Origin of the sequence: Ruegeria sp., assembly GCF_965243365.1 — a bacterium.
Classification (GTDB): domain Bacteria; phylum Pseudomonadota; class Alphaproteobacteria; order Rhodobacterales; family Rhodobacteraceae; genus Ruegeria.
This window is the reverse complement of sequence record NZ_CBDEUW010000002.1, coordinates 617,260-730,090: the sequence shown is the minus strand read 5'-3', so window position 1 is coordinate 730,090 and position 112,831 is coordinate 617,260. Positions and strand designations below refer to the sequence as shown.

109 protein-coding genes, 2 pseudogenes and 1 CRISPR repeat array (2 of these 112 running past the window's edge) are annotated in these 112,831 nt (G+C 57.4%); of the genes and pseudogenes, 65 read left to right on the top strand and 46 right to left on the bottom strand.

Translation table 11 applies throughout. The features are described 5' to 3' along the window. The 3 genes from ACP0GE_RS07350 to rpsD form a co-directional block, all read left to right on the top strand. Positions 1 to 1,864, top strand: the 3' portion of a protein-coding gene (locus tag ACP0GE_RS07350) for an adenosylcobalamin-dependent ribonucleoside-diphosphate reductase (protein ID WP_424831332.1). It extends 419 nt beyond the left edge of the window; 1,864 of the gene's 2,283 nt are visible here — the last part of the coding sequence; the start codon falls outside the window, past its left edge; its stop codon occupies positions 1,862 to 1,864. A gap of 172 nt (positions 1,865 to 2,036) precedes the next feature. Then, positions 2,037 to 2,537, top strand: coding sequence for a hypothetical protein (locus ACP0GE_RS07345; RefSeq protein ID WP_424831331.1), 501 nt, complete (start codon positions 2,037 to 2,039; stop codon positions 2,535 to 2,537). A gap of 211 nt (positions 2,538 to 2,748) precedes the next feature. Continuing rightward, positions 2,749 to 3,369: a 30S ribosomal protein S4 gene (gene rpsD, locus ACP0GE_RS07340; RefSeq protein WP_170473046.1), complete on the top strand. Its 621-nt coding sequence runs from the start codon at positions 2,749 to 2,751 to the stop codon at positions 3,367 to 3,369. A 127-nt stretch (positions 3,370 to 3,496) separates the two neighbouring features. Here rpsD and ACP0GE_RS07335 read toward each other — a convergent pair whose 3' ends face one another. Beyond that, complete coding sequence (locus ACP0GE_RS07335) at positions 3,497 to 3,958, bottom strand: Lrp/AsnC family transcriptional regulator (RefSeq protein WP_424831330.1); 462 nt, start codon at positions 3,956 to 3,958, stop codon at positions 3,497 to 3,499. Positions 3,959 to 4,060: 102 nt separating this feature from the next. On the opposite strand from ACP0GE_RS07335, the gene ACP0GE_RS07330 reads away from it, so the two are divergent. The 4 genes from ACP0GE_RS07330 (at position 4,061) to ACP0GE_RS07315 (ending at position 8,388) form a co-directional block, all read left to right on the top strand. After that, positions 4,061 to 5,476, top strand: a complete 1,416-nt coding sequence (locus ACP0GE_RS07330) for an aminotransferase class V-fold PLP-dependent enzyme (protein ID WP_424831329.1) — start codon at positions 4,061 to 4,063, stop codon at positions 5,474 to 5,476. Between the two features lie 64 nt (positions 5,477 to 5,540). Beyond that, on the top strand, positions 5,541 to 6,626 hold the full coding sequence (hisC, locus tag ACP0GE_RS07325) for a histidinol-phosphate transaminase (RefSeq protein ID WP_424831328.1): 1,086 nt from the start codon (positions 5,541 to 5,543) through the stop codon (positions 6,624 to 6,626). Continuing rightward, positions 6,623 to 7,540: a prephenate/arogenate dehydrogenase family protein gene (locus tag ACP0GE_RS07320; RefSeq protein ID WP_424831327.1), complete on the top strand. Its 918-nt coding sequence runs from the start codon at positions 6,623 to 6,625 to the stop codon at positions 7,538 to 7,540. The genes hisC and ACP0GE_RS07320 overlap by 4 nt, the downstream gene beginning before the upstream one ends. Then, the gene (locus ACP0GE_RS07315; protein ID WP_424831326.1) at positions 7,540 to 8,388 is read left to right on the top strand and encodes an extensin family protein; all 849 of its coding nucleotides are present in this window, start codon (positions 7,540 to 7,542) and stop codon (positions 8,386 to 8,388) included. The genes ACP0GE_RS07320 and ACP0GE_RS07315 overlap by 1 nt, the downstream gene beginning before the upstream one ends. On the opposite strand, the gene ACP0GE_RS07310 is transcribed toward ACP0GE_RS07315, so the two are convergent. After that, positions 8,385 to 9,386: a DUF2125 domain-containing protein gene (locus tag ACP0GE_RS07310; RefSeq protein WP_424831325.1), complete on the bottom strand. Its 1,002-nt coding sequence runs from the start codon at positions 9,384 to 9,386 to the stop codon at positions 8,385 to 8,387. The genes ACP0GE_RS07315 and ACP0GE_RS07310 overlap by 4 nt on opposite strands. Positions 9,387 to 9,453: 67 nt before the next feature. On the opposite strand from ACP0GE_RS07310, the gene ACP0GE_RS07305 reads away from it, so the two are divergent. From ACP0GE_RS07305 to ACP0GE_RS07295, 3 genes are all read left to right on the top strand, one after another. Further along, positions 9,454 to 9,984 carry a gamma-glutamylcyclotransferase gene (locus tag ACP0GE_RS07305; protein ID WP_424831324.1) on the top strand — a complete coding sequence of 177 codons (531 nt, stop codon included), beginning with the start codon at positions 9,454 to 9,456 and terminating at the stop codon, positions 9,982 to 9,984. Positions 9,985 to 10,052: 68 nt separating this feature from the next. After that, a complete protein-coding gene (locus tag ACP0GE_RS07300; protein ID WP_424831323.1) occupies positions 10,053 to 11,231 on the top strand; it encodes a biopolymer transporter ExbB in 1,179 nt (392 codons plus the stop codon). A 3-nt stretch (positions 11,232 to 11,234) separates the two neighbouring features. Then, positions 11,235 to 12,914 (top strand): peptidoglycan -binding protein, encoded by a 1,680-nt coding sequence (locus ACP0GE_RS07295; protein ID WP_424831322.1) that lies wholly within the window; start codon positions 11,235 to 11,237, stop codon positions 12,912 to 12,914. A gap of 18 nt (positions 12,915 to 12,932) precedes the next feature. Here the strand turns inward: ACP0GE_RS07295 and ACP0GE_RS07290 are convergent, their stop codons facing one another. From ACP0GE_RS07290 to gloB, 3 genes are all read right to left on the bottom strand, one after another. Beyond that, entirely contained in the window at positions 12,933 to 13,823 is an 891-nt protein-coding gene (locus ACP0GE_RS07290) for a YHYH protein (RefSeq protein WP_424831321.1), read from the bottom strand. Between the two features lie 156 nt (positions 13,824 to 13,979). After that, the gene (gene clpA / locus ACP0GE_RS07285) at positions 13,980 to 16,304 is read right to left on the bottom strand and encodes an ATP-dependent Clp protease ATP-binding subunit ClpA (protein WP_424831320.1); all 2,325 of its coding nucleotides are present in this window, start codon (positions 16,302 to 16,304) and stop codon (positions 13,980 to 13,982) included. A gap of 174 nt (positions 16,305 to 16,478) precedes the next feature. Then, positions 16,479 to 17,246, bottom strand: coding sequence for a hydroxyacylglutathione hydrolase (gloB, locus tag ACP0GE_RS07280; protein WP_424831319.1), 768 nt, complete (start codon positions 17,244 to 17,246; stop codon positions 16,479 to 16,481). A gap of 61 nt (positions 17,247 to 17,307) precedes the next feature. On the opposite strand from gloB, the gene ACP0GE_RS07275 reads away from it, so the two are divergent. The 6 genes from ACP0GE_RS07275 to ACP0GE_RS07250 all read left to right on the top strand — a co-directional run bounded on the left by ACP0GE_RS07275 (position 17,308) and on the right by ACP0GE_RS07250 (position 23,211). Continuing rightward, positions 17,308 to 18,042, top strand: coding sequence for a class I SAM-dependent methyltransferase (locus ACP0GE_RS07275; RefSeq protein ID WP_424831318.1), 735 nt, complete (start codon positions 17,308 to 17,310; stop codon positions 18,040 to 18,042). A gap of 313 nt (positions 18,043 to 18,355) precedes the next feature. Beyond that, positions 18,356 to 18,916 (top strand): F0F1 ATP synthase subunit delta, encoded by a 561-nt coding sequence (locus ACP0GE_RS07270; protein WP_424831317.1) that lies wholly within the window; start codon positions 18,356 to 18,358, stop codon positions 18,914 to 18,916. Continuing rightward, a complete protein-coding gene (gene atpA, locus ACP0GE_RS07265) occupies positions 18,917 to 20,455 on the top strand; it encodes a F0F1 ATP synthase subunit alpha (RefSeq protein ID WP_424831316.1) in 1,539 nt (512 codons plus the stop codon). It abuts the gene before it with no gap. A gap of 12 nt (positions 20,456 to 20,467) precedes the next feature. Further along, positions 20,468 to 21,343 (top strand): F0F1 ATP synthase subunit gamma, encoded by an 876-nt coding sequence (locus ACP0GE_RS07260; protein WP_424831315.1) that lies wholly within the window; start codon positions 20,468 to 20,470, stop codon positions 21,341 to 21,343. A 20-nt stretch (positions 21,344 to 21,363) separates the two neighbouring features. Beyond that, a complete protein-coding gene (gene atpD, locus ACP0GE_RS07255) occupies positions 21,364 to 22,788 on the top strand; it encodes a F0F1 ATP synthase subunit beta (protein WP_424831314.1) in 1,425 nt (474 codons plus the stop codon). Positions 22,789 to 22,800: 12 nt separating this feature from the next. Further along, entirely contained in the window at positions 22,801 to 23,211 is a 411-nt protein-coding gene (locus ACP0GE_RS07250) for a F0F1 ATP synthase subunit epsilon (RefSeq protein WP_424831313.1), read from the top strand. 403 nt (positions 23,212 to 23,614) lie between these two features. Here the strand turns inward: ACP0GE_RS07250 and rpiB are convergent, their stop codons facing one another. Together rpiB and ACP0GE_RS07240 are read right to left on the bottom strand one after the other, a co-directional pair. Then, entirely contained in the window at positions 23,615 to 24,055 is a 441-nt protein-coding gene (gene rpiB / locus ACP0GE_RS07245; protein ID WP_424831312.1) for a ribose 5-phosphate isomerase B, read from the bottom strand. An 18-nt stretch (positions 24,056 to 24,073) separates the two neighbouring features. Beyond that, positions 24,074 to 25,093, bottom strand: a complete 1,020-nt coding sequence (locus tag ACP0GE_RS07240) for a ribose-phosphate pyrophosphokinase (protein ID WP_424831311.1) — start codon at positions 25,091 to 25,093, stop codon at positions 24,074 to 24,076. 108 nt (positions 25,094 to 25,201) lie between these two features. Here ACP0GE_RS07240 and ACP0GE_RS07235 point away from each other — a divergent pair, with 108 nt between their 5' ends. Beyond that, a complete protein-coding gene (locus ACP0GE_RS07235; RefSeq protein ID WP_424831310.1) occupies positions 25,202 to 25,804 on the top strand; it encodes a 2-hydroxychromene-2-carboxylate isomerase in 603 nt (200 codons plus the stop codon). A gap of 82 nt (positions 25,805 to 25,886) precedes the next feature. Here ACP0GE_RS07235 and ACP0GE_RS07230 read toward each other — a convergent pair whose 3' ends face one another. The 8 genes from ACP0GE_RS07230 to ACP0GE_RS07195 form a co-directional block, all read right to left on the bottom strand. Then, positions 25,887 to 26,921: a threonine aldolase family protein gene (locus ACP0GE_RS07230; RefSeq protein ID WP_424831309.1), complete on the bottom strand. Its 1,035-nt coding sequence runs from the start codon at positions 26,919 to 26,921 to the stop codon at positions 25,887 to 25,889. Next, the gene (locus ACP0GE_RS07225; RefSeq protein WP_424831308.1) at positions 26,921 to 27,394 is read right to left on the bottom strand and encodes a YcgN family cysteine cluster protein; all 474 of its coding nucleotides are present in this window, start codon (positions 27,392 to 27,394) and stop codon (positions 26,921 to 26,923) included. Before ACP0GE_RS07225 ends, ACP0GE_RS07230 begins: the two co-directional genes overlap by 1 nt. Further along, a complete protein-coding gene (locus ACP0GE_RS07220) occupies positions 27,391 to 28,323 on the bottom strand; it encodes a bifunctional riboflavin kinase/FAD synthetase (protein ID WP_424831307.1) in 933 nt (310 codons plus the stop codon). The genes ACP0GE_RS07225 and ACP0GE_RS07220 overlap by 4 nt, the downstream gene beginning before the upstream one ends. A gap of 44 nt (positions 28,324 to 28,367) precedes the next feature. Next, a complete protein-coding gene (locus ACP0GE_RS07215) occupies positions 28,368 to 29,123 on the bottom strand; it encodes a Stf0 family sulfotransferase (protein WP_424831306.1) in 756 nt (251 codons plus the stop codon). A gap of 81 nt (positions 29,124 to 29,204) precedes the next feature. After that, complete coding sequence (locus ACP0GE_RS07210; RefSeq protein ID WP_424831305.1) at positions 29,205 to 29,648, bottom strand: MaoC family dehydratase; 444 nt, start codon at positions 29,646 to 29,648, stop codon at positions 29,205 to 29,207. 102 nt (positions 29,649 to 29,750) lie between these two features. Beyond that, on the bottom strand, positions 29,751 to 30,626 hold the full coding sequence (locus tag ACP0GE_RS07205) for an HAD family hydrolase (protein WP_424831304.1): 876 nt from the start codon (positions 30,624 to 30,626) through the stop codon (positions 29,751 to 29,753). A 222-nt stretch (positions 30,627 to 30,848) separates the two neighbouring features. After that, positions 30,849 to 31,769, bottom strand: coding sequence for a manganese-dependent inorganic pyrophosphatase (locus ACP0GE_RS07200; protein ID WP_424831303.1), 921 nt, complete (start codon positions 31,767 to 31,769; stop codon positions 30,849 to 30,851). A 110-nt stretch (positions 31,770 to 31,879) separates the two neighbouring features. Further along, entirely contained in the window at positions 31,880 to 32,860 is a 981-nt protein-coding gene (locus tag ACP0GE_RS07195; RefSeq protein WP_424831302.1) for a TraB/GumN family protein, read from the bottom strand. Between the two features lie 107 nt (positions 32,861 to 32,967). On the opposite strand from ACP0GE_RS07195, the gene ACP0GE_RS07190 reads away from it, so the two are divergent. The 6 genes from ACP0GE_RS07190 to ACP0GE_RS07165 all read left to right on the top strand — a co-directional run bounded on the left by ACP0GE_RS07190 (position 32,968) and on the right by ACP0GE_RS07165 (position 38,764). Further along, positions 32,968 to 33,642, top strand: a complete 675-nt coding sequence (locus tag ACP0GE_RS07190) for a DUF2161 domain-containing phosphodiesterase (protein WP_424831301.1) — start codon at positions 32,968 to 32,970, stop codon at positions 33,640 to 33,642. Positions 33,643 to 33,794: 152 nt separating this feature from the next. Next, positions 33,795 to 34,082, top strand: coding sequence for a co-chaperone GroES (locus ACP0GE_RS07185; protein WP_424831300.1), 288 nt, complete (start codon positions 33,795 to 33,797; stop codon positions 34,080 to 34,082). 55 nt (positions 34,083 to 34,137) lie between these two features. After that, positions 34,138 to 35,781: a chaperonin GroEL gene (gene groL / locus ACP0GE_RS07180; RefSeq protein ID WP_424831299.1), complete on the top strand. Its 1,644-nt coding sequence runs from the start codon at positions 34,138 to 34,140 to the stop codon at positions 35,779 to 35,781. 180 nt (positions 35,782 to 35,961) lie between these two features. After that, positions 35,962 to 36,804 (top strand): DMT family transporter, encoded by an 843-nt coding sequence (locus ACP0GE_RS07175; protein ID WP_424831298.1) that lies wholly within the window; start codon positions 35,962 to 35,964, stop codon positions 36,802 to 36,804. 38 nt (positions 36,805 to 36,842) lie between these two features. Then, positions 36,843 to 37,616 (top strand): esterase/lipase family protein, encoded by a 774-nt coding sequence (locus ACP0GE_RS07170; RefSeq protein WP_424831297.1) that lies wholly within the window; start codon positions 36,843 to 36,845, stop codon positions 37,614 to 37,616. Then, positions 37,613 to 38,764 carry an alpha-D-ribose 1-methylphosphonate 5-triphosphate diphosphatase gene (locus ACP0GE_RS07165; protein ID WP_424831296.1) on the top strand — a complete coding sequence of 384 codons (1,152 nt, stop codon included), beginning with the start codon at positions 37,613 to 37,615 and terminating at the stop codon, positions 38,762 to 38,764. The genes ACP0GE_RS07170 and ACP0GE_RS07165 overlap by 4 nt, the downstream gene beginning before the upstream one ends. A 66-nt stretch (positions 38,765 to 38,830) precedes the next feature. On the opposite strand, the gene ACP0GE_RS07160 is transcribed toward ACP0GE_RS07165, so the two are convergent. The 4 genes from ACP0GE_RS07160 to ACP0GE_RS07145 form a co-directional block, all read right to left on the bottom strand. Continuing rightward, complete coding sequence (locus tag ACP0GE_RS07160; RefSeq protein WP_424831295.1) at positions 38,831 to 39,898, bottom strand: 5-(carboxyamino)imidazole ribonucleotide synthase; 1,068 nt, start codon at positions 39,896 to 39,898, stop codon at positions 38,831 to 38,833. A gap of 2 nt (positions 39,899 to 39,900) precedes the next feature. Continuing rightward, positions 39,901 to 40,656: an NAD(P)-binding domain-containing protein gene (locus tag ACP0GE_RS07155; protein WP_424831294.1), complete on the bottom strand. Its 756-nt coding sequence runs from the start codon at positions 40,654 to 40,656 to the stop codon at positions 39,901 to 39,903. Next, a complete protein-coding gene (purE, locus tag ACP0GE_RS07150; RefSeq protein ID WP_424831293.1) occupies positions 40,653 to 41,138 on the bottom strand; it encodes a 5-(carboxyamino)imidazole ribonucleotide mutase in 486 nt (161 codons plus the stop codon). Before purE ends, ACP0GE_RS07155 begins: the two co-directional genes overlap by 4 nt. Positions 41,139 to 41,204: 66 nt before the next feature. Further along, the gene (locus ACP0GE_RS07145) at positions 41,205 to 41,429 is read right to left on the bottom strand and encodes a YdcH family protein (RefSeq protein ID WP_010441787.1); all 225 of its coding nucleotides are present in this window, start codon (positions 41,427 to 41,429) and stop codon (positions 41,205 to 41,207) included. 163 nt (positions 41,430 to 41,592) lie between these two features. Between ACP0GE_RS07145 and ACP0GE_RS07140 the strand changes: the two genes are divergently transcribed. The 3 genes from ACP0GE_RS07140 to ACP0GE_RS07130 all read left to right on the top strand — a co-directional run bounded on the left by ACP0GE_RS07140 (position 41,593) and on the right by ACP0GE_RS07130 (position 43,207). Next, the gene (locus tag ACP0GE_RS07140) at positions 41,593 to 42,006 is read left to right on the top strand and encodes an Hsp20 family protein (RefSeq protein ID WP_085821398.1); all 414 of its coding nucleotides are present in this window, start codon (positions 41,593 to 41,595) and stop codon (positions 42,004 to 42,006) included. 5 nt (positions 42,007 to 42,011) lie between these two features. Further along, positions 42,012 to 42,236, top strand: a complete 225-nt coding sequence (locus tag ACP0GE_RS07135) for a DUF1150 family protein (RefSeq protein ID WP_170570980.1) — start codon at positions 42,012 to 42,014, stop codon at positions 42,234 to 42,236. A gap of 92 nt (positions 42,237 to 42,328) precedes the next feature. Next, positions 42,329 to 43,207: a PhzF family phenazine biosynthesis protein gene (locus ACP0GE_RS07130; protein ID WP_424831292.1), complete on the top strand. Its 879-nt coding sequence runs from the start codon at positions 42,329 to 42,331 to the stop codon at positions 43,205 to 43,207. A gap of 20 nt (positions 43,208 to 43,227) precedes the next feature. Here the strand turns inward: ACP0GE_RS07130 and ACP0GE_RS07125 are convergent, their stop codons facing one another. The 5 genes from ACP0GE_RS07125 to trxB all read right to left on the bottom strand — a co-directional run bounded on the left by ACP0GE_RS07125 (position 43,228) and on the right by trxB (position 49,307). Next, positions 43,228 to 44,085, bottom strand: coding sequence for a hypothetical protein (locus tag ACP0GE_RS07125; protein ID WP_424831291.1), 858 nt, complete (start codon positions 44,083 to 44,085; stop codon positions 43,228 to 43,230). A gap of 140 nt (positions 44,086 to 44,225) precedes the next feature. Beyond that, on the bottom strand, positions 44,226 to 45,944 hold the full coding sequence (locus ACP0GE_RS07120) for a bifunctional sulfate adenylyltransferase/adenylylsulfate kinase (RefSeq protein WP_424831290.1): 1,719 nt from the start codon (positions 45,942 to 45,944) through the stop codon (positions 44,226 to 44,228). Between the two features lie 196 nt (positions 45,945 to 46,140). Beyond that, on the bottom strand, positions 46,141 to 47,832 hold the full coding sequence (locus ACP0GE_RS07115; protein WP_424831289.1) for an adenylate/guanylate cyclase domain-containing protein: 1,692 nt from the start codon (positions 47,830 to 47,832) through the stop codon (positions 46,141 to 46,143). Between the two features lie 80 nt (positions 47,833 to 47,912). Beyond that, on the bottom strand, positions 47,913 to 48,362 hold the full coding sequence (locus tag ACP0GE_RS07110) for an RES family NAD+ phosphorylase (protein WP_424831288.1): 450 nt from the start codon (positions 48,360 to 48,362) through the stop codon (positions 47,913 to 47,915). A 3-nt stretch (positions 48,363 to 48,365) separates the two neighbouring features. Beyond that, entirely contained in the window at positions 48,366 to 49,307 is a 942-nt protein-coding gene (gene trxB, locus ACP0GE_RS07105; RefSeq protein WP_424831287.1) for a thioredoxin-disulfide reductase, read from the bottom strand. Between the two features lie 226 nt (positions 49,308 to 49,533). Here trxB and ACP0GE_RS07100 point away from each other — a divergent pair, with 226 nt between their 5' ends. Next, the gene (locus tag ACP0GE_RS07100; protein WP_424831286.1) at positions 49,534 to 50,034 is read left to right on the top strand and encodes an Lrp/AsnC family transcriptional regulator; all 501 of its coding nucleotides are present in this window, start codon (positions 49,534 to 49,536) and stop codon (positions 50,032 to 50,034) included. A 121-nt stretch (positions 50,035 to 50,155) separates the two neighbouring features. On the opposite strand, the gene ACP0GE_RS07095 is transcribed toward ACP0GE_RS07100, so the two are convergent. The 5 genes from ACP0GE_RS07095 to lgt all read right to left on the bottom strand — a co-directional run bounded on the left by ACP0GE_RS07095 (position 50,156) and on the right by lgt (position 54,372). Then, positions 50,156 to 50,938 carry a Hint domain-containing protein gene (locus ACP0GE_RS07095; RefSeq protein ID WP_424831285.1) on the bottom strand — a complete coding sequence of 261 codons (783 nt, stop codon included), beginning with the start codon at positions 50,936 to 50,938 and terminating at the stop codon, positions 50,156 to 50,158. Positions 50,939 to 51,268: 330 nt separating this feature from the next. Next, entirely contained in the window at positions 51,269 to 51,397 is a 129-nt protein-coding gene (locus ACP0GE_RS07090; RefSeq protein ID WP_424831284.1) for a hypothetical protein, read from the bottom strand. A 271-nt stretch (positions 51,398 to 51,668) separates the two neighbouring features. Next, entirely contained in the window at positions 51,669 to 52,427 is a 759-nt protein-coding gene (gene pgeF / locus ACP0GE_RS07085; protein ID WP_424831283.1) for a peptidoglycan editing factor PgeF, read from the bottom strand. Further along, a complete protein-coding gene (locus ACP0GE_RS07080) occupies positions 52,424 to 53,491 on the bottom strand; it encodes a class I SAM-dependent methyltransferase (RefSeq protein WP_424831282.1) in 1,068 nt (355 codons plus the stop codon). Before ACP0GE_RS07080 ends, pgeF begins: the two co-directional genes overlap by 4 nt. After that, the gene (gene lgt, locus ACP0GE_RS07075) at positions 53,488 to 54,372 is read right to left on the bottom strand and encodes a prolipoprotein diacylglyceryl transferase (protein ID WP_424831281.1); all 885 of its coding nucleotides are present in this window, start codon (positions 54,370 to 54,372) and stop codon (positions 53,488 to 53,490) included. Before lgt ends, ACP0GE_RS07080 begins: the two co-directional genes overlap by 4 nt. A gap of 97 nt (positions 54,373 to 54,469) precedes the next feature. Between lgt and ACP0GE_RS07070 the strand changes: the two genes are divergently transcribed. From ACP0GE_RS07070 to ACP0GE_RS07050, 5 genes are all read left to right on the top strand, one after another. Next, entirely contained in the window at positions 54,470 to 54,718 is a 249-nt protein-coding gene (locus ACP0GE_RS07070; RefSeq protein ID WP_424831280.1) for an accessory factor UbiK family protein, read from the top strand. 315 nt (positions 54,719 to 55,033) lie between these two features. Then, positions 55,034 to 55,534: a YbjN domain-containing protein gene (locus tag ACP0GE_RS07065; RefSeq protein ID WP_424831279.1), complete on the top strand. Its 501-nt coding sequence runs from the start codon at positions 55,034 to 55,036 to the stop codon at positions 55,532 to 55,534. A gap of 36 nt (positions 55,535 to 55,570) precedes the next feature. After that, positions 55,571 to 56,386 carry a pyrroline-5-carboxylate reductase gene (gene proC / locus ACP0GE_RS07060; RefSeq protein WP_424831278.1) on the top strand — a complete coding sequence of 272 codons (816 nt, stop codon included), beginning with the start codon at positions 55,571 to 55,573 and terminating at the stop codon, positions 56,384 to 56,386. Continuing rightward, the gene (locus ACP0GE_RS07055; protein WP_424831277.1) at positions 56,379 to 56,717 is read left to right on the top strand and encodes a tRNA-binding protein; all 339 of its coding nucleotides are present in this window, start codon (positions 56,379 to 56,381) and stop codon (positions 56,715 to 56,717) included. Before proC ends, ACP0GE_RS07055 begins: the two co-directional genes overlap by 8 nt. Next, complete coding sequence (locus ACP0GE_RS07050; protein WP_424831276.1) at positions 56,717 to 57,667, top strand: 2-hydroxyacid dehydrogenase; 951 nt, start codon at positions 56,717 to 56,719, stop codon at positions 57,665 to 57,667. Before ACP0GE_RS07055 ends, ACP0GE_RS07050 begins: the two co-directional genes overlap by 1 nt. Here ACP0GE_RS07050 and ACP0GE_RS07045 read toward each other — a convergent pair. Continuing rightward, positions 57,664 to 58,155 (bottom strand): annotated as a pseudogene (locus ACP0GE_RS07045) (thymidine kinase); the annotation flags it as partial. The gene ACP0GE_RS07050 and the pseudogene ACP0GE_RS07045 sit on opposite strands and share 4 nt — an antisense overlap. A gap of 329 nt (positions 58,156 to 58,484) precedes the next feature. Between ACP0GE_RS07045 and ACP0GE_RS07040 the strand changes: the two are divergent. From ACP0GE_RS07040 to ACP0GE_RS07030, 3 genes are read left to right on the top strand one after another with little or no spacing between them, the layout of a single operon-like run. Then, positions 58,485 to 58,853, top strand: coding sequence for a plasmid mobilization protein (locus ACP0GE_RS07040; RefSeq protein WP_424831275.1), 369 nt, complete (start codon positions 58,485 to 58,487; stop codon positions 58,851 to 58,853). Next, positions 58,850 to 59,176: a plasmid mobilization protein gene (locus tag ACP0GE_RS07035; protein ID WP_424831274.1), complete on the top strand. Its 327-nt coding sequence runs from the start codon at positions 58,850 to 58,852 to the stop codon at positions 59,174 to 59,176. Before ACP0GE_RS07040 ends, ACP0GE_RS07035 begins: the two co-directional genes overlap by 4 nt. After that, entirely contained in the window at positions 59,173 to 59,628 is a 456-nt protein-coding gene (locus ACP0GE_RS07030) for a hypothetical protein (protein WP_424831273.1), read from the top strand. The genes ACP0GE_RS07035 and ACP0GE_RS07030 overlap by 4 nt, the downstream gene beginning before the upstream one ends. Positions 59,629 to 59,776: 148 nt before the next feature. Here the strand turns inward: ACP0GE_RS07030 and mobF are convergent, their stop codons facing one another. Then, positions 59,777 to 64,297, bottom strand: coding sequence for a MobF family relaxase (mobF, locus tag ACP0GE_RS07025; protein WP_424831272.1), 4,521 nt, complete (start codon positions 64,295 to 64,297; stop codon positions 59,777 to 59,779). Between the two features lie 461 nt (positions 64,298 to 64,758). Between mobF and cas6 the strand changes: the two genes are divergently transcribed. The 13 genes from cas6 to ACP0GE_RS06960 all read left to right on the top strand — a co-directional run bounded on the left by cas6 (position 64,759) and on the right by ACP0GE_RS06960 (position 84,611). Further along, positions 64,759 to 65,643: a CRISPR system precrRNA processing endoribonuclease RAMP protein Cas6 gene (gene cas6 / locus ACP0GE_RS07020; RefSeq protein ID WP_424831271.1), complete on the top strand. Its 885-nt coding sequence runs from the start codon at positions 64,759 to 64,761 to the stop codon at positions 65,641 to 65,643. Then, positions 65,640 to 68,231, top strand: coding sequence for a type III-B CRISPR-associated protein Cas10/Cmr2 (gene cas10, locus ACP0GE_RS07015; protein WP_424831270.1), 2,592 nt, complete (start codon positions 65,640 to 65,642; stop codon positions 68,229 to 68,231). The genes cas6 and cas10 overlap by 4 nt, the downstream gene beginning before the upstream one ends. Then, a complete protein-coding gene (locus ACP0GE_RS07010; RefSeq protein ID WP_424831269.1) occupies positions 68,224 to 69,387 on the top strand; it encodes a type III-B CRISPR module-associated Cmr3 family protein in 1,164 nt (387 codons plus the stop codon). The genes cas10 and ACP0GE_RS07010 overlap by 8 nt, the downstream gene beginning before the upstream one ends. After that, positions 69,371 to 70,264, top strand: a complete 894-nt coding sequence (gene cmr4 / locus ACP0GE_RS07005) for a type III-B CRISPR module RAMP protein Cmr4 (protein ID WP_424831268.1) — start codon at positions 69,371 to 69,373, stop codon at positions 70,262 to 70,264. The genes ACP0GE_RS07010 and cmr4 overlap by 17 nt, the downstream gene beginning before the upstream one ends. Further along, entirely contained in the window at positions 70,261 to 70,677 is a 417-nt protein-coding gene (gene cmr5, locus ACP0GE_RS07000) for a type III-B CRISPR module-associated protein Cmr5 (RefSeq protein WP_424831267.1), read from the top strand. The genes cmr4 and cmr5 overlap by 4 nt, the downstream gene beginning before the upstream one ends. Further along, the gene (gene cmr6 / locus ACP0GE_RS06995; protein WP_424831266.1) at positions 70,674 to 72,845 is read left to right on the top strand and encodes a type III-B CRISPR module RAMP protein Cmr6; all 2,172 of its coding nucleotides are present in this window, start codon (positions 70,674 to 70,676) and stop codon (positions 72,843 to 72,845) included. Before cmr5 ends, cmr6 begins: the two co-directional genes overlap by 4 nt. Continuing rightward, complete coding sequence (locus ACP0GE_RS06990) at positions 72,842 to 74,149, top strand: TIGR02710 family CRISPR-associated CARF protein (protein ID WP_424831265.1); 1,308 nt, start codon at positions 72,842 to 72,844, stop codon at positions 74,147 to 74,149. The genes cmr6 and ACP0GE_RS06990 overlap by 4 nt, the downstream gene beginning before the upstream one ends. After that, a complete protein-coding gene (cas1, locus tag ACP0GE_RS06985; RefSeq protein ID WP_424831264.1) occupies positions 74,149 to 75,192 on the top strand; it encodes a CRISPR-associated endonuclease Cas1 in 1,044 nt (347 codons plus the stop codon). The genes ACP0GE_RS06990 and cas1 overlap by 1 nt, the downstream gene beginning before the upstream one ends. Further along, positions 75,189 to 75,476, top strand: a complete 288-nt coding sequence (gene cas2 / locus ACP0GE_RS06980; protein WP_424831263.1) for a CRISPR-associated endonuclease Cas2 — start codon at positions 75,189 to 75,191, stop codon at positions 75,474 to 75,476. Before cas1 ends, cas2 begins: the two co-directional genes overlap by 4 nt. Before the next feature lie 199 nt (positions 75,477 to 75,675). Continuing rightward, a CRISPR array of direct repeats spans positions 75,676 to 77,250; the repeat unit is 37 nt; unit sequence ATCGCGCGATCTGCCCCGCCTATGAGGGGATTGAAAC. A gap of 335 nt (positions 77,251 to 77,585) precedes the next feature. Further along, entirely contained in the window at positions 77,586 to 79,106 is a 1,521-nt protein-coding gene (locus ACP0GE_RS06975) for an N-6 DNA methylase (RefSeq protein ID WP_424831262.1), read from the top strand. After that, a complete protein-coding gene (locus tag ACP0GE_RS06970) occupies positions 79,103 to 80,389 on the top strand; it encodes a restriction endonuclease subunit S (RefSeq protein WP_424831261.1) in 1,287 nt (428 codons plus the stop codon). The genes ACP0GE_RS06975 and ACP0GE_RS06970 overlap by 4 nt, the downstream gene beginning before the upstream one ends. Then, positions 80,389 to 81,528, top strand: coding sequence for a DUF4268 domain-containing protein (locus ACP0GE_RS06965; RefSeq protein WP_424831260.1), 1,140 nt, complete (start codon positions 80,389 to 80,391; stop codon positions 81,526 to 81,528). The genes ACP0GE_RS06970 and ACP0GE_RS06965 overlap by 1 nt, the downstream gene beginning before the upstream one ends. Continuing rightward, complete coding sequence (locus tag ACP0GE_RS06960; RefSeq protein ID WP_424831259.1) at positions 81,528 to 84,611, top strand: type I restriction endonuclease subunit R; 3,084 nt, start codon at positions 81,528 to 81,530, stop codon at positions 84,609 to 84,611. Before ACP0GE_RS06965 ends, ACP0GE_RS06960 begins: the two co-directional genes overlap by 1 nt. A gap of 287 nt (positions 84,612 to 84,898) precedes the next feature. Here the strand turns inward: ACP0GE_RS06960 and ACP0GE_RS06955 are convergent, their stop codons facing one another. Beyond that, complete coding sequence (locus ACP0GE_RS06955; RefSeq protein WP_424831258.1) at positions 84,899 to 85,090, bottom strand: hypothetical protein; 192 nt, start codon at positions 85,088 to 85,090, stop codon at positions 84,899 to 84,901. Between the two features lie 304 nt (positions 85,091 to 85,394). On the opposite strand from ACP0GE_RS06955, the gene ACP0GE_RS06950 reads away from it, so the two are divergent. Further along, positions 85,395 to 85,778, top strand: a complete 384-nt coding sequence (locus ACP0GE_RS06950) for a hypothetical protein (RefSeq protein ID WP_424833822.1) — start codon at positions 85,395 to 85,397, stop codon at positions 85,776 to 85,778. Between the two features lie 104 nt (positions 85,779 to 85,882). Here the strand turns inward: ACP0GE_RS06950 and ACP0GE_RS06945 are convergent, their stop codons facing one another. Beyond that, entirely contained in the window at positions 85,883 to 86,017 is a 135-nt protein-coding gene (locus ACP0GE_RS06945) for a hypothetical protein (RefSeq protein ID WP_424833884.1), read from the bottom strand. Positions 86,018 to 86,116: 99 nt separating this feature from the next. Between ACP0GE_RS06945 and ACP0GE_RS06940 the strand changes: the two genes are divergently transcribed. Both ACP0GE_RS06940 and ACP0GE_RS06935 read left to right on the top strand, forming a co-directional pair. Then, positions 86,117 to 88,009 carry a DUF4209 domain-containing protein gene (locus ACP0GE_RS06940; RefSeq protein ID WP_424831257.1) on the top strand — a complete coding sequence of 631 codons (1,893 nt, stop codon included), beginning with the start codon at positions 86,117 to 86,119 and terminating at the stop codon, positions 88,007 to 88,009. A 159-nt stretch (positions 88,010 to 88,168) separates the two neighbouring features. Continuing rightward, entirely contained in the window at positions 88,169 to 89,005 is an 837-nt protein-coding gene (locus tag ACP0GE_RS06935) for a DUF2971 domain-containing protein (protein WP_424831256.1), read from the top strand. Between the two features lie 132 nt (positions 89,006 to 89,137). Here the strand turns inward: ACP0GE_RS06935 and ACP0GE_RS06930 are convergent, their stop codons facing one another. The 3 genes and pseudogenes from ACP0GE_RS06930 to ACP0GE_RS06920 all read right to left on the bottom strand — a co-directional run. Further along, positions 89,138 to 90,259: a tyrosine-type recombinase/integrase gene (locus ACP0GE_RS06930; RefSeq protein WP_424831255.1), complete on the bottom strand. Its 1,122-nt coding sequence runs from the start codon at positions 90,257 to 90,259 to the stop codon at positions 89,138 to 89,140. Continuing rightward, a complete protein-coding gene (locus ACP0GE_RS06925) occupies positions 90,256 to 91,362 on the bottom strand; it encodes a tyrosine-type recombinase/integrase (RefSeq protein WP_424831254.1) in 1,107 nt (368 codons plus the stop codon). The genes ACP0GE_RS06930 and ACP0GE_RS06925 overlap by 4 nt, the downstream gene beginning before the upstream one ends. A 112-nt stretch (positions 91,363 to 91,474) precedes the next feature. After that, positions 91,475 to 91,585 (bottom strand): annotated as a pseudogene (locus ACP0GE_RS06920) (thymidine kinase); the annotation flags it as partial. A gap of 357 nt (positions 91,586 to 91,942) precedes the next feature. Here ACP0GE_RS06920 and ACP0GE_RS06915 point away from each other — a divergent pair. Further along, a complete protein-coding gene (locus ACP0GE_RS06915; protein WP_424831253.1) occupies positions 91,943 to 92,404 on the top strand; it encodes a hypothetical protein in 462 nt (153 codons plus the stop codon). A gap of 138 nt (positions 92,405 to 92,542) precedes the next feature. Here ACP0GE_RS06915 and ACP0GE_RS06910 read toward each other — a convergent pair whose 3' ends face one another. The 3 genes from ACP0GE_RS06910 to carB all read right to left on the bottom strand — a co-directional run bounded on the left by ACP0GE_RS06910 (position 92,543) and on the right by carB (position 97,862). Beyond that, positions 92,543 to 93,094 carry a class I SAM-dependent methyltransferase gene (locus tag ACP0GE_RS06910; RefSeq protein WP_424831252.1) on the bottom strand — a complete coding sequence of 184 codons (552 nt, stop codon included), beginning with the start codon at positions 93,092 to 93,094 and terminating at the stop codon, positions 92,543 to 92,545. A gap of 111 nt (positions 93,095 to 93,205) precedes the next feature. After that, the gene (locus ACP0GE_RS06905; RefSeq protein ID WP_424831251.1) at positions 93,206 to 94,330 is read right to left on the bottom strand and encodes a beta-ketoacyl-ACP synthase III; all 1,125 of its coding nucleotides are present in this window, start codon (positions 94,328 to 94,330) and stop codon (positions 93,206 to 93,208) included. Between the two features lie 187 nt (positions 94,331 to 94,517). Beyond that, a complete protein-coding gene (gene carB, locus ACP0GE_RS06900) occupies positions 94,518 to 97,862 on the bottom strand; it encodes a carbamoyl-phosphate synthase large subunit (protein WP_424831250.1) in 3,345 nt (1,114 codons plus the stop codon). 177 nt (positions 97,863 to 98,039) lie between these two features. Between carB and ACP0GE_RS06895 the strand changes: the two genes are divergently transcribed. From ACP0GE_RS06895 to aspS, 4 genes are all read left to right on the top strand, one after another. Beyond that, the gene (locus ACP0GE_RS06895; protein WP_424831249.1) at positions 98,040 to 99,167 is read left to right on the top strand and encodes an aminodeoxychorismate synthase component I; all 1,128 of its coding nucleotides are present in this window, start codon (positions 98,040 to 98,042) and stop codon (positions 99,165 to 99,167) included. Then, complete coding sequence (locus tag ACP0GE_RS06890; protein ID WP_424831248.1) at positions 99,122 to 99,769, top strand: aminotransferase class IV family protein; 648 nt, start codon at positions 99,122 to 99,124, stop codon at positions 99,767 to 99,769. Before ACP0GE_RS06895 ends, ACP0GE_RS06890 begins: the two co-directional genes overlap by 46 nt. Next, complete coding sequence (locus ACP0GE_RS06885; RefSeq protein WP_424831247.1) at positions 99,766 to 100,437, top strand: CPBP family intramembrane glutamic endopeptidase; 672 nt, start codon at positions 99,766 to 99,768, stop codon at positions 100,435 to 100,437. The genes ACP0GE_RS06890 and ACP0GE_RS06885 overlap by 4 nt, the downstream gene beginning before the upstream one ends. Positions 100,438 to 100,514: 77 nt before the next feature. Then, a complete protein-coding gene (aspS, locus tag ACP0GE_RS06880; protein ID WP_424831246.1) occupies positions 100,515 to 102,290 on the top strand; it encodes an aspartate--tRNA ligase in 1,776 nt (591 codons plus the stop codon). 166 nt (positions 102,291 to 102,456) lie between these two features. Here aspS and ACP0GE_RS06875 read toward each other — a convergent pair whose 3' ends face one another. Beyond that, on the bottom strand, positions 102,457 to 103,170 hold the full coding sequence (locus ACP0GE_RS06875; protein ID WP_424831245.1) for a response regulator: 714 nt from the start codon (positions 103,168 to 103,170) through the stop codon (positions 102,457 to 102,459). Positions 103,171 to 103,306: 136 nt separating this feature from the next. Between ACP0GE_RS06875 and mce the strand changes: the two genes are divergently transcribed. Together mce and ACP0GE_RS06865 are read left to right on the top strand one after the other, a co-directional pair. After that, complete coding sequence (mce, locus tag ACP0GE_RS06870) at positions 103,307 to 103,711, top strand: methylmalonyl-CoA epimerase (RefSeq protein ID WP_424831244.1); 405 nt, start codon at positions 103,307 to 103,309, stop codon at positions 103,709 to 103,711. Positions 103,712 to 103,720: 9 nt separating this feature from the next. Beyond that, positions 103,721 to 103,996: a DUF1467 family protein gene (locus ACP0GE_RS06865; RefSeq protein ID WP_424831243.1), complete on the top strand. Its 276-nt coding sequence runs from the start codon at positions 103,721 to 103,723 to the stop codon at positions 103,994 to 103,996. 3 nt (positions 103,997 to 103,999) lie between these two features. Here the strand turns inward: ACP0GE_RS06865 and ACP0GE_RS06860 are convergent, their stop codons facing one another. The 3 genes from ACP0GE_RS06860 to ACP0GE_RS06850 all read right to left on the bottom strand — a co-directional run bounded on the left by ACP0GE_RS06860 (position 104,000) and on the right by ACP0GE_RS06850 (position 105,683). Beyond that, on the bottom strand, positions 104,000 to 104,698 hold the full coding sequence (locus ACP0GE_RS06860; protein WP_424831242.1) for an EI24 domain-containing protein: 699 nt from the start codon (positions 104,696 to 104,698) through the stop codon (positions 104,000 to 104,002). Continuing rightward, positions 104,695 to 105,273, bottom strand: a complete 579-nt coding sequence (locus ACP0GE_RS06855; protein ID WP_424831241.1) for a nitroreductase family protein — start codon at positions 105,271 to 105,273, stop codon at positions 104,695 to 104,697. Before ACP0GE_RS06855 ends, ACP0GE_RS06860 begins: the two co-directional genes overlap by 4 nt. A 164-nt stretch (positions 105,274 to 105,437) precedes the next feature. Continuing rightward, positions 105,438 to 105,683, bottom strand: coding sequence for a hypothetical protein (locus tag ACP0GE_RS06850; RefSeq protein ID WP_424831240.1), 246 nt, complete (start codon positions 105,681 to 105,683; stop codon positions 105,438 to 105,440). 121 nt (positions 105,684 to 105,804) lie between these two features. On the opposite strand from ACP0GE_RS06850, the gene ACP0GE_RS06845 reads away from it, so the two are divergent. From ACP0GE_RS06845 to ACP0GE_RS06830, 4 genes are all read left to right on the top strand, one after another. Further along, complete coding sequence (locus ACP0GE_RS06845; protein ID WP_424831239.1) at positions 105,805 to 106,509, top strand: M48 family metallopeptidase; 705 nt, start codon at positions 105,805 to 105,807, stop codon at positions 106,507 to 106,509. Beyond that, entirely contained in the window at positions 106,506 to 106,874 is a 369-nt protein-coding gene (locus ACP0GE_RS06840; RefSeq protein ID WP_424831238.1) for a YigZ family protein, read from the top strand. The genes ACP0GE_RS06845 and ACP0GE_RS06840 overlap by 4 nt, the downstream gene beginning before the upstream one ends. Before the next feature lie 69 nt (positions 106,875 to 106,943). Continuing rightward, positions 106,944 to 107,195 carry a DUF6455 family protein gene (locus tag ACP0GE_RS06835; RefSeq protein WP_424831237.1) on the top strand — a complete coding sequence of 84 codons (252 nt, stop codon included), beginning with the start codon at positions 106,944 to 106,946 and terminating at the stop codon, positions 107,193 to 107,195. Positions 107,196 to 107,360: 165 nt separating this feature from the next. Further along, entirely contained in the window at positions 107,361 to 107,618 is a 258-nt protein-coding gene (locus tag ACP0GE_RS06830) for a DUF6455 family protein (protein ID WP_424831236.1), read from the top strand. Between the two features lie 6 nt (positions 107,619 to 107,624). Here ACP0GE_RS06830 and ACP0GE_RS06825 read toward each other — a convergent pair whose 3' ends face one another. Then, complete coding sequence (locus ACP0GE_RS06825; protein WP_424831235.1) at positions 107,625 to 107,867, bottom strand: CDGSH iron-sulfur domain-containing protein; 243 nt, start codon at positions 107,865 to 107,867, stop codon at positions 107,625 to 107,627. A 216-nt stretch (positions 107,868 to 108,083) separates the two neighbouring features. On the opposite strand from ACP0GE_RS06825, the gene ACP0GE_RS06820 reads away from it, so the two are divergent. Further along, on the top strand, positions 108,084 to 108,272 hold the full coding sequence (locus ACP0GE_RS06820) for a hypothetical protein (RefSeq protein WP_424831234.1): 189 nt from the start codon (positions 108,084 to 108,086) through the stop codon (positions 108,270 to 108,272). A gap of 130 nt (positions 108,273 to 108,402) precedes the next feature. Further along, a complete protein-coding gene (locus tag ACP0GE_RS06815) occupies positions 108,403 to 108,759 on the top strand; it encodes a diacylglycerol kinase (protein WP_424831233.1) in 357 nt (118 codons plus the stop codon). 8 nt (positions 108,760 to 108,767) lie between these two features. On the opposite strand, the gene rimO is transcribed toward ACP0GE_RS06815, so the two are convergent. Then, positions 108,768 to 110,165, bottom strand: a complete 1,398-nt coding sequence (gene rimO / locus ACP0GE_RS06810; protein WP_424831232.1) for a 30S ribosomal protein S12 methylthiotransferase RimO — start codon at positions 110,163 to 110,165, stop codon at positions 108,768 to 108,770. Between the two features lie 99 nt (positions 110,166 to 110,264). Between rimO and ACP0GE_RS06805 the strand changes: the two genes are divergently transcribed. Then, a complete protein-coding gene (locus ACP0GE_RS06805) occupies positions 110,265 to 112,208 on the top strand; it encodes an AsmA family protein (protein WP_424831231.1) in 1,944 nt (647 codons plus the stop codon). 38 nt (positions 112,209 to 112,246) lie between these two features. On the opposite strand, the gene ACP0GE_RS06800 is transcribed toward ACP0GE_RS06805, so the two are convergent. Then, positions 112,247 to 112,831, bottom strand: the end of a protein-coding gene (locus ACP0GE_RS06800) for a phosphomannomutase/phosphoglucomutase (RefSeq protein WP_424831230.1). Its footprint extends 912 nt past the window's final position; only the last 585 of its 1,497 coding nucleotides appear in the window; its start codon lies off the right edge, out of view; its stop codon occupies positions 112,247 to 112,249.

Sequence of the window (112,831 nt, the reverse complement as noted above, 5' to 3'; positions counted from 1 at the left end):
GCTGAGTTTTATGGATGTCTGGGACGCAATGTGTCGGACCATCATGTCCGCAGGCTCTCGCCGTGGTGCAATGATGGCGACCATGCGCTGCGATCATCCGGATATCGAACAGTTCATCACTGCCAAGTCCGATCCGGCGCGTCTGCGCATGTTCAACATGTCGGTGCTGGTGACAGATCCGTTCATGGAGGCGGTCAAGGTGGACGGCCCGTGGGAGCTGGTGTTCGACGGCAAGGTCTATCACACCGTTCAGGCGCGTGATCTATGGAACAAGATCATGCAGGCGACCTATGATTATGCCGAGCCCGGTGTGATTTTTATCGACCGCATCAATCAGGCCAATAACCTGAATTATGTCGAGACCATTGCGGCGACGAACCCGTGCGGTGAGCAGCCTTTGCCGCCTTATGGTGCCTGCCTGTTGGGCTCGATCAATCTGGCGCGTTTGGTGGCCGAACCGTTCGAGGATGCGGCGCATCTGGACGAAGAGGCGTTGCAGGAGCTGGTCGCGACCGCAGTTCGCATGATGGACAATGTGGTTGATGCGTCGAAATTCCCACTGCCCGAACAGGCTGCCGAGGCACAGGCGAAACGCCGCATCGGGCTGGGTGTGACCGGTCTTGCGGATGCGCTGCTGATGCTGGGCCTGCGCTATGGCTCGGACGAGGCGGCGCGTCAGACCGAACGCTGGTTGCAGGCGATCGCCCGCGCCGCGTATCTGGCGTCGGTGCAATTGGCGAAGGAGAAGGGGGCGTTCCCCTTGTTTGATGCCGAGAAGTATCTGGCCAGCGGCACGATGCAGCAGATGGACGAGGACGTGCGCGACGCGATCCGCGAACATGGTATCCGCAACGCGCTTCTGACATCGATTGCGCCTACGGGGACGATCTCGCTCTACGCGGGCAACGTGTCTTCGGGGATCGAACCGGTCTTTGCTTATGCCTATACAAGGAAAGTGCTGCAGAAGGATGGCTCTCGCACCGAAGAAGAGGTCGTGGATTACGCCGTGCAGATGTGGCGCGACAAGTTTGGTGACACCGAGTTGCCGGAATACTTCGTGAACGCGCAGACTCTTTCTCCGTCCGACCACGTCAAGATGCAGGCGGCGGCGCAGAAGTGGATCGACAGTTCGATTTCGAAGACAATCAACTGCCCCGAGGATATCAGCTTTGATGCGTTCAAGGACGTCTACATGCAGGCCTGGGATCAGGGTTGCAAAGGTTGCACCACCTATCGCCCGAATGACGTCACCGGATCGGTGCTGACGGTTTCCGAAAGCGACGACAAGGTGCCGGGCGAAAGCGCCAGCGCCCCGCATGAGGTCGACGGTGGCGACGTTATCTATATGTCTGAGCCGTTGGATCGTCCGCAATCTTTGGAAGGTTCGACTTATAAGCTCAAGTGGCCAGATAGCGAGCACGCGATTTATCTGACCATCAACGATATTGTCATTGGCGGCCGTCGCCGACCGTTCGAGGTGTTCATCAACTCGAAGAACATGGAGCACTATGCCTGGACGCTGGCTCTGACCCGCATGATCTCGGCCGTATTCCGGCGTGGCGGCGATGTTTCCTTTGTCGTGGAGGAGTTGAAAGCGGTATTTGACCCGCGTGGCGGAGCATGGGTCAAAGGCAAGTACATTCCGTCCATTCTGGCCGCGATTGGCGGCGTGATTGAGCAACACATGATCAATATCGGCTTTCTTGAGGGCGAAGGGATGGGGTTGAAATCCGACCCGCAGGCGCAGGTCGTGAATATGGATGCACCACGTGGAAAAGCTTGCCCCTCTTGCGGGCAATTTGACATGGTCATGATCGAGGGGTGTATGACCTGTCGAAGCTGTGGATACTCGAAATGCGGGTGATTCCTGGCGTCAAATAAACCTTGGATTGTGTTGAGCTGTGCAATTCCGAATTTCTGTTGGCGTTAATGTAACATTCTTTTGTTTGCTTCAATTCCGTCCCTTTTCTGCCGGAATCTGGATTGATACACACGAATTGTGAGCGGTCGAGGGTGTTGAAAGGTACAGGCACGAAATGAGAACCGGTGAAATCGGTCGAACGGCAATTGCATGGTCGCAAACAGAGTTGGACGGGCTGGAGGCTGCACCTCTTGCCCTCATGGCCGTTGGTGCATCGTGGGCCTGGCGCGGACGCGGAGTTGTTCTGAATCAGTCAGCAGCGATTGGCTTTGATCAGGCGGTCTGTACAAATTCCATTTCACTGCTTTCAGACAGGATTCGTGCGGCAGCAGTTGAGTACGCACCCGCATTTGGCGCGACCGTCGAGCTTTGTAACGGCGCGCAACGATTTTCGGCCCAGCTGGTCTGGGTTGACGGTGAAGAAATGCCGATCCTGATCTTTGAAAACGGATGTCCGGAGCGGGATCAGGACTATTGGGTCAGCGCGGTTTCGGATCTGACCGAAGCGGCAAATCACATACCGACTGTGGACGACACAGTAGTCGCGTTCCCGGTGTCTTATCCCTCTGTTGATGTGGAACGGTTGCCGCCCTTGATCCTGACCGCTGCAGAGTAACCTGAGCGCTTTGGCAACTTAACAAAACTCTGTAGAAATCGCTGTAACCGGGCTTTGGGCCTGTTGACTCTGCTCGTTTGGCAGATATAAGCGCGGCTTCATTGGTGTTGGTGGCCCCCGCAAGGGGATGCCTGTCATGGGGGAAACCTCAAGAGGACAACGCCCTTCATAGTGGCCCCTTGGGGCTTCGACTTTAAGAAGGAGATCAGCCGTGACCAAACGCACGTCTGCCAAGTACAAAATCGACCGCCGGATGGGCGAAAACATCTGGGGTCGTCCGAAATCCCCGGTCAACCGTCGTGAATACGGCCCCGGCCAGCACGGCCAGCGCCGCAAGGGCAAACTGTCGGACTTCGGTCTGCAGCTGCGCGCCAAGCAGAAGCTGAAAGGCTATTACGGCGACCTGACCGAGAAGCAGTTCCGTCGCATCTACGCTGAAGCCGTACGTGTGAACGGCGATACCGGTGAAAACCTGATCGGTCTGCTGGAGCGTCGTCTGGACGCTGTTGTTTACCGCGCCAAATTTGTTGCGACCGTGTTTGCCGCACGTCAGTTCGTGAACCACGGCCATGTCAAGGTGAACGGCAAGCGGGTCAACATCCCAAGCTACCGTGTCAAAGAAGGCGACGTGATCGAAGTGCGTGACAAGTCCAAGCAACTGGCTGTTGTTCTGGAAGCGGCTGCACTGGCCGAGCGTGATGTGCCCGACTACATCGACGCCGATCATTCGAAAATGACCGCGACCTTCGTTCGCGCGCCGGGCCTGAGCGATGTGCCTTACCCGGTCGTAATGGAGCCGAACCTGGTCGTCGAATTCTACGCGAAGAACTGATCTTCGCCGACAATCGAAATTCAAAGGGCCGCGCAGTTTTGCGCGGTCTTTTTAGTTGAGGGGGCTCTGCCCCCATCGCGGCAAGCCGCGATTCCCCCGGGATATTTTTGGCCAGATGAAGAATGGATTACAGCGGCAGGGGGCGCCCTTCAGCAATAGCTTCCATCGCGAAATAAGACGTGACGCTGTCCAGCTCGACCTTTTCAATCAGGCGCTGATAGACCTTGTCGTAAGAGGCCATGTCCTGCGTTACCACCTTTAACTGGTAGTCGTAGTCCCCGCCAATCCTGTGAAAATCCACGACTTCGGGGATGGTCAGAACGTGGCGGCGGAAGGCCTGCAACCACTCGGCTGAATGGTGCCGTGTTCGCAGCATGACAAAGACGACAAGGCTTAGCCCGAGTTTCTCTCGGGCGATCCTGGCTGTGGACCCAAGCAGAACACCCTTGTCATTCAGAGCTTTCAACCGGCGCCAGCAAGCATTTTGAGACAGACCCACCCGATCAGCCAGCTCGCGCTGCGACAGGGTGGCGTCCTTTTGCAGTTCTTTAAGTATGCGTGTGTCTATTTGATCTAAGTTTTCTCTCATATCATAACATATGACACAAAAAATTACGAAAAACAGCAATTATAGGTGACGTTTTCCCATCATGTATCAATCATATTGAGGGTGTACTAAGGAGCCTACGATATGACCCTGTCCACATTTCGCGCAGAAATCCAAGCTGCTGCTCACGACAATACTCTGCGTGATGGGCTGATCGGGGAGAATGTGCTGATCCCAGGTTTTCATGGGGACGTGCCGCTGGTTTACGCGGACTACGTCGCTTCGGGTCGCGCGCTGCAACAGGTTGAAGACTTTGTGGCGCAACAGGTGCTGCCGTTTTACGCAAACAGCCACACCGAGGCTTCTTATTGCGGGTCCTACATGACGCGTTTGCGTCATGACGCGAGGGCCGAGATAGCCCGCATTGTTGGTGCGAGGGGAGAAGATGCGGTGATATTCACCGGGTCGGGTGCCACTGCCGGGCTCAACCGGTTGGTCAGTCTTCTGGGAGTGGAAGAGGCTGACCGGCCGGTTGTCTTAATCGGGCCATATGAACATCATTCGAACATTCTGCCCTGGCGTGAAAGCAAGGCGCAGGTGGTCGAAATCCCCGAGGCGTCCGAGGGGGGCCTGGACCTGAATGCCTTGCAGGCTGCATTGCTGGAAGCCGCAGATGCGGATCTGGTGATCGGGTCATTCTCGGCGGCTTCGAATGTGACGGGCGTTATCACCGATCCTGACCCGGTGACCCGCATGCTGAAGTCGTATGGCGCTTTGGCGGTTTGGGATTACGCCGGTGCAGGGCCGTACCTGCCGATGGATATGGGGCCCGAGGAGGCGCGGAAGGATGCGATTGTCGTGTCGCCTCACAAATTCCCAGGTGGTCCAGGGGCGTCCGGAGTGCTGATCGTCAACAGCGCCGCAGTTCAGCGCACTTGCCCAAGCTGGCCCGGTGGCGGGACTGTCACCTTTGTCTCGCCCTGGCGGCATGATTACAGCGCTGACCTTGCGACGCGAGAGGAAGCCGGTACACCCAATGTCATTGGCGACATCCGCGCTGCGCTGGCCTTAATCGTCAAGGATGCCGTGGGGGCGGATGAGATTGCTCGACGCGAGGCATTGTATAACCAAATGGCTTTGGATGGGTGGCGTGACAATCCACATCTGACCCTGCTTGGGGTCGAAAACCCGCATCGGTTGCCGATCTTTTCTTTCCTTGTTCGGGACAAGGACGGGCAGCCGGTGCATCAGCAGCTGTTCACCCGGATGCTCAGCGACGTCTACGGCATTCAGGCCCGGGGCGGTTGTGCCTGTGCAGGTCCTTACGCACATCGGTTGTTGGGCATTGATCGTGCAACGTCCGACGGATTGCACGCCGCACTGTCGGCGGGAGAAGAGTTGAAGAAGCCCGGTTGGGTACGCCTGAACTTTTCCTATCTAATGAGCGAGAAGACGGTTCAGTTCATCATCGACAGCGTCAACGACCTGTCGCGTCGGACCGGGGAATATGCGCCATTCTACCAAGCTGATCCGGCGACGGCACGGTTCAAGGCGGCCTGAGGGAATTGTCGCTTTTCTCAACCCGTTGAGACAGGTATGAGAGGCTTCACGTAAGGAGCCTCTCATGACCAAACTCACCCCGCAGCCTGGCATTATGGACATCGCACTGTATCAGGGCGGGCAGTCTCATATTGCGGGTGTGGCGGATGTCATCAAGCTCAGCTCGAACGAAAACCCCTTTGGTCCCAGCCCCAAAGCGATTGAAGCTGTCCGCGATAGCGCGGTAACGCTGCACCGCTATCCCAGCACGGACCATGCCAGCCTGCGCGCGGCGATTGGGGAACGTCACGGGCTGGACCCTGATCGCATCATCTGTGGCGTTGGTAGTGACGAGGTGCTGCAATTCCTGGCGCATGCCTATGCTGGCCCCGGGGACGATGTGATCTACACCGAGCACGGGTTTTCGATGTATCCGATCATTGCCCGCATGGTTGGCGCAACGCCGGTGATGGTGGATGAGCGGGATCGCAAGGTGGATGTGGACGCCATCCTTGCCGGAGTGACGGACAAGACGAAGATTGTCTTTGTCACCAATCCGGGGAACCCAACCTCGACGATGATTTCGATGGAGGAACTGGCGCGTCTGGCTGGCGGGCTGCCCAAGACGTGCCTGATGGTACTGGACGGTGCCTATGCAGAGTTTGTGCCGGATTTCGACGGCGGTGCCGCGCTGGTTGATCGGTACCCAAATGTTGTCATGACACGGACATTCTCGAAGATTTACGGATTGGGCGGGATGCGTGTTGGATGGGGTTATGCCCAGAAGGACATCATAGATGTGCTGAATCGGGTACGTCAGCCATTTAACCTGTCCCTGACAGCGCTGGCTGCGGCCGAGGCGGCGGTCAGGGATGAGGAATATCTGACCTTCTGCCATTCTGAAAACGCGCGCCTGCGTGTTTGGCTGGCCGAAGAGCTGGCCAAGATCGGGGTGCCGTCGGACCCGTCCAGCACCAATTTCATTCTGGCACGCTTTGCTGACAGGGCCGAGGCCGAGGCTTGCGACGAATATCTGAAGACGCAGGGTTTGATCGTGCGTCGTGTTGCGGGTTACAACCTGCCGAACGCCTTGCGGATCACCGTGGGTGATGAGGAGGCCTGCCGCCGCGTGGTCGCGGCAATCACAGCATTCAAAGAGGGCGCAGCATGAGCCAGATTTACGACCGAGTGGCTCTGATTGGATTGGGCCTGATCGCATCGTCCATGTTCTGGGCCATCAAACGTTCGGGGCTTGCACGTGAGGTCACGGGTTATGCCCGATCTAAAGCGACCCGTGACACTGCCCGGCGCATCGGTTTGTGCGACCGGGTCTGTGATACTGCACAAGAGGCGGTCGAGGACGCGGACCTTGTTGTACTCTGCGTTCCGGTTGGTGCCATGGGAGCCGTCGCGGCCGAGATCGCACCATCGCTGAAGCCGGGGGCAACGGTGTCGGATGTGGGCTCGGTCAAGCGCCATGTGATCGGCGCTGTTGGTCCGCATATTCCCGAAGGTGTTCATTTCATTCCGGCGCACCCGCTGGCCGGGACCGAGCATTCGGGGCCGGAATCAGGGTTTGCCGAACTGTTCGACAATCGCTGGTGTTTGCTGGTGCCCGTTGAAGGTTCTGACCCTCAGGCCATCGAACGCCTGCGCGCCTTGTGGGAGGGTATGGGAGCCAACGTGGATGAGATGGATGCCGATCACCATGATCTGGTACTGGCCGTGACTTCTCATGCGCCGCACCTGATTGCTTACACGATGGTGGGTGTGGCCGACGATTTGCGGCGGGTGACGGATACAGAAGTCATCAAATACTCGGCTGCCGGGTTCCGTGATTTTACCCGGATTGCCGCGTCGGACCCGACCATGTGGCGCGACGTTTTCCTAACCAACAAGGACGCAACGCTAGAGATTTTGGGCCGGTTCACCGAAGAACTCTTTGCACTGCAACGCGCTATTCGAACCGGGGACGGAGAGCATCTGTTTGACTATTTCACCCGCACCCGAGGGATCCGGCGTGGAATTATTGATGCAGGGCAGGACACGGACGCGCCGAATTTCGGGCGCGGAAAGGCAACCTGATGCAGTTGCGGTGGGCCATTCTTCTGACTGGCTGTGCGATGGCTGTGGCCACGATGTCCCAAGCCGCTGCACCGGACAAATCCTTGATCCCAATGGCCCGACCGGCGGAGGCTTCCTTCGTACAGGCCGTCGCTGTGACGACCGCCGCAACTTCGGCGGTTGTAAGCCGGTTACGCCCCGAGCTTCGCCCGCCATCACCTCAGATTCTGGCCGCCGCTGCGCGCCCTGCTGACCTGCCCATGCTGAGCCCGGACACGTCGCTGAAACCCTTTATGCGGCCCGAAGCACTGGAGCAGGAAGTGCTGTTTGGGAAGCGCAAGCTGCGCAAGGGTTCGGTGTGCGGTGACATTGATATTCAAGGGAAAGCTGTCGGTAGGGTTCCCGGTAAGATCAAGGCTTGTGGCATCAAGGACGCGGTACAGATCACATCGGTGTCTGGCGTGACGCTTAGTCGTCCGTCGACCATGGATTGCGGTACGGCCATTGCCCTGAACAAGTGGGTCGACAAGACCGTAAAGCCGACATTCAAACGGCGCGGTCCTGTGGTCGAGCTGCAGGTGGCCGCCCACTATGCCTGCCGGACGCGCAACAACCGCAAAGGCGCCCGGATTTCGGAACATGGCAAGGGTCGCGCCATCGACATCTCTGGCTTCAAAATGGCGGATGGTGAGGTGGTGACCGTACTGAATGGCTGGCGCAAGAACCCGTCGCAAAAGCAGCTTATTAAGGTTTGGCGCGGCGCATGCGGGCCGTTTGGCACTGTTCTGGGGCCGAATTCAGACCGGTTTCATCGCGATCACTTTCACTTGGACACCGCCCGGTATCGCAGCGGGCCGTACTGCCGTTAACGCAGGATCAATCTGGGTGCCGGGCCCAAAGGCAAAGGGCCGAGTGCGACGAACCCATCCCGGAAGTTCAACTGCATGTCCAGCGCATTGGGATTGCCGCCAAGCCCTGCCATGAAGTTCAGCGCCCGTGTCACCGGATCGACGGCCTGATCGGGCAGGGCGCCTGCGGCATTGGCCATAGCAATCATGTCGCGCCAGTTTTCGGCTTTTACAGCGATCTCGCCTGTTGGAATGCCCTGATCGTCTACATCCAGTTGACCGGTTGCGAACAGGCGAAGCTCACCCCATTTGACCTCGGCCAGCTGTAGGTCGATGGCCACGGGTTGCGGCCTGCCCTGTTCCAGCGCGCTACGATCCCACGGTTTGTCAAATGTGGTGGTCACATCCAGTTCGAGCGTTTCAAACGCCTGCGGCAGTGACTTGGCCGATCGCATCAGGTCGCGCAGGTTATCACCGGGCGTAAAGCCATCAGCCCGGGCGGCAATGACATAGGTTTCGGGTGTCTCTGTCTGTTCCATGATCAGGAACAGAGTGTCCCCGGCGGCCAAAGGTTGGCCGTCATCGGTAACGGACCAGGCCCGAGAGCTCAGAGCCATCTTTTCCAACGTTAAGGCAACGCCGGGTTGCAACTGCAACTCGGCCTGAAGCGCATCGGCTAAAATAGTTGCAGTTTGATCGAAGTAAGACAGTCGCTGCGGCGTATCGGCAAAGCGCAGCACCTGCCGCCCCGGCCAGATGGCGGGGCTTTGGAACTCGATCCATTCGGCGCTCCAGGCGGTGCCATTGACCGGATCAGCCAGCGCCGGGTTGGTCAGTCGAGTGGCGTGATGTGCCGGATAACCGGCTGTTTCCACGTTGGAGAAATCGGCCTGCCAGCCCTGCTCTTGCTGCTGATCAAACCAACTGGTGATAGCGGTCCGCAAACCGTACCCGGCGATAAACCAATAGGCGCTCCAGACGATGGCCACAAAAATGAACACTCGTATCAGACGGCGCATGACAAATGGCCCTTTTTCCTGTCTTGGATTTGATGTTTATAGGCGCAAACGGGCAAGGACCAGTGCAATGACGATGTGGGTGTTCGGATATGGATCGCTGTTGTGGAATCCGGGGTTTCCGGTGGCCCGCAGCGAACGCGCGACATTGCCCAACTATGCCCGGTCCTTCTGCATGCGATCAATTCACCACCGCGGCACCGAGGATGAACCGGGCCTTGTGCTGGCGCTTGACGAACAAACAGGCGCACGCTGCACCGGGCTGGCGTTGGCCGTCGAAGAAGGCCACGAAGAACGCACGTTAGAGGAATTGCGCGAACGTGAACTGATTTCCTCGGCCTATCTTGAACGGATGCTGGACGTGCATCTGGACTGCGGACAGGTCGTGAATGCGGTGACTTACGTGATCGACCCACACCATGTGCAGTATTGCGGTGGCCTGCCGCTGGAGGAGCAGGCCCAGATCATCGCGCACGCTGTTGGCGGTCGGGGTCCCAACACCGAGTATCTGTATAACACCGCCTCACATCTGGCCGAGATCGGTCTGAAAGATCCAGATCTTGAGTGGTTGTCGCAACGGGTGCGTACAATTAGCGGATAAACCCTTGGCGTCAGCGGCAGAATTTCGATAGATTCGCCGCAAGAGCAGGCAATCCGGGAACCACGCGCATGGCGCAGGCACAGCAGGGCGCGAGACCACATTTCTCGCAACCGATCCGTCAGATCTTGATGATGCTGATTGCAATAGGGTTGTCGGGTCTGGGCGTTTTTCTGGCATTGCCTTACGTCATGCCGGTCTTTCAGGCGAACCTGTATCTGAACGGTTTCATCCTGCTGGTTTTCATCATCGGCGTTCTGGCCTGTTTCTTTCAGGTAACGCAGCTGATCGGTTCGGTTCGCTGGATCGAAGCATTTGTTGGTGGTGTGGAACGCGACGATACCCGCCCACCGCAATTGCTGGCGCCGTTGGCGTCGCTGCTACGGGCAAGGGGCGCACGGTCGCATATCAGCTCAAGCTCCAGCCGTTCGATTCTGGATTCGGTGGCCGAGCGGGTTGAAGAAGAGCGTGAGATCACGCGATATATCACCAACGTTTTGATTTACCTCGGCCTTCTGGGCACCTTCTTTGGTCTGGCTACGACCGTACCAGCGATCGTCGACACCATTCGCAGCCTCAATCCGCAGGAAGGTGAGGAAGGTCTGGCTGTGTTCAACCGCCTGATGACCGGGCTTGAAGCACAGTTACAGGGTATGGGCGTGGCCTTTGGTTCCTCGCTGCTCGGTCTGGCCGGATCGCTGATCGTGGGTCTGTTGGAACTCTTTGCCGGGCACGGGCAAAACAGGTTCTACCGAGAGCTTGAGGAATGGCTGTCCAGCATCACCCGCGTCGGCTTTGCAAGTGCCGAGGAGGGAGGCGCGGAATTGGCGGTGTTGACGCCCGTTCTCGACACAATGGCCGAACAGATGGACGCGCTGCAAGACATGTTCTCGGCGCAGGAGCAGGACCGTGCAGACGTGTCCGCCAAGCTGGGTCAGCTGGTCGATGCGATCAGTGACATGAACCAACGTCAAGCGCAGACCGAAGGTGTCACGGCGGCGCTTGAACGGGTTGCGCTGGGTCAGGATGCCCTGCTGGATCACATGCGCGACCATGGTGCGGGCGAGGGGATCGACGCCGAAAGCCGGATGCGGTTGCGCTCGATGGATGTGCAGTTGCTGCGCATCCTTGAAGAGATCTCTGCCGGCCGGCAGGACAGCATGAATGAGTTACGCAAGGATTTCGAACTGCTGGTCAAGGCTCTGACCCTGCCGCGGGGGGCGGTACGGACGCCTCCGGAAGGAGAGTAACGGATGGCTCTGTCCCGCCGTACTGGTCAACGGTTCCAGGGCTCGGTCTGGCCCGGTTTTGTGGACGCGATGACCGGTCTGTTGATGGTGCTGACCTTCGTGCTGACCATCTTCATGGTGGTTCAGTTCGTTCTGCGTGAAACCATTTCGGGGCAGGAAGACGAATTGACCGCCCTGTCGGATGAGATTGCAGCGCTTGCTGGCGCATTGGGGCTGGAGGAACGGGAAAACAGCCGCCTTCAGGCGCGATTGGGGGCGTTAAACACAACTCTGACCACGGTCGAAGACGAACTTGCGCAGGCTCAGACCCGCATCACGGATTTTGAGGCGCAGGTCGCCGCCTTGCTGGCCGATCAGCAGCAAGCACAGGTTGATATTGCCACGTTGGAAAGTCAGCGAGAGGAGTTGCTGACCGAACAAGAAGCGCTGAATCTCGCTCTGGCTCAAAGCCGGCAAGAGATTGATGCCCAAGCCGAAGCAGCCCGCTTGGCCGCTGCACGGCGCGAGGCGCTTGAAGCTCTGGTGGCTGATCTGGAGTCCAGTGATGCGGCGCAGTCCGCGCAGATCGCCGATCTTGAACAACAATTGTCGGATGAAGAGGCCGCCCGGCTGGCCGAAGCAGCGGCCGCCGAAGCTTTGCGAACCCGGCTTGAGAATGCTGATGCAGAACTGACGGCCATGACCCTCGCGCTTGAGGCGCAGCGGAAAGAGGCGGAAGAGACGTTGACCTTGTTGGCCGCAGCGCAGGCAGCACGGGCGGAGTTGGAGCGGCAGTTCGGGGAGCTGAACCCTGAAGAACTGAAGGCCCAGCTGCAAGCGGCGCTGGACGCGCAAATCGCGGCACAGGCCGAGGCCGAAACGCAGCGATCGCTGGCCGAAGAACGCGCCGCACTTTTGGCGGTTGCGCGCGACACACTTGCCTCGGAACAGGAAATCTCGACCGAAGCGCAGCGCCAGACGGCCTTGCTGAACCAGCAGATGTCGGCCTTACGAAGCCAGTTGGGGTCGTTGCAGGCTCTGTTGGATGATTATGAAGAACGAAACGAAGCGGCCGAAATTCAGATTCAGACTTTGGGCCAGGACCTGAACGCCGCTCTGGCGCGCGCTGCGTCAGAAGAGCGCCGCCGCCGTCTACTGGAAGAAGCTGAACGTATTCGTCTTGAGGCCGAAGCCGAAGCTCTGGCTGGTCAAAATCAGGAACTGACCGCCCAGGCCGAAGATCTGCAACGCTACCGATCCGAGTTCTTCGGTCGCCTGCGGGACGTTCTGGGCGATCAGGAAGGTGTGCGGATAGAAGGAGATCGGTTCGTATTTTCCTCTGAGGTGCTGTTTGACACCGGTTCGGCAGTGCTGTCCGATGAAGGCCAGCAAGAGGTCGCGAAGGTTGCCAGTATTTTGCGCAGCGTGGCTGTGGAAATTCCCGAAGGTCTGAACTGGGTCATCCGGGTTGACGGGCATACGGACAATGTACCCTTGGCAGGCTCCGGTCGATATCGTGACAACTGGGAGCTTAGCCAGGGCCGCGCGTTGTCTGTGGTTCGGTATATGGTGGACGCGCTTGGCATCCCGCCTAACCGCTTGGCAGCCAATGGGTTTGGTGAGTTCCAGCCCGTCAACCCCGCCGATACGCCCGAAGCACGGGCGCAGAACCGGAGGATCGAGTTGAAGCTGACCGAGCGTTGATTTTCAATCGCAGTTTCTTCAACGCCGCCCGAACCGAAAGCTCTGATCAGGAGAACCGATGAAGCAGCGCGGGACTACAGGGTATTCTTCAGTCAGGAAGTAAGCATAGGTTCCTTCCGGGTATTCTTCCGATACCGTAAAGGCGCCATTGCATTGATCCAAATTGCCCTGGCCGGGCACATAGGCATAATCCTCGTTGAATGTGCCGTCATACAGCCCGTCAGGTGACGCTCCGCCGGGTCGGTTGCCGGGTTTCAACCGATAGGAAGAGGTCATTTCTGTCACTTCGCCATTAACCGCCCCGGTCATGGCATAAATTGGAAACCCGTCCGCCGCATAGCCGATCAGCGGTGAGTGCCGCTTTGCGGACCAGTCGAGCATCTCGATCAGCCCTGTCGGTACGCCGTGATAGTGATATTTTCCGTTCGGTTGAACATGTGCGTGGTTCGCATCCAAGCCCAGAGAAATTGCACCGCTCAAGGCGTTGTAAGACCACCCGGATTGCGGATCTCCGTGCCAATACTCTGCCGCCAGCGGGTCAAAAACCACCCCGTTCAGCGACACGCCAAAATTCCATCCCAACTGCAACGGCGTTATCGCTCCTGTGCTCGTTGGGTTCGCAGGCACGCTCAATCGGATTTTTTGCGCTGAGACAGAATGCGGATTGCCGCGGTTTGGAAACTGTCCGACAAGATGATCAGGAATTCCGTTGCCGGAAATTTTAACTTTCGCCCCGGTCTCTTTTATCTTTGATCGGTTGGTGCCCGGATCGACTGTTGCCGGCACCAGATTCAGAGGTTTCGCCCTAGTTTCATCGTGATACCGAAACCTGTGCTGCGCCGAAGCGATTGCCGCAACGGCGGTTATGGCAAAGGTCAGGCTCCAGAGAATAGCGGTTTTGTTGTTCACCCCAAGCTCCTGTGTATTTGAGTTATTGAGGGTAAACGTGCGGGTTTCAGTTTTCCGTCGGGCCTGCTTCAGATTTCGAAGATCGCTGTTGGTCGGAATGCCAACAAAAAGCGCCCGGCTGATCTATCCGCCGGGCGCTTTTTGTCTCAAATCGGATCAATCCGCAGTCAAAAGCGGTGGTTTGTCCCCGGGGATGCGTCGTTGATCGGGGCCGATGATCTCCAGGTCCAAATCGCCCTTCTTGACCGAGACACGGACCACGCCACCTTTCGCCAGCTTGCCGAACAGCAGTTCCTCGGCCAGCGGTTTCTTGATGTGCTCCTGAATGACACGGCCCAGCGGGCGTGCGCCCATCTTGTCGTCGTAGCCCTTGTCGGCCAGCCATTCGGCGGCTTTGGGCGTCAGGTCGATGGTCACACCGCGATCCAGCAGTTGCGCCTCAAGCTGTAGGACGAATTTCTCGACCACCTGCAGGATGACCTCTTTCGGGAGTGGTGCAAAGGAAATCACGGCATCCAGACGGTTACGGAATTCCGGCGTGAACATGCGTTCAATCGCGGCGGTATCCTCACCTTCGCGGCGATCACGGGCAAAGCCGATGGCGGCCTTGGCCTGTTCCTGTGCGCCTGCGTTCGAGGTCATGATCAGGACCACGTTGCGGAAGTTCACTGTGCGACCGTTGTGATCGGTCAGTTCGCCATGGTCCATCACCTGCAAGAGGATGTTGAACACGTCCGGATGTGCTTTCTCGATCTCATCCAGAAGCAGCACACAATGCGGATGCTGGTCGACGCCATCGGTCAGCAAACCACCCTGATCGAACCCGACATAACCCGGAGGCGCGCCGATCAGACGGGACACCGCGTGCTTCTCCATGTACTCCGACATGTCAAAGCGCAGCAATTCCACGCCCAGCGTATCAGCCAGTTGTTTCGCGACTTCGGTCTTACCCACGCCGGTTGGGCCGGCAAACAGATAGTTGCCGATTGGTTTCTCGGGTTCGCGCAGACCTGCACGGGCCAATTTGATCGCGCTGGACAGAGCCTCAATCGCTACGTCCTGACCAAACACCACTCGCTTGAGCGAGGTTTCGAGGTCTTTCAGAACTTCGGCATCATCCTTGGTGACATTCTTGGGCGGGATACGCGCGATCTTGGCAACAACTGCTTCAATCTCTTTCACGCCGATGGTTTTGCGGCGCTTGCTTTCCGCGACCAGATGCTGTGCCGCACCGGCCTCATCAATCACGTCGATGGCCTTGTCTGGCAGTTTGCGGTCATTGATATAACGCGCCGACAATTCCACAGCAGTCTTGATCGCGTCGGCTGTGTATTTGATGTCGTGATGTTCTTCGAAATAGGGTTTCAGGCCGCGCAGGATTTTCACGCTGTCTTCAACCGAAGGCTCGTTCACGTCGATTTTCTGGAACCGGCGGCTCAGCGCGCGGTCTTTTTCGAAATGCTGGCGGAATTCCTTGTAAGTGGTTGAGCCCATGGTGCGCAGTTTGCCGCCTTGCAACGCAGGCTTCAGCAGGTTCGACGCGTCCATCGCGCCGCCCGAGGTCGCCCCGGCACCGATGACGGTATGGATTTCGTCAATGAACAGCACTGCGTCAGGGTGTTCCTCCAACTCGGTCACGACCGCTTTCAGCCGCTCCTCGAAATCACCGCGATAGCGGGTTCCCGCCAGCAGAGCGCCCATGTCCAGCGAATAGATTGTTGTCTCGGACAGCACGTCCGGTGCTTCTCCGGCAACGATCTTGTGTGCCAGACCTTCGGCAATGGCGGTTTTGCCAACACCGGGGTCGCCCACCAGCAGCGGGTTGTTCTTGCGGCGACGGCAGAGCACCTGGATGCAGCGTTCAACCTCATCCCCGCGTCCGATCAGCGGATCGACATCGCCAGCACGAGATTTGGCGTTCAGATCGACACAGTATTTGCCAAGCGCGCTTTCCTTCTGCTCACCTTCGCCAGCCGCAGGTTGTGCTTCATCTTCAACCTGATCGGCACCCGAAACCGGGCGGTTCTCGCCATAGGCCGGGTCCTTCGCCACACCATGAGCGATGAAGTTCACCGCGTCATAGCGGGTCATGTCCTGTTCTTGCAGGAAATAGGCGGCATTGCTTTCGCGTTCGGCAAAGATGGCGACCAGCACATTGGCCCCGGTCACCTCGGTCCGGCCCGAGCTCTGGACGTGAATTGCCGCGCGCTGAATAACACGCTGGAATGCTGCTGTCGGTACCGCTTCGGATCCGTCGATATCTGTCACCAGATTTGACAGATCCTCGTCGATGAATTCGACCAGAGTGCTGCGCAGTTCGTCCAGATCGACGCTACAGGCTTTCATGACGCGGATCGCGTCGGGTTCTTCCAGCAGCGCCAGTAGCAGATGCTCAAGCGTTGCGAATTCATGTCGCCGTTCATTCGCAGCCGCCAGGGCCGCGTGGATGGCTTGTTCTAATGTGCTCGAGAATGAAGGCACGCGGGTGCTCCTCTGTCTTGGGTCAGAAGGGGGCGGGCTGTCGGCCGGATCCCCATCCCAACCATGTCCTCATACTATTAGAGTTTGGTTGATCGTGGCGCGGCTTCAAGGGTTTTCTTTCACTTGACAGTCACATTTAACGTGACCGTTGCCGTGAAGAGGGCGAAATAGGCATTAGAAGCGGTCTTTTCTAGCCCGTATTTCTGCAAAAACCGCTGCAGGATCGGCATCAATCATACCCAAATGGGCCTGAATCGCCGGATCGGCTGCACGTAGAAACGGATTTGTGGCCTTTTCCACTGCCAGAGTCGACGGAACGGTTGGTTTCCCTGCGGCGCGCGCATCGTCGATTTCGATGATGCGCTGCTGCAACGCAGAGTTATCCGGATCCACCGTGATGGCGAATTTGGCATTGGATTGTGTATACTCGTGACCTGAATACACGATTGTTTCGTCAGGAAGGGCCGCAAGCTTGCTGAGCGACGCCCACATCTGCGGGGCAGTGCCCTCAAACAATCTGCCACATCCCAAGGCCATAAGGCTGTCTGCGGTGAATACCGCTGCGCTTTCAGGCATATAAAATGCGATATGGCCAATTGTATGGCCTGACACATCCAGCACCTGTACCGGTTCGCCGCCGATTTCGAAAACATCCCCTTCACCGACCTGCTGATCCAGCGCCGGCAGGCGGTATGCGTCCGCCGCGGCACCGATGACCTTGGCCGGGTGGCTTTCAAGAATGCCAGGCAGACCGTCCACATGGTCCCAGTGGTGGTGCGTCAACAACACATGAGACAAGGTCCAGCCTCGCGCGTTCAACTCGGACAGGATGGGGCCAGGTTCCGGTGCGTCAATCAGCGCGGTTTCTCCACTGGCGGCGTCATGGGCCAAAAAGGCATAATTGTCGCTGAGGCAGGGAATGGTGACGATTTCAAGAGGCATGGCCTTTTGCCTTTTCGTTGCTAGACTGCGCCCAGCTAAACCGATTGGTCGGGTGTCCGCAATGCATCTTGATGTGCAGGATCTGAGGAATTTCTACTATCGCAGCACGCTGGGCCGTGCGGCGCAGGCGGCGATCCGTGGTCGGCTGGTTGATCTTTGGCCCGAGGCCAAAGGACAGACGGTTGTTGGCTTCGGCTTTGCGGTTCCTTTGCTTCGCCCCTATCTGGCGGATGCCCGGCGTGTGATCGGCCTGATGCCCGGCCCTCAGGGGGTCATGCCGTGGCCTCCGAGTATGCCTAACGTCTCGGTTCTGACGGAAGAGACCCGCTGGCCGATTGAGACGGGCCATGTGGATAAGTTGGTGGTGATGCATGGGCTGGAAACCTCCAGCCGCCCGAGTCAATTGCTGGATGAATGCTGGCGTGTGTTGGGACCTGGGGGAAGGGCGCTGTTTGTTGTGCCCAATCGCGCAGGGCTATGGTCGCGAACGGACCGGACCCCTTTTGGCTTCGGGCGCCCATATTCGGCTTCGCAGTTGGAAAGCCAACTCAAAGCGCACCATTTCATCCCGGAGAACCACTGTTCCGCCCTATATCTGCCTCCGTCTTTCCGCCGATTCTGGCTGAAATCCGGCAACCTGATCGAAAAAACCGGGCAGCGTCTGCCGACCGTAATGGCTGGCGGAGTTCTGATGGTCGAGGCCACAAAGCATATCCGCCCTCCCAGCGGCAGCGTCACCAAGGACACGCAGCGCCGCCCGATCAAGGCGCTCGATGGATTGCTGAAGCCAGCTTAGGGAACGGTTGCGTTTTGAGACGTCGAAAACGGCAAAAAATGCAGGAAATAGGTCACAGGAATCGCAAAAACCTGCACTTTGGTAACATTTTTCACCTCCGCCAATCGGACAAAAGGGTCGCACCTGGCATAAGTATTTGAAAAATAACACTTTGTGGATAAAGCGTTTCCCCTGATAATATGTTGCTAGCTGGGTTCGGCTCTGCTACATCCCCGGTGATTTTGATCCCCGCCCTTCAAGGACGGGGTTTCCTCACGCTCCAAGGTAGCGGCCGCTACCCAAAATCGGGGCCTCAAATATCGGAAGGGTGGACGTGTCCGAACCAGCTTCGATTTCCACAGGCATTGCCGAGCGCTATGCCACCGCGATTTTCGAAATCGCAAAAGAGAATAATGACCTCGCAGGTCTGGAAACCGGCATCAATGATCTGGCAGCAGCACTGGGCGAAAGCGCCGAATTGCGCGACCTGATTGCATCGCCTTTGGTTTCCCGCGCCGAGCAAGAAGGCGCAATCACCGCAGTTGCTGACAAAATGGGCTTGCACGCGATCCTGCGCAACACTCTGGGTCTGATGGCACAAAAGCGCCGTCTGTTCGTCGTGCCGCAGCTGATTCAGGTCCTGCGTGACATGCTGGCGGATGAGCGTGGCGAGGTGACCGCCGATGTCGCTTCGGCCAAGGCGCTGACCAAGACCCAACTGGATAAACTGTCCAAGACGCTGTCTGAGCGTGTGGGCAAGACCGTGACAATCAATGCGACCGTGGATGAAAGCCTCATCGGCGGTCTTGTCGTTAAAGTGGGCTCGAAAATGATCGATAGCTCGATCCGTTCGAAGCTGAACTCCCTACAGAATGCAATGAAAGAGGTCGGATAAATGGGAATCCAAGCCGCAGAGATTTCTGCAATCCTGAAGGACCAGATCAAGAATTTTGGTCAGGAAGCCGAAGTGGCCGAGATCGGCCGCGTGCTGAGCGTCGGTGACGGGATTGCCCGTGTATACGGCCTGGACAACGTGCAAGCCGGTGAGATGGTCGAATTCCCCGGCGGCATCATGGGCATGGCCCTGAACCTGGAAAGCGACAACGTAGGTGTCGTTATCTTCGGTTCCGACCGTGACATCAAAGAAGGTGACACCGTCAAGCGCACCAACTCAATCGTGGACGTTCCGATCGGTGATGAGCTGCTGGGCCGTGTTGTTGACGGTCTGGGCAACCCGCTGGACGGCAAAGGCCCGATTAACGCAACCAAACGTGGCGTTGCAGACGTCAAAGCCCCCGGCATCATCCCGCGTAAATCGGTGCACGAGCCGATGGCAACCGGCCTGAAATCGGTTGACGCGATGATCCCGATTGGCCGTGGCCAGCGGGAACTGATCATTGGTGACCGTCAGACCGGTAAAACCGCTGTGGCTCTGGACACCATCCTGAACCAGAAAACCTACAACGACGCAGCAGGCGACGACGAGTCGAAGAAACTGTACTGCATCTACGTAGCGGTTGGTCAAAAGCGTTCGACCGTTGCGCAGCTGGTGAAGAAACTGGAAGAGTCCGGCGCGATTGACTACTCGATCGTTGTTGCTGCGACCGCGTCCGACCCGGCACCTATGCAGTTCCTGGCGCCTTACTCGGCGACTGCGATGGCAGAATACTTCCGTGACAATGGTCGCCACGCGCTGATCATCTATGATGACCTGTCGAAACAGGCTGTGTCCTACCGTCAGATGTCGCTGCTGCTGCGCCGTCCGCCCGGACGTGAAGCCTATCCTGGCGACGTTTTCTACCTTCACTCCCGCCTGCTGGAGCGTTCGGCAAAGCTGAACGAAGACTTCGGCGCGGGCTCGCTGACCGCTCTGCCGGTTATCGAAACTCAGGGTGGTGACGTTTCGGCGTTTATTCCGACCAACGTGATCTCGATCACCGACGGTCAGATCTTCCTGGAAACCGAACTGTTCTACCAGGGCATCCGTCCTGCCGTGAACACCGGTTTGTCGGTTTCGCGTGTGGGCTCTTCGGCTCAGACCGATGCGATGAAATCGGTTGCCGGTCCGGTGAAACTGGAACTGGCTCAGTACCGCGAAATGGCTGCGTTTGCGCAGTTCGGCTCGGACCTCGACGCCGCAACCCAGCAGCTGCTGAACCGTGGTGCGCGTCTGACCGAGCTGATGAAGCAGCCGCAGTACTCGCCGTTGACCAACGCGGAAATCGTCTGCGTCATCTTCGCAGGCACCAACGGTTACCTCGACAAAATCGAAGTTTCTGACGTTGGCCGCTATGAGGCCGGTCTGCTGTCACACCTGCGCGGTAAGCACGCTGACCTGCTGAAGTGGATCACCGACGAAGATCCGAAGATCAAAGGTGAAGCCGCAGACAAACTTAAGGCAGCGATCGACGAATACGCCGCGACCTTCGCTTGATAGGGGGTTCCGATGCCTAGTCTGAAGGACCTTAAAAACAGGATCGAGTCGGTCAAATCGACCCGCAAGATCACCAAGGCCATGCAGATGGTCGCGGCCGCAAAACTGCGCCGCGCCCAGGAATCTGCCGAAGCCTCGCGTCCCTATGCTGAACGGTTCAATGCCGTGATGGCGGGGCTGGCTGCTTCGGTCGGGGGTAGCGATAGCGCCCCCAAGCTGCTCCGTGGTACGGGCAGCGATGATGTCCATCTGCTGGTTGTCATGACAGCTGAACGCGGCCTGTGTGGTGGCTTCAACGCGAACATCGCCAAGCTCGCCCGCGCCAAAGCGGACGAACTGCGTGGTAAAGGCAAGACGGTCAAGGTTTTGACCGTTGGCAAGAAGGGGCGCGATGCCCTGAAACGCGACTTTGCTGATCTGTTCGTTGGGCATATCGACCTGAGCGAGGTCAAGCGCATCGGTTACACCAACGCGCAAGACATTGCCAAGGACGTGCTGTCGCGCTTTGACGGGGGTGAGTTTGACGTTGCCACGATCTTCTATTCGAAGTTCGTCAACGTTGTGACCCAGATCCCGACGGCACAGCAGGTCATCCCCGCCTCGTTCGAGGAAACCGAGGGTGACGACAGCGGTGCCGTGTTCGATTACGAGCCCAGCGAAGAGGCCATTCTGGCCGACCTGCTGCCCAAGGGGGTTGCGACCGCGATCTTCTCGGCTCTGCTCGAAAACGGAGCGTCTGAACAGGGTGCACGGATGTCCGCGATGGACAACGCGACACGCAACGCGGGTGAGATGATCGACAAGCTGACGATCCAGTTCAACCGCTCGCGTCAGGCCGTGATCACCAACGAGCTGATTGAAATTATTTCCGGCGCCGAAGCGCTGTAGAGACATACCGGAGACGAAACATGGCGAATGCAAAAGGCAAAGTCACACAGATCATCGGGGCCGTCGTCGACGTGCACTTCGAAGATCAGCTGCCTGAAATTCTGAACGCGCTGGAAACCACCAACAACGGCAAGCGCCTGGTGTTGGAAGTTGCCCAGCACCTGGGTGAAAACACTGTCCGCACCATCGCGATGGACGCGACCGAAGGTCTGGTCCGTGGCGAGGCCGTCACCGACACCGGCTCACCGATCTCGGTTCCGGTTGGCAACGCAACCCTGGGCCGCATCCTGAACGTTGTGGGTGAGCCGATCGACGAAAAAGGCCCGGTTGAAGCAACCGAGACCCGCGCGATCCACCAGCCCGCACCCGAGTTCGACGAACAGTCGACCGAGTCGGAAATTTTGGTTACAGGCATCAAGGTTGTTGACCTGCTGGCCCCCTACGCCAAAGGCGGTAAAATTGGCCTGTTCGGCGGCGCTGGCGTTGGCAAAACCGTTCTGATCATGGAACTGATCAACAACATCGCAAAAGTGCACTCGGGCTTCTCGGTGTTCGCGGGTGTTGGTGAACGGACCCGTGAAGGCAACGACCTGTATTGGGAAATGATCGAATCGAACGTGATCAAGCCGGACAACCTGTCGGAATCGCAGGTGGCCCTGGTGTACGGTCAGATGAACGAACCTCCGGGTGCGCGTGCACGTGTTGCTCTGACAGGTCTGACCCTGGCCGAGCAGTTCCGCGACCAGTCCGGTACCGACGTTCTGTTCTTCGTCGACAACATCTTCCGCTTCACGCAGGCGGGTTCCGAGGTTTCGGCTCTGCTGGGTCGTATTCCTTCGGCGGTGGGCTACCAGCCGACCCTGGCCACCGACATGGGGGCCCTGCAGGAACGCATCACCTCGACCAAGTCGGGCTCGATCACCTCGGTTCAGGCGATCTACGTGCCTGCGGACGACCTTACCGACCCTGCGCCGGCAACCTCGTTTGCTCACTTGGATGCGACCACCGTTCTGAACCGTGCGATCTCGGAAAAGGGTATCTACCCGGCTGTTGACCCGCTCGACTCTTCGTCGCGTCTGCTGGATCCGGCCATCGTTGGGGAAGAGCACTACGCGGTCGCGACCGACGTTCAGCAGATCCTCCAGCGCTACAAGTCGCTGCAGGACATCATCGCCATCCTTGGCATGGACGAACTGTCGGAAGAAGACAAACTGACTGTGGCCCGTGCCCGTAAAATCGAACGCTTCCTGTCGCAGCCGTTCGACGTGGCCGAGGTTTTCACCGGTTCGCCGGGCGTTCAGGTCCCGCTGGATGTCACCATCTCGTCGTTCAAGGCCGTTGTGGCTGGCGAATACGATCACCTGCCCGAAGCAGCCTTCCTGATGGTTGGCGGCATCGACGAAGTGATCGCCAAAGCGGAAAAGATGGCCGCAGAAGCCGCCTAAGGAGTATCCCTGATGGCAAACACAATGCAATTCGACCTCGTCAGCCCCGAGCGGAGCCTTGCTTCGCTTGAGGCCAGCGCGGTCCAGATTCCCGGTGCGGACGGGGACATGACGGCGATGCCTGATCATGCCCCAACCATCACAACATTGCGCCCGGGCATCCTGAAGGTCGAAGCCCCCGGCGGCGCCAGCGAATACCTAGTCACCGGCGGGTTTGCCCAGATCAACGGCGATGGCCTGTCGGTTCTGGCCGAAAAGGCCATTCCAGTTGCCGAAGTGACCCGGTCGCATCTGGACGACCTGATCGCCGAGGCACGCGCTTCGCACGAAGCGGCCAAGGAAGGCGACGATCAGACCATCGTCGACGACGCCGCCAAACTGCTGGCTGACATGGAAGCCCTTGGAACGCATATGAGCCTGTAACGGCTTGATGTAACTAGATCATTTGAAACGGCTCCGCCTCGCGGGGCCGTTTTTCGTTATCTGGCTTGCTCTGCAGCTAAGTTCCTGAAGCTATTGTGTAAAACGCCATGTAATTTGGGCTTTCCGAAGTTATCCCACCAAGATCAAACGGGTCGAGGCGCTCTGTTTTCGAAACTCCGCGGTGGCGAAGGGTTGCAAACGGGGAAGGCTCTGGTGAACGCCGCTTGGCGGTTCGGCGAGTCCCTTCAACCGCGCTTTGGTGCAGGTTGGTATATCTGTGTGGGATGACGACACCACCCGAATCCGCGTGATTTGGGTCGAGATGGAGCTGGCCCTTATGGAGATATAACTGGCGAGATATCCCACTCGCAGCTCGATTGAAGCCAGGGTCCGATTAAGCCGATCAAGCTTCAATCATATCCACCCGCGTCGCATGACGTCCGCCTTCGAACTCAGCCGACAGAAACGCGTCAACAATATCCAGCGCCGTCCCTTCACCCACAACACGCGCACCGATGGACAGCATGTTCGCATCGTTGTGTTGCCGGATCATCCGGGCTGAAAATGTGTCGGAACACACACCGCAACGGATGCCCGGGACTTTGTTGGCGGCCATCATGATGCCCTGGCCGGTGCCGCATAGAATAATACCCAGCTGACAGTCACCAGATGCAACCGCTTCTGCTGCTGCCTTGCCATGCAACGGGTAATGGGTGCTCTCGGGTGAGGTCGGGCCGATATCGATCACCTCCCAACCCTGCTTGGCGACGTGGTCGGCAACGGACTGGCGCAACGCGATTGCTGCATGGTCACTGGACAATACGATACGTTTTTCAATGGTCATCTTCGTTTCCCACCAACCTCAGTCCATATGGTAGAGCGATTCATAGATCGGGGTCAGCGTCTTGTCTTCGAACAGGGACGACACGCTGGTTCCGTTCCAGATGTTCAGGATGGCCTGGGTAAAGATTGGCGCCGTCGGCACGATGCGGATATTAGAGGCTTTGGCCACTTCGGGCGTTGGCTGAATCGTGTCGGACAAGACCAGTGATTTCATCACCGAATTCGTGACACGCTCGACCGCAGGGCCGCTCATGACGCCGTGCGTGATGTACGAGTGCACCTCTTTCGCGCCGTTATCCACCAGTACCTGTGCCGCCTTGCACAGGGTTCCGGCGGTGTCGCAGATGTCGTCCACGATCAGGCAAATCTTGTCCTTCACGTCGCCGATCACAGTCATTTCGGCCACTTCGCCCGCCTTTTCGCGGCGCTTGTCTACGATCGACAGCGGTGCGCCAATGCGTTTGGCCAGCTCGCGGGCGCGGGCAACGCCGCCGACATCCGGAGAGACAACCATGATCTCGTCCAATTGGTTTTTGAACTGGGTTTTCACGTCCAGCGCAAAAATGGGTGAGGCGTAAAGGTTATCCACCGGAATGTCGAAAAAGCCCTGAATCTGAGCCGCGTGCAGATCCATGGTCAGAACCCGCTCGATCCCGGCACCGGTCAGCATGTTGGCCACCAGCTTTGCGCTGATCGGTGTGCGCGCCTTGGTGCGGCGGTCCTGGCGGGCGTAACCGAAATAAGGGATGACGGCAGTGATCCGCTGGGCTGATGAGCGGCGCAGCGCATCGGCGATGATCAGCAGCTCCATCAGGTTGTCATTTGCCGGGTTCGAGGTTGGCTGGATGATGAACATATCCTCGCCGCGGACATTTTCAAAAACCTCAACAAAGATCTCACCGTCATTGAACCGCTCGACACGCGCGTCGACCAGACCCTGGTCCACACCGCGATGCAGGCTCATGCGGCGTGCAATGGTTTCGGCAAGAGGAAGATTGGCGTTCCCAGCGATAAGCTTGGGTTCGTGAAGTGTCGGCATCGGCTGAAGGTCCCCGGGCAGCAATGGCAATGTGACAGATTCGTGATGTTGACACCGCTTAGCACGGGTCTACCGTCCCGCAAAGGTAACCCAGTGGAGAAAGTGCATATGACCCAGATTGACTACTTTTTTGCGACACTCTCGCCCTTTTCCTACCTGGCGGGTACGCGGTTGGAAGAGATTGCAGAGAAACATGGCGCAACCATCAATTACAAACCGCTGGACATCATCGCCTTGTTTGGGCGCACCGGAGGAGTACCGCCGAAAGACCGGCATGTTTCGCGCAATGAATATCGTGCGCAGGAACTGGTGCGTCAGGCGCGAAATCTGGGAATGACGTTAAACCCTCAGCCTGCGCATTGGCCGACGAATATGGCACCATCAGCCTACGCGGTGATCGCAGCCGGCAAAGATGGATCGGGCGATATGGGCAAGCTGTGCCATTCGATTCTTCGCGCATGCTGGGCCGAGGAAAAGGATATCGCCCAAGATGAAGTGATCCGCGATTGTCTGTCGCAAGCCGGGTTTGATCCAGCTCTGGCCGATAGCGGGCTTCTGGTCGGGGCCGAAACCTACGCCGCCAATCTGGAAGAGGCAGTTGAGCGCGGTGTGTTCGGCGCCCCTTTCTACATTACTCCGGACGATCAGCGGTTCTGGGGTCAGGATCGCCTGGATGATCTGGACAGCCATCTCTCCACCCTCAAAGACTGATCCTGCGCAGCAAGGCTTCTTCTGTTCAAAAATACCTCGGGGGCGCGGAGCCTGCTGCGACGGGGGCAGAGCCCCCAATACCTTACAGCAAGGATAGAAACTGGTCGATCTGGTCGCTGCCGATCGACCAGTCGCATACCAGACGGCAGGCAAGTTTCTCGTCATCGTCTGCACCGTCCAGAGAATCCCCCCACAAGTGATAGACGGCTCCTGCATCATGCAGGCGTTTGTGCTGGCTGCGGGGGAAGCTTGCAAAAATGATGTTAGCCTGCGGTTCGTGTAGAAACTCGGCCCCTGCGGCCCGCAATCCGTCTGTCAGACGGGCGCAGTTGGAATTGGCTTGGCGGGCAGACCTGAGCCACAGATCGTCACGCAGATAGGCGGCCATTTGCGCCGACAGATAACGGTGTTTCGAAAACAGATGCGCCCCGCGTTTACGGCGCAGCTCGAATTCCCAGGCCTTGCTTTCGTCGAAGAAAACGACGGCCTCAACACCCATCAGCCCGTTCTTTGTACCGCCAAAGCTGACAGCGTCCACACCCGCCTTCCACGTCATGTCGGCCGGAGAACAGTTCAGCGCGACCAGAGCATTGGTGAAGCGTGCGCCATCCAGGTGAACCGGCAAGTCATACTCCTTGGCGATTCCACATAAGGCCTGCAATTCCGCCAGTGAATAGACCGACCCGCGCTCGGTAACCTGTGTGATGGAAACCGGCCCGCGCTGGGGGCCATGAACCCCACGTGTTTCCTCGCCCTCAATCGACATGCGCAGGGCCTCGGGGGCCATCTTGTCACCGCCTGGCACCAGTGTCAGCTTGGCCCCGCTGTAAAACTCCGGCGCATTGCACTCATCTTCGTGGATATGTGAAACAGGTGAGCAAAACACGGTCTCCCAGGGTTGAGACAGGGTTGCCAGCGCCAGCGAATTGGCTGCCGTGCCAGTTGCCACCAGATAAACCGCGGCACCCGGGGCTTCGAATATTCCCCGGATTTGGTCACGCACCTCGTTCATCAGCGCATCCGCGCCGTAGGCCATCTGATAGCCCTCATTCGCTTCGGCCAAGGCCGCCAGAACTTCGGGATGAACGGGCCCGGAATTGTCAGAGGCGAAATGCATCAGATTGGCTCCTCGATGATGTAGTCTTCCCATTCTTCCATGGGGGTTTCGAATTCGGATACGGTCCGGCCCTGCACCGACACCCCGGCGGCATGGACCGTGTCCGGCGTACCAGACAACAAGGGGTGCCAGTCGTAAAGGGGTTTACCTTCCCACAGCAGGCGATAAGCACAGGTCTGTGGCAGCCAATAAGCGTGATCGTCGATGTTCTCCGGCTTCATCACGATACATTCAGGGACAAACTGATGCCGGATGTCATATTGCGTGCAACGACAGCTCTCATCATCCAGCAACCGGCAAGCGACACAGGTCAGAGCGACCTCGCCGGTGTCTTCATCTTCCAGCTTGTTCAGGCAGCATTTCCCGCACCCATCGCACAAGGCTTCCCATTCATGCGGGTTCATTTTCTGCAGCGGCTTGCGTTCCCAAAAGTGCGGTGCCAGCCCGTTTCGGTCGATTGGATCCGAGGTCATAGGGCGGCCAGAATTCTGCGCGCCTGTTGGCAATCTGTGTCCATTTGCGCAATCAGCCCATCCAATCCGTCGAACTTCAACTCAGGGCGCAGGTAGTCGATAAGTCCGACCGACAAGGTCGCGCCATACAGATCGCCCGAGAAGTCAAAAAGGAAGGTTTCGATGTTCGGAACTTCACCACCGAACATCGGGCGCACCCCGATCGAGGCAGCGCCGCGGTAGCTTCCCTGATGTGGTCCATCCAGTACGTCCACCAGTACCGCATAAACGCCGAATTTGGGCGGGTGCAGCCCTTCGATGGACATATTCGCCGTGGGAAACCCCAGCTCGCGTCCACGCTGTTCGCCGCCGACAACTTCCCCTTCGATCCGATGCCAATGCCCCAACATGGCGGCCGCATCGCGGGGTCGCCCTTTGGTCAGGGCGGCTCGGATTGCAGTCGAGGATACGACGTTCTCGGACCGCTCCATCAGAGGTGCGATGGTGACACCGAACCCCATCTGACGGCCAAACACCTCCAGGTCTTGCGCTGTCCCGCTGCGACCTTTGCCGAAACAGAAATCAGCTCCGACGACGACATGAGCCAGCCCTAAGCCGTCACGGATTACAAGCCGTGCAAACTCTTCCGGGGTCAGCCCTGCAAGCGCTGCATTGAAGGGCAGTTCATAAAGCTTCTGTACCCCCAGCTTTTCAAGCCTGTGCGCACGGGTGTTGCCACGCATCAGCCGGAACGGCGGCGACTGGGGGGCGAAGTATTCGCGCGGGTGCGGTTCAAAGGTCAGAACGCCCAGCGGTGCATCGGGCTCGGCGCTGCGGGCCAGATCGATGACCGACTGATGGCCCAGATGAACACCGTCGAAATTGCCGATTGCGACACTGGCGCCACGGTCCTCAGGCTCGATAAACTGGAAATCCCGGATGATCTGCATGTGGATTGCCTAACGGGACTGAGAGGCGGGTTCAAGCATCTGATTTAGGCGGTGCCCGACAGAAAGCGCTGTGCCCATTGCCTATTGGTGGCATCCGACAGTTTTGCTGTTGGTACAGGCACATTCTGCGCGACTGTCGGATCATGCCCCAGCGCACTCAGGACGTCGGACAGAACACCGCGGGGGTCTGAGGACAACTGATCATAGGTGATGGTGAAGGGTGCAATTCCCTCGCGCGCAAACCAGCCCCGCCAGGCGTCTTCCAGGTTTTCAAGCTCTGTCTTGGTCTGTTCAATCCTGCCTTGGTCAAACACGGGGCGTGCTGGCGGTGCCAGGCGTTCCAATTCACTGCCATCCGCGTTTTTGTGCCACAACCCGGTTTGCTGTGCTTTGACGAATGAGATCGCCTGTTCCAGCTTGTCGCTGCGGGTCAGGTGTATGAAAAGACAGCGGCCAAAAGCGGCCTCGATCCTTGCCTCATCGTTGGAGTGTTGAGGGTGCAAAAGCCGCAGTTGTTTCAGGAAATAGTCCCGGCTACGCCCTTGCAGGCGCAGGCCGAACTGACCCGTTCCTGCGGTTCCCTTTTGCCGTGCTGCCTCAAATACCGCAGTAAGGCTTGCACGTGCATCCGTGAACGTTTCGCTGTTCAGATCGTAATAACGAAGCCAGGATGACAATGACGGGTCATGAAAATACGATTCCGGCTTTCCTGAAATACCAGTGGCAGCCAATAGTTTGCACAACAAAGTGCTGCCGCTGCGCGGGCTGGTGCAGATGACATAGGACCTGTAGGCGCTCATATTCGATGTTTCCCAGTCCGGGTTTTGCCAAGAAAAAGGCGCCGGTCAGGGCGCCTCGGTATTTACAATCTAGGTTCGATACTAGTCGAATTTTCGCGACGGCGCGAGGACCATTGCCTCGCCAACCAGAACCTTCTTGCCGTCCACCGAACAATGGCAGTCCAGCTTCACGCGTCGCTTGGCAAAATCAATATCGATGACTTTGACTTCGGCATAGACCATGTCACCCGGACGCACCGGGGCAAGGAATTTCAGCGACTGATCCATATAGACTGTGCCATGCCCCGGCAATTGTTCCCCGATCACGGCCGAGATCAGACCCGCCGTCAGCATTCCATGCGCGATACGGCCCTGGAATATCGTGTCCCGAGCATAATCGTCATCCAGATGCACGGGATTGCGATCGGTTGAGACCTGGGCAAACATCTCGATATCTTCATCCGTGACCACTTTGCGCAGATATCGCGTCATGCCCATCTCGATATCTTCGATGCAGATTGTCCCGCGCGGAAGATTGTCCAACATGTTACCCTCATTTCGAATCGAGCGGGCAACAAAGATTTGAAAATTGCCTCTCGTAAGTAATTTTATTACTTTGCAAGCGCAGAAAGATCAAGCGTTTTTTGGCTAGCGTAACCGACCGATGGAATAGGTTGGGCTGATATTTTCCTTTTCATTATGGTCTCTTAAGGCATCTTCGTCCGGATGGTGCGACGTTTTGGTCTCGGCTGCGGCCAACCCTCCGGTGATGAACAGCGTATCGATACCTTCGCCCATGCCTCCGGCGATATCGGTCTGAGGTCCATCGCCGATCGCCAAAATGTCGGAATCTGAGACATCCACGCCAATCTCTTGCAATCTGCGCCGCGCAAGATCGTAGATGGGTGGGTGCGGTTTGCCGAAATACAGGCTTTCTCCGCCCATTTCGGTGTAGAGCCGTGCCAGGGCTCCGGCGCACCACTCGCGGGTCTCTCCCCGATCGACAACGATATCCGGGTTGGCGCAAAGCAGCTTTAGCCCTTTTTGCTTAGCGTACAGAAAGTCCGGGCGGTTTACTGACGGATCAGCCATCGGGTCAAAGGGTCCGCAGCAGACAATGCCCTCGGCCTCGTCCAATGGGACGCGTTGGATTTGCAGCGGGTGATGTAAAAGTTTGAGTGGTTCAAAGAACCCCGCATCACGCTGCCACTCGCCCATGAAATACACTTTTTCGCCAACAGCGCCGCGAAACATCGCCGACCGTGCGGAATCTCCGCTGGATGCGATCGTATCATACGCGTCGGTGGGTACTTTGAACTGAACCAGTTGATCGGCGACCCCAGCGCGCGGTTTTGGCGAGTTGGTGACCAAAACGACCGCGCCGCCATTTCGACGATATGCTTGCAGGGCTGCAACGGCCTCTGGATAGGCCGTGATACCATTGTGAACACAGCCCCACAGATCCACAAACAGCGCTTTGTAGCGGTCGGATATGTCGGCAAGTGAATGGATGATCTGTGTCATGGAGGCCTCTTCTGGCAGGCATTGGCTCCCCAAGCCTATGGCAGAGGTTGCCGCGCTTGACCAGAGGGGGCTCTGCCCCCGCCGCCCTGCGGGCGACTCCCCCGGGATATTTACAGCCAGATGAAGCAGGGGATCCATTCTTCATCTGGCCCCAAATATCCCGGAGCGCGAGGCAGAGCCTCGCAAAAAAAAGGTGCCTGAATCGGGCCCCTTGGGTCGTTGTCAAACCTTGAGGTTTGGAATGATCTGTTTTTTCCGGCTCATGATACCGGGAAGAACCACAGAGTCGCCATCGACGGTTGCACCAAAGCTTTTTTCTGCGACCGACTTCACAACATCATTCGGCACCAGCAACGTGGCCTCTTCGTTCAGGATGTCGACCACGAACAGCAGAACCTGATCGACGCTGTCTTCTTTAGCGACATCAACCATTGAGGTTGCAAGGCTGGCTTTGCGGTCCAATACGACGTTCGGCGCGGTGGTTTCCAGAACCGAGACGCGGAATTTTGTGCCGTCGACCTCGTATTCCTTGCTGTCCATGCGGATCAATTCGGCGTCAGAGAAGGACGAAACATCCGACTTGGCAGCGAACATGTCGGCGGCATAGGCCGAGATATCGAGTTCCAGTTCAGAGGCCAGTTTTTCAGCCACTTCACGATCACGTTCTGTGGTGGTGGGTGAGCGGAATTCCAGCGTGTCCGACAGGATGCAGGTCAGCGCAGCCCCCTTGATGGCGTCCGGCATCTTGGCGGCATCGTCGCCCATCAAATCGACCATGATGGTGGCGGTACAGGCCAAAGGGCGCACTGTGATGTCGATGGGGCCTTTGGTTTCCAGACCACCGACCAGTTTGTGGTGGTCGATGATGGCGCGGATATCGGCGTCATTGATGCTGCCGGGCAGTTCTGCCGGATTGTTGGTGTCGACGATGATCACCGGAGCGTCCGCCGCGACGTCATCGATAATCCGCGGCTTGGGCAGGTCCCAGTTTTCCAGCATGAAGGCAGCTTCTGTGTTGGGCTCACCCAGCAGAACGGGTTCGGCCTGTTCGCCTTTGACTTCGTTCAGGTACCACGACCAGAGGATCGGCGAGCCTGTGGAATCGGTGTCGGGAGATTTGTGACCAAATACAAGGGTTGTCATGTCTGCGTCCTGAAGATTGTAAATTTGCGCGCCTTATAGGGCGGGCGGTCGCAGTTGTCACGCTGCAGCGGTCAGGCTGCGACGGTTGGTCTGGAAATGCCGCGAATTCCCTAAAATGGGGCCCGGGACAAGCTGTATCCGGCCTGCTCCAGCAGCTTAAGCAAGCCGTGATGGTCGCTCAGATGCCCAGCACCAACCGCGATCACTGCGGTTTGGTCCGAAATACTCAGAATGTGTTCCATCCAGTTTGTGTTGCGCTGAACAAGCAGATTCTGTTCGAACCCCTGCCACTCAGCGTCGAATGCGTCAGGATCGAGCCCGGATTGCTCCATGCCTTGCAGGCGGGCTAACTGTATGATCTCGGCGTGTTTTTCTTCCAGATAGGCATTCGCCATCGTCGCAAGCTGATCGTCGTTCCCCTGCAAGGCCCCGGAAAGGCGAATGAGCGACTGCACTTGCTCTTCCAACGAGTAACTGTCGAACATGGCCATCACGTCCTCGATCCGTTCCAGCGAGTATTGTGGAATGCCGTATTCCGTGGCCACATCCGCCAGCCGCGCGTCCATACCGTACTGAGCGTCTGGGTCTTCGATAAGGCATGGCGGAACGCCCAGCATCATACCGATGAACCAAGGGCGCATCTTGGCCCCCATCCAACCCGGGATACCGCGTTCGGCCAATGCGGCGGACAACGCGGCCCAATCTTCTTCCGGCAAAAGGTCGATCAGGGTAGGCCCCGAGGTGATCAACACCGGGCTCAGATCCTTAGCCAGGTTTTGTTCGAACACATTCATTTCATCCTGAGTGACTTCGAAATAAAACGCGTCTACTTCGCTGAGGGCTGGCGTAAGGCGGTCGATGACGGCACCCATGCGGGGATCGTTTATGTGGAGGGTTCCGATCAAATGAAGAACGGTATCACCCTTTGTCGCGATCCAGTGGTTGCCATCCGGGTAGGGGACTCCCTCGACCGCGCGCTGCAGTTCTGCCTTCGCTTGTGTGGACATGTGGGCGCGCAGGTCTCGGCCTTCGCAGGCTGCGTGGGCCGAGATCGGCAGGATAAGCAAGATGAAACAGATCAGGAGACGCATGGATGCTCCGAAAGTTGCAAGGTCTGTGTGTAAGGAATAACCGTGCCGTTGGCATGTATTCAAGCCACCCGTCTGGTGTTTTCAAGCAAATTGAATAGCATATCGCCATGGACCGCGAGCAGGATCTCTATCCCCCCATCAAGGCGTTGCTGGAACGTCAGGGCTATGTTGTAAAAGGCGAAGTCGGCGCGGCCGACATCGTTGCCATACGCGCAGAAGAAGAGCCTGTAATTGTCGAACTGAAGCTGCGGTTTTCGCTGGCGCTGTTTCACCAGGCGATCACGCGGCTGAAAATGACGGATCAAGTTTATATCGGCGTCTGCAAACCCAAGGGGCGTACGGCACGACGCGCCTTAAAGGACAATCTGGCGCTGTGTCGCCGGTTGGGGTTGGGGTTGATTACTGTCCGCGCGGACGGCGTGGTTGAGGTACAATGCGACCCCGGACCTTATGCGCCGCGGAAGAATAAAGCCCGGGCTGCCCGGCTACTGCGCGAATTTGACCGTCTGGAAGGTGATCCAAATGCAGGCGGGGCGACGCGCCATGGTATTGTCACAGCATATCGTCAGGACGCGTTGAAATGCGCGGCGCATCTGGCCGAGCACGGCGCCACCAAGGGATCAGACGTGGCCAAGGCGACCGGAGTGGTTACGGCGACCCGCGTTATGCGCGAAAACCACTATGGCTGGTTCGACAAGGTGGAAAAGGGTATTTACGCGCTGTCGGGTGCGGGTTCCGAGGGGCTGAAACACTGGGCTTACAGTTGGGAGCAAGCCGACTAAAGTGGTTTGCAAAAAAATCCATCACAGCTTGTTGACTCGGGGATTTGGACTCCCTAGCTATGCGGCGTTATCACTCGGCAAGCATGAGTGCTAACGCCTCGCTGATCGGCGAGGGGAGGATAAACAAACTTTGAGCCCAAGGAGCTGCAAAGATGGCATTGAAACCGCTTCATGACCGTGTGCTGGTTCGTCGCGTAGAAAGCGACGAAAAAACCGCTGGTGGTCTGATCATTCCCGATAGCGCAAAAGAAAAGCCCAGTGAAGGCGAAGTCGTCGCAACCGGCGAAGGCGCGCGCAAGGACAGCGGCGAACTGATCGCAATGGCTGTAAAATCCGGTGACAAGATCCTGTTCGGCAAATGGTCGGGCACCGAGGTTCAGGTCAACGGCGAAGAGCTGCTGATGATGAAAGAAAGCGACATCATGGGGATCATCGAGTAAGCAAACGCGCTTTCTCTGATCTTCATCACAATAGATTTTCTCAAGGAGAGACAACATGTCTGCAAAGGACGTCAAGTTTGACACCGATGCCCGTAACCGCATGCTGGCAGGTGTGAACATCCTGGCCGATGCTGTTAAAGTGACCCTCGGCCCCAAAGGCCGCAACGTGGTTCTGGACAAATCCTTCGGTGCACCGCGCATCACCAAAGACGGTGTTTCGGTTGCCAAGGAAATCGAACTGGAAGACAAGTTCGAAAACATGGGCGCGCAGATGGTGAAAGAAGTCGCCAGCCGCACCAATGACGAAGCTGGCGACGGCACCACCACTGCAACCGTTCTGGCTCAGTCCATCGTCAAAGAGGGTCTGAAGCAGGTTGCAGCGGGTCTGAACCCGATGGACCTGAAGCGCGGTATCGACCTGGCGACCGCCAAGGTTGTTGAAGGCATCAAGGCAGCTTCGCGCGAAGTCAAAGATTCGGCAGAAGTTGCTCAGGTCGGCACCATCTCGGCCAACGGTGAAGCTGAAATCGGCAGCCAGATCGCTGACGCGATGCAGAAGGTTGGCAACGAAGGCGTCATCACCGTCGAAGAAAACAAAGGTCTGGAAACCGAGACCGATGTTGTCGAAGGTATGCAGTTCGACCGCGGCTACCTGTCACCTTACTTCGTCACCAACGCAGACAAGATGATCGCAGAGCTCGACGACTGCATGATCCTGCTGCACGAAAAGAAACTGTCCTCGCTGCAGCCGATGGTTCCGCTGCTGGAGCAGGTGATCCAGTCGCAAAAGCCGCTGCTGATCATTGCAGAAGATGTTGAAGGCGAAGCGCTGGCGACTCTGGTTGTCAACAAACTGCGCGGCGGTCTGAAAATTGCTGCTGTCAAAGCACCGGGCTTCGGCGATCGCCGTAAAGCCATGCTGCAGGACATCGCGATCCTGACCGGCGGTCAGGTCATCAGCGAAGATCTGGGCATGAAGCTCGAGTCCGTCACCATGGACATGCTGGGCACCGCCAAGAAGATCGAAATCACCAAAGACGAAACAACCATCGTCGACGGTGCAGGCGAGAAAGCCGAGATCGAAGCACGTGTTGCTCAGATCCGTACTCAGATCGAAGAAACCTCGTCGGACTACGACCGTGAGAAGCTGCAAGAACGCGTTGCCAAACTGGCAGGCGGTGTTGCCGTTATCCGCGTCGGCGGCATGACCGAAGTGGAAGTGAAAGAGCGTAAGGACCGTGTGGACGATGCTCTGAACGCGACCCGCGCTGCTGTTCAGGAAGGCGTTGTTGTGGGCGGTGGTGTTGCTCTGGTTCAGGCCGGTAAAGCACTGGAATCGCTGGAAGGTGCAAACGCTGACCAGAACGCTGGCATCAACATCGTTCGCAAGGCAATCGAAGCGCCGCTGCGCCAGATTGCTGAGAACGCAGGTGTTGACGGCGCAGTCGTTGCGGGCAAAGTCCGTGAATCGTCTGACGCAGCATTCGGCTTCAACGCGCAGACCGAAGAATATGGCGACATGTTCTCGTTCGGCGTGATCGACCCGGCCAAAGTTGTCCGTACCGCTCTGGAAGACGCGGCATCGGTTGCTGGTCTGCTGGTCACCACCGAAGCGATGGTTGCTGACAAGCCCGCCAAAGAAGGCGCGCCTGCTGGTGGCGGCATGCCCGACATGGGCGGCATGGGCGGCATGATGTAAGCTGCTTAAGCCTTTTTCGCTTATCGACGGGGTCGCCTTCCGGCGGCCCCGTTTCGTTTGGAATGCCCGCTACGCGGCCATGCCTCCGGCGGAGGTATTTTTGAACAGAAGAAGGGCGGGCTGGTTCTGCCTGCGGGAATGTGAGTGTGCAATCCGGGCTGATGCGGGTATGTGGTTGATATGAGACTGTTTCTGCTAACCGCCCTGACCATGTGCGCCTTTGCGGCGAATTCGGTTCTGAACCGCCTGGCCATTGATAGTGGAGCCAGCGATCCGACGAGTTTCGCCGTGGTTCGGGTTTTGTCTGGCGCGTTGGTGCTGGTCATCCTGGTTTTTCTACGCCGGGGGCCTTTGCCGCTGACCAGTGCTCGACGTATCGTCGGTGCGGGATCCTTGTCGCTTTATATGATCGGATTTTCTGTTGCTTATCTTACGCTGGATGCGGGGGTGGGTGCGTTGATCCTGTTTGCCGTTGTGCAGATCACCATGTTTACAGCAAGTGCCTTTAGTGGAACCGCCCCGACGATACGCCAGGTTTCAGGTGCTTTGGTGGCGTTGGCTGGTTTGGCGTTTGTTCTTTGGCCGTCAGAGATGTTGACGGTTGATCTGTTCGGTGCGGCCTTAATGACGGCGGCGGGTGTTGGATGGGCGGCGTATTCTCTGGCAGGGCGGTCCGAGCCAGACGCTCTGTCCGGCACTGCCGCCAATTTTGTCGTGGCGCTGCCGGTGACGGCTCTGGGCATGTTGATGATCAGCGGGGCGTGGCAGATGTCGGCAGCCGGTTATGGGCTGGCGGCCGTATCAGGCGGGGTGACGTCAGGCCTGGGATATGCCCTGTGGTATCGCGTTCTGCCGCAACTGGTGCCGACGGTTGCCGCCGTTGTTCAATTGAGCGTCCCGGTGATTGCCATTGCAGGCGGTGTGGTTCTGCTGGGCGAAGCCGCCAGCCTGCGCCTTTTGCTTGGCGCGGGGCTGGTTTTGGGCGGTATCGCGCTGGCGGTCCTCAACGTCAAGCGTAGCTAGGGCTTAACAGCACGTCTGTTTCATCTTATCTGGCCGGTATGAGACTTCTATTGGCCCTTGTGTTTCTGAGTTTGCCCACATTCGCCAGCGCGAAATGTGTGGTGTTGCTGCATGGGCTGGCGCGGACCGAAGCCTCGTTTTCAGTGATGGAACAGTTGCTCAACGCGCACGACTACAAGGTGGTTCGGCTCGGTTACCCATCAACCGATATGGGCATCCCCGAACTGGCCGAAGCCACAATCCCAGAGGCATTTGCAGCATGTGGGGATGATACTGTGAATGTCGTGGCTCACTCGATGGGTGGCATTCTTTTGCGCTATTGGTTGCAGGACCACGAGCCCGAGAATTTGGGCCGCGTGGTGATGCTGGGGCCGCCAAATCAGGGCAGTCAACTGGTCGATGAACTCAGCGCGTGGGAGGTGTTCGGATACCTGAACGGACCTGCGGGTTTGCAATTGGGGACGGGTCCCGAGGGTATTCCGGGCCAATTGCTTCCGGTGGATTTCGAGCTTGGGGTGATTGCAGGAACCAATTCACTCAACCCGGTATTCTCGTCACTGATTGACGGAGAGGACGACGGAAAAGTCTCAGTCAGGACAACCCGGGTTGACGGGATGGCGGATCACATTGTGTTGCCGGTGACCCATACGTTCATGATGAACAATCCGCGTGTCATGGCGCAGGCGCTACACTTTATTGAGTTCGGCCGGTTTGATCCGCAAATCACTTGGCTGGACAGCGTGATGGACATAATAGACGAAATCTGCATCGGGCAGGACTGCTCGGAACCAGAGTCGGAACCCTCGCAATGACAACACTGAATCTGACATTCACAGGCGCGGATGTGCTGCATCCGGCCGAGGGTATCGTTCGCGGTGATCTTGGCATTGCTGACGGGCTGGTGCAGCAGGATAAGGCCGGTCGCCGGATCGATTTGGCGGGATACCTGATCCTACCTGGCATCATTGATCTGCACGGTGACGGGTTCGAGCGCCACATTGCCCCACGGCGCGGTGCAATGAAACAGATGGCTGAAGGTATTCTGTCAGTTGAGGCCGAATTGGCGGCAAATGGTATTACAACCGCCGTGTTGGCGCAGTTCTATAGTTGGGAAGGTGGTGTGCGCGGACCCGAATTCGCAGGTCAGGTGTTTGACGCGATGGCTGCCGTTAAAGACGAGGTGGTGACCGATCTGATCCCGCAATTGCGGTTTGAAACGAACATGCTGGATCACTACGCAGGTTTGGTCGAACGCATTACCGCATGGCAGGTGCCTTATGTCGTATTCAACGATCATCTGCCGCATGATCGACTGGCACGGGGCAAAACCCCGCCGCGCCTGACCGGGCAGGCGCTTAAGGCCGGTCGTAACCCCGAGGCGCATTTGGCCATGCTGCAATCCATGCATGCCCGAAGGGATGAGGTGCCCGCCGCGCTGGATGCGCTCTGCAAGGATTTGCGCAAGCAGGGTGTGCGTGTGGGCAGCCATGATGACGCGACGGCAGAGGCACGGGCGTGGTGGCGTGCCCGGGGCGCCGTGATCTCTGAATTTCCGGAAACGCTTGCGGCGGCTGAGGCTGCAAAGACTTCCGGTGATCATGTCATTCTGGGATCGCCGAACGTGGTGCGGGGCGGATCGCACAAGGGCAACGCCAGCGCGCTGGACCTGATCGCGATGGGACTTTGCGATGCGTTGGCTTCAGATTACCATTATCCCAGCCCGCGTCGTGCCGCTTTGATGCTGGCAAAATCAGGGCTGCTGGATTTGGCCGGAGCCTGGGCGCTGGTGTCCTCGGGTCCTGCTAAAGTGTTGAATCTGGCGGATCGTGGAGAGCTTGCCCCAGGGAAGCGCGCTGATCTGGTCATTCTGGATGCCCAAACCCATCGCGTTGCCGCCACGCTGGCAGGCGGGCGTGTCAGCTATATGACCGGAGACATTGCCGCGCGGTTTGTCGCCTAAACGATCCCGTGTTTCTTCTGTTCAAAAATACCTCCGCCGGAGGCATCGCGCGCCAGCGCGATCGGTTTACCGAACGACCCGGTTGAAATGCCCCATCTTCCGGCCTGGCTTAACCTCGGCCTTGCCATAAAGGTGCAGAGCGACGTCTCGTTCCCGTGCCAGTTCTGGTACTCGATCCATATCGGCACCGATCAGATTCTCCATCACCACATCCGAATGCCGCTGACCGTCGCCCAACGGCCAACCGGCCACGGCGCGGATATGTTGCTCGAACTGATCGACCGCACAGCCGTTCTGTGTCCAGTGTCCCGAATTGTGCACACGCGGCGCGATCTCGTTCACGATCAGGCCTTCCGGTGTGACGAATAGCTCAACCCCCATCACGCCGACATAATCCAGCGCATTCAGGATATTGGCCGCCAACAGCACAGCATCCGTCCGCTGCGCGGGTGACAGGCGGGCAGGGATTGTCGTGGTGTGCAGGATGCCCTCGCGATGCACATTTTCACCCGGATCGAAACAGGCAACCTGTCCGTCCAGCCCACGGGCTGCGATGACCGAAACTTCGTGGGAGAAGTTTACAAAGCCTTCCAGAATAGACGGCGCACCAGACATGTCCGCCAAAGCGGTTTTAGCATCCTCGGGTGTTTTCAATCGCGCTTGCCCCTTGCCGTCATAGCCAAAGCGGCGGGTTTTCAGGATTGCCGGTGTGCCGATCTGATCAATGGCTCCGGTCAGGCTGTTCAGATCGGTGATATCTGCAAAGGGTGCGGTATTCAGACCCAGGCCCTGCAGAAATGTCTTTTCGGTCAGACGATCCTGACTGACCCGCAATGCTTCCCGCCCCGGTCGGATCGGGCGGTGAGCTTCCAACAAGTCCAGCGCTTCGGTTGGAATGTTTTCGAACTCGTAGGTGATCACATCCACCGCGTCGGCAAAGGCGCGCAACGCATCAGCGTCGTCATAGGGCGCGGTTGTCACCTTGTCCGCGACCTGACCTGCCGGAGGGTTTGCGCCGGGCTCGAAGATGTGGGTCTTGAACCCCAGCCGTGCCGCAGCCACAGACAGCATCCGGCCTAGTTGGCCACCGCCGAGAATTCCAATTGTCGCGCCGGTGGGCAGCATCTCTGTCATCGTCAAGTCTCCAACCGTTTGCCGATTGCCGTCAAGGCGTCGCGCAAGGCGTCATGGGCCCCGCCTTGTTGCAGGGTTTGTGTCATTTGCAGGCTCAACGTCCCTTCGGTTGCCAACGCATCGCGTTCGGCAGCCAGCCGTCCGGCGCGCCCCTTGTCCATCGTCGACAGAAAGCCCGCGATCAACTGAGTCGTGTAGAATTCCGCCGCAGCCTCATCACCGGTTTGCTGTCCCAGCCAATCGGCCCCGGTTGCAAGCAGGTCCAGGATGCCGGGTACCATGGCGCAGACTGCGAAATGGGCGTTCAACGCGGCCTCGGTCGAGGTTTTGATGACGGGATTTTCGGGCTCCATCAGACCGGCCAGCAAGCGGTCATCGCCGTAGGCCGCCATTGGGCATCCACCCTGCTGCAAATAACCCAAGGGGATCGTCTGCACGAATGTTGTTGCCGGGGCGCAAAGTGATTTCAGTTGTGCTTCGGGAACCGCCGCCATGACGGAAACGATCCTGTGATCGGCTCGAAAGCTGAGCGTTTTAAGAATCTCGGCGGCCTGATGCGGGCGCAGGCAGAGAAAGACGATTTCGGATGTATCCAGTACGGTCTGCGGGTCTGTGACCGTTGCGCCGATATCGGCTTTCAAAGCGGCTGAGACCGAGGTACTGCGTTCGGTTACGACTATGTGATGGCCTTTGGCGGCCAAAAAACGGGCGAGAGGGTTCGCGATGTGACCGGTGCCGATAAACCCGATCACGCTCATCCCTGCGGCTCCTCGGGGATCGAGGCCGATAAGGCCGCGCGCCAGTTATCCAGCCGCTTAGCAAGCGCCTCGTCCTGTAGCGCTAGAATACCTGCGGCCATCAAACCTGCATTGGCACCGCCGGCCGATCCAATGGCCATGGTCGCCACAGGGAAGCCCTTGGGCATCTGCACGATGGAATAAAGGGAATCGACACCAGACAATGCGCGGGTTTGGACAGGAACGCCGATCACCGGCACACGCGTTTTCGAGGCCATCATTCCAGGCAAGTGCGCCGCGCCACCGGCGCCAGCAATAATAACGTGCAAGCCGCGTTCAACGGCAGTTTTCCCGTAATCCCACAGGCGATCAGGCGTCCGATGCGCGGATACAATGCGTTTTTCATACGCAATGCTCAATTCATCCAAAATATCCGCGGCTTCTTTCATCGTGGGCCAGTCCGATTGACTACCCATGATGATCCCTACTTTCACGTCGCTCATCCGCTTGTTGCCCCTGCCGCCTGAAAGAGCGCGCACTATAGCCAAATCCGCCTTTGTGGCAATGCGTCAGGCGATGATATCGGGGGTCAGGCGGTCTTCGATGAGGCGAATGATGTCTTTGAGCCGCAATTTCTGTTTTTTCAGCCGTTTGATCGTCAATTGATCGGACGTGCCCTTGGCTTGCAGCGCCTCAATCGCTTCGTCCAGATCGCGGTGTTGGCGACGGAAAACCTCCAGTTCAACCCGCAGAACTTCATCGGTTTTCATGGACAGATCAGTGGGCGCGTTCATTGGCGATTCGGCTTTTGTTGTGGTGCGTGTCACACAAGATAGTGTGTCAGGGTTTATCCGGCCAGACCTTGTGGACATCCCTGTATCTTCCCATATTCTATACCACGCGGTTGCCAGAACGGGGCCGCAATTGCGTCGCTTTGACAATGAAGGACGAAAATACGTGTCGAAACTTACCTTGGGCTCATACCCGCATCTTTTGGGGTTCGAGCAGTTGGAACGCCTTTTGGAACGGTCTGCAAAGGCCGGCAACGAAGGATACCCGCCCTATAATATCGAGCAGACCTCGGATTTTTCTTATCGCATCACGCTAGCGGTAGCAGGATTTGCCGAGGAGGATCTGTCGATCACCATCGAAGATCGCCAGCTGGTGATCCGGGGCCGTCAGCGCGACGACAGCGAAGGACGCGTGTTCCTGCATCGCGGCATCGCAGCACGTCAGTTTCAGCGCATGTTCGTGCTGGCCGACGGTGTCGAAGTAGGCGAAGCGATCATGGAAAACGGTCTGCTGCACGTGGACCTGACCCGTGCCGTGCCGGAAACCGTGGTGCAAACGATCAATATAAGAAAGGGGTAAGAGCAATGAATACACCGATTGAAATCAACACCGAAGGTGATCGCATCGTTTATGTGAAAACCGTTGATGTGGCTGACCTGCCTCGGGATCTGCGTGATCAGGCGGGCGACCTGGATCAGCTTTACGCCGTTCACGATTCGGATGGACAGCAGTTGGCATTGGTTGCCGACCGCAAGCTGGCCTTTGTGCTGGCCAGACAACATGATTTGTCCCCGGTGGCCGTTCACTGAAACGGCTCCACGCCCTTATAAATCAACGTGACAATCCTGGCGTTTGCGTCGAATGATGCGAACTGGCACGAGCGCAGAAAGGGAGAGCGCAGATGAGCTGGTTCGATTTCGATTGGGTTGACGCCTTCAGCGACCGTGCGTTTGGTGGCAACGGATGCGCCGTGGTGCATGGCGGGGCAGGGCTGCCGGATGAGGTCTGCATGGCCTATGTCCGCGAAACCTCTCTGGTGGAATGCACGTTTACAGGCCCGTCAGACGTTGCTGACATTCACGTGCGCTATTTTCTGGCCAGCCGAGAGATTCCCTTCGCTGGGCATCCGACGATAGCCACTGTTGCGGCCATGCGCTCGCGCGGTTTGTTTTCCGGTGATGCCCTGACACTGGAGACCGGGGCAGGGCTTGTCTCGATCCGGCTTGACGGGGATGAGATCGAAATGACGCAGGTCGCCCCGCAATTCGGAGATCACATTCCTGCCGATCTGGTCGCTGAGGCCATCAGTTTGCCCAAGGACGCGATCATCTCACCACCTCAGTTCGTGTCGACCGGATTGCCTTTCTGCATTACCGTGCTGCGCGATCACGACGCGTTGCGCGCGGCGAAGCTGGCTGTGGGCCCTTTGCAGAAAATTGCGGCGGCTGCAGGCTATTCCGGCTCTGATATGGCTGAGCCGTTTCTTGTCACGCTGCAAGGCGCGACCGAGGCTGGCGATACCTTCTCGCGCCTTCTACTGGCACCACCCAGCCCGCCTGAGGACCCGTTCACCGGTTCCGCCACCGGAGCGATGGCGGCGTATCTCTGGAGGTATGGGTTGATGAGCAAGGAGTCGTTTGTTGCCGAACAGGGCCACGATATGGGACGCCCTGGTCAGGCAACAGTCACCCGGGTTGGAACGGCGGATGCGATGACCGGCATCAAGGTTGCGGGACGCGGCCACGTTTTGATGCGCGGGCAAGTCGATTTACCCGACTAGTCCGCAAGTGACCGCATATGTCAGCCAAGATTAGTCGTCGGGCCCATCCAACTCAGCCGCGTGATCGGGTTGGACCGAGGGGTGATACCATGGCGCTTACACATTCGGTCCAAATAAGAACCGGGGGAGGGCAGACCCGACATGGACAACGCCATCTCGCGTTTCTGATGACCATATATGTGAACCGACAGAACGCCACTGCGTTCGATCTGCTGTGTTCGGATTTCTGGCGCGTGCAGCATCCACAACTCATCTGGTGACAAGGGGTAAAAGATCTCCGGCTCAGACGTGTGGATGCTTTCCCCGGTCTTTATCAGGAAATGAGTAAACGCTTTGGGGCCAGAGCATCCCCAGGGAAGGTGCTCGATACCCCAGCGCTCACCATTCGCGACCTTTCGACGGTTCGCCCGCCGCAAAGTAGGGCCGCGCCAAGGTTGGGTCGGGTTGGGGCTGTCTACGAAGCTCAACATTGACGCAAGCGTCTCGGAGGATTTTGGCAAGCGCAAAACGCCGGTGGGAAAATCGCCGCGGCGCGACTGGCCAAACACATACGGGGTGTCGACATCAAACGGTCTGACGCAAAAAGCATCCAGATCGACCCATATGTAGTCTGTCTTCTGGCTCAGGTGCAGACGGAAGATATCTGAAAACACGGCGACTCTGTGCCGTTCATTTTCATTAAACGAGAAAGGCGACGGCCAAAGAATGTCTGACGCAGGGCGGGTTTCAACACCGGGTGGGACGTTTTTCACGTCGTCAGCCAAATAAAGAACAAATCTGTGGCCGTGATCCAGAAAAGACTGAATGCACAACGCTTCAAGCCAAGACAGGTCGGACCCGTACCAGAACCCGGCGATTGTGGGCAGGTCATGTTTCATTCTGGACCAAGCAAGAAATGGGTATGCCAACAGCAGCAAGGCAAGGCTGAGATGTCAATACTGCCCAGCTGGTTCCACCACACAAAAAAAGCGGCCCTGGGGCATTTCCCAAGACCGCTTTTGGCATCCCGACAGCAGAATTACGATCCTGCGATGAGGCCCATGCTTTCCAGTTTCAGCAATACCTGATGGGCGCAGTTGTCGACTTCGACATTCTCGGTCTCAACGCTCAGTTCAGGGTTCTGAGGTACGTCGTAGGGGTCCGAGATGCCGGTGAATTCTTTGATCTTGCCTTCACGCGCCAGCTTGTACAGGCCCTTGCGGTCGCGGCGTTCGCACTCTTCGATGCTGGTGGCCACGTGAACCTCGCAGAACGCACCGAATTGTTCGATATCCTCACGGACCGCGCGGCGGGTGGTCGCGTATGGCGCGATTGGCGCGCAGATGGCAATGCCACCGTTCTTGGTGATCTCTGACGCCACGTATCCGATACGACGGATGTTCAGATCGCGGTGCTCTTTCGAGAAGCCCAGCTCCGAGGACAGGTTCTTACGTACGATATCCCCATCCAAAAGGGTAACGGGGCGTCCGCCCATCTCCATCAGCTTGACCATCAGCGCGTTGGCGATCGTGGATTTGCCCGAGCCTGAGAAACCGGTGAAGAACACGGTAAAGCCCTGCTGGCTCCGCGGCGGCTTGGTTTTGCGCAACTCGGCCACAACTTCAGGGAAGCTGAACCATTCGGGGATTTCCAGACCTTCGGCCAGACGACGGCGCAGTTCGGTGCCCGAGATGTTCAGGATCGTGACGTTGTCCTTGTCCGCGATCTCATCGTTCGGCTCGTACTGGGCGCGTTCCTGTACATAGACCATGTGTTTGAAATCGACCATCTCAAGGCCGATTTCGTCCTGGTATTTCCGGAACAAATCCTGTGCATCATATGGGCCGTAGAAGTCTTCACCGGCCGAGTTCTTACCCGGGCCAGCGTGGTCGCGGCCCACAATGAAATGGGTGCAGCCGTGGTTGGCGCGGATCAGGCCGTGCCAGACCGCCTCACGCGGGCCTGCCATGCGCATCGCCAGGTTCAGAAGTGACATCGAGGTGGTCGAGGCCGGGTATTTGTCCAGAACGGCCTCATAGCAGCGCACGCGGGTAAAGTGATCCACATCGCCCGGTTTGGTCATGCCCACGACCGGGTGGATCAGCAGGTTGGCCTGCGCTTCCTTGGCGGCGCGGAAGGTCAGTTCCTGATGCGCGCGGTGCAGCGGGTTACGGGTCTGGAAGGCCACAATGCGGCGCCAGCCCAGCTTGCGGAAATAGGCGCGCAGCTCGTTCGGGGTGTCGCGGCGGGCGCGGAAGTCGTAGTGGACAGGCTGCTGGATGCCGACCACGGGACCGCCCAGATAGACTTTGCCCGCAACATTGTGCAGATAGTTCACGGCGGGATGGGCGTCGTCATCCGCGCCAAAGACCTTTTCAGCCTCGCGCGCCTTGTCGGGCGTCCAACGGTCGGTGACTGTCATGGTGCCGAGAATGACACCTTCCTGATCGCGCAGCGCGATGTCCTGACCCAGCTCGATCCGATCCGCAAAGTCTTCGTTTACATCCAGCGTGATCGGCATCGGCCACAGGGTGCCGTCGGCCAGACGCATATTCTCGACCACGTTGTCGTAGTCGGCCTCGGACAGGAACCCTTTGAGGGGGTTGAACCCGCCATTCATCAGCAATTCCAGATCGCAGATCTGGCGTGGGCTCAGATCCCAGCTGGTCAGATCGGCCGCTTCAACCTTCAGTTTCTGGGCCGACTCGTACGAGACATACAGTTCGGGGATCGGGGCCAGATTGCTTAACATCGTCATCAGAATACTCTTGTCGCAGTGTTGGATTGCCAGTGATTCCTGGGCATTTGCGAGGCATGTGCCCCGACTGTCCGCCGAAGTCCACCAGCGTTTAGAAAACAAAGGACGATATGCGCTGATTTTCTTCTGATTGGAAGGAATTTCCAGTTGATGAGTGAAAAAGCGACTCTGGTTCTGCCGAACGGCAACAATCAGCCTAGTCAGAGTATATGTGTTCTCGTTCGCGCGCAGATTTTCCAAGGTCCGCGGCCCGAGCCACCGGCAACGCGGGAACCGGTTGGCTTACGCCGCGCAGTTCGAAGCTTTGGATTGCCTCCGGGTCAACGGCAACATCAGCAGCTCTCAGCAGTTCTTCCGATACCAACAGTTCAACTCCCTGCGCCTTGGTCTCGCCTTCCAGTCTGCTGGCAACGTTCACGGCGTCCCCGATAATGGTCCGAGAGGCATGACCGGCTGCACCGATTTCACCCAACACCAGATCCCCAAGATGCAGGCCCATTCCGATACGGATACGTGGGCTGCCCTCGGCCTCGAGTCGCTGGTTGAACCCATCCAGTGCCAGACTGATGTCGATGGCGGCCTTCAGGCCCGCGCGGGCAGAGCTGGCAGCGTCGGGTTTTTCGAAAACTGCCAACAGGCCATCGCCCATATATTTGTCCACCACGCCGCCTTCATCCGTGATGGCGGGAACAATGGCATCAAAAAAGCGGTTCAGCAGAAAAACAATGTCATATGGCAATTGACCGGTGGTGCGCGCCGTAAACCCGCGCATGTCCAGAAACAGCACCGCCAGTTTTCTTTCCTGACCCTGGCTGGCGTGACCGCGATTGCGACCGCCGTCCGGGCGAAACACCCGAAAGACGGACAGCGGTTCGGTTGGGCGTATCTGGCAGGCAAGACGGGTTTGGCCGGTTGCTCCTACGGCGGCCAGGCTGCGGGCCTCGACATCGCTGGGTGGCGGCAGGTTTGTCCCGCCATCCTCGACAATGACGCGGCAGGTTGTGCAGCGCCCTTTGCCTCCGCACAACGCCGTGTGTGGAATGCCATTGGCCTGCGATATTTCAAGCAGCGTCATGCCTTTTTCTGCCACAACCTCGGGACCTCGGGCATAGGTGACGCGCACTGAATGCCTTCGGCGCCACAGTTTGCGCCCCAGATAGGTCATCGCCGTCAGGGCAAGCGCCAGCCAAAATGCGGTCAGCGCATTGTCCGTCATACCGAACATGGTCTGGAATGCCTCGGGTGAGGGCCAGTTATAGTGTTCGATATATTGTTCGCGCAGGAATTCATCTGAGAAGTCTGCCCATAGGCGTCGGCCTTCTGTCAGTAATCCAGCCAACGCGAACGAAGGGATAAAAACCGCAACGCCGATCAGATATGGCACTGTTTTGGGCCACCATTGGGTCAGCCGTAGCCACATGTGCAGGCCGATGCATCCATGTACCCAGACGATCAACAGCAGCAGGCTTTGCATCCAGACTGCTGTGCTGGGCCACATCAGGATGATGATATAGCCCATTTCATCGTTCACATCGAAGATTTCATGCGCAACCCGCGTGTGGATAATGTGAGAGATCAACTGCAGCGGGATCAGCAGGCCCAGCACGATTTGCAGAGCCGAACTGATGGGCATCCGCAAGGTTCTGCGCTGGGCAATGGATACCAGTGCCAGACCGGCATGGATAAACAGTGCCACATAAAGCAGCGCACTCATTACATCGTGCCGCGTGACCGCTTTGCGGCCGTCCTGCATGCCATGCAGGTAGTCGGTATGAAAAAGACCCATTCCGATGTTCAGAAAGTGGAAAAAGGCAAAGACAAACAGAAACAGCCCGCTGCCGATCCTGAGTCGGGTCGCCCATCCGCCACGCCAAAGAGCGCTGTTCAAGAATACCACCTGTATCACTGGTTGGTTTTGTCAAAGTCTGGAGGGACGATCATGCACAGGTCAAGACAAAGGTTGGAGGATCACGGTGTCCAAGGTAGCGGGGCCTCGTCAGATCGGGCGTGTATATTGTTGCTATCAAACAATACCAGATGGCTGAGATCAGGGCGGGATCGCGAGCTGTACATCAAACCATCCGCGCATTGTTGACGCGCTTCATCCGAATAAGCCCAAGTGGGCGATGGGTTGCTGGCCTCAAAAATGCCTTGCCAAACAACCGAAACCGCTTTCCGACCGCGAAGATCGACCAGTTGCGCCTTATCCACCCACAACCTCTGAATCACCCTTTCCGGGTCCAGGTCCGAGATGTAACGACGTATGGCAATTCCTGCACCTTCAGCGCTGAGCGAGGCATATATGGCGAACTGGCCAGAGTGGTGAAAGCGACCTTCGGGTGCGCGGGCAGGGTGCAATGGGTTTCTTGCCCGCGACGCGAATTGAATTCTCCAGACCGGGCCAGAGAATTCAAACACGGATTATTCCTGCTCGGCCAGGAACCGTTCAGCATCCAGCGCCGCCATGCAGCCCATTCCGGCGCTGGTCACGGCCTGGCGATAGATGTGATCGGTCAGATCACCGGCAGCAAAGACACCGGGCACCGAAGTTTCGGTCGAGCCGGGCTTGGTCACGACATAACCGCCCATATGGGTTTCCAGCGACTCCTTCACCAGTTCATTGGCCGGAGCGTGGCCGATTGCGACAAACACGCCTTTGCACGGAATTTCAGTGATTTCGCCGGTCTTGACGTTCTTGACCCGCACACCTTCAACCCCCAGCGGTGCATCGGTGCCGATCACTTCGTCCAGCTCATGGAACCACAAGGGTTCGATTTTTTCGTTCTTGAACAGGCGATCTTGCAAGATTTTCTCGGCCCGCAGCTCATCCCGGCGGTGGATCAGGGTGACCTTGCTGGCGAAATTGGTCAGGAACAGCGCCTCTTCCACAGCAGTGTTTCCGCCGCCGATGACCACGATTTCCTGACCGCGATAAAAGAACCCGTCGCAGGTGGCACAGGCTGAAACGCCGAAACCTTTGAATTTTTCTTCCGACGGCAGGCCGAGCCATTTGGCGCGTGCACCCGTGGCAAGAATGACAGCATCCGCAGTATACGTTGTGCCACTGTCACCTTTTGCAGTGAACGGGCGCTTGGAAACGTCCAAATCGCTGATGATATCGCCGATCACCTCGCAGCCCATTGCCTTCGAGTGGTCCTGCATACGGACCATCAGGTCGGGGCCCTGAACCTCGGTATCTCCGGGCCAGTTTTCCACCTCGGTTGTCGTGGTCAGCTGCCCTCCGGGTTCGATTCCCTGGACCAGAATGGGCTCCAGCATCGCGCGGCTTGCATAGACGCCAGCCGTATATCCTGCCGGTCCTGATCCGATGATCAGAACCTTGGTGTGTCTTGTCTCGGCCATGGTACCCCCGCTCGAACTGCCTGACATGGGCTTCTCGCCCGCCGCAACGATATAGCGACCGCTGGGCAAGGCTTAAAGCCCCTTCGTGACCCAGAACCGCTATGCGCCTTACACATGGACCAGCGACATAAATTGGTTGCAAAACAAAGAATATTGCGCAAATGCGAAACATTATTGCGCACGAGCGGGGTGCTGATATAAAAAATGGAAAATTCAGGAGCATTTTATGGTCACGACTCGGTTGGACGAAATCGATCGCAAAATTCTGGCGGAATTGCAGGCCGACGGTCGGATGACGAACGTGGAACTGGCCAAACGCGTTGGAATCTCGGCACCACCTTGCCTGCGGCGGGTGCGGACATTGGAAGAGTCAGGATATATCCGTGGTTACCACGCTGAGGTGAATGCACGTGAACTGGGGTTCGAAGTTCAGGTTTTCGCCATGGTCGGGCTGGAAAGCCAAGCTGAATCCGAACTGAGTGCCTTTGAAGACCGCTGTCGTGACTGGCCACTGGTCCGCGAATGCCACATGCTGAACGGCGAAGTGGATTTCATCCTTAAATGCGTCGCTCCGGACCTGAGTAGTTTTCAGCAGTTTCTGACCGGTGAATTGCTGACCACGCCCAACGTGGCCAGCGTCAAGACGTCATTGGTTATCCGAGGCGCAAAAGACGAGCCAGGCGTGCCATTTGACGTGCTGGAAGACCGGATGAATCGTACGGCCTGATACCAGCCGCAGCGCTACTTGCGCGGCAAGGCTGCAGGAAAGCCGCCACCGTCAGGGAAAATACCCACCAAAGAATGATCTGCATGATGCCCCCACACTTGCAGAAATCGTTACATTTTACTTACGCAGTAATTGCGTCAACCTCGCCATCTCCGGCGCGCGGCAACAGCAGCGGGCCAAAATCACTCAGCGATTCTATATGTGAGAATAAGTTCAGATAAATAGAACGCAAGGATTGGCTGATCATCCGGGCCGCATTTACGCCCGGGTGATAGGTTTCAAACTGCAGGCCATCGACCCGGATCACCGCATGGCGGGGCAGGCAGATGTGAAACAGCTCGACCGGGGTGGGGGGCAGCGTTTCGATCACGCCCATACCGTCCTGGAATTCGTGTACAGGCGTCAGCATGGGCTGACCGCCGTTGAGATGACGCAGATGAGCCGGTGTTCCCAGCAGACGGGCCGCGGGGCCGGTGATCACGCCGGACAGTGGTTTCTGCATTCCAAACGTGTCTGCCATGATGCGAGTCAGTGGCCGGGTTCGGCCACGTGAATCTTCGCGTCCGGGGATCAGAGTGACGGACCCTTTCCACAGAACCTTTTGCGACGACCCGTCTTGTGTCAGCACTGTATCGCCAGGCAGCAGGTCTTCGATCGCCATCGGGCCGTCTTCAGTGTCCACCAGCGATCCACGGGTGAACGCGCAGAAGGCATCCTCGAACATCGGCAGTGCCGGTGCGATATGACGGGTTTGCGCCACATCGCCATTGTCCAGCAAAGAGCTGACCTCGTAGCGCCGCAGCTGCGCTTTTGGTTGCGATACCGGTCTGGGCGCGTCCCGCAAAAGGGCAGATGTTTCCACCGCGTTTCTGGCCGCGCGTGCCAGTGAATTTGGAATAGCCATTTATATTCCGACCCCTCTATAACTTCTGTTTTGGCAGGGAGAACCCCCGTACGTGCCCGCCAAACAGCCTTGTTCTTTGCCTTACTCGGGAGATCGACATAGAACGCATGCCGCACAGATCCCGCGTCGCGAAAGACAATCGCAATGATCCGGTCATAATCTGACCCCCCAAGACAAACTCGTCACTCACGGGTTAAAATTACCCGCGCACACATGCCCCTGACAGCGTGCCGCAGACCCACTCTGCGGCGCCACACATCGGTCCGGAGCAATGTCCGATGTGAGCTAAGCCCTTGGAACCGGCAGCTGGTCCCGAGGGAATTCTTTACGTCACAGGCGCGCGGCCAAACGGCGCGCAACCCTGACGGACCGGCTTGAAACCCGCTTCCACGGCATTTCTGGGTTCTGTTCCCGGATTGCCATCAATACGGCGCTCAGAAAGCGTGATTTCGACTTCATTTTGTGTCCTGCTCAGTTGGGGACTTTTGCCCCTGTTTTCCCGTTGCCGTCTCAATGTGACGCCAGTTTGAGGCGGAGATAAGGCTGATCCGGGAAGAAATGAGGACAAAATGAAGGTGATTGGTACCTCTTTGTTAACAGTATCAGGCGAAACTGGGTGAAGTACCGCATAACCACCTGAGCACTCGTGAAAACTTGAAACGATTCTGACTCAGATAAACACAAAGAATGTGGCAGAAACGGGGCGATGCTGCCTTAATTCGACCTAAATCTATAATCTGATTGCAGAAATTAGGCGGCCGTAATCTGCTTCTTTCGCGTGGGTGGCCCGACGGTAGGAATAAAACCGGTCCGGGTCGGAATATGTGCAGTGCCGCGTCCATCCGGCGTGCCCCACACCAGCCTCGCGCAGCTTGTGCAAGCCAAAGGCCGGGAGGTCGAATTGCAGCCTGTCGCCCTGTCCATTGGCGAAGAAACGTGAGTTTTCCGGTGCGCTGGCCATAAAGTCGTCCAGGAACTCGGGGCCGACTTCGTATGCGCTCTGAGAAATGGTTGGGCCAATTACGGCAATAGTGTTCTCGCGATGGGCCCCAAGGGATTCCATCGCGACCAAAGTTGCTTCCAGGACGCCATCCAAAGCTCCGCGCCATCCGGCATGAGCGGCCCCGATCACGTTTGCGTCAGGATCCGCAAAAAGAACCGGCTGGCAGTCTGCGGTCAGGATTGTCAGCGCTAATCCCGGGGTTGCCGTGACCACCGCATCTGCCCTCGGCTTCTCTCCGGTCATTGGCTCTTCGACTGTCACAACGATTGGCGAATGGACCTGATGCACCCCGATCAAAGCATCGGTTTTCACTTCCATTGCGTCAGCGACACGTTTGCGGTTCAGGGCAACCGCCTCGGTTTGGTCCGAAGACCCGTGGCCACAGTTCAATCCGGCAAAGATACCTGACGAAGCACCGCCGCGCCGCGTGAAGAACCCATGGCGTACAGGGGACAGCAAATCCGAAGTCAGAATTTCCAATGTCATCGCTCTAATCCCGGCGGCGGTGAGGAATAAGATGGGTAAAGACCCAGCACCTTGAACAGGTTTCCCATTTCATCGGGATGCGTCAACCGTCGATGTGCGGCAACCACCGCATCCAGCGCAGGACCGCTTTGTGTAGCCGCCAATGTCTGCGCGCGTTGGGTTATACCCAGCCTTTCAAGGAATACGCCCTGAGGCGTCAAACGCGTATGGGCGCACCCGGCGGCCCGCGCGGCTATCGCAAGAGGTTCAAAGTCAACGTGGGCTGTCAGGTCTGCATGACCCGGCGCGCCCAACGGATCGGTGTGGCCATGCGCGCGCAAGGCTTGGAAGGTGTCGCCCAACGAATGCCAATCCCCATAATCACTGATAAGCGCGGCACCGCCCGCCGAGGCGATGTGACCGGCGACAACCGTGATAATCGGGATGGCTGCGGCACAAAGCTCAACCAGATCGCCGTCCCTGGTGTCCTCCAACCGATCGGTCAGAGCAACCTGAGCCGCCTGCGGCCCAAGGCCAAAGGTCAGCTGATCGCGTTCGGCTCCGACCAGACGCTCGCGCCACCCGTCACCATCGCGCAGGAACTGACGGATGGGCAGGGCGTCAAAGAACTCGTTCGCGACAAGAAACAGGGGCAGGTCAGGTAGGTCGGTCGGGGTCTCAATCCATTCGGGGGAATAGTTCCGCAATGTTTGAGCCTGTCTTTCCCGCAGAGCGGGAGAAGCTTCGAACAACAGGATTTGTGCGGCGTCGTGAAACCCTGGCACCGCCCGCGTGGCGCGCAGGATATCGGCCATCAACGTTCCGCGTCCGGGGCCAAGCTCGGCCAGAACGATCCGATCCGGTCGTCCCTGATCCATCCAGTTTTGGGCCAGGCACAAGCCGATCAATTCGCCGAACATCTGGCTCACCTCGGGGGCTGTGACGAAATCCCCTTCGGCGCCCAGGGGGTCTTGGGTGGTGTAATAGCCGAACTTTGGGTGCAGCAGGCACTCGGACATATAATCCGCGATGCTCATCGGTCCGTCCTGCTGGATGCGGGCGAGCAGGTGATCCCTGAGGGTCATGCGCGTCTTGCCCGTAGCGCGAACCACAGACCAAGCGCGATCATCGGCAGGGACAGAAGCTGCCCCATGGTCAGGCCATAGCCGCCGATATGCCATGCCAGACCCAGTGGATTTCCGGGCGTGACGAACTGAGCATCGGGTTGCCGGAAAAATTCGACAGTAAAGCGTGATGCGCCATATCCGGCCAGAAACACGCCCATGACCAATCCAGGCTTCTGGAACCCTCCGCGCCGATAGGCCAGCCAGATAAGTGCAGTACCCAGAAGAATACCTTCCAACGCGGCCTCGTAGAGTTGCGATGGATGACGCGCGCACATCCCTGCCACCACGCCCGGACAGTCCTGCGCTGCGACGCCAGGGAAAATGACAGCCCAGGGCAACTCACTCGGTCGGCCCCAGAGTTCAGCGTTCACGAAATTCGCCAGTCGCCCCAGCAGAAGGCCGGGCGGCACTGTGTAAGCCACCAGATCACCCATGGACAAAACCGGCAGCTTGTGGCGACGGGCGTAGAGGTAAGACGCAGTCACGACGCCAAGCAATCCACCATGGAAAGCCATGCCGCCTTGCCAGACTTGCAGGATCTCAAGCGGATGCGACAGGTAGTAGGCAGGCTGATAGAACAGCACAAACCCCAACCGACCGCCCAGAATGACCCCGAGGATGATCCAGGTCATCAAATCCTCGACCTGTTCGGGCTTCATCGGAGGTGTCTGATTCTGCCAAAGGGTCGGGCGCCGCAGTGCCATTACGGCCATGCGCCATGCAATCAGAATACCGGCGATATAGGCCAGCGCATACCACCTCAGCGCGAACTCCATCCCGAACAATGAGATCGAGAACAACTCGGGCGACAGATCGGGGAATTTCAAAACAGCCTGCATATGCGTCTCATTGCCCGGGGTTTGCGGACCAAGTCAACCTTGAGCCCGCGCCAATCATTCCCCATATAGAGAACAACAGCGATTTCGGAGTACAGCCATGCAAACCCGCAACAAGATTCTCGACGACGTTTCCCAACTGATGACCAACGCCATGGGTGTGGCACAGGGCGCGCGGGAAGAGGCCGAGACTGCGATGAAGTCGATGATTGACCGTTGGCTGGCTGACCGCGACTTTGTCACGCGCGAGGAATTCGACGCCGTTCGGGCAATGGCCCAGAAAGCGCGTGAGGAAAACGCGGCACTTGAAGCGCGCATCTCAGCGCTTGAGGCGAAACTGGACAAGTAGCGTTCGCGCATTTCAGGTTTTCAGGAATTTATTGCTGCCGCGCGATCCGGATCACGGGCCGCGCGGTGTTGTGCATCTTGCCGCCTGTTGAAATTTAATCAAGACAAAGCTGCATCCGATGCCAATATTTTGGTCGCCGTTGCCAGCTGTCCACAACTTATTGCTGTTATCCCCAAAAATGGGGGTTGTCAGAGTCTCGGCTACATCGCACCATATTTAGTACAGGCCAAGGGTCACAGCCCGGTCTGTAGAGCAAGCAACTAGCGCTGGGGCGCTGCCAGCCCCGAATATGCTAGAGATGAGTGAGGTGGCATTATGGCCCTTTCCGAGCAGTTTCTCGAAGAAGACCTTCATCCAATCGACATTGTTGAACACCTGGCCGAACACCACGACTGGGATTTTGACCGCATCGGTGATGATCAGATCGCCATGGCCGTTGAAGGCCAGTGGCGCACCTATTCGATCACCCTGGCCTGGTCCAACTATGACGAGACACTCCGGATGGTGTGCTCGTTTGAGATGGAGCCGCCCAGCGAGCGTGAAACCGAATTGTATGAACTGCTCAACAAGATGAATGACCAGTGCTGGGCGGGCGCGTTTACCTATTGGGCCAATCAGAAACTGATGGTCTATCGCTATGGTCTGGTTCTTGCCGGAGGTCAGATGGCCAGCCCGGAACAGATCGACACGATGATCAATGCGGCGGTCCTGAGCGCCGAGCGGTATTACCCGGCGATCCAGTTGGTGACCTGGGGCAACCGTTCCCCGGAAGAGGCGATGCAAGTCGCCATTGCAGAGGCTTACGGCCGCGCGTAAAGCTTTGCCCCAAACCAACTGAGGGGAGGGGCAATCATGGATATGTCACGTCTTGCAGAGCAGGGGCTGGTCCTGCTGGGCTGCGGTAAAATGGGATCGGCCATGCTTGCCGGATGGCTGGAGCATGGTCTGCCTGCATCCTCAGTCTGGGTGATTGATCCGAAGCCGTCGGATTGGCTGAAGGCGCAGGGCGTGAACATCAACACGGCCTTACCCGAAGCACCGGCAGTGGTTTTAGTCGCAGTCAAACCGCAGATGATGGGCGAAGCGCTGCCCTCCATTAAGGCACTGGGCGGTGGAACAAGCCTGTTTGTTTCGGTTGCGGCAGGGACATCGATTGCGACGTTCGAAGGTGTGCTTGGGGACGGTACGCCGATTGTGCGCGCCATGCCAAACACTCCGGCGGCGATCCGTCAGGGTATCACGGCGATGATCGGAAACTCTTATGCGTCCGATGAAGACTTGCTGCTGGCCGAGAGTCTTTTGTCCGCCATTGGCGAGACGGTGCGCCTGTCGGAGGAAGCGCAGATCGACGCGGTGACAGGCGTCAGCGGTTCGGGCCCGGCATATGTCTTTCACCTGATCGAAACCTTGGCTGCTGCGGGTCAGGCGCAGGGATTGCCGCATGATCTTGCTATGAAACTGGCGAAATCTACCGTCGCAGGGGCCGGAGCCCTGGCCATGGCGGCCGAAGAAGACCCCTCACAATTGCGTGTAAACGTGACATCGCCAAACGGCACAACTCAGGCGGCGCTTGAGGTGTTGATGCATGCGGAGGAAGGTTTCCCTGATCTGCTTCATCGTGCGGTCAAAGCCGCCACCAATCGATCCAAGGAGTTGTCCCGTGAGTGAGATTACCTTTGATGACTTTCTGAAGGTCGATATCCGAGTGGGAAAGGTCGCCCGCGCCGAACCTTTCCCCGAAGCCCGCAAGCCTGCAATCAAGATGTGGATTGATTTCGGGGATGAGATTGGCCAGCGCAAAACCTCGGCCCAGATTACAGCGCATTATGATCCCGCGACCCTTGTGGGTAAGCAAGTGATGGCAGTTGTCAACTTTCCCCCCCGCCAGATCGGAAAATTCATGTCCGAAGTGCTGGTGCTGGGTTTGCCAGATGACAGTGGTGAAATCGTCCTGATCGGACCGGACGGAGAGGTTCCGATCGGCGGGCGGATGCACTGATGCGCCTGCTGATCGCCCGCCCGATGACCGCAGCGGTCGAAGCCCGAGCGCGCTCCGAATTCGACGTTGAGATTCGCAGCAACACCCTGCCCATGACCCACGAGGAAATGCTGGAGGCGCTGAGTAACTTCGATATCGTCATCCCGACATTGGGTGACCAGTTCTCGGCCCAGGTTTTCGCCGAAGTGCCCGATCCCCGCTGTAAGCTGTTGGCCAATTTCGGTGTGGGTTACAACCACATCGACGTGGACGCCGCGCGTGGTGCTGGTGTTGTTGTCACGAACACGCCCGGTGCCGTCACAAACGCCACCGCAGATATCGCCATGACCTTGCTGCTGGCCACTGCGCGCAGAGCGGGTGAGGGCGAACGCCTGGTTCGCTCGGGCAAGTGGGAGGGGTGGCATCCGACACAGATGCTGGGCCATCATGTCACGGGCAAGCGCGTCGGCATCGTCGGCATGGGCCGTATCGGTCAAGCCATCGCCCGGCGTTGCCACTACGGGTTCGGGATGGACGTGGCATACCAATCCCGCAGCGAAAAGGCTGTGGATTTTCCCGCCGAGTTCATTCCTGATCTCAAGGCGCTGGCGTCGGCAGTCGATTTCCTTGTCCTTGCTGTGCCCGGCGGGGTGCGCACACAGCACCTTATTGGCTCGCAAGTGTTTGAGGCAATGAGGCCGTCGTGCATTCTGGTCAACATCGCGCGCGGAGAGGTTGTGGATGAGGCCGCCTTGATTGCTGCCTTGCAATCGGGCCAGATCGCGGGAGCCGGGCTGGATGTTTACGAATTTGAACCAGCGGTTCCGCAGGCATTGCGCGACCTTGAAAACGTGACCCTGCTGCCGCATCTGGGAACATCGACCGAGGAAGTGCGCACCGATATGGGCCATATGGCGCTGGACAATGTCGCGGCGTTTGTCGCCGGCCGGCCGCTGCCCAATCCGGTCTAGGTGTCCACTGCTTCGCGCCAGTGTTTGCGGCAGAGCGAGACATAGGTCTCATTCCCGCCAATCTGCACCTGTGCCCCTTCGGTCAGAGTGTTTCCGTTTTCGTCTTGCCGGATCACCATGGTCGCTTTGCGCCCGCATTTGCAGATTGTGCGCACCTCGCGCATCTCGTCCGCCAGCGCCAACAAAGTGGCTGACCCCGGAAACAGCTTGCCCTGAAAATCCACACGCAGGCCGTAGGCCAGCACCGGAACATGCAGGTCATCAACGGCGCGGGCCAGTTGCCAGACCTGATCTTCGGTCAAAAACTGGGCTTCGTCGACAAATACACAGGCCACTGATCCTTGGGCCAAACGATTCTCGATCATCCCGAATACATCATCGGTCGGCGTAAAAGTATCAGCCTGCTCGGATATCCCGATCCGCGACGCGATCCGCCCGGATCCTGCGCGGCCGTCGATTGCGGCGGTCATCAGATAGGTGTGAAAACCTATAACCCGTCAAATCAGGGGTTATGCCTCTTACATAGCTTTCTACGTTCCTCTCATTAACGAAACTAATACAGCATGTTGCGCGTGACTGCAAGCAGAGTTTATATGTGCTACATATATGTTTTTCGCGGGCACTCTGTCGCAAAAAGTTGCATTTTCGGTGAGAACTATGTACGCATAATCCCGCGTTTTGCACTGCTTTCGCGTTGATCACGGTATATGTAAGCATATATGCTATATACAAAGCATAGCGATTTTTGAGCAGAAATCCGGCACTTTCAAGTCGTAGACATATAGCGTTTGGTGCTTACATATAGCAGGACCCGGCCATGACAAACACTTCGGCTACAAAACAACGGGCGGTCAAGGCAACCGATAGCGAATGGGAGATTGTCCGGGCGCGGGCCAAGGCTTCCCGCATGTCGGTGAGCGGATATGTCGTCCAGCGGGCGCTGGCCCCGGACGTGTCTGACAGCCCCTCACGCGCCACGCTGTCGGCGCGGCTGGACCGGATCGAGTCCGCCGTTCTGACGCTCTGCGAAGTGGAGCGGATGCGGTTGGCGGAGCGCGGGGAAGACGATGGCTGGACGGAGGCGCTTCGGCGGGTCGCGTTGCGGCTGCGCACGGACCCGACACGCGCGGGGTCTGATACGGGTGAATCAGTCGTGGGCGGATCAGGAGAAGGGGGTTTGGGATGAAGAGGGCACGACCTGTCTATTGCAGGACCCCTGACGATTGGGATCGGATCAGGGCACGGGCGAAGTCAGTCGGCAAAAGTGTCTCTGAGTTCGTGATGACCTGTGCTTTGCAGGATGCGCCCCCACCATCTACCAGTCCGCTTGTTCTCACGCCCGAGGAGCAGCGTGACCTTTTGCGGAATGTGAATGACCTGTGTCGGCGTCTCAGTGAAATGTTTTTCGTCAGGGCCGACGGCGACCCTGCACTGGTCGATGCGGTCGCGCTTCTCTATCGCCTGCATCTCGACGAACTTGAGTATAACCCGCAAGAGGCGCAAGAATGACAGAGGCGAAGAAAAGAACCTTCTACATCTCCTGCACCGACCAGGAATGGGAGGATGCCAAAAGGCGGGCGGCTGAGGCCGGGATGAAGACCTCGCCCTGGCTCGTAGAGCGGGCATTGACGGCTGACCTGTCGATCTTCGGCAATCGCCCGCAGCCGCTGGTGTTGGGTGCTGACGACCAGAAGCGGATGAATGACCAGATCGGGTTTCTGATGGACCTACTCAAACCCTCTTCCGATTGGATGGAAAAACTCGGCAACCAGATCGCATTCCTGCGCGATGCGAAGGTGACGGACCTGATCGCCGAAGACCGGTTGGACGAGTTGTTGCTGGCCTTCGAAAAGCTCTTCGGGCCGGACAAGGCGGAAGCCCTTCTGGCAAAGGCCGTCAAGGAATGGCACGGCGCGAAATCGGTCGAGGTGAAGGTCCACGACCCGAAACAGCGCATGTGATGCGGGAATGTGATCTGCGCAGGCTGGGTCCGTTCTTCGCCTGCGGCACCTGTGCAGCAGCACCGGCCTCGACCGAACAGGCCGACCTTGCTGTACAAGCCTTCACGCCACAGTCGTCAGAACCGGCGTCACACGGATGAAAGCCCTGCTACCATAAATCGATGCCGATGGAACGGGACGGACCGAACTCCCTGTCCAACGCCCGCTCCTGCGCCCGCCGCGCGGATTGCTGCCTGACATTCTCAACATGTTCGGCTTCGACCTTCGTTCTGACGGGCGCATCGCGTTTGATTATCTCCGAGACCGAGGCAGCCGTCGCGCGCAACCGATCCTCAAGCCCCGGAACCCTGTCGAGATGCGGGCCGTAGGTGTCCCTGTCGTTCAACACGTAGCGGACGGTTTCGAGATTGCTCTGCGTGTCGCGCTTCCACCGGTGGTAGGGATGCATCTGCCCCACGAACGCGTCCCCACCGTCTTCCCGCTGCTGCAAGGCCTCGGTGAGTTCTTCGTCAAGCCTGTGAACGCGATACGCATCGATCTCCATTTCGTCGCGCACGGCCCGTTCGTTGGTTGCCAGCGTATTGCTTCCCGGCCCCACGATCATCCGTTCGCCCAGACCTTCGAAGAAAGCGTCATAGCCTTCCACGAAATACCTGTGGCACCCCTGCGCCTCCGCCTTGTCCATGATCTCTTCAAAGATACCGAGGTGCCGCGCCTCAAGGCCGCATCCATCCAGCGAGGACGTGATGCGCTCCAGCGCTTTCTCAAGCGTCTTGCGGTCCTCTGAGGACAGAAGTGCGTCATCCAACAGGCGCTTTCCCCGCTCGATCATGTTCGGGGCGGACCTTGCCCAGCGTCCGTAGCTGGTCAGCAGGCTGCGGTCGAGCGGCGTATCAGGTAGCCATGCCGCAGCCCTCCTGATGATCTTCCGCCTTTTGGCGTCGAACGCGATCACCGCGTCCCGTTCCTGCCGCACCCTGCGATGCCTGACCGCCAGATCAGGCAGGGCCGCAAGGTCCGGAGGCAGGTCGTGTTCGAAACCCGAGAGCCGTTTCAGGAAGCGATCACAGCCCGCGACCTGAAACGGATGACACCCCTGCCGCTTCGCCTCCGCCTCCAGCGCCTTCCAGCCGGTGCGCAGGTCCTGCGCCCGGTCTTCCAGGCTGCGCCTCTTGTTCAACTTGATGAGGGCGGACTCCACGGACAGCGCAACGCCATCGACCAGCGCCTTGTGGGACAAGCGCTCGTCTTCGATCAACACCTCCGCCTCGGCCATGGCCTTGCAGACCGTCTCGTCGGCGGGCTGCTCTGACTTTGCGCAGGTCGCAAGCACATCCGCGGCCTGCACGAGCCGCTTCCATCTGTGCTGCACCCGTTCGCAGTCTTCCATGTGGTCCAGCACGCGTTTCGGAAGCGCGCCAGGATACTGCTCGGCAACAGCGCGCGTCTGCGCCATCACCGCCTCCGTGTCCGGCAGGAGCGCAATGTCATCCTCGCCCATCATGGCCGTGGCCCGCTGTCGCGCCCAACCCTGTTCGATCCCGGCAATCGCATCCGCCCGCTCCTGTGTTGCCCGGCTGATCCGGGTCCCGCAGTGCTCCAGCCGGTCACCAAACCCGCGCAGCAGCGCACGGCAATCCAGGACGCCTTCGTTGACCGCTCTGGGAAGTGGGCCGATCTGAAGCGGATCGGTCTGGCGCAACCCGCCCGTCCGCTTCAACAGCGCATCCACGCCCGGCTGGAGTGCGACGTGGCTGTCGCCCCGTGCCGCCCGCGCCCGCAGGTCCGCCCAGCCCTGACCGATGGCCTCAGCCTCCCGGCCCCGGATATGGGCGTCGTGGTCCGTCAATATCCGCGCGATCTCCTGGGATGCGGTCTCTGACGTTGCGTCTTCCACGGACGCCCGCCGACGCAGCCGCTCCAGCAGCGCATCGGCCTCGGGCATGAGGAACGGCGCAATCCCCAACTGCGCGGCCTCCGCTTCCAGCGCCCGCCAGTCCCGCAGCGCCGGACGCAGCGGTTCCTTCGGCGATACCCCACGGGATTGCGGGACATGCAGCACCTGTCCGGTTGCTTCCAGAGCGGAATGTGACACGCCGGTCTCCTGTTCCAGCCGGTGCACAAGCTGTTCCGTGTCGTCGGTCAGCAGCACGAACCCGTCGCGGGCGCGGCTCATCTCCACGTAGAGCAGCGCGCGATCCGTCATCATGCTGTCCGCGTCCAGCACCGCGATCACGTTGTCCGTCGTCATGCCCTGCGCCCGATGCACTGTCGAAGTCCAGGCATGGTCGATGTGGCGCAACCGGTCATCGTCGGTCAGCGGCTCCAGCCGCCGCCCGTCACCAAGCCGGATACGCAGGCGTGTTCGCCCGATCTCCTCGATCCGCCCGCGTTCGCCATTCACCACCCCGAGGCTACGGAGATTGCGCGTGAAGACGATCTCGTCCCCCGCGCGCAGCGAAATCGGGCGCGTCTCGAAGACCGACACATTGCGCGCGGCGTTGCCCGAGGGCCTGAACCCGCCGGAGACCCCGCGCCGCTCCAGCGTGATCCGGTCCTTGGTGCTGCCCGTGACCCGCCACGCCTCCCCCTCCTTGCAGCCGTAAACGTCGCGGTTGGCGACAACGATGTCGCCCGCGCGGTAACTCATGGGATCGGCTGCCAGAACACGGGTCAGGCGGCGGTCCACGAGCCGTTCGATCTCAAGCGTGCGCCCGGTGAGCAGCCCTTCCTCTGCCAACCCCTTGCGCAGCACGGCGTTGATCTCTTCGCGCTGCCCGTGGGTCGGGGCAAGGATCATGGTTCGCCTGCGGGCGTCCGGGGGAAGCGCAAGCCAGAGCCGGGCCGCCGTCTCCGCCAGCCTGTCCGGGGGGATTTCCCGCACATCGCTGCCAAGGCTCTGGACGGCGAGGTCCGCGTCCCCCGCAATCATATGCGTGACGGCGGCCTTGAGGTCCGTCGCGCGTTGCCGCAGCACATCGTCCATGCGCGCCGTTTCCATCCCCGCGTTCTGAAGCAGGCGGAACGGCTGCCCCGCCTCGACGGAGCGAAGCTGGAGCCTGTCCCCGACAAGCGCGAGCCGGGCAACCCCGAGCCGCTCCGCCACGCGTTGCAGATCGCGCATCTGGACCGTGCCAATCATGGAGGCTTCATCCACCACGATCACCGCCCCCCGGTACCGTTTGCGCGCCGCCTCAAGATCAGGGCCATCGCCCAGATGCCCGTAGCGCGCCAGCATCCATTGCAGCGTGGTTGTGCCGATCCCCGCCTCAAGCGCCAGAACACGGGCGGCTGCCGAGGACGGGGCCAACCCGATCACCGGATGGTCCCCCGCAAGCCGGACAACCTCTCTCAGCATCCGGGTCTTGCCCGTGCCCGCGAACCCCTGAACCCCGACGATCCTGTTCCCGGACAGCAGGATCGTGCGCACCGCGTCCCGCTGGCCGTCCGTCAGCGACGTGGCCTCAAGCTGTGCGGTGATGTCCTGCGCGTTCGCCAGCGGCGCGGATCGTCCTTCCCGCATGGCCGTGATCACGGCGCGTTCCGCCCGAAGGGTCCGGCGCGTGGTCAGATCACCAGAGGTGGTCTCCACGAGATGCCGGTCCCGGCGCAGTTGGTCGATGGCCGCTTCCAGTTCCTTGTGCGAATGGCGTCCCGGATCCCGCCCCAATGCGGCGGCGAGCAGGTCGGTGCGCCGGAACACGCATTGGCGTTCCTCAAGATGATCCATGGCCTGCCAGACGGCCTCCAGCGGTGACAGCACCGCGTTGGTCAGCGCAGGCTTGGCTGTTGTCCGGGGCCGTGCGTCTTCGACAAGGCCCATGCGCTCCGCCCGGCGGTGCCACAGTTTCACAAGTTCGCCCTTGACCGGCTCCGCCTTCCTGCCGCGCGTGACCAACGCGGCAGCCTGCGCGTTGGCCGTCGTGTAGTCCCGGCCTTCGTCGGCCATGTAGTGCAGGATGTCCCGCCGCCGCGTGGAAAACGCATCGAGCCATTCCTGCGACCAGCCGGAAATCTCGAAGCTTGGCAGACCGCCCACGGTCGTCGGCGTCAACTCATAGCCGAGGTCCCGCAGCCGCCGTGCCAGGTCGTTGCGATACCACGCGCCGAAGACCCGCCGGTTGCGGCGCAGCAAGGTAGGCTCCACGCTGCGCCATGCGCCGTCTCTGTTGCGCGTCATGTTCGCGACCACCGCATGGGTGTGAAGCTGCGGGTCGTTGTTGCGGCTCGCCATGTGCCGGAACGTCGCCGCGATCATCCCGTCCGCCGCCTCCCGTGGCCGCCGTCCCGTCGCGGGGTCGTAGCCCCTTGTCTGGAGGTGTTCGGCCTCGATCCAGTCGAGCGTTGCCCGCACGGCGGCATCATGGGCGTGCATCACCGCCCGCCTGCCCCGGTAGAGCGCTTCCAGCGAGACAGATTTTGGGGCCGAAAAGGTCATGTCCCAGCCGGGGCGGTGCTGGCGCTCCCCGTCGATGATACGCCCCAGCGTGATCTCCGTGCCGGGCACCTCGCCGGACAGGATCGAGATGAACTTGCGCTTGCCGACGCGCTGGCCCAGCCCCAGCGCCTCCGCGCCCGCGCCGTGCCAGCGGTTGGCCGAACGGTGCGAACTGTCATTCCGCGCAAGGTACTCGTGCAGGAAATAGCCGAAGGTTTGCTCCGCACTCACAAGCGGACGCGGGCCGGACAGCATCAGAGGGGATAGAAGTTGGAGGGTGGCGTTCTAAGGGTCACGCAGCCAGTCCGTCGCTTTGGACGGGGGATCGTCTTCGCTGCGCTGGGATCAGACAGGTCCATGATGTCGCGCCCATTAATGCGTCAAAGTGACTACATACTACAAGACCAAGGTTGAGCTTCGCAACTCATACGAAGTTTTCCTTTGAGATCACGTCATCCGTTTTTGCAAACCGGACCATTACGCTGAAGTCTAAGGTAGTCAGACAAGCCTAATGGTTCTTGATTCTGCCTTTCAGCCTCAAGGTCAGCATACGAGAAACAGCGTATGAGATTTCGATCAGAGGCCTGTATTCAACTCAAGTTACGGCTCTTGGCAGTTAAAACCGGAATATGGGATTGGACAGTTTAAAAGGCTGCATGCTCATTGATGATTGAAAGACTGGAGCGTGTCCATTGGACGAGAGCAAGATTGAGAAAGAGATTTTCGCCCTAACCGGAGGGTTGAGCATCTGCGCATTCCGAATTCTTTTGGATACGGGGTCTGTCCGCGCAACAGTCCCTATGTTGCGTGGAGTATGGGGGTGCGCACTGCGCGATCTTGACCTGTCGGCTTATGAAATTATGTTCGAAGGATACCGCCCCAACATGACACCTAACTTCGGGCGCTTGAACTTGCCGCTCTATGTTATGCGCCCGGCCCCTCCCAACCCCGACTTTGCGCCTGCGATTGAATTGCTTCTTCTAGGTAAAGCGTGCAGGTATGATAATGTTGCACTTGAAGCTTTTGAATTGGCCACCAAAGCCGGGCTTGGTAAATGGCGGGAGCCTTTTCGGGTACGGAAAGTGTGCGGGGTACTTCCGGATGGCAGGCAAGTTCGTGAACCGCAAACGTGGCCGGCAAGTGACGCGGTAAGCTGTCTTTTGCGAGACGTATCAAACAGTGATGGGCTTAGACTCGATTTCGATGCGCCGCTCAGGATTCTGCGTCGTGGGAAGCTGGTTAATGTGCCGTCTTTTGTGGATATGGCGGTAGCGGGTTTGCGACGTTTATACGCGGTGTCTTCAGTCTCTTTCAATATGCGTCTTTCAGCGCGGGCGCTGGAGGCCGCAAGACGATTGCCTGTGTCCAACTGGTATGGCCAACAACAGGATTTGGTTCGTTGGTCTGGGCGGCAGAAGAACAGGGTTGAAATGCGTGGGGTAACAGGCTGGCTCGATTTGCCCGAAGGAGCCGGACCATTCCGGCCTCTTTTGGCGGCTTGCGAATGGACTCATTTGGGTAAGGGGACGGTTTTTGGACTCGGGAATTTAAAACTTCGAAGTCTGCAAACTCAATGACGCAATTGAAGGAAACAGATTGGGAAACTCTTCTTCGTGTGTGGATGCACGATCCGATCGATAAAGCGCTCGACATCAAGGGGCACGAAGCCAGAGCAAGGCGCTACACGGCAGCGGCGCTCTGGGGTGATGCAGATCAACCGATGTTTCCAGATCGGGATGCGGGTCTGGCGGATCAATTGGCAGCGATTTCCGAACGCCTGCCCATGCCGACGGCTGGTATAAAAGGCGAACGAGCGGTTGGCCCGGAGAACCGAAGCCTGAGGACGGTACATCCGATGAGCGGCAAGCAAATTGCACTGGTATGCCCGTCACTCGACGAAGCATCCATCATCAATTCGATTGACAACATCGTGCGCGAATTGGACGAAGTACCCAAAACCCGCTTTCTCGCGCTCTGGCGGATGTTGGCAGATCAGATCGGTTTTCCTCTAAACGCTTTGCCAGCAGATACGCGCGTTCCAGACCATTCCCTAATCCATCACGCAGATATTACGGCTGGCATATGGGCAAGTATCGAAGATGGTACCAGCGGTCGGGCTTTTCTGTCATTTGCACTTGGTCCGGTACAACCATTTATTGCGGCGGCGAGATCTTTGCGTGACCTGTGGACGGGCAGTGTCATTCTGTCGTGTATTGCGTTTGCCGCAATGCGTCCGATCCTTGAAAACCTTGGCCCAACGGCATTCGTGTACCCGACGCTTCGCGGTAATCCTCTTATGGACATGTGGCTCCGTGAAGAAGCCGGTGTCACCAACACACCTAAACCGGACAATCGGGCTCGTCGGAGTCCTTCGTTGCCACATCGTTTTCTGGCTCTGGTTCCATACGGGAATGATGGAGCGATAGCAAAGGCGTTTGCGGATTGTTGTAAACAGTCTGCACAGAAAGAATGGCTTGAATTGTCGGAGAGTGTTCGCACAATGCTTGCTGACAAGGCGAATGCCGAATTTGCCGATTGGGACAGACGCTGGGAACAGCAAGTCGAAGCGGTTTTTGATTTTCACACCACGGTTGTACCGGAACGCGATCTTGACGAACGGGCCATGGCCAACTTGCTTGGGAGTGAGAGCTTTGAGAATGTTTGGCCGGAGGCTGCCAAGGTTAGATCTCTAGCTGACGCCATACCAGGATCGGCCCGCCCCGGCTACGACCAAAAATCGGCAGGGCGATGGCAGGCTCAACTTGACTTGTCGGCGCGCATCATGGAGGCGGCGCGCATGGTCCGCCACGTTCCGGTTGTGCCACCTACTGAGAACGCGGAACGTGTTCCTCCAAAATGCAGCCTTTTGGGGTCGTTCGAACAGATTGGCCCGGCAGATTTTTCGACGGCAGAGCGGTTTTGGAAAGACGCTTACAAAAAATGGCGTTGCAAAGGTGTTAGGTTGCGTAAAGGCGAGCGGTTTTCGTCCGTCGCCCTGACCAAACGTTTCGCAATGCCAGTCTATTTGACGAGCCGTTTGGGCTTGGAAGAAAACAAGCCGTTTCCGGACACGGCCACGGTTGCAGCAGAGGATTGGTTACGCCACACCGGTATCAAATGGCGAGAATTGGATAAGTGGAACGGTCGCTGGCTGCACGAAAGCGACGCGGCTCTCGAAAGTGATGGAGAGGATCGTGCACCCTCCGATCTTTTGGACAGGTTGAAAGACGCGTGTGCAAATAAGAGAGCGCCACCCTCCTATTATGCCATTCTGATGATGGATGGCGACGATCTGGGTGGTTGGTTGCGGGGCCAGCATATGCCTAAAGTTCGGGATGTCATGCACCCGAAGATGCGCGATTGGTTCGAGCAAATTGGCAATCCAAATGTTAAAACAGCATTTGAAACGCGCCGACCGGTGGGACCTGCGCTACATGCTGCCATCAGTGGTGTTCTTGGACGTTTTGCGACCCGTACCGCTCCGAAAATCGTCGAAGACCATGCGGGAACGCTGATCTATTCGGGTGGTGACGACCTGCTGGCCTTGCTCCCCGCACGACGGGCCATCGCTTGCGCACGCTCATTGCGCAACGCCTATCAGTTTGGAGACGGCCCGGACGCACCGGGTATGGGCGAACAGGCGACCATATCCGCTGGAGTGGCATTCGTACATTACAAGGAGGATCTTCGGCTGGCGCTTGCTGCCGCCCGTGAGGCCGAGGCGCACGTCAAGAACGATGGTAAGGACGCGCTGGCACTGCGTTTCATGCGCCGCTCCGGTGAGCATTCCAAGGCGCTGATTGATTGGAACGGATCGGAATGGTTCGACGCTTTGATCTGTGATTTTGCTGAAGGTGCAAGCAATCGGTGGGCCTATCGCCTGCGGGCTGTGCTGCCGGTGCTCTCTGCAACAGATATGCCAAGTGAATTGATTGCGGCGGAGATTAGGCGTCTCGGAAATCGCTCAGAAAAATTTGAACCGGCTCATGCCGATGGCGGGACGGAAGGATTGGGTGCGCGTGTTTCGGGATGGTGGCAAACATACAGCAACACCCGACATCGCCGTGTCAAAGGGAATCAACACCCAAATTTCGAAGAGTGGCTTTCCGATTTCACGGCGCTGTGTCAGGGAGCGGCTTTTATCGCGCGAGGGCGCGATGACTGAATTGGATCAAGGCCTTGTGAAACTTAAACGATTCTGGCTTTGTCTGGAACCGGTCGATACGCTTTTCTTCCGCGACGGGAGACCGTTTGATCCGGCCTCAAGAGCAATATCAGGCCTGCCGAATCCACAAGTTCTTGCTGGTGCCCTGCGAACTGAAATGCTGCGGTGTGCCGACATTGATTTCGCTCGGTTGGGTGATTGTATCCGGAACGGTCACAGGTTTGAAGCAGCAGCAAGGCAAGTAGGCGGCAGCCTCGGCGAGCAGATTGCCAAAACAAATTTCCGAGGGCCGTATCTCGGGCGGAAAAATGACATCGGTAAGCAGGACAGGCTGTTTTATTCGGCACCGGCCACGCTGCGTCACTCAATCAAAGAAGGTGCCGAAGATAAAATTGTCCGACTTGATCCGCTATGTGCCAGTCAGTCTCTTCCCGGTTGGCAACCGAACGCTCAAGACATGGTGCCACTTTGGACACGAGACAAAAGCATATTAAAGCCTCTCGACGAGATATGGATAACTAGTGAGGGTTTGTCTGCCTTTCTCTCGGGCAAAACGCCAAAATCGGACGAACTTGTTTCGTCAGATGATCTTTATGGTTTCGAAGACCGCACCGGCATCGCCATTGATCCCGACATCGGGACAACTCAAGAGGGGATGATCTATGCGACGCGGCGGTTGGTTTTGCGGTCCGGTATGCGGTTTTGGGCGCAAGTTGAAGGGCCAACCGAGGCGCTCGACCTGCTGCCGAGACAAGATGAGTGCAGATTGCTGCCTTTTGGAGGCGAAGGGCGACAAGTAGCCGTGACAAGCTGTAATCGGAAGGACGGCCCACTCACCGCGTGTGCCGAACCAGCACAGAATCCAGAAAACGGGCGGTGTCTCGTGCTCATAACGCCAGCCTTACTGAACGGCTGGCACCCTTCCGGTCTTGATCTACTGTCTGCGGCGGTTCCCGGTCATGTCCCTGTTTCGGGATGGGATCTGGCGCGAGGAGGGCCAAAGCCGACGCGCTTTTCAGTCAAGGCGGGTTCTGTCTATTTTTTGTCCCCCAACAGCAAAAGGTCGCAGGGTTCTGGCCTTGGTGACATTCATGATACCTCGCTTGGCTGGGGTGAATATTGCGAAGGAGTCTGGCATCATGCCTCCAACCTCTGAAACGACGCTCATGTTCATTCATTGCCTGACCGCAACCCATCCCGGCAGCGGTACAGCACTTGATGTGGTGGATTTGCCGGTCCAGCGGGAGCGACATACCCAATGGCCAACAATTCCTGGCTCAACCCTCAAGGGCGTCTTGCGTGCTGCAACCCACGCGGCGGGGATGGATTGGGTGCAGACAGCCTTTGGCCCCAAGACGGGCAATGCGTCCGATCATGCTGGAGCAATCTCGATTTCCGACGCGCGAATTCTGGCCTTTCCGGTTCGTTCACTCAAGGGCGTTTTTGCCTGGACAACCTGTCCCGCTGTGCTTGATCGTCTGGGGCGCGACCTTAGTATTGCAAACACCACCAATGAACTAAATTCGAACCAATGGGATATTCAGGGTAACTCTATATTGTGTCCCAAAGACAGTCCCCTGTTGATCGACGAAGATGGAATGTTGCTGGAAGAGTTCGATTTCAAGCGAACAGGCGCTGCTCCAGAGGTCGCGAATTGGATTGCAGAAAATGCCATCGCCGACGGGCCGACCGCAGCTCGGATGCGGTCTAATCTTGCTATTTTAGCGGATGACGCTTTTGGCCATTTTGCGCGCCATGCGACAGAAGTTGCTGCTCGGATTGGATTGGATGCTGACACACGAACCGTTAAAGACGGTGCGTTGTTCTGGGAAGAGCATTTACCGCCGGAAACACTTTTCTATGCTCTGGTCACGTCTACCGATAGCCGCCGCAGTAAGGATCGTACCAAGGCTGCTGAAATTCTTGAGCGGCTAAACGAAGCGATGCCTGAAACGCTGCAAATCGGCGGCAACGCAACGCTTGGCAAAGGTCTTTGCGCGGTGCGCCTGCAGGCCAAGGAAGTGGCACAATGAAGACACTTCAAACATTGGAGCAACGCCGGGCACGCCATGCCTGGGATGCGGTGCAGAGAGCAAAATCTGCGAAGGATTACAGTCGGGAGGCCAAGCGATTGCCCGTGCGCATTGCGACGGCGGGGCTTGGCCATGCCATCGCTTTTGCGAATGCAAAGTGCGGGGTGGGTAAATCTGCTGCTGATGACGTTGCGAAATGGGTATTGGCAACCCTGAAAAGTGGGAGGGCGGCCTCAACATTTGGACCCAAACATGAGGATGCTGGCGGACAACTGATCAGACAGATTATCGAAAATGACGCAGATTGGTTGCGCCGAGCGACGGAAGAGGCGCTGGCCTACCTGCGATGGCTTTCACGGTTTGCAGAGGCCGAAATTGCCCGTGAGGATAAGCAGGGGAAGTCTGGGCCATGACAACGAGTCCGAACCTTTGTTTGCCAAAGACAGCAATCGAATTACTTACCAAGGTATCGGATGTAAACCGACATCCGGGCCTTAAACTTGACAAGCTTTCCTGGGCAGAGGACCAACAAGAACAGATCAAGGCGATTAATGCAGTTTGTGCCTGCACAGGAGATAACGAACTTCTGAAGACTCTGCTTGAGCGTCGCATCGCCGCTTTGGACGCTTTTGGCGTATGGCGCTTTCATGGCCAGACGACAGGATCACTGACCCTGCATCTCGCCCGAGCCAACGCACTGGAGAATGCGGGAGTTGCACTTCATCCGATTTACGGTTTTGCTTGGTTGCCGGGTACGGGTCTCAAGGGCATGACGCGCGCTTGGGCGGAAACGGCCTGGAAACCAGGTGAGCCGGACCAACAGGCTGCAGAGGATAGGATTAACGAGGCATTCGGAACGCAAGGTGCGGCAGGGCGGGTTATCTTTCACGATGCCTGGCCAGTCCGATGGCCGAAACTCGCGTGCGACATCGTGAACTCCCACCATTCGGAATACTACGACGAAGGGACAGAGAAAAAACCACCGGGGGATTGGGAAAATCCGAAACCAGTGTATTTTCTCATTGTCGCAAGCAAAACCGAGTTCGAGTTCGCTTTGTCGGATCGACTGCATGCCAGAGACGGCCTGCTTGAACAGGTTGTCGGTTGGATGTGCGCAGCACTGGAATACGCAGGGGTCGGCGCAAAAACTGCAGCGGGCTATGGACGGATCGAGCCACTCCTACCCGATCTCTTGGACCGTCATATACCTGACCTTCCAGACGATTATTTACGACGTGAACATCGCCTGACATTGGCTTCCCCCGCGTTTCTGGCAGGGGCAAAACAGGATCAGGCCGATTGTGATCTGCGACCAGCCAGCCTGCGAGGCCTTTTGCGCTGGTGGTGGCGCACTACGCACGCGAAGCATTTGAGTAGCCGAGATTTGGCACAACTCGAGGCCTTGATTTGGGGCGATACGCAACGCGGCAGTGCAGTCAGCCTTTCACTTCGGGCGGGTAGCAGAAATGCGGAGGCTGAGCGTTACGAAAAGAATAAGATAAAACAAGACTTATCTCTTCCCAAACCTAAGGATAGTAAGACAGTTCAGGGCTTGTTCTACGCGTCATATGGAATGGATGAGCGAAATTCAAAAGAGAGATGGTATCGTCATCCAGACGATAGCTGGGATATTACCCTGACCTCTCGTGAAACCTGCTGGCCAACAAATCCTGAAAAAAATCAAGCCGAGATAAAAATACCCGCTACTTTGGTTATGCGGCAGGCCGAGGCTGCCCTTTGGTTGCTGGCTCGATTTGGCGGTGTAGGCTCGAAATCCCGCAAAGGGTTTGGTTCCTTTGGGGATGTTTCCGTTGAGGGAATTGACAGTATTGAAGATTGCTGTGCGGTTGGCAGGGAATTGCGGGAATGCTGCTCGATTGAATCGCAAGATGGTTATGGAACTGGCACTTCCGCCCTTGAAACGCGGATTGGGCCTGTTGAGATTGAAACGCCCTGGAAAGCGAAGGATTATTGGTTCGCACTCGACCGTGTGGGGCAAGTCTATCAGCGTTTTGTAAAGACATTGGAGAAATCCGACCGCGAGATGCTCGGCCTGCCGCGTGGAAATAACAATGATCGTCTCGCATCGCCTGTGCATTGGAGTTTGAACGCTGGGGACGACAAATGCCTGACAATTCGACTGATCGCTTTTGCTGGATATAAATCGACTGACAAAGAAGCAACTTTGGGAATTTTAAAGGACTTGTCCGAATTTGCAGAAAGTGAATTAGACCGCGAAGTATCTCAACACAAAAGGGATGCGAGGCCCCCTCTAAAACGACCGCACTCAATGGAGCCCAAACATCAACTTAAATCAGGGCAAGAGATTGATGCCGAACTTCTTGTCGAGAAAACCAAAAATGGCGGCTGGAAAGCGAAAGAAATAAGTACAGGAATAATCGGTAACATTGAGAACAACCCGTCTGTGCCAGATGATGCAAAATCAGGGCAAAAAGTCACACTTATTGTGAAAATCCCGAATCCCAAGAACGCATCATTCCAATGGCCAACGCCCGAAATAATAGAGAAATTAAAACGCTTAGCCACACGTAATCGCCAGAGAAGAAGGAGGCGCAAATGAAATCATCTGCCGAAGTTCTGGTGCTTACTGTTGGCACTGGCAACATGGACAAGTTGGAAGAAACTCTGTTCCAACCGCTGGAAAAAAGCCTGAACACCGGAAATTGGAATGAAGCAGTCCTTCTGCCATCTACTATGACCGAAGAGAATGCGCGCAACTTCAAAGACCGAATGGTCGGGTACTCGATTCAAATCAAGCCATTGCCTGAAGAGGGTCAGGAAAATGATGCCGATGTCTGTTTCAGTCATTTCGACAGAGTGCTGACTGAACTCCTCGAAATGGGATATGAAGCCAAGTCTATAACCCCGGACTTTACGCGCGGAACCAAGGCTATGAGTGCCGCTCTGGTAATGGCGGCCGTGCGGCACCAAATACCCAAGCTGCGCTATATTCAAGGTGCGCGAGACAATCGCGGCATGGTCCTTGCTGGCAAGGAGGAAGTCAGTGAGGTTGCAACCGGGCGCGCTACAATGCAACGTCAGATTGACGATGCGTTGCGCTTGATGCGCAGTGGTGCCTTTGCTGGCGTACTCCAGATTCTGCCCGATGTGGACGGCTCAAAGATAGCCGCAGCACTAGTACCGGAAGAATTCCATAGAGAAATAAATCGATTGCGTCGTCTTGCCACTTTTTGGTCGGCCTGGGACAGGCTCGATTACGAGGAAGCAGTCAGATGCTCGAAAAAACTGTGTAAGCAGGATGCTGAGGCTCTCGATCAAGAAGTTACCTGTGTCAAAAGACTGGCAGCCCGGCCAGATCAGGACAAACACGCCGATATGGCTGAATGGTTGCGTAGGGTGGTCGCTGACCTCTTGGCCAATGGGGTTAGGCGCATCGCTCACCACCAGTTTGAAGACGCACTCTTGCGTGCTTATCGGATCGTGGAATTGGTTGGCCAGATACGGCTGTTCGACAGGGGTTACGACAGTGCCCAAATTGATCCGGAAGACTTGGATGTAAGAGAATTTCGCAAATATCTCCAGAAAAAGGGTTCCGAGGATTTTGGTATCAAAAAAGAAAATAATAGGGAGGTTTTGAAAGCATCGCGAATGTTAAGCGCCCGGTTTTTGAAAAGACTGGGTGATCCCTTGGGAAAAGACCTGTTGAATTTTGATCAAAATAATGGGGTAACAGTCAAAACCATCGCCAGAAATTATAGCATACTCATACATGGCTTTTCCGTAGCGGATCTTGATGAGAATTCTCTGTCTGAACTCTATGATCGCATCAGGGCTTTGCTTGATAAAGATTGCCCGGATAAGACGCAAGGTATCGGCTCCGACCGTTTTGGGATTGTCCCATAGTGCCGACACTCTACGTTACCGAACCGGGCGCGGTCGTGCGGCGGCGGGCGGGTTCACTAATTGTTACTTGTGAAGAAAGCAACTCATCATCGGAAAAAGGAGAAGATGATCTTAAGTCTCTTCTCTTGGAGGTGGAGCCTCACCGGCTTGAAATGATCGGACTCGTTGGGCGTGTGCACATGACAGCTGAGGCAACACGCATGTGCCTCGACAAAGGAATTGCTGTCTCCTGGATTTCGAGGAGAGGTGCTCTGCTCGGGCGGTTAGTGCCGGAACTTTCACGCACTGCGGACCTGCGCCTTCACCAGTTCCGAACTATAGAGAACACAGCTTCTGCAATGGAACTTGGAAGATGTTTCATAGATGCGAAACTCGCCAATGCGGTCGCGCTTCTCTCAACGATCCGATCCAATCGACCTAGAGAACCGCGCTTTGCAGAGGCTATTAAACATCTCGGACGCTTGCGGGAACGAATTTCTATCACGACAGATCGTGAAGTGCTTCTCGGGTTCGAAGGCGAAGGTGCCGCCCGATATTTTTCCGTTCTGGGCCTGGCCTTTTCCGGCGACATCGAATTCGAAACACGTCGCCGCAGGCCTCCTCCCGATCCGGCAAACGCGCTTTTGTCGCTAGGCTATGTTTTACTGACAAACCTGATCGCCAACATTCTGGAAGCCCGTGGTTTCGATCCTTATCTGGGTGTTTTGCATACACCGCGGTCGGGACGTCCGTCCCTCGCGCTCGACATGATGGAGGAATTCCGTCATCCGCTTGTTGATCGTTTTGTGCTGCGTCTGTGCAACCGACGGCAGTTCAGACCAGATTGTTTTGAGACCGACCCAAAAACATCGGGTATACGCTTGAAACGCGATAGTCTGAAACGGTTTTTTCGGGAATGGGAGGCGATGCTCGACACACGAATGGCCGGGCTGGACGAAAGCGTCACTGTAGAACAGGGTCTTCGGCGCCAGATTGACAGGCTTGCCGCCCATATACGCGGGCATGAGCCCTATCGTGCACTTTTGCTTCGGGGGGCGGAATGACCCGGTTTGTCGTTTGTTATGATATCGCTGATGACAAGCGACGCCAGCGGGTCGCACAGATTCTCGACGCCTATGGCGACCGAATACAGGGGAGTGTCTTTGAACTTCCCGTGACCGCCAAACTAATGCAAGACTGTTTGGATGCCATCGTAGACGTTCTGGATATCGCCAAAGACGGCCTGATCGTCTATCCATTATGTGCACAATGTAATGAAAAGACACGGTATTTTGGAATATCGTTAAGGGATGTGCGCATTGGGGAAGAAAATGTATTTGTTGTTTGAAAAGCGAGTCGTAACCAAAAACTTCACCACAAAGGCCGGGAGGTTACGAAAAATGGCAAGTCCTTATTTTATAATGGTTTCTCATTTTTGTTTTGGCAATTTTGCAGTCATAGAGTTTTTGTGTCGCACAGTAATCTTGTTGATTACGAAAGAAGCGGTTGCAATGCACTGCAATTTAATCGAAAATTTGACAGGGGGAATCGCGCGATCTGCCCCGCCTATGAGGGGATTGAAACGTCTTAGGGTCGAACACTACATACCAAATTGTATTCATAGGAATCGCGCGATCTGCCCCGCCTATGAGGGGATTGAAACCTTTAGCACCATTATGAGCCCCTTTAGCACCATTATGAATCGCGCGATCTGCCCCGCCTATGAGGGGATTGAAACGAAGATGAACAAGAAAGATCACTGAGCGGCACATCAACATCGCGCGATCTGCCCCGCCTATGAGGGGATTGAAACCAACCGAAAATGTCCCCTGGACAATATTACCGGGCGTGATATCGCGCGATCTGCCCCGCCTATGAGGGGATTGAAACGCTATCCTTTTTACGCCCGCGTTTTTTGCGGAAACTGCCATCGCGCGATCTGCCCCGCCTATGAGGGGATTGAAACCCACCCTAACTCCCTGAGGAAACGCTCTTTCTTGCGGTATCGCGCGATCTGCCCCGCCTATGAGGGGATTGAAACCGTGATCATCGTCACGCCACGGGTCTCGCCCTCCGACTCATCGCGCGATCTGCCCCGCCTATGAGGGGATTGAAACCTGGCCAGGGTATGCCCCGAGCCTTGCACTGGGATTCTGTATCGCGCGATCTGCCCCGCCTATGAGGGGATTGAAACCTGACCAAACTTTTGCTTGATCAGCGACCAGTTCTTCCCGGAATCGCGCGATCTGCCCCGCCTATGAGGGGATTGAAACTTCCCCATTTGTGCTGCCAGCAACAGGTTCTTTTCTCTATCGCGCGATCTGCCCCGCCTATGAGGGGATTGAAACTCATCGGTCAACTCCGTGCCCTGATCGGCAAATACTACATCGCGCGATCTGCCCCGCCTATGAGGGGATTGAAACACACAAATCCGCTTTACCCGCGATTTGCGTTCTCATCACCGAATCGCGCGATCTGCCCCGCCTATGAGGGGATTGAAACCGCCCTGATCCGTGTCATACCGTAGCCGCTGCACGTCCTCATCGCGCGATCTGCCCCGCCTATGAGGGGATTGAAACTGGTGCCCAGGTGACCCACCGGTCCTTGGCGTTATTCTTCCTGAATCGCGCGATCTGCCCCGCCTATGAGGGGATTGAAACACTGATCACGTATTTGCGAACGAAGTGAGTGAATTCCGTGAATCGCGCGATCTGCCCCGCCTATGAGGGGATTGAAACTTTTGTGATTTCCATGATCTCAACCTTTCAGTTTTTTGCCATCGCGCGATCTGCCCCGCCTATGAGGGGATTGAAACTTGGTACTTCTTCGGGATGATGGAAGAACCAGTTGCTTGTAATCGCGCGATCTGCCCCGCCTATGAGGGGATTGAAACCGGCCTCGGCCCGAGTGTTCCAGGTTGTGTAACCTGGTTGAATCGCGCGATCTGCCCCGCCTATGAGGGGATTGAAACTTGGACAGCGCAGCGTGGCCGTCTGGCCCTCGCTCAGAATCGCGCGATCTGCCCCGCCTATGAGGGGATTGAAACATCACGTCACCGACTTTTGCTTTCTCACTGAGTTTTGTAATCGCGCGATCTGCCCCGCCCATGAGGGGATTGAAACGCAAAATAGCCGTCGCTATCAGTGTACGCTACGCAACCGAGCCGCGCGGTCTGCCCCGCCTAAGGCCCGTATTTGTTCGGAGATGAGATGTCGGGCTCTATAGCGACACCGCTGGTGAATGTCAGCGACATTGGAGGTGGGTGATTTTGGGTCGCGCGATCTTCCCCCAATACCGGTTCGGAAAACCGGTATGGCTCATTCGACCGGAAACCGGCCTTTCTGCGATGACTCACGGCGAGTGTTGATCGTCTTTATTTAGACAACGCTTCACTCCCCCGGCTTCTCTCTCGGCAGAACCGGAGGTGCCTAAGTTCGACAGTGTTTGAGGCCGTAGAATGAGCATCGAAAGAACCCTCTTCGCCGCAGCGGACAAGATGTGGGGAAACATGGACCCCGGCGAATACAAGCATGTGGCGCTTGGGATGATCTTTCTGCGGTATGTGTCTGAGTCTTTTCAGCGTCTGCATGACAAACTGGCCGAAGACCCTTCTTCGGATGCGGAAGACCGTGATGAATATCTCGCCGAGAACATCTTCTGGGTGCCGGAAAAGGCGCGCTGGTCTTATCTGGCGCAAAACTCCAAGAGTCCCGAGATCGGCGTCCTGCTTGACGATGCCATGCGCGCGGTCGAGGCCGACAATGATAGCCTGAAGGGCGCGCTGCCAAAGGTCTATGGCAAGGAAAGCATGGATCGTGGCATGTTATCTGGTCTCGTGGATTTATTCACCAACTTCAAACTGGCTGGTAACGACAAGGACTTCGACCTGATCGGTCGTGTTTATGAGTACTTCATTGGAGAGTTTGCATCGGCTGAGGGGAAGCGGGGCGGTGAATTCTACACACCCAAATCCGTTGTCGATACACTGATCGAGATGATCGAGCCCACAAAGGGCCGTGTCTATGATCCCTGCTGCGGTACTGGTGGCTTCTTCGTCCAGTCCGAGAAATTCATTGACGCCCACAAGGGCCAAAGGAACGACATCGCGATCTATGGTCAGGAGCGCAACCACACGACTTATGGTCTTGCGCGCATGAACCTCGCCATCCGGGGCATCTTTGGCGACATCCGCTGGAACTCCGAGGGCACTTTGGTCAAGGACGCTTTTGCCGATGAGCGGTTCGACTTTATCCTTGCCAATCCGCCCTTCAACATCTCCGACTGGTCGGGCGAGTTGCTGCGCGAGGATGTGCGCTGGAAGTTCGGTGCGCCGCCGGTGGGCAATGCCAATTTCGGCTGGATTCAGCATATCTATCACCATCTTTCGACCTCGGGCGTCGGTGGCGTGGTTATGGCCAACGGTTCCATGTCATCCATGACCGGGGGTGAAGGCGACATCCGCCGTGCGCTGGTTGAGGGCGATGCGGTGGATGCCATGGTGGCACTGCCGGGGCAATTGTTCTTCGGCACCCAAATTCCGGCTTGCCTGTGGATTCTGGCCAAGGACAAATCCAACGGTATCGCCAAGGACACTGAACTGCGCGACCGGCGTGGCGAGGTTCTATTCATTGACGCCCGAAAGATGGGTGCGCTGGTGCAGGGGAGCCGCAAGCAGAAGGAATTGTCCGAGCAAGAGATCGCTCGTATCGCTACCGCCTATCACGCTTGGCGGGGGGAGCCCGACGCGGGCGCGTATGAAGACGTACCGGGCTTCTGCAAATCTGCGGACAAGGACGAGATTGCAAAACACGGCTTTGTTCTGACCCCTGGTCGCTATGTGGGGGCCGGTGAGGCCGAAGAGGACGACGAACTTTTTGAAGAGAAGTTCACCCGGCTGATGGGCGAACTGCGCGAGCAGTTTGCCGAGGGGCAGAGGCTTGAGAAGGAGATTGAGGATCGGTTGGGGGCGTTGGGATGACCACTCTCAACAAAGTGTGTGAAGCCATTGTAGACTGCGAACATAAGACTGCGCCAAAGTCCGAAGCTGGTTTCCCGTCAATTAGAACAACGGACATCAAGAACGGTCGAATTGACTTCGCCAATGCCAATCGGGTTTCCCAAAAAACTTATGATTACTGGACCAAGCGGCGTGTCCCCAAAGCTGGTGATTTGATTTTGGCTCGTGAGGCTCCAGTCGGGGAAGTTGGTTACATTCCTGAAGGTGAAACACCGGTTCTCGGGCAAAGGACGGTACTGATTTCTCCTGACCGAAACAGAATTTTCCCGCGCTATTTGCACTATCTACTCTTGTCTCCGAGCATTCAACATGAGTTTGAGGTTCGGTCCTCGGGGTCGACAGTGCATCATCTCAACATGAAAGACATTCGCGCCTTGGAAATACCACTCCTTCCATCGCTTACTGAACAACGCGAGATCGCCGCGATCCTCGGGGCGCTGGACGACAAGATCGAACTGAACCGCAAGACTTCGGCGACGTTGGAAGAGATGGCGCGGGCGCTGTATCGGTCGTGGTTCGTGGACTTTGATCCTGTCAATGCCAAGCGCGAGGGCCGCGCGCCCGCGCATATGGATGCGCAAACCGCCGCGCTCTTTCCCAGTGGTTTTGGCGAGGATGGGCTGCCCGTGGGGTGGTCTGAAGAGCCGATCATTGATCAATCGGATTGGGTGAATGGTACTGCCTACAAGAACATGCACTTTTCGAATAACCTCGAAGCATTGCCTGTAGTCAAAATCGCAGAACTCAAGGCTGGGATCACGGGAAACACGAAATTCACGGCAACGGATCTGGGTGCGAAATATCGGATCGGGCGTGGGGATATTTTGTTTTCTTGGTCTGGCAATCCGGATACTTCAATTGACGCCTTTGTCTGGGCGCTCGGAGATGCCTGGCTCAATCAGCATATTTTCGCGATGCGCCCGAACGGCAAGATGAGCAAAGCTATGCTGTTTACTATGCTCAAGTTTTACATGTCCGAGTTCGCCGAAATTGCGCGCAACAAGCAGACTACCGGTCTTGGGCACATCACGAAAAAAGATCTGGCAGCATTTCCTGTCCGAATAGCTTCGCCTGGAGTTATGAGTGCTTTTGGAAAAGCAATTTCCCCATTGTTTGAGAAATACTGCTGGACGCTCTATGAAAACCAAACCCTTGCTACCATGCGGGACACGCTCCTGCCGCGCCTGATGTCTGGTGAATTGCGCGTTGGTGAGGCGCAGGAGCAGGTGGAGGAAGTCGCCTGATGTTCCGGGTAAATCACTCCGAGAACCGCCTTGAGAAACTTGAACAGAAACGTTTCTCCGACCTCAATCTGAGCGAGCGGCAACACCTGCAGGAATGGCTGGTCGGACAGCCGGATGCGCTGGGTGAAGACCTTTTGATCATCCAAAAGGAATTCGACGGTTTCGCCGATACGCGGGAACGGCTCGACTTGTTGGCACTCGACAAGGACGGGCAGTTGGTGGTGATCGAGAACAAGCTTGATGACAGCGGTCGTGACGTAACATGGCAGGCTCTGAAATACACCGCTTATGTGTCGAGCTTAACCATGACGCAGATCGTAGACATCTATCAGAAATATCTGGAACGCTACTGCGGCGGCGGCGATGATGCACAGAATGCGATATGTGAATTCCTTGAAATTGAAGACCTCGGCGAAGTGGTCCTCAACGAAGGAAGCGGACAGCGGTTGTTCCTTGTGGCCGCGAACTTCCGGAAGGAAGTCACAGCGACCGTTCTTTGGCTCCGGGAATACAGGATCGACGCTCGTTGCTTCAAGGTGGTGCCCTATGCATTCGGAGATGAGTTGTTTGTCGATATCCAACCCGTCATCCCGACTCCGGAAGCCGCCGATTTCATGATTGGAATGGCCGAGAAGGAATCTGAAGCCCGTGGGGTCCATGGGGAGCAAAAAGAACTTCACAGTCTGCGCCGTGACTATTGGGAAATGACTCTGGAAGCTTTGAAGAAGGAAGGCGACACGCTCTATCAGAATATCAATCCCAGTAAAGATCACTGGTTGAGTGCTGGGTCAGGCATGAGGTCTTGTCACTATACATTTATTTTCACGAAATCTGAAATCCGGGTGGAGTTCTCTTTCCACAAAAAGAACGCTGAGGAGAACAAATGGCTCTTTGATCGGCTTAAGAAGCAGAAGGAACAGATCGAAAAAACTTTCGGTCATGAGATCGACTGGTTGAGACTGGATGACAAGAAATCCAGCCGTCTACAGTTTGGCATTCAATGTGACGGCCTCAACCGGGACAAATGGCCTGAATATGTGGATTGGCATGTAAACCACATTCAGAAATTGAGAGCGGCCCTTGAAGGGCCAATCGCGGAACTGAATACGGCCTTCAAGTCTTGGGAGAACCATGGCTGATGGCCTTCACCACTGAATCCGATCTTGAAGCCTTCCTGATGGAGCAGTTGGGCGATCTTGGTTGTAAACTGATGCACGGTGCGCAACTTGCCCCAGACACCACCCCCGCTCTGCGGAAAAGTTACCGCGACACCATCCTTGAACCGGTGCTCATGGACACCCTGCGGGACATCAATCCCGACGTGCCTGAACGGGCCTTGCAGGACGCCTCAAACAAAGTCCTGGACGCGAAGTTCACTACCGATGTAGTGCAGGAAAACCATCGCATTCATCGGCTGATGGTCGAAGGTGTGCAAGTCACCCATGTGCAAGATGGCGAAGAGCGCGGCGTGGTTGTCCGTCTTGTCGATTGGAGCGACCGGAACAACGACTGGCGCGCGGTCAACCAGTTGGATGTGGTCGGCAAGTCACCCCGCATTCCAGATGTGGTTCTGTTCCTCAACGGCCTGCCCATGATCGTGATCGAGTTGAAAGGCACCGAGGGCAAGGACATCGAAGCGGCCTTTAACCAGATCGAGACCTACAAGGCGGATATTCCCGACCTGTTCCGCACGAACCTGCTCAATGTCATCAGCGACGGCTTCACGGCACGTTATGGCGCGCTTTCAGCCAACCAGAACCGGTTCATGACATGGCGAACAGTAGACGGTGAAACACTCGTCCCGGCAGGGACGGACCTTGCGTTGGAGACGCTGGCGCATGGTCTGTTGAACCGGCGGACACTGCTCGACCTGCTGCGCTGGTACGTGGTGTTTGAGGATGAGGGCAAGGGGCCGATCAAGAAGGTGGCCGGGTATCACCAGTTCTTCGCCGTAAGAAAAGCGATGGGTGCCATCGCCAGTGCGCGCGGAAGGGACGGCAAGGGAGGTGTGATCTGGCACACGCAGGGCTCGGGCAAATCGCTCCTGATGACCTTTCTGGCCGGACGGGTCATGCATGATCGAAAGTTGGAAAACCCGACCCTGCTGGTTCTGACCGACCGCAACGACCTCGACAGCCAGTTGTTCGCCACCTTTGCGCGCTGCAAGGACGTTCTGGGTGAAGAACCGGTGCAGGCTGACAGCATCCGTGATCTGAAGACGCTTCTGGACCGGGACGTCGGAGGCGTTATCTTCTCGACCATACAGAAGTTCAGACCCGATACCGGCAACATATTCCCCGAAGTCACGGATCGCTCGAACGTCATCGTCCTGGTCGATGAAGCGCATCGCACGCAGTACGGGTTGGATGCCAGGATAACGACAGAAGGCGATGTGAAACACGGTCTTGCCTATCAACTTCGGCAAGCCCTTCCGAATGCGGTCTATGTCGCCTTTACGGGAACGCCCATCGAACTGGTTGGGGCCAATACCCGTAGCGTGTTCGGGAATTACATCGACATCTACGACATCACCCAAGCCGTCGAGGACGGGGCGACCGTTCCGATCTATTACGAGGCGCGGGTTGCGAAGATCGAGATCAACGAGGAAATCGCTGGCGAGATCGACGAAGAATTCGATGATGTGACTGAAGAGCTTGAAGATGCTGAAGCAGATGCGCTGTCGAGGAAATGGTCACAGGTCGAGGCGCTTGTGGGTGCAGAACACAGGCTCGATGCGGTTGTTGGCGATATCCTGAAACACTTCGATGCGCGCATCGAAGCAATAGACGGAAAGGCCATGATCGTTTGCATGAGCCGCAGAATCTGCGTGGAGGTCTATGATCGCATCGTCGCGGCCAATCCGGACTGGCATGGGGATACGGACGACACGGGAAAAGTGAAGGTTGTGATGACGGGCAGCGCATCGGACCCACCCGGAATGCAGCCACACATCCGCTCGAAGACAAGACAGGAAGCCATCCGCAATCGGTATAAGGAGTCTACTGACCCGCTCAAACTCGTCATCGTCAGGGACATGTGGCTGACCGGGTTCGATGCGCCCTGCATGCACACGCTTTACGTGGACAAGCCCATGAAGGGGCATACGCTAATGCAGGCCATTGCCCGTGTGAACCGCGTGTTCAAGGGAAAACCGGCTGGCCTCGTTGTCGATTACATCGGGATCGCCGCAGACCTCAAAAAAGCGCTGGCGCATTACTCGAAGTCCGACCAGACCAAAACGGGCATAGACGAAGAAAAAGCCATCACGGCGTTTCTGGACGCTCTGGATGTTGCCCGCCAGCAATTGTTCGGCTTCGACTACGCTGGGGCATTATCTGGCTCATCGACAGACAGGTTGAGAATCCTGCCCCCGGCAATTGAACACATCCTCGACAAAGGCGTTCAGGACGAGGGCGCGTCCGTGAAACGGTTTCAGGATGCGGTGGCGGGACTGGTCAAGGCTTTCAAACTCGCATCTGGAAGCCCGCAAGCGACCGAATATTCGGTTGAAGTGGCGTTTTTCGCGGCTGTCAGGACCGGCATCGAAAAACTGGAGGTGGACCGCACAGGAAAGAAGGATGGCATCTCTGACTTTGCCATTCAGCAACTTGTCAACAACGCCGTCGCATCGACCGAAGTCGTCGATATTCTGGAGGCCTGCGGATTTGACAGACCGGATATCAGCGTCTTGTCGGAAGAGTTCATGATTGAAATTCAGAACATGACGCACAAGAACCTCGCCGTCGAAGCTCTGAAGAAACTGTTGAACGGTGAGATCAGCGCCAGAACCCGGACCAACGTGGTGAAGAAGGAAGAATTTTCAAAGCGTCTCGAAGACGCAATCGCGCGGTACCACAACCGAAGTGTCGATGCGCTGCAGATAATTCAGGAACTGATCGAGATAGCAAAAGACCTTCAGGCGGTGCCGGACGATGGCCTTACCACGGAAGAACGGGCCTTTTATGATGCGCTCGCACAGAATGACAGCGCGGTCAAAGTCATGTCCAATAGCGACCTTCAGGTCATCGCCACTGAGCTTGTGAAAACCGTTCGGAACAATGCCGGTGCCGACTGGTGGCGGCGCGAAAATGTCCGGGCAAAAATGAGGCTGGCGGTGAAGAAGATACTGAAACGATATGGCTACCCGCCTGACCTTGAAACAGAAGCGGTAAAGACCGTGCTCAGGCAGGCCGAGGCACTGGCCACGGAGTTCAGCGGATAGTGGGGCGGCAGTGCTGGAAACTTGGAATGGCGTGATCGACTGTCCGTGCAAAACGGGCGGGAGGCGGTTCGCTGCAATTGCGAACCAACCCTGCCGAGACGTCAGAAGCCGACGTTCTAGCGACCCTGAAATTGGGTTTTACACTGCACCGCCGCATGAGCTACGATTCCGACGTCGGCGCGATCCCCTCAACTTGCAACCGATGACATTCTCGGCGGGCGTCTTCGACGGCATCAGATCGACCCGGCCCAGCGACACCTTGCGACCGTCCACATTGCAGGTCCATGTCATTGTGCCCGTGGGATAGACCCGAAGGCGCAGGGACGGGACTGTCCTGAATCGAGTATTCCCGCGCCGAAGACTTGAACCGCTTCGCGCGCGCATCCGTCACTCATTTGCTCGGCCTTTTTGGCGATCAGCCCGGCCAGCGTGGCGGCGGCGATCTTGATCCCGTAGCAGTCCGAAAAAATCTGCGCCAATCGCTTTTCCGGAACGCAGTGCTGGGTCTGCAAGTAGGCAGCGAGCGCCCCTATCTCATCACCATACTGCGCCGGGGCTTTTACGCCCTCGGGAAAGTTGGCACACGTCTTCGCTCCTCAAGTCTGGCATTGGCTGGTATGCGCACGATGTTCGGTGACAAAAAGGGGGGGTGGGGGCGGAAGCTGGAAAACCTGCCTCGCCGCGAACGTAACGGCATCCTCTGGTGAAAGTTCAGCTCGGCAAGCTTGGCACTGTTCCGGGTAATGGTCGGTTACTGTATCTGGGTTTTCAACCTGCTTGAGCGTGTTGCCCGGATGCCCGGATTGGCAGAAATCGGTCTATCAGTATGTCGTCTATGACTCGGCGGGCGTCGAAAAACGGTTCGCGGAAGACCTCGAAGCGAACGAAGCGGTGAAGGTCTATGCGAAGCTCCCGCCCTGGTTCAAAGTTCCGACGCCGCTAGGGACTTATAACCCTGATTGGGCGGTGTTGGTTGAAGATGACGGGCAGGAAAAGCTGTATTTTGTCGTAGAGACAAAGGGCAGCGGATGGTGGGATGATCTACGCCACAAAGAAGGGGCGAAGATCAAGTGCGGCGAAAGGCATTTTGCTGTTCTGGCCGAAGGCGATGCTCCTGCTCGATATATAAAGTCAACCTCGGTTGAGGACATGCTCAAGCACATCTAGCCGTATTTCGATAGAAGGTGCGGTCGCCGATTGAGCTGTGCTTTTCTGAATGCGTGAGAGCAGATCGAGTGCCGTTCGGGGGCTTGCCTTGTGCTGATGCGCCTTCATGCGTAACCGTTGGCCCGCCCTCGCGGCGTGCTCATGGTGTTTAACCATGTCAGCGACATTCCCCGCAAGTGGAATTTGCGCAGCGAAAGTTGCGGGTCGATACCCAACGTCTTCCATATGAACTTGGACATGCCGAGTTTGTGCACCTGGTTTATCGGCTGTAAGAAGTAGTTGAGAGCCAGAAATAAACTTGTGTCTTTGCCTAAATTACAGCGTCGTGGAGGCTGGGTATGGAAAATCCTGAAGGTGGTCAAAGCTCTGAAGCGGCAATGCCACAAGAAGAGAAAACCCAAGCCCCAATACCCGGAGTGGATTTCGTCGTGGAATTGGGCCAGTTGCAAGCAATCGACATTGATGACCTGTTGTCAGCTTCGAACAGCGTCGATTGTCGCGATATCAATCGGCAATTTTCTGAACGAGCCGTTGATGCCGAAACTGAAGCGCAGCCGTCGCTTCAACTGCTGGATGGGCTTACGAGCTACCATGTCCAACCCGATCATCCAACCGAACCGTTCGGGCCGATGTTCGTTTCCGGCAACCGTAGGTCATTGGTTCCCGCCGATCTGTTGCCAGAGCAAATTGATGTTCTCGCCGAATTCACACCGGGTATCACCAATGCGGGGCTCAGGGCGCGGCTGGCCGATGTAACGTGGTTTGTTCAACGGCAGCGACAGAACATGGCGGAAATGGCAATCTCTGCCTACTGCGACTGCGTGGAACAGGTGCGGTCTGGAACTTCAGTGTTTGCCGTTGACTATGCGTCTCCCTGCGGAGGTCATGCGAAAGACCTTCTGGTTCGAGCGGCTCGTATTTCTCACGCCACTAAATGGGAACTTCAGGCGTCGGCGCGGCTGAAAAAATTGATACACTCGTTGGTTTCCGATGCCTATAAGAACAAGAAACCGAGCGACTTCGTTCGGATTGCGAGTGTCGATATCGATCACCGTATCACCCCTCTGGAAAAGGTCGCATCTATGGCCGAGGGTCTGGTTGAAATGGAAGAACTCCGAATTAGCCCAGACCAGAGAATAAGACTATGGAAGGCCGCTGCCCGGTGCCACAAGATCAACCGTGATGAGGACAACCATAATCGATTCATGAAAGAAGTTGCTGAATGCCATGCGCATAAAGCCGAGTTGGCAGATTCTCCCATGTTGATATCTGCTTTTCTGAACGACGCGATTCACATTCTCCGCAATTACCCCAGTACAAAAGATCGCCGAGACGAACTCAATGCGAAACTCCGAGAGGTCCAACCTTCGATTCGAGATGAAATGGGCTCAATCTCTACCGAGTTCGACCTGTCGGAGATCGTGAAACACTCTGAAGCTTCGGTTCGGGGGCATTCCTGGCCCACTGCGCTTCTTTCGTTAGTGCTTTGTCATCGCCCACCTAAACCGGAAGACATTCGTCAGGAAGCGGAAAAATATGCCGAAGAATTTTCCTTGCAAAGCATCATGCCAAGTCAGGTTCATGATTTTCAGGGGCGGGTCGTGTTCCGATCACCTGGGCTTCTTACTGGTGATGCTGAAGAGACGGAACAGCACTATCGTTACCTGATGTCATTTCACCGAAGGCTTTCCCGTCAAGAAACAGTCGCCGGTGTTATCAACCCAATTCGGATGGTAATTGCGCGCGATCATCTGGTGTCCACCGATGCGATTCAAGAGTTGATAAAGGACAGCCCATTCATTCCTATGGGGCATGAGTACATCTTTGCACGAGCGATCGTCCAGTTCCTTGGTGGTGAAGATATCGAGGCGGCGTCTCTGTTGGTGCCGCAGTTGGAGAATTCACTACGAAACATCCTGTTTCACCTAGGTATCGACACGACCACCACCGACGAGAACGGAATTCAGACTGAAGCTTCACTGCGGATGTTGTTGAATCCCGCGCGCTGCTGGCGGGCAAAATTGGAAGAAATCTTACCCAAACGATACACGCATGAGATTGACCTCCTGTTCAGTTTTTCCGGTGGCCCATCTCTACGCAACCAAATTGCTCATGGTAAGCTGCCGGTGGGCGGGTTCTGGGACCACAACATGGTATACGGATCATGGCTCATTATTCACCTCGCATTCCTGCCTCTGGTAGAGCGATGGGGAGCTATCAAGGAGGACTGAGTTCGAGCCTCTGGTCGCGCTAAGTTCAATGACAGTGCCTCATGAAGCAGCCAAATTGCGCCATCGTCGCGCCCGAGTCAAACTTCGAAGTTAACCTCGGATTTTTGTCATAGAAACTGTTCGCTGTTGCCACAAAAACAGGCCCGAAAATGTGATGTGATGGACCAAGCCGAAATTTCAGACGAAACTTTGATCTACAAATACGTACCAGCGAAGCGGGCGATGTCCTGCCTGCCGGAGATCGGTGATGGCGCGTTAAGAGCAACTCAACCTTCAGCCATGAATGACCCCTTCGAGTGTTCATTCTCGAAGGTATTTAAGGAGAAGGATAAACAAGAAGGAAATATGCGCTTCGCGGAAGTGCTTACTCAGATACAGCCCGACTCTCCAATCGTCGCAGATGATATCGAAGCCGCCCGACAAAAATACGGCAGTCTCTATATTGGAGAACTTTACAGGCAACAATTGTCAACGCGGTTTGGTATCATCTCGTTTTCGACAGATCCTTTCCATCCACTTCTCTGGGCGCATTACACATTGGATGGTTCAGGTTTCGCGATCGGCTACAAAGCCGCAGAAATCAAGCGCCGGTTTGAAGAAAAAGCGCAACTCAAGAGGGTTTGTTATATTTCGAACCCCGGCGTGATATCCGATTACATTCCACTATCTTGGCCAGAGAGTAACCTTATTAACGCTATGCAGCATAAGAGCAATATCTGGGAATATGAAAGTGAGTGCCGCTTGATTATTGAACTGCATCAGACGTTGGGTACAGGTGAAACTGATCATCATGGACAACCTGTAAATTTGCTTCGCATTCCCAACGAAGCCGTAGGCAGTATCTACTACACTGAAAGAACCCCAACTGATTCCGTCAAGGAGATTGATAGGCGTTTGAAAGTTCAAAACAACCGGTACGGTGTGCGCAATGCAACCAAATTGGTTCTGGCTGATAATGAATATAGGTATAAAGAAGCGGGGCAAGATGAAATATGAAGACCGTGATGTGTTCTTCTGCGCGCACATATCAATGGCCAAGACCCAACTTCTGGATTTTTTGAAACTCATACAACGAGTTCTGGATGAACTCGTGCAGCGTGCAGCGAGTTTCTTGATTTCATAGGCAAATCACTCGCACCCAATTCGCAACAACTCAGCAATCCTTGCACCGACCCGATCCGCTGCGGCCTCGACATCCTTGTCGGCGGCATGGGTGTATCGCAGGGTCATTGCACATTGGCTGTGACCGAGCAGTTTCGAGACCACCGGCAGCGGAACGCCTGCCATTACAGATTGGCTCGCATAGGAGTGCCGCAGGTCATGCAGGCGCACGTCCTCGATTCCGATTTCCCGACGAATCGCGTACCACAGCTTCAGTTCTCCCGAAATGGGCTTCTCCGGGTTCAGCGGGGACGGGAACAGATACGCGCCGGGCGCTGTCGTCATGCGCCGTTTGATGATCGCGCGGGCCTCGGGGCTGAGATACACGGTTCTCGGACCCGTCTTGCTGTCTACAAGCCTCAGACGGCTTCCATCGACCTCACGTCGCTTAAGGTTGACGATTTCACCTTTGCGGCATCCGGTGAGCAGGAGAAGGCGGATGATGTCGGCCTGAACGCTCCCGCGCCCGTTGGCGTGCTGGTCCAGCGCTGCGTTCAACCGCGCGATCTCATCCCGCGACAGGAACCGCGTTAGCTTCGGTCGCCGGTTCGGGAGGACTGAGCGTGCAGGATTGCTGTCCATAAGGCCGCGCTCAACGGCAAAATTCAGGCTCTGGCGCAGGAGTTGCAGCGCATGGTTCGCCCCACCCGGCGCGGAGGCGCTGTAGGCGTTGAACCAGTCTTCAATGGCCTTTCGCGTGATCCGGTCAAGCCGCAATCCTCCGAAAGCGGGCAGCAGTTGTCGCGTCAGAATATGATCCCGTCCCTTGATGGTCGAGGGCTTGCATTTTTTGGACCATGTGTCGTGCCAGACATCCTCCACGAAAACGCGGTAGGTGGGCAGGTCCTTGCTTGGTGCAACACCTTCAACCTGCAACCGTAAAGATTCACGTCGCGCGTCCTCGACGGGCATCAACTCGACTCGGCCCAGCGACACCTTCCGCCCGTCCACACTACACGTCCATGCCTTCGTGCCTGTGGGATAGACCCGAAGGCTCAGGGACGGCACCGCCCGATCCTGAACCGAGTATTCCCGCGCAGTCGGCTTGAGCCGCTTCGCGCGCGTATCTGTCAATCTTACAGCCTTCATGTCCGTGTCCCCCTGAGAATCGCACCCATCGCGGTCGCGGCTCTCTCCGCGTCTGCTTCTGCGTGGTGCGCATATTTGAGGGTCGTTTCCGGGTTGCGGTGTCCGAGAAGCCGTCCCACCGCGAGGATTGTTTCCCCGCTTGTGATCGCCACACTCGCATAGGAATGTCGCAGGTCATGCAGCCGAACATCTTCCAGACTGGCCTCCGCCCGCAATCGGAACCAGGCAGTGATAAGTACCTTCTGTGATATGGGGCCTTTGCCCTTGACTGAGGGAAAGACCCAAGGCGCGGTACGGGGAAGAGCATTCAGAATCGCGCGGGCCTGTGCTGATAGCCATACCGTGCGCGGACCCGTCTTGCTGTCGCGCAGAAAGATATGCCCGTCACGATAGTCCGCCCAACGAAGGGTTCTGATCTCGCTCGACCTGCAACCCGTCAGTGCAAGCAGTCGTATGAGCGATATCACCGCTGATGGAGTCGCCCGGCTTAGCACCACACCAAGACGCCCGAACTCGGCATCGGACAGAAAGCGGTCGCGGTTTTGTCGCCTATATCTCTTGATCCCCTTGCACGGGTTGGACCCTTCCGGGCGCAAGCCATCCGACTCTGCTACTGTCATTATGACCGACAGGACGGGCATGGACCGATCCGCCGACACCGGCGTTGCGTGCATCTCGGCAAACCAGTCCCGCACATCCTGCGGCGTGATGTCCGCAATCCGCTGCCCCGCAAACCGAGGCAGGATATGCTTGTTGAGATAATGCTGATTCTTGCGGAGCGTGCTCGGCTTCCACTGCCGACCATGGCGGCGGAACGCCTCTTCCGCCACAGCCTCGAACAGCATCTCTTTGTCGGGTTGGCCAGACCGCATTGAGGCCAGCAGGCCCTGTGCCCGCTCACGGGCCTCGGCGACCGTCATGTCGGCGGGATCGCCAATGATCTTCCATATGCGCTGGCCGTCGTGCTGGCTGTGCAGGAAGAACCGCTTCCGGCCACTGGGCAGAACCCTGACCCCGAAACCCGCTAAAGCGGTGTCCCGAATGTTTCTTGTGGTTTTCTTCGCGCGCAGGTCGCGCACCCGCGCGTCGGTGAGTCGTGGCATGTTTCTGTTCCTCCATCCGGTTGCGGTGCCGGACGAAAACACGCATGTTCTGATCCGAAACCTTGACTTTGAGAGGAAAAAAGAAACTCTATTTCAGAGACTTAGCACCGAAGGTGCGGAGATAGGTGTCCATGCCGCGCTCGCGGTAATTATGCGACGCCTGCAGCAACACGGTCGATTTGCCCGCATTCATGGTGGAATAGTTGAAATACAGCTTGGCCATGTGGCGGGTCTAGAACGCACAGGCGCGCGGGGCAAGTCATCTGTTTGACTTGAAAAAGCGGCGCCGCTGCTGCGGTTCTCGGGGTCGAGCAGATGCTCTTGGGGATGGATAACCTCGATTACACAACAGCGACACCACTGGCCAACATGAGGCCATAACCTGCAGGGCTAGAAATGGTGCCCCACGACCACTCTTTACCGGCGCGAAACGCCGCCACTCACTCACAAAATCCCTGCATATCTGAGGGATAGTCAATTTATGGCATTTCAATTATGACTCGAATATGGGAAATTTCCCCACCCATTCCCCCGAATGGACAGTCGGCGGGGTGGGCGCGCAGGTAACAAAGGTAACAATATGGCGGATATCGGGGCCTATCTGAAAAAACATACAGAAGCATTGGTCAAAGACGTCGGGATCGAAGCCGCGTGCGAGATCACCGGTAAATCCAAGGCGACCTTGGGGCGGTATTATTCGGACAATGCTGAACACTCGGACAGGTTCATGCCGGTCGACGCAGTTGCACGCCTTGAGAATGCAGCGGCCTATCCGCATGTTACATCGGCGCTGGCCGACCTTAAAAACATCACCCTATCCTATGACGGTCGCAATACAGAAGGGCCGCGCACGGGTGGGGTGAACTCGGACGTAATTGCACTAAGTCAGCGGTTTGCCATGCTGATGACCGAGTATCAGGCGGCAATCGAAGATGGCATCATCACGGTAAACGAAGCCAAGCGGCTGTTGAAAGAGACCAGCCTGCTGCAACAGGTGTTGATCGAGATGAAACTGCATCTGGAAGAAGAGAGTGTGAGCTAGGGCGCGCCCTATTTTTCAGCCAAGGTCGCAGGCGCAAAGCTTTACATCGAAGCGGACGAGCTTCTGTGTGGCTTCAGGCTATCGTCTTTAATTCACACGAACAGCAACGATACCACGACTGGTCCGCGATGGAGGACCTTACGGGAAAGAATGGATGCACTCGACGTAAAAACCAGCCTGACGCAATAAACCTGTGATCTCCTGTTCGCGAAATGTGCGGTGCCGCCACTGAAACCAGATGATTGCGTTGCACCAATGCGGTTTCGAAACAACCAGAAACAAACGTCCGCCGGGGCGAAGAAGATCGCGAATTTGCTGCAGCGTGGTCAGAGTGTCTTCGCAATGCTCGAGCACATGGGCCGCCAACGCAACATCGGATGGTGCAAGGTCCACTCTGCCAAGCTCGGTCTGCAGCAATTGAGGGCGGAGACCTCGCGCAAGCAGGGCAGACTGGGCGCGTTCAAGCATTGCACCGCTTGGGTCGATCAAAGTCAGTGTTTTTGGCGGCTCTTGGGTTGCGACCCAAGCTTCAGCGAAAGAGCCCGTTCCCGCGCCGATATCAACGACGCGAAGCCCTTGCTGGCGAACCGCGTTGGATGTGGAAAGAAACCCCAAATATCCGTCAAAATACCCCAGAGCGCGCATTTTATCTCGCCACTTTGGTGCGGCAGATTCATAGCGGGTTGTCATATCTGCTGTCGAATTCACCATTGTGAAGATTTGGCATAGAATGCTTCTCAAATCCAGGTAGTCACCGGCTCTCAGACACACGCCTCTTGGCCAAGGTTGATCGCTTTTACGTCACCCATGCCGCTTCACAATCACCGACCCCACCGAATACCCCGCTCCGAACGAACATATCAGCCCGACATCGCCATCCTGCAGATCATCCGAATACTTTGAAAACGCGATGATTGATCCCGCCGAGGATGTATTTGCATAATCCTGCAAGATGTTCGGCTGTTCACCTGCCACTGGCTCGCGCCCCAACACCTTCTTTCCAATGAAGTCATTCATCGTTTTGTTGGCCTGATGCAGCCACAGGCGCTTCAAGTCACCGCTTTCGATGCCTTCGGACTCCATGTGATCGCTGATGTGCCTGCTGACCATCGGCAGGACTTCCTTGAACACTTTCCGGCCGTTCTGCATGAACTGCATATCCCGGCGATCCACCAGCCCGTCAGGCCGGGACCGCCGCAAGAAGCCGTTGTTATTTCTGATGTTATTAGAAAACTCGGTGGCGCAACGGGTTGAAACGATCTCGAAATGAGGGCCTTGCGCATCTTCGATGCGCTCGATCAAGGTCGCCGTAGCCACATCGCCAAAGATGAAATGGCAATCACGGTCACGCCATTCCAGATGGCCCGAGCAAATCTCGGGGTTGACCACCAGCGCCGCCCGAACCGAGCCCGAGCGCACCATATCCGCGGCCGCCTGAATACCAAATGTGGCCGAGGAACAGGCGACATTCATGTCGAACCCAAATCCTTTGGTTCCCAGTGCCTGCTGGATTTCGATGGCAATCGCGGGGTAAGCGCGTTCGTGGTTCGAGGCAGCGCAGATCACCAGATCCACGTCCTGTGCCGTGCGTCCCGCCTGCGCCAGAGCCTTTTGGCAGGCGTCAATCGCCATCTCGGTCATAATCCCGGGCTCCTCGTCGCTGCGCTGACGCAGCGCGGGATACATCATATCGGGGTCCAGTACACCGGTCTTGTCCATCACATAACGATTTTGAATGCCTGAGGCTTTGACGATGAACTCTTCCGAAGAATGCTGCATCGGTTCCATCTCGCCCGCAGCGATGGCTTTGGTGTTTTCGGCGTTCTTTTGATCCGCAAAAGCATTGAAGGCGGCCACAAGTTCGGCATTTGTGATGATATTCTGGGGCGTGAAGACTCCGGTACCGGTAATGGCAGGCGTATACATGATGGGTCCTGAATGTTTCGATCTGCACAAAATGCAATCACACCCTTGTTTGATCAAGGCGTATTGACCCGAGGGAATGCGGGCATTCCAATCACATTCCATGACAGGCTTTCGCAGCAACGTGTGCTGAATCGAAAAGCCCCGGCGTTCTTAGCCAGGGCTTTATCTCAGATCGTGGGCAAACGCTTTACCCCTGCAGTGACTTCACCACAACGTCCCCTTCGGCCTGCGCCTTGATGGCCAGCGCCGCAGCATTGCTGGCCGCAGCAGTCGTGAAATAGGGGATCTTATCGTAAAGCGCGATGGAGCGGATGGCCTTGCTGTCCTCGACCGCCTGAGCACCCTCGGTGGTGTTCATCACCAATTGCACCTGACCATCCTTGAGCATGTCGACCACGTCAGGGCGACCCTCATAGACCTTGTTCACCACATCGCAGGTGACACCTTGTTCCGCCAACCAGCTCTGCGTGCCGCGCGTTGCAACCAGTGTAAAACCCTGATCAGCCAAAACTTTCGCCGCCTCAAGCATCGCCACGCCCTTGTCCGCATCCTTGATCGAGATAAAGGCACGGCCCGATGTCGGCAGTACCATGCCCGCCCCCATCTGCGCCTTGAGGAAGGCGCGGGGGAAATCACGATCCCAGCCCATCACCTCTCCGGTTGAGCGCATTTCGGGGCCCAAAATGGTGTCGACGCCAGGGAAGCGGGCAAAGGGCATGACTGCCTCTTTAACCGAGAACCAGGGCATGTCCGGGTCGGCCAGAGTCATCTGGTCCGCGATCTTGGAGTCGTCAACAGTTTTGTAGGGCGGGCGCTGCGGGAAGTTTGCCAGCTTTTCACCCGCCATCAGTCGCGCCGCGATGGACGCGATGGCGCTGTCAGTGGCCTTGGCCACGAAGGGCACAGTGCGTGAGGCGCGCGGGTTCACTTCGATCAGATAGATTTCGTCATCCTTGATCGCGAACTGGACATTCATCAGGCCAACTACGTTCAATGCCTTGGCCAGTTTGAAGGCCTGATCCTTGATCTGCGCGATGATCTCTTTCGAAAGCGAATAGGGCGGCAGCGAACAGGCGGAGTCGCCTGAATGCACGCCTGCCTCTTCGATATGTTGCATGATGCCCGCGACATGCACGTCGGTTCCATCGCACAGCGCATCAACGTCCAGTTCAACCGCACCGGCCAGATAGCTGTCCAGCAGAACAGGGCTGTCGCCCGAGACCACGACGGCGTCGTTGATGTAGCGCCGCAGTTGATCCATATCGCGGACGATTTCCATCGCGCGGCCGCCCAGAACGTATGAGGGGCGGATGACCAGCGGGAAGCCGATTTCGTCTGCAATCTCCAGCGCCTGTTCGTCGGTCGAGGCGATGCCGTTCTTGGGCTGTTTTAGACCCAGTTCGTTGACCAGGGCCTGGAACCGTTCGCGGTCTTCGGCCAGATCGATAGCGTCCGGCGTGGTGCCCAGGATCGGAATGCCTTCGGCTTCCAGCGCGTTGGCCAGTTTCAACGGGGTCTGACCGCCAAACTGAACGATCACACCGTGCAGGGTGCCGTTTTCCTGCTCTTTCGTCAGGATTTCCATGACATGTTCGAAGGTCAGCGGCTCGAAATACAACCGGTCCGAAGTGTCATAGTCGGTCGAGACTGTCTCGGGGTTGCAGTTGACCATGATGGTCTCATACCCGGCTTCAGTCAGCGCGAAGCAGGCGTGGCAGCAGCAATAGTCGAACTCGATACCTTGACCGATCCGGTTCGGGCCGCCGCCGAGAATGACGACCTTTTTACGGTCGCTCGGACGGGCTTCACATTCGACCTCGCCCATCATCGGGGCTTCGTAGGTCGAGTACATGTAGGGCGTCTGCGCTTCGAACTCGGCGGCGCAGGTGTCGATGCGTTTGAACACGGCGGTGACACCAAGATTTCGGCGGGCGCGGCGGACGTTGGCCTCATCTCGACCGGTCAGGTTGCCCAGGCGCGCGTCGGTGAAGCCCAGCATTTTCAGTTTGCGGATACCGTCTTCGGTCACCGGCAGGCCGTCTTTGCGCACCGCGCGCTCTGCCTCGATGATCTCGCGAATGCGGGCCAGGAACCATGGGTCGAACTTGGTGACACCGAAGATTTCATCGTCGCTCAGGCCGTGGCGCATCGCCTGCGCAATGGTACGCAAACGGTCGGGCGTTTGCTGACTGATCGCCTTGATGACGGCAGCCTTGTCGTCGGCTTCTTCCCAGACACCTACGTTCAGGCCGGGGATTTCGATCTCATCAAAGCCGGTCAGCCCCGATTCCATCGAAGCCAGCGCCTTTTGCATCGATTCGTGGATGGTGCGGCCGATGGACATGGCCTCACCCACCGACTTCATGGCAGTGGTTAGATAAGGCTCGGAGCCTGGGAATTTCTCAAACGCGAATTTCGGGATCTTGGTGACGACATAGTCGATGGTCGGCTCGAACGACGCAGGCGTGACCTTGGTGATGTCGTTGTCCAGCTCATCCAGCGTATAGCCGACGGCCAATTTCGCGGCGATCTTGGCAATCGGGAAACCGGTCGCCTTGGACGCCAACGCAGACGACCGCGACACGCGTGGGTTCATCTCGATAACGACCATGCGGCCATCATCGGGGTTGATCGCCCATTGCACGTTCGAGCCGCCAGTTTCGACGCCGATCTCACGCAGAACGGCAATCGAGTGATTGCGCATGATCTGGTATTCTTTGTCGGTCAGCGTCAGGGCAGGGGCAACAGTGATCGAGTCACCTGTGTGCACGCCCATCGGGTCGACGTTTTCGATGGAACAGACGATGATGGCGTTGTCGGCAGTGTCACGCACCACCTCCATCTCATATTCCTTCCAACCCAGCAGGCTTTCGTCGATCAGGATCTGGCCTACGGGTGAGGCATCCATGCCCGAACGGCAAATATGGATATAATCTTCGCGGTTATAGGCCACGCCGCCACCGGTGCCGCCTAGCGTAAAGGCCGGGCGGATAATTGCGGGCAGCCCCACAGTTTCAAGCGTATCCAGCGCTAGCGCTACACCGGCGTCGAGATCTTTCTTTCCGGTCTCGTCCTTGGGGGCCGTCACGATCTCGGCTTTCGGGTTTTCGATACCCAGGCGATCCATCGCTTCGCGGAACAGGGCGCGGTCTTCGGCCATTTCGATGGCGTCGCGTTTGGCTCCGATCATCTCGACACCGAACTTGTCCAGTACGCCCATTTCTTCCAAAGCCAGCGAGGTGTTCAGGCCGGTCTGTCCACCCATTGTGGGCAGCAGGGCGTCGGGACGTTCTTTTTCGATGATCTTGGCGACAACCTCGGGCGTGATCGGTTCGATATAGGTGGCATCCGCCAACCCCGGATCAGTCATGATCGTGGCCGGGTTTGAGTTCACCAGAATGACCCGGTAGCCTTCCTCGCGCAGCGCCTTACAGGCCTGTGCGCCGGAATAGTCAAACTCGCAGGCCTGTCCGATAACAATGGGCCCCGCCCCGATGATCATGATCGACTGGATGTCGGTTCTTCTCGGCATGGCCTTGTTCCTTCGATTGTCCGCGAGTCAGGGCACCGCCCCAGCGCCCAAATTGTCCTGCGTTATAGGGACCGCGCGAAAAGGTGCAAGAGGTATCGGAAACAGGGGCGAAATTGCCGCTTTCCCCCCTTTCACTTGCTGGCGTATCCTCTATATCGCGCAGCACGGCAAATGAGGATGCACTTGCGTATTCGTTTCGATCAAGGGCCAGCCGGTCGTGGAACCCGGTTTGAACGCCCATCCAAAATCATCCGCGCGGATCATGCGGAAGAGGTGCCTCAGGCTCTGGCGGCGCTTGATCAGGCGCGCGCGGATGGGGCCTGGCTGGCGGGATATGCGAGTTATGAGCTGGGCTATGTGTTGGAGCCACGTCTGGCCGACCTTCTGCCCCAAGGACGACGGCTGCCACTGCTGTGTTTCGGGGTGTACGCGGAACCGGACCGCGTTGGTCTGCCAAAGGAAACGGGCGGCATCACTGCATTTCAGCCGCGCTGGGACGAAGCGCGCTATGCCCAGGCCTTCCGCACGGTTCATGATGCCATCGGTGCGGGCGACATCTATCAGGCGAATCTGACCTTTCCCATTGATCTTGATGTAACGGGTGACAGCGCAGCGCTTTACACCGCGCTTGCGGCTGGCCAGCCCGTTGGGCATGGCGCATTGGTCGAACAAGACGGGCTGCCTGATTTGCTCAGCCGATCTCCTGAACTGTTTTTCCGCACCGATGCCACGGGTCGGATCGAGACGCGCCCGATGAAGGGCACTCAACCGCGCAGCGAAGACCCTGTCGAAGACGAACGTCGCCGGGCTTTCTTGTCATCTGACGAAAAAAACCGCGCCGAGAATCTGATGATCGTTGACCTTCTGCGCAACGATATCAGCCGCGTCGCGCTGGCCGGGTCGGTCAAGGTGCCCGAGCTGTTCAAGGTCGAAACCTATGCGACCGTTCACCAGATGGTCTCGTTGGTTCAGGCGCAATTGCACCTTGGGGTTGGCCTTTCAGATATCCTGACGGCTCTGTTCCCCTGTGGCTCGATCACCGGAGCGCCTAAAATCCGTGCGATGGAGATTCTATCAGAGTTGGAGCCGTGGCCCCGCGATGCCTATTGCGGCACGATCGGATGGGCGGCACCGGATGGACGTTCCGAATTCAACGTGGCCATTCGGACTCTCATGGTCGAGGACGGCAAGGCGACCCTGAATGTTGGCGGCGGTCTGGTTTGGGACAGCACCGCCCCATCGGAATATGAGGAGGCGCTATGGAAAGCCCGCTTCGTCCACCAGTCGAGCCTGATTTCCGCCTGATCGAAACCCTGGGCTTTTGGCCTGGGCAGGGGTTTGTCCGACAGGACCGGCATCTGAACCGCATGGCGCGTACCGCTGCCGCATTGGGCTTGCCGATGGACCGGAATGTCGCGCGGGAGGTTCTGATGGAAACCCCGGCTGACGCCCCGATGCGCTGTCGGTTGACCATGGATGTTGCGGGCAAGTTCGATTTGACCACCGCCCCGTTGACCGAAAACCCTCCAATCTGGCGGCTGGCCGTTTCGGAAACCCGCCTGACCTCTGACGATATATGGCTACGCCACAAAACCACCCGCCGTGCTCTCTATGACACTGCCCGCGCGGCGATGCCCAAGGGCGTTGACGAACTGCTTTTCCTGAATGAACGCGATGAGCTGTGCGAAGGGTCCATCACCAATCTGTTCATTGAAACCCGCGACGGAGCGCGGCTGACGCCCGTGCTGGCCAGCGGGCTTTTGCCGGGTATTCTGCGCGAAGAAGTTTTGGAACAAGAAGAGTATGCCGAGGCGGTTCTGACCCTGAATGATCTGAAACAGGCGCAATCTATTTTTATGGGAAATTCCTTGCGCGGCCTGATACCGGTGGAGTTGGTGAGCCTGTGAGCAAAGACAGCACGATAACTGTCCCACCGCTCGCGGCTTTGCGATTGCGGTTTGAGTTTGGCCTGTTCTTCATTGCTGCCCCGCTGCTGATTGCGGTGCTGTTCCCGCCCAACTGGATGTTTCCCGCGCTCTTTGCTTTTACCGGGTTGGGGATTGTCCTGCTGCACGCGACCCCTGGCTTTCAGTGGGCGGAACTGCGGTACGAATGGGCGAACTGGTCGTTTCGCGAACTGGCCGTGTTCACTCTGGTGACCGTCGCGTTTTGTACCGCGCTGATCTACCTCACCCGTCCAGAAGCGGCCTTTTTTCTGCTTAAACATCGACCCGAGATGCTGGTCTTTATCTGGATCGGCTATCCGCTTCTGTCTGCCCTGCCGCAGGAGTTGTTGTTCCGCCCGCTGTTCTTCCGCCGCTATCACGCGATACTACCCGAAGGGCGCAAGGCTGACATACTGAATGCGGCCGTCTTTTCCTTTGCTCACTTGATGTATTGGAGTTGGATTGTTGCCTTAATGACCTTCGTTGGCGGGCTGCTGTTCAGCTGGGCCTATCGCAAGCGTGGCTCGTTCTTTTATGCGGTTTTGTTGCATGCGATTGCGGGGAATATCATCTTCGCCGTGGGTCTGGGCGTGTATTTCTATTCCGGCAACGTGCAAAGGCCGTTTTGACGGTGCGACCTGCCTTGACTTTCCGAGCCTGACAGGGTGTATCGGCGCGACGAATTCTGCGCCCGAAGGGATATTCCATGCACGCCTATCGCAGCCACACCTGCGCCGCTCTGACCGCCGCCAATGTCGGTGAAACTGTCCGCCTGTCCGGCTGGGTGCATCGGGTCCGAGATCACGGCGGCGTGCTGTTCATCGACCTGCGCGACCATTTCGGCGTAACACAGGTTTTGTGCGACGGCGACAGCGCTGCCTTTGCCGAGTTGGAGAAGGTGCGTTCGGAATGGTGTATCCGCATCGACGGTACCGTGAAAGCGCGTGACGCCGATCTGGTGAACCCGAAATTGCCCACCGGTGAGATTGAGGTTTACGTGCGCGAGTTGGAAATTCTGGGCGCTGCCGATGAACTGCCGCTGATGGTGTTCGGCGATCAGGAATACCCCGAGGAAACCCGCCTTCGCTATCGCTATCTGGACCTGCGCCGTGAGGCGATGCAGCAGAACATGACCCTGCGCTCGGACGTTGTCGCCTCGATGCGTCGCCGCATGTGGGATCAGGGCTTCCGCGAATATCAGACGCCGATCATCACCGCCTCGTCGCCCGAAGGCGCGCGCGACTTTCTGGTACCTTCGCGTCTGCATCCGGGCAAGTTCTACGCGCTGCCGCAGGCGCCGCAGCAGTTCAAGCAGCTGATCATGGTGTCGGGTTTCGACAAGTATTTCCAGATCGCGCCGTGCTTCCGTGACGAAGACCCGCGCGCCGACCGTTCGCCAACCGATTTCTACCAGCTCGACCTTGAGATGTCGTTTGTTGAGCAGCAGGATGTGTTCGATACGATCCAGCCCGTTCTGACCGGTGTGTTCGAAGAATTCGGCGGTGGCCGCAAGGTCGATCAGGAGTGGCCGCAGATTTCCTACAAGGACTCGGCGCTGTGGTATGGCAGCGACAAGCCCGACCTGCGCAATCCTATTAAAATGCAAGTGGTCTCCGACCACTTTCGCGGGTCTGGCTTTGCAATTTTCGCGAAGCTGCTGGAGCAGGAAGGCACCGAAATTCGCGCCATCCCAGCGCCGACCGGTGGCAGTCGCAAGTTCTGTGACCGCATGAACGCCTTTGCTCAGAAAGAAGGCCTGCCGGGGATGGGCTACATCTTCTGGCGCGATCAGGGCGAGGGGATGGAGGCGGCAGGCCCGCTGGCCAAGAACATCGGCCCCGAACGCACCGAGGCGATCCGCCAACAACTGGGTCTGGGCGTTGGCGATGCCGCATTCTTCCTGGGCGGCAAGCCAAAAGCCTTTGAAAAGGTCGCAGGTAAAGCGCGTGACGTGATCGGTGAAGAACTCGGGCTGACCGAGAAAGACCGTTTCGCCTTTGCCTGGATCGTGGACTTCCCGATCTACGAACAGGACGAAGAAACCGGCGCGATTGATTTCGAACACAACCCGTTCTCGATGCCGCAGGGCGGGATGGAAGCGCTGCAGGGCAACCCTCTGGACGTGCGCGGCTATCAGTACGATCTGGCCTGTAACGGCTATGAACTGGTCTCGGGCGCGATCCGGAACCACAAGCCCGAGATCATGCTGAAAGCCTTTGAACTGGCCGGCTACGGTGAAGAAGAGGTCAAATCGCGCTTTGGTGCCCTTTTCAACGCTTTCCATTATGGCGCTCCGCCACACGGGGGCTGTGCTGCGGGCATCGACCGGATCGTGATGTTGCTGGCTGATGAGGCCAACATTCGCGAGGTCATGATGTTCCCGATGAACCAACGCGCCGAAGATCTGATGATGGATGCACCTTCGGACCCGACCTCGGACCAGTTGATGGAGCTGGGTCTTCGCATCATCCCGCAGGACTGATCTGAACCGCCCGCCTTGTGCGGGCGTTTTCCTGCATTACAACCGCACCGAACGTTAGATATTCAACTGCTGTCGGTTGCGACGAATTGCGCGCGCGGCTCTCCGCGCTCGGTGGTACATCCAAAGCGCGACTAATGAGGCGGTCAGAAAATAGGCGGTTGCCATTTCAGATCGCCTCCTGCCGTTCCAACCTGTTTTGTACCAGTCCGGCCACCCGGGCTGCCAAAGCGGTTGTCGGTGCGCCACTTGTGCGCGACAGCGCGAGTTGCTGTGCAGCCTTGGCCAAAGCCCGATCCTGCGCGTCACGTGCCACGCTGCTGAGAAACTGGGCAACATAGTCCAGCGTGCGATGATCCGTTGGACCGGCCAGCACATCCGCGATATGCGCCATGTCGTCCTGGTAGGCCAGCGGGTCGGGGCAAATGGTTTCGTCTCTGACCAAGCTCAACTCGCAGGGGCGGCGGTCTTCTGGCAAAAGTTTCAGAATGGTTGTCTGGAAGTAAGCCAGTGATGTCAGCGGTTTGGTCAGGAAGCCGTTTGCACCTGCCTGCATCGCCCGGCCTTCGGTTTCGTCGTCGCCAGACAAACCCAGAATAACTTCGATCCGGGGGGACTTGCCGGCCAGATCGGCAATAAGCTCTGCACCCGATCCGTCAGGAAGGCCCATATCAACAATGATCACCGAAGGGCGGTAGATTTGCAGATGTCGCCGCGCCGATTTCAGGCAATCTGCCCGTCTGATACGAGCACCGCTGTGCAGACACATCAGGCGGATGGCATCGCAGGCATAACGGCTGTCTTCAACCACAAGAATTGTTTGCCCCAGCAAAGGCCGCATCGCGGTGGCAGAGGGGGCTTCGAATAGTCCCGAATCGTCCATGGCAGAACTCCTAATCAGCAGGTACCTCAGGCTAGGAAGTTCTGGCTAACACAGCGTTAACGCGCGATTTGGCGCACTTGTCCTTTGCCCGAACAGCCCCCATAACCGCTGTACCGAAGAACTTGAGGAGAGCCCCATGATCGGCCGCCTGAACCACGTTGCCATAGCCGTTCCCGACCTCGAGGCCGCGTCAGCGCAGTATCGGAACGCGTTGGGGGCCAAGGTAGGTAGGCCGCAGGATGAACCCGATCACGGTGTTACCGTTGTGTTCATCGAACTTCCCAACACCAAAATCGAACTGCTCTATCCATTGGGCGAGGACAGTCCGATCAAGGGATTCCTGGAAAAGAACCCCTCGGGCGGCATTCACCACGTCTGCTATGAGGTCGAGGATATCATTGCTGCCCGTGACCATCTGAAAGAGACTGGTGCCCGTGTACTGGGCTCGGGTGAGCCGAAGATCGGGGCGCATGGCAAGCCGGTGCTGTTTCTGCATCCTAAAGACTTCAACGGATGCCTTGTCGAGTTGGAGCAGGTCTGAGGGCACCCCATGACAATTACAGCCGCTCTGGTCCTGTTTGCCGTTATCTGGTTTCTGACTTTGCTGGTCGTGCTGCCGGTACGCATCAAGACGCAAGGTGATCTTGGTGATATTGTTCCTGGTACCCATGCAGGCGCGCCCGAGGTTCACCACATGCGCAAAAAGCTGTGGATCACAACCGGGATCACGATTGTACTTTGGGCGATCATCGCGGGCATTATCTTGTCCGGAATAATCACGGTGCGCGATTTTGACTGGCTCAACCAGTTGGAGCCGCGCGAGTAGGTTTCAGGGCCTTTGCCCCGAGACTGAATGGTAGATATGCGTAAAAGTCGCCGCGCCGATGATCGGGATCACAAGGTTTATAAGCGGTACAGATAGCGGAATCGCCATCAATGTCCCGGCCAGCCAAATCATGGTGGAATGTTTGGCCCGCAGCTTTCGCGCACCTTCCCGGCCTACACGCCGCATCGCGGCCAGGGTGAAGTATTCGCGCCCCAGAAGGAAGCCGTTCATCGCCCAGAAGATAAAAGGCGCAAGCGGGGTGAAAATCGCGTAAAGGATCAGCGCCAGCGCGTTGGCCAAAATCAAGACGCCCAGAAAGGTGACTGTATCCCGCACAGCATCGGTAAAGGGAATACGAGGGACTGTTGGAAGGTTGGGATAATGCTTGTCCTCAACCGCCTGTGCGACCTCTTCCAAATACATGGATGTGATGGCCGAGGCGACAGGCACCATCAGGAACACGGGCAATATCAAAACCAAAACGATGCCTGAATAGTTCAGCACATCGTTCAGCCAAGGCACAGTGCCGACAAAGGGCAGCGAGATTTCTTGCCCCGACAGAGAATTGATCAGCCAGATTGCCCCGGCGCAGGCAATGATCAGAAGCAGGATTGTCAGACCAACGCCGCGCCATAGAACGCCCCGAAATCTTGGGTCCCCTAGCTGACCCAAAGCTGCGAAGAAAGCGTTGAGGATGATCATCCCGAAACCCAGCTGGTCAAGGCCGCAACATCCGGGCGCGGGCGTTCCGGTGGTGCGGCACTTTCTGTCGCAATGTGAATCAGACCGGCAACACGTTCGTTTTCCGCCAAACCCAGCCCCTGTTTGCAGAATTCCGGGTCATGTGATTGCCAGCCGGATAGCCAGTTCGCCCCCCAACCAGACGCCAAAGCGGCGTTGAGCAGCGCCAGACACACCGCGCCTGCCGAATAGGTTTGTTCGATTGCTGGGATTTTTGGGGATGGTTTCTGAACTTCGATCACGGCCACGGCCAGTTGACCCAGATCGAATTGATTCCGCGCCTTGGCAATGTCCTCGGGGCTTTTCCCCAGCGCGGCGCCACGTTGTTCCGTCAACTCGGCAAGCCGGGGCATCGCGCCCTTTTCCAGTACGATGAATCGCCAGGGCTCTAACTTGCCGTGATCCGGGCTGCGCGCCGCCGCGGTCAGAAGCGGCAACAGCTGTTCACGCGTGGGTGCAGGTGCAACCAGTGTTTTGGCCGGGCGGGATCTGCGGTTTTGCAGGAATTCCAGCGCGGCAGGAGAGTTCAGCGACATATGTTAACCTTCTTTACATGGCTCAACGGTATTTCGGTGAGCCCGAACCTCAATTCAAGGCCCAACTGATGGAAACAGGGGATGTTTTTCAACCTGAAAAGGTAAAAGACGCCGACCGGCGCCGCTTGGAGCGCGTCGGATAGCTGCTCGGTGCCTTGCGGCCGTTAAAACCCCCGACCGGTTTCGCGGACCTGATAGACACCTTCGGGCAAATCCAGAGCCGCGGCCAAATCGCGGATCTGCTCGGGGGATAGGGTGATTTTTTGAATCTTGTCCGTGCGCGGGTCCAGTTGCTCCAGCGTTACGCACTCGGCAAAGCTGTTTATGACAACATCCTCCTGCAAAGGCTTGGGGCCTTCATCAACCAGAGTAATGACAGTCGAGTCGAATTCATGCTCAATCGAAAACATAGGCGCAGAGTGCAGAGGCAATCGCGGTAATGCAACCCGTCGGACGTTAATTCGGATGTGGTCGCGCCACAATTGCCGCGCTATGGTTGTGTGCTGGCAGAGGGGATTGAAAGGAAACGGAATGCGCCATCTTGCTCTGATGCTTGTTCTGTTGCTGCCAGCCTGCGGGACATCGCTATCATACGCCGTGCCTGCCGAAGACTGGCAGCCACGCTCGCCAGAATTGCAAGAGTTGAGCCGCAGTTTCGCCGAGGTCAGCCGCAACGTCGGTGATGCCGCGCAAACCGAGTGTCAACGGCGATCCTCGACGGTCAATTGTGATTTTGCCATCATGGTGGACGTTGACCCCCGCGTGCAGGCCAACGCGTTTCAGACGCTGGATGCCGAAGGGCGCCCGATTATCATTTTCTCGCAAGCCATGATCCGATCGACACAAAATGCTGATGAACTGGCCTTTGTCATGGGGCATGAAGCCGCGCATCATATCCTGGATCATATTTCCCGACAGGCCGAAAACGCAAAGCAGGGCGCGCGTGAATTCGGAGAACTGGCCCGCAAACGGGGCGAAAGCAGCGCCGGAATCGAAAAGGCGCAGGAATTGGGGGCCGAAGTTGGGGTGCAAAGCTATTCGCAGGATTTCGAGTTGGAGGCTGATGTGCTGGGAACCTTGATCACGCACAGGTCCGGCTATAATCCGTTGATAGGTCTGAAGTTCTTTCAGCGCATCCCTGATCCCGGCGATCAGTTTCTGGCAACCCATCCCCCGAATGCGCAACGGGTTGAGGCCGTCATGCTGACAGCGGCGCAACTGGGGCTGACGCAATGACAGATTTGACCTGTTTGGGTGTGGTCCTGAGCGACCGAGGTTCGAAATACGCGGTCACTGGCGCGCGGGTCACCAGCCGGGCGGATGTGGATGCGGTTCTGGCCAGACTGAAATCCGACAAGGCCTATGCCAAAGCCACACATAACACTTGGGCTGCGGTCTTGCCTACCGGCGCGTTGAAAGCGGATGACGGTGAAACCGGAGCGGCCATGGTCATCTTGCGGATGATGGAACGCGCGGAGCTTGCGGATCATGTGATCATTGTAACACGCTGGTACGGCGGTAAAAAACTGGGCGGAGACCGCTTTCGCCGGGTGCAGGATGCCACGCGGGCCTATCTGGATCATCTGGAATCCGGGCCTTGACCTGAGTCAAATTACCGGCGGGACAGATGCGGTAGGCTGACCCCAGTTGCGATACAGAAAGGAAACTGCATGTCCCGCCGCGACACATTGCGCCACCACGCTGGTCTGGTGGACGAGATGGCCACGACCTTGGGTGTTGACCTGGAAGAAGCCGCAATTTCCGGCGCGCTACGGGTGGACGATATCTCGGAGGCTGTCCTGCGTTGCACCGAATGCCCGAACCCTGGCCATTGCGAGTCATTTCTGGCGCAAACTCTGGCTGCCCCGGAAGCGCCGGAATACTGCCGCAACCGAGACCTGCTGGACCGGCTGGCACCGTAGAAACGAGGCTCTTCTGCCACGTCTATACGCAATGATAACCCATATGCGCCTTGTTTTGTGCGCAGGTCAGGTCACGGGTGCTGATATCGTTTCGGGCGCGCCGTGCTCAGACGTCAATCAAGCGCGCTTTGCGGCACTAAGGTGCACACAGTTGCAGGTGATCTGATGCCGAAGGATATACTTGGCGATGTCGAGAAACATTTTTGGCTGAACCGATCAGTTGCCCGATGCATGGGGGTGTCGCTGACCGAAGCAATGGCTGAAGGCAGGCTATCCGAAAGTGATTATGCCGAGATGGTCACCAGATGCCGCGCTGCAGATTGCAGCGAGCATTGCCAAATCTGGCTTGCGACACAGCAGACAATAGCCGCATCGCCGCCCGAGTTCTGCGCCAATGCGGAAACTTTCAAAAATCTGGCCTGATCGGAGTTAAAGGCGGGAATGACTGCCGTCACACAGCGGTAATTTATCGGTGTGCTTACAACCACAAAAGAAGACTTTCTTGCTTTCTTCCGCGGTGAACTTAACCGGCTCCATCCCGGTGCCCTTATGAGACCCGTCACAAAATGGTTGTTTTTGCGATTTGCCACAGGCGCACCAGAAATAGCTTTTGCCTTCGGTCACCTCGACCGGAAACGGGGCTTTCTGGGCAATAATCGGGGCGTCGGGCATATGGCTTCTCCGTCTTTGGCTAATGTCCTCGGAGAACTTTATGGCGAATTTTCAGGAAGAACAGCCCCGATGCGCAGAATCCGCCACAGGCGTGGTTTCGCCTGTGATCACATGATCGTGATGAACTGCGTTGCCAGAGTGTCAAAGTGATCTTATCCTGAGGTCGGCCCCCGAAAAACTGGGCAATATCAGAAAAGTAATAGAGGACTGAAGGACATGAAGCTGAAATTCGCTGCTATCTGCGCCACAGCCGTCGTATTGGCCGCTTGTGCGCAGCAGGAAGAACCGACCCCTGTTTATATCCAGCCCGACTATGACAAGTATGGCACGCCCAGTTGCTCTGCCGGGTATGAACTGGCCACAACCGAAGCCGGTCAAACCGTTTGTAACCCGGTCACGCAATAATCCTTTCGCAGGCGGTCTTTTTTGCGGGCCGCCTGCAATCCTTTCTTTGACAGACCGCCCTTGGGGCGGTTTTTTGTTGGGAAGGACGGCTGGGACCGTCACACTAAATTCAGGCCCCGGGAGCTGACCGATGAAATATTTCTTTGAACGACTGAAGGACCGAACGCGCTGGAGCTGGCAGGGCCTTGTCGTCACATTTCGTGAAGAATATTCCTTTCGAACATGGGTATGGGCGAACCTGATCTCGGCGGCTCTGGCCATAGCGCTGTCGATCCCGGAGGGGCTGAGGGCTCTGATCCTTGTTCTGGGGCTTTTGGTGCTGGTGGCTGAACTGTTCAATACGGCCATCGAACGCGCAGTGGACCACACCTCAACCGAACACCACACACTGGCGGGCCAAGCCAAAGACGCGGCCAGCGCGGCAGTGGCGCTGACTGCCATTGCGGCTGGGGTGGCCTGGGTCGTGGCGCTGGTCGGTTTGATCTGAACCTTGCGCTAATGCGCCTGGGTCAGATTTCCCCACAAATCGTATTCTCCGGCCTCGTCGACCTCGACCGAGACGATATCCCCGGGGGACAGATCTTCGAACCCTTCATCAATGAACAGGTTTCCGTCGATTTCGGGAGCATCCGACTTGGTGCGGCATGTGGCGGCCTCGTCATCGACCTCATCCACGATGACTTGCAACGTCTGACCAACTTTCGCTGCCAGTTTAGCTTCGGAAATCGCCTGAGCTTTTTCCATGAAGCGATTCCAGCGGTCCTGCTTGACCTCATCCGGGACATGATCAGGCAGGTCATTGGACCGAGCGCCATCGACGTTTTCGTATTGAAAACATCCGACGCGATCCAGCTGCGCTTCATCCATCCAATCCAGCAGGGTCTGAAATTCAGCCTCAGTTTCGCCGGGATAGCCCACAATGAAAGTCGAGCGCAGCGTGATATCGGGGCAGACGGACCGCCACGCGGCAATCTCATCCAGCGTTTTGGCTGCTGCCGCCGGACGCGCCATGCGTTTCAGCAAATCCGGGTGGGCGTGTTGGAACGGGATGTCCAGATAAGGCAGCACGTTGCATCCAGCATCGGCCATCAATGGGATCAGGTCACGCACATGCGGGTAGGGATAGACGTAATGTAACCGAACCCAGGCGTCGAACTGCCCCAGCTCGCGCGCAAGATCGGTAATGTGGCTGCGTACTTCGCGATCCTTCCATGGGTTCACATCGTATTTCCGGTCCAACCCATAGGCCGAGGTATCCTGAGAAATCACCAGCAGCTCGCGCACGCCATTATCGACCAGCTTCTCAGCCTCGCGTAGAATGGCATGGGCCGGACGACTGGCCAGTTTTCCACGCATGTCCGGGATAATGCAGAACTTGCACTTGTGGTTACAACCCTCTGAAATCTTGAGGTAACTGTAGTGGCGGGGTGTCAGCTTTACTCCGCTGGCGGGCAGCAGGTCCACATATGGGTTTGGGTCGGGTGGCACGGCGGCGTGAACCGCGTCCAGCACCTGTTCATATTGGTGTGGGCCCGTGACGGCCAGGATGCGAGGGTGATGTTCGCGAATGTAGTCCGGCTCGGCCCCCAGACAGCCGGTCACGATGACCTTGCCATTCTCGACCAGCGCTTCGCCAATGGCCTCCAACGATTCCGCCTTGGCGCTGTCCAGAAACCCGCAGGTGTTCACGATCACGGCATCTGCGCCTGCATAGTCGGGCGAGATACCGTATCCTTCTGCGCGCAGACGAGTCAGGATACGCTCGCTGTCGACCAAAGCCTTAGGGCAGCCAAGCGACACCATACCAAGGGTCGGCTGGTCATTGCGTGGCGCATCTGCGATCCGGGCCGCAGGTGCCAGGTCGGGGCGGAGGTTCGGTGGGTTCGTACTCATGGCGCGGCATATAGTGGGGAACGCTTTCCCTTGCAAATGTTGCGCGCGCAGGGCTGACTTGTGTTCAGAGCAGACAAGCCGAAATGGCAGGTGGCGAAGATGAAATGGCTGACACGTATCCTCTTCATTCTGGTTGCGGTTTTTGCATTGGTCGTGGGTGCCCTGTTGCTGATGCCTGGCGACAAGCTGGCGGCGATATTGGCCGAGCAGGTCAAAGCACAGACGGGCCGTGATCTGACCCTTTCAGGTGACGTCCGCCTGTCTTTCTGGCCTGTGCTTGGGATGGAGACCGGGCCTGTGACTTTTGGCAACGCAGAATGGGCCGGGTCTGAGCCTATGCTCAGCGCGCAAAGCCTGGCCGTGGGAGTCGACACATCGGCCCTGCTGGCGGGTGACCTGAAGATCAGACGGGTTGTTGCCGACAACCCCGTGTTGCGTCTGGAATTGAAAGATGGCCGGGGCAATTGGGAATTTACCGCGCCAGCCCGAGCAGATGCGCAGCCTTCGTCCGGAGGCACCGCACAAAGCAGTGGAACCGTGACGCTTGACCAATTGCAGCTTGCTGGCGCGCGATTGATATATGTTGAAAATGGTCAGACCAGAATGGACTTTTCCAACGTTGATCTGGCCGCAAGCTGGCCCAACGTTACCGCCCCGATGGCGATGCAGGCCGAAATGCCGGTGCCCGGCGGTGGCGTTCAGGTGGATTTGAAAATCCCTGACCTTCCGACTTTCGCGACGGGTGGCGCGGCCCCGATTGATCTGGCCATGACGGCACCTGGCGGTACCTTCGTGTTTTCCGGGCGGGTCAATCTGGCCGGCGAAATGGAGGGTCGCGTAACCATTGACGCCAGTGGCGTCCACAAGATGCTGGCGGCGTTTGGGCAATCAGGTGTTACGGTGCCTGCCGGGTTGGGGCAGGTGGCGAAAGTCACCGGACAGATGACTTACACCCGCGACGGCCGAATTTCCTTACGAGACATGGTGGCGGAACTGGATCAGAACCGGCTGACCGGTGAGGCGGATATCATGATCGCCGACCCACCTCAGATCACCGCCCGTCTGAAAGCCGGTGATCTGGACCTGACCAAGGCGCTTGGGGCTGAGACCGCAAGCGGTGGATCGGGTTCAGCCGCCTCGGGGCAAGGGTGGTCAACCACCCCGATCGATGCATCAGCGCTGGCATTGGCCAATGGGACGATCCGGCTGCAGGCGGAGTCTATCGCTGTACCGGACCTGACGCTCGGCCCAAGTGACCTGACCCTAAGCCTCGACCGGTCCCGGGCGGTGTTGAAAATGCATCCGGCCACTCTGTTTGCTGGCCAACTGAACGGACAGGTCGTGGCAAATAACCGAAACGGATTGTCGGTTGGTGGCAGTCTCAAGGCGGATGGCATCGATATTCAACAGGCGCTCAGCACCTTGGGCGGCATCGAACGCCTGTCAGGAACCGGTTCCGGCGCTTTGGAGTTTCTCGGAGTAGGTCAGACTGAAGATCAGATCATGCGCTCGCTCAGCGGGAAAGGGAACATCGACGTTGGCAGCGGTGTGATCTCGGGTTTCGATCTGGATCGACTCATGGGGCGCGGCCAAGGCACGGGTGGCACGACCGTGTTCAATAGCCTGACAGCAACCTATACGATTGACGGCGGCAATCTGACAAACAACGACCTGCTGATGCAACTGGACAATTTCCGGGCCGATGGGGCCGGGCGGGTTGGTTTGGGCGCGCGCGATATTGACTATCTGTTTACCCCGGTCGCCTTGCGCGCCAATTCGGGCGAAGGCATTTCGGTTCCTGTGCGCATTGTGGGGCCCTGGAGCGATCCTTCGATCAAACCCGACCTGACCAAGGTCATCGAAGCCGCCGCCGAGGGCAAGATCAAGGCGCTTGAAGACGACGCCAAACAGCAGGTTCTGGATAAGGTTGGCAACGAATTGAACACTTCCATCACCGAGACCGAGCAAATTGAAGACGCCCTCAAGAAAAAACTTGAGGACGAAGCCCAAAAGGGGCTGCTGAAACTGCTGGGTGGGGACTAGGGATCCGGCCCTATGGGCGGTCGGACTGAAGCGGAACGCTAGATTGTCTGGTCGTAGTCACCCACGCCGGATTCGGTGCGAATTACCGCATCGATTTCGGCAAAGATGGCGCGCATTTCGTCCTCGCTCTCGCTGCTTTCGCAGACCACCACAAGGTTGGGTGTGTTCGAGGACGCCCGCACGAGGCCCCAACTGCCGTTGTCCAGAATGACCCGGGCGCCGTTGACAGTGACGACCTCTTTGATCGCGCGTCCGGCAAAGCTGTCACCAGTATCTGCTTTGGCCACCAGTTTGTCGACCAGCCGTTGCAGGATATCGTATTTCTCGGTGTCGGCGGCATAGGGTGACATGGTCGGTGTCGACCAGGTTTTCGGCAGAGCCTTGCGTAGGTCCGACATGCTCTGATCCGGGTTGCGATCCATCAGCTTGCAGATCTCGACGGCGACACGCATGCCGCAGTCGTAGCCTCGCCCAATGGGTTCCGCCAAGAAGTAGTGGCCAGACTTTTCGAACCCAGCCAATGCGCCGATTTCCTTAACGCGGCGCTTCATGTGGCTGTGTCCGGTTTTCCAGTAATCCGCCTTGACGCCAAGGGCCTGAAGCTCAGGATCGCTTGCGAAAAG

Bases quoted from the DNA above. Each gene is read 5' to 3' on its own strand.
- ACP0GE_RS07310 (WP_424831325.1), bottom strand. From the start codon at position 9,386: ATGCGCCGTCTGATACGAGTGTTCATTTTTGTGGCCATCGTCTGGAGC.
- ACP0GE_RS07235 (WP_424831310.1), top strand. From the start codon at position 25,202: ATGACCCAGATTGACTACTTTTTTGCGACACTCTCGCCCTTTTCCTAC.
- ACP0GE_RS07305 (WP_424831324.1), top strand. From the start codon at position 9,454: ATGACGATGTGGGTGTTCGGATATGGATCGCTGTTGTGGAATCCGGGG.
- aspS (WP_424831246.1), top strand. From the start codon at position 100,515: ATGCACGCCTATCGCAGCCACACCTGCGCCGCTCTGACCGCCGCCAAT.
- ACP0GE_RS07095 (WP_424831285.1), bottom strand. From the start codon at position 50,938: ATGGCTATTCCAAATTCACTGGCACGCGCGGCCAGAAACGCGGTGGAA.
- carB (WP_424831250.1), bottom strand. From the start codon at position 97,862: ATGCCGAGAAGAACCGACATCCAGTCGATCATGATCATCGGGGCGGGG.
- ACP0GE_RS07130 (WP_424831292.1), top strand. From the start codon at position 42,329: ATGAGCTGGTTCGATTTCGATTGGGTTGACGCCTTCAGCGACCGTGCG.
- rimO (WP_424831232.1), bottom strand. From the start codon at position 110,165: ATGAGTACGAACCCACCGAACCTCCGCCCCGACCTGGCACCTGCGGCC.
- ACP0GE_RS07250 (WP_424831313.1), top strand. From the start codon at position 22,801: ATGGCAAACACAATGCAATTCGACCTCGTCAGCCCCGAGCGGAGCCTT.
- ACP0GE_RS06940 (WP_424831257.1), top strand. From the start codon at position 86,117: ATGGAAAATCCTGAAGGTGGTCAAAGCTCTGAAGCGGCAATGCCACAA.
- purE (WP_424831293.1), bottom strand. From the start codon at position 41,138: ATGAGCGACGTGAAAGTAGGGATCATCATGGGTAGTCAATCGGACTGG.
- ACP0GE_RS07240 (WP_424831311.1), bottom strand. From the start codon at position 25,093: ATGCCGACACTTCACGAACCCAAGCTTATCGCTGGGAACGCCAATCTT.
- ACP0GE_RS06935 (WP_424831256.1), top strand. From the start codon at position 88,169: ATGGACCAAGCCGAAATTTCAGACGAAACTTTGATCTACAAATACGTA.
- ACP0GE_RS07090 (WP_424831284.1), bottom strand. From the start codon at position 51,397: ATGAAGTCGAAATCACGCTTTCTGAGCGCCGTATTGATGGCAATCCGG.
- ACP0GE_RS07030 (WP_424831273.1), top strand. From the start codon at position 59,173: ATGACAGAGGCGAAGAAAAGAACCTTCTACATCTCCTGCACCGACCAG.
- ACP0GE_RS06865 (WP_424831243.1), top strand. From the start codon at position 103,721: ATGACAATTACAGCCGCTCTGGTCCTGTTTGCCGTTATCTGGTTTCTG.
- ACP0GE_RS07135 (WP_170570980.1), top strand. From the start codon at position 42,012: ATGAATACACCGATTGAAATCAACACCGAAGGTGATCGCATCGTTTAT.
- ACP0GE_RS07070 (WP_424831280.1), top strand. From the start codon at position 54,470: ATGCAAACCCGCAACAAGATTCTCGACGACGTTTCCCAACTGATGACC.
- ACP0GE_RS06805 (WP_424831231.1), top strand. From the start codon at position 110,265: ATGAAATGGCTGACACGTATCCTCTTCATTCTGGTTGCGGTTTTTGCA.
- ACP0GE_RS07190 (WP_424831301.1), top strand. From the start codon at position 32,968: ATGGACCGCGAGCAGGATCTCTATCCCCCCATCAAGGCGTTGCTGGAA.
- ACP0GE_RS06910 (WP_424831252.1), bottom strand. From the start codon at position 93,094: ATGACAACCCGCTATGAATCTGCCGCACCAAAGTGGCGAGATAAAATG.
- ACP0GE_RS07260 (WP_424831315.1), top strand. From the start codon at position 20,468: ATGCCTAGTCTGAAGGACCTTAAAAACAGGATCGAGTCGGTCAAATCG.
- ACP0GE_RS06895 (WP_424831249.1), top strand. From the start codon at position 98,040: ATGCACTTGCGTATTCGTTTCGATCAAGGGCCAGCCGGTCGTGGAACC.
- rpiB (WP_424831312.1), bottom strand. From the start codon at position 24,055: ATGACCATTGAAAAACGTATCGTATTGTCCAGTGACCATGCAGCAATC.
- ACP0GE_RS06965 (WP_424831260.1), top strand. From the start codon at position 80,389: ATGTTCCGGGTAAATCACTCCGAGAACCGCCTTGAGAAACTTGAACAG.
- ACP0GE_RS07195 (WP_424831302.1), bottom strand. From the start codon at position 32,860: ATGCGTCTCCTGATCTGTTTCATCTTGCTTATCCTGCCGATCTCGGCC.
- ACP0GE_RS07210 (WP_424831305.1), bottom strand. From the start codon at position 29,648: ATGTTGGACAATCTTCCGCGCGGGACAATCTGCATCGAAGATATCGAG.
- ACP0GE_RS07200 (WP_424831303.1), bottom strand. From the start codon at position 31,769: ATGACAACCCTTGTATTTGGTCACAAATCTCCCGACACCGATTCCACA.
- ACP0GE_RS07155 (WP_424831294.1), bottom strand. From the start codon at position 40,656: ATGAGCGTGATCGGGTTTATCGGCACCGGTCACATCGCGAACCCTCTC.
- ACP0GE_RS07330 (WP_424831329.1), top strand. From the start codon at position 4,061: ATGACCCTGTCCACATTTCGCGCAGAAATCCAAGCTGCTGCTCACGAC.
- lgt (WP_424831281.1), bottom strand. From the start codon at position 54,372: ATGCAGGCTGTTTTGAAATTCCCCGATCTGTCGCCCGAGTTGTTCTCG.
- ACP0GE_RS07080 (WP_424831282.1), bottom strand. From the start codon at position 53,491: ATGACCCTCAGGGATCACCTGCTCGCCCGCATCCAGCAGGACGGACCG.
- ACP0GE_RS06820 (WP_424831234.1), top strand. From the start codon at position 108,084: ATGAAGCTGAAATTCGCTGCTATCTGCGCCACAGCCGTCGTATTGGCC.
- ACP0GE_RS07230 (WP_424831309.1), bottom strand. From the start codon at position 26,921: ATGCATTTCGCCTCTGACAATTCCGGGCCCGTTCATCCCGAAGTTCTG.
- cas10 (WP_424831270.1), top strand. From the start codon at position 65,640: ATGACGCAATTGAAGGAAACAGATTGGGAAACTCTTCTTCGTGTGTGG.
- cmr5 (WP_424831267.1), top strand. From the start codon at position 70,261: ATGAAGACACTTCAAACATTGGAGCAACGCCGGGCACGCCATGCCTGG.
- ACP0GE_RS07145 (WP_010441787.1), bottom strand. From the start codon at position 41,429: ATGAACGCGCCCACTGATCTGTCCATGAAAACCGATGAAGTTCTGCGG.
- ACP0GE_RS07120 (WP_424831290.1), bottom strand. From the start codon at position 45,944: ATGACGATGTTAAGCAATCTGGCCCCGATCCCCGAACTGTATGTCTCG.
- ACP0GE_RS06830 (WP_424831236.1), top strand. From the start codon at position 107,361: ATGCCGAAGGATATACTTGGCGATGTCGAGAAACATTTTTGGCTGAAC.
- ACP0GE_RS07175 (WP_424831298.1), top strand. From the start codon at position 35,962: ATGAGACTGTTTCTGCTAACCGCCCTGACCATGTGCGCCTTTGCGGCG.
- ACP0GE_RS07220 (WP_424831307.1), bottom strand. From the start codon at position 28,323: ATGCAGATCATCCGGGATTTCCAGTTTATCGAGCCTGAGGACCGTGGC.
- ACP0GE_RS07050 (WP_424831276.1), top strand. From the start codon at position 56,717: ATGCGCCTGCTGATCGCCCGCCCGATGACCGCAGCGGTCGAAGCCCGA.
- atpA (WP_424831316.1), top strand. From the start codon at position 18,917: ATGGGAATCCAAGCCGCAGAGATTTCTGCAATCCTGAAGGACCAGATC.
- ACP0GE_RS07295 (WP_424831322.1), top strand. From the start codon at position 11,235: ATGGCTCTGTCCCGCCGTACTGGTCAACGGTTCCAGGGCTCGGTCTGG.
- ACP0GE_RS07165 (WP_424831296.1), top strand. From the start codon at position 37,613: ATGACAACACTGAATCTGACATTCACAGGCGCGGATGTGCTGCATCCG.
- ACP0GE_RS06915 (WP_424831253.1), top strand. From the start codon at position 91,943: ATGGCGGATATCGGGGCCTATCTGAAAAAACATACAGAAGCATTGGTC.
- ACP0GE_RS06875 (WP_424831245.1), bottom strand. From the start codon at position 103,170: ATGGACGATTCGGGACTATTCGAAGCCCCCTCTGCCACCGCGATGCGG.
- groL (WP_424831299.1), top strand. From the start codon at position 34,138: ATGTCTGCAAAGGACGTCAAGTTTGACACCGATGCCCGTAACCGCATG.
- atpD (WP_424831314.1), top strand. From the start codon at position 21,364: ATGGCGAATGCAAAAGGCAAAGTCACACAGATCATCGGGGCCGTCGTC.
- ACP0GE_RS07335 (WP_424831330.1), bottom strand. From the start codon at position 3,958: ATGAGAGAAAACTTAGATCAAATAGACACACGCATACTTAAAGAACTG.
- hisC (WP_424831328.1), top strand. From the start codon at position 5,541: ATGACCAAACTCACCCCGCAGCCTGGCATTATGGACATCGCACTGTAT.
- ACP0GE_RS07065 (WP_424831279.1), top strand. From the start codon at position 55,034: ATGGCCCTTTCCGAGCAGTTTCTCGAAGAAGACCTTCATCCAATCGAC.
- ACP0GE_RS07170 (WP_424831297.1), top strand. From the start codon at position 36,843: ATGAGACTTCTATTGGCCCTTGTGTTTCTGAGTTTGCCCACATTCGCC.
- ACP0GE_RS07275 (WP_424831318.1), top strand. From the start codon at position 17,308: ATGCATCTTGATGTGCAGGATCTGAGGAATTTCTACTATCGCAGCACG.
- trxB (WP_424831287.1), bottom strand. From the start codon at position 49,307: ATGGCCGAGACAAGACACACCAAGGTTCTGATCATCGGATCAGGACCG.
- ACP0GE_RS07100 (WP_424831286.1), top strand. From the start codon at position 49,534: ATGGTCACGACTCGGTTGGACGAAATCGATCGCAAAATTCTGGCGGAA.
- ACP0GE_RS07205 (WP_424831304.1), bottom strand. From the start codon at position 30,626: ATGACACAGATCATCCATTCACTTGCCGACATATCCGACCGCTACAAA.
- ACP0GE_RS07185 (WP_424831300.1), top strand. From the start codon at position 33,795: ATGGCATTGAAACCGCTTCATGACCGTGTGCTGGTTCGTCGCGTAGAA.
- ACP0GE_RS06845 (WP_424831239.1), top strand. From the start codon at position 105,805: ATGCGCCATCTTGCTCTGATGCTTGTTCTGTTGCTGCCAGCCTGCGGG.
- ACP0GE_RS06860 (WP_424831242.1), bottom strand. From the start codon at position 104,698: ATGATCATCCTCAACGCTTTCTTCGCAGCTTTGGGTCAGCTAGGGGAC.
- gloB (WP_424831319.1), bottom strand. From the start codon at position 17,246: ATGCCTCTTGAAATCGTCACCATTCCCTGCCTCAGCGACAATTATGCC.
- ACP0GE_RS07345 (WP_424831331.1), top strand. From the start codon at position 2,037: ATGAGAACCGGTGAAATCGGTCGAACGGCAATTGCATGGTCGCAAACA.
- cas2 (WP_424831263.1), top strand. From the start codon at position 75,189: ATGACCCGGTTTGTCGTTTGTTATGATATCGCTGATGACAAGCGACGC.
- ACP0GE_RS07160 (WP_424831295.1), bottom strand. From the start codon at position 39,898: ATGACAGAGATGCTGCCCACCGGCGCGACAATTGGAATTCTCGGCGGT.
- ACP0GE_RS06835 (WP_424831237.1), top strand. From the start codon at position 106,944: ATGTCCCGCCGCGACACATTGCGCCACCACGCTGGTCTGGTGGACGAG.
- ACP0GE_RS06960 (WP_424831259.1), top strand. From the start codon at position 81,528: ATGGCCTTCACCACTGAATCCGATCTTGAAGCCTTCCTGATGGAGCAG.
- ACP0GE_RS07315 (WP_424831326.1), top strand. From the start codon at position 7,540: ATGCAGTTGCGGTGGGCCATTCTTCTGACTGGCTGTGCGATGGCTGTG.
- ACP0GE_RS06855 (WP_424831241.1), bottom strand. From the start codon at position 105,273: ATGTCGCTGAACTCTCCTGCCGCGCTGGAATTCCTGCAAAACCGCAGA.
- ACP0GE_RS06925 (WP_424831254.1), bottom strand. From the start codon at position 91,362: ATGCCACGACTCACCGACGCGCGGGTGCGCGACCTGCGCGCGAAGAAA.
- ACP0GE_RS06850 (WP_424831240.1), bottom strand. From the start codon at position 105,683: ATGTTTTCGATTGAGCATGAATTCGACTCGACTGTCATTACTCTGGTT.
- ACP0GE_RS06905 (WP_424831251.1), bottom strand. From the start codon at position 94,330: ATGTATACGCCTGCCATTACCGGTACCGGAGTCTTCACGCCCCAGAAT.
- ACP0GE_RS07125 (WP_424831291.1), bottom strand. From the start codon at position 44,085: ATGAAACATGACCTGCCCACAATCGCCGGGTTCTGGTACGGGTCCGAC.
- ACP0GE_RS07010 (WP_424831269.1), top strand. From the start codon at position 68,224: ATGACTGAATTGGATCAAGGCCTTGTGAAACTTAAACGATTCTGGCTT.
- ACP0GE_RS07300 (WP_424831323.1), top strand. From the start codon at position 10,053: ATGGCGCAGGCACAGCAGGGCGCGAGACCACATTTCTCGCAACCGATC.
- ACP0GE_RS06945 (WP_424833884.1), bottom strand. From the start codon at position 86,017: ATGTCCAAGTTCATATGGAAGACGTTGGGTATCGACCCGCAACTTTCG.
- ACP0GE_RS06970 (WP_424831261.1), top strand. From the start codon at position 79,103: ATGACCACTCTCAACAAAGTGTGTGAAGCCATTGTAGACTGCGAACAT.
- ACP0GE_RS07215 (WP_424831306.1), bottom strand. From the start codon at position 29,123: ATGAGCGCCTACAGGTCCTATGTCATCTGCACCAGCCCGCGCAGCGGC.
- ACP0GE_RS06840 (WP_424831238.1), top strand. From the start codon at position 106,506: ATGACAGATTTGACCTGTTTGGGTGTGGTCCTGAGCGACCGAGGTTCG.
- ACP0GE_RS06815 (WP_424831233.1), top strand. From the start codon at position 108,403: ATGAAATATTTCTTTGAACGACTGAAGGACCGAACGCGCTGGAGCTGG.
- cmr4 (WP_424831268.1), top strand. From the start codon at position 69,371: ATGCCTCCAACCTCTGAAACGACGCTCATGTTCATTCATTGCCTGACC.
- ACP0GE_RS07320 (WP_424831327.1), top strand. From the start codon at position 6,623: ATGAGCCAGATTTACGACCGAGTGGCTCTGATTGGATTGGGCCTGATC.
- proC (WP_424831278.1), top strand. From the start codon at position 55,571: ATGGATATGTCACGTCTTGCAGAGCAGGGGCTGGTCCTGCTGGGCTGC.
- ACP0GE_RS07040 (WP_424831275.1), top strand. From the start codon at position 58,485: ATGACAAACACTTCGGCTACAAAACAACGGGCGGTCAAGGCAACCGAT.
- ACP0GE_RS06975 (WP_424831262.1), top strand. From the start codon at position 77,586: ATGAGCATCGAAAGAACCCTCTTCGCCGCAGCGGACAAGATGTGGGGA.
- ACP0GE_RS06930 (WP_424831255.1), bottom strand. From the start codon at position 90,259: ATGAAGGCTGTAAGATTGACAGATACGCGCGCGAAGCGGCTCAAGCCG.
- pgeF (WP_424831283.1), bottom strand. From the start codon at position 52,427: ATGACATTGGAAATTCTGACTTCGGATTTGCTGTCCCCTGTACGCCAT.
- mce (WP_424831244.1), top strand. From the start codon at position 103,307: ATGATCGGCCGCCTGAACCACGTTGCCATAGCCGTTCCCGACCTCGAG.
- ACP0GE_RS07225 (WP_424831308.1), bottom strand. From the start codon at position 27,394: ATGACCTCGGATCCAATCGACCGAAACGGGCTGGCACCGCACTTTTGG.
- ACP0GE_RS07035 (WP_424831274.1), top strand. From the start codon at position 58,850: ATGAAGAGGGCACGACCTGTCTATTGCAGGACCCCTGACGATTGGGAT.
- ACP0GE_RS06890 (WP_424831248.1), top strand. From the start codon at position 99,122: ATGGAAAGCCCGCTTCGTCCACCAGTCGAGCCTGATTTCCGCCTGATC.
- ACP0GE_RS06990 (WP_424831265.1), top strand. From the start codon at position 72,842: ATGAAATCATCTGCCGAAGTTCTGGTGCTTACTGTTGGCACTGGCAAC.
- ACP0GE_RS06825 (WP_424831235.1), bottom strand. From the start codon at position 107,867: ATGCCCGACGCCCCGATTATTGCCCAGAAAGCCCCGTTTCCGGTCGAG.
- cmr6 (WP_424831266.1), top strand. From the start codon at position 70,674: ATGACAACGAGTCCGAACCTTTGTTTGCCAAAGACAGCAATCGAATTA.